The 113527-nt window shown below is 64.8% G+C and carries 107 protein-coding genes and 4 tRNA genes (1 of these 111 cut by a window edge); 27 read left to right on the plus strand and 84 right to left on the minus strand.

What is annotated here, in order from left to right; translation table 11 throughout:
* The first annotated feature begins 90 nt into the window (after positions 1–90).
* Positions 91–474, plus strand: coding sequence for a hypothetical protein (locus L0977_RS13580; RefSeq protein ID WP_234265399.1), 384 nt, complete (start codon positions 91–93; stop codon positions 472–474).
* 85 nt (positions 475–559) lie between these two features.
* Here L0977_RS13580 and L0977_RS13585 read toward each other — a convergent pair whose 3' ends face one another.
* Positions 560–1336 (minus strand): Crp/Fnr family transcriptional regulator, encoded by a 777-nt coding sequence (locus L0977_RS13585; RefSeq protein ID WP_234265400.1) that lies wholly within the window; start codon positions 1334–1336, stop codon positions 560–562.
* Positions 1337–1578: 242 nt separating this feature from the next.
* On the opposite strand from L0977_RS13585, the gene L0977_RS13590 reads away from it, so the two are divergent.
* Complete coding sequence (locus tag L0977_RS13590) at positions 1579–3219, plus strand: sensor histidine kinase (RefSeq protein WP_234265401.1); 1641 nt, start codon at positions 1579–1581, stop codon at positions 3217–3219.
* Positions 3220–3231: 12 nt separating this feature from the next.
* Here L0977_RS13590 and hpnC read toward each other — a convergent pair whose 3' ends face one another.
* Positions 3232–4146 carry a squalene synthase HpnC gene (hpnC, locus tag L0977_RS13595; protein WP_234265402.1) on the minus strand — a complete coding sequence of 305 codons (915 nt, stop codon included), beginning with the start codon at positions 4144–4146 and terminating at the stop codon, positions 3232–3234.
* 140 nt (positions 4147–4286) lie between these two features.
* On the opposite strand from hpnC, the gene L0977_RS13600 reads away from it, so the two are divergent.
* The 3 genes from L0977_RS13600 to L0977_RS13610 all read left to right on the plus strand — a co-directional run bounded on the left by L0977_RS13600 (position 4287) and on the right by L0977_RS13610 (position 9648).
* The gene (locus L0977_RS13600; protein WP_234265403.1) at positions 4287–5399 is read left to right on the plus strand and encodes an efflux RND transporter periplasmic adaptor subunit; all 1113 of its coding nucleotides are present in this window, start codon (positions 4287–4289) and stop codon (positions 5397–5399) included.
* A 56-nt stretch (positions 5400–5455) separates the two neighbouring features.
* Positions 5456–8563 (plus strand): efflux RND transporter permease subunit, encoded by a 3108-nt coding sequence (locus tag L0977_RS13605; protein ID WP_234265404.1) that lies wholly within the window; start codon positions 5456–5458, stop codon positions 8561–8563.
* Between the two features lie 170 nt (positions 8564–8733).
* A complete protein-coding gene (locus L0977_RS13610) occupies positions 8734–9648 on the plus strand; it encodes a LysR family transcriptional regulator (RefSeq protein ID WP_234265405.1) in 915 nt (304 codons plus the stop codon).
* On the opposite strand, the gene L0977_RS13615 is transcribed toward L0977_RS13610, so the two are convergent.
* A complete protein-coding gene (locus L0977_RS13615; protein WP_234265406.1) occupies positions 9632–10876 on the minus strand; it encodes a D-amino acid dehydrogenase in 1245 nt (414 codons plus the stop codon). The genes L0977_RS13610 and L0977_RS13615 overlap by 17 nt on opposite strands.
* A 156-nt stretch (positions 10877–11032) precedes the next feature.
* Between L0977_RS13615 and L0977_RS13620 the strand changes: the two genes are divergently transcribed.
* From L0977_RS13620 to L0977_RS13680, 13 genes are all read left to right on the plus strand, one after another.
* On the plus strand, positions 11033–12373 hold the full coding sequence (locus tag L0977_RS13620) for an aspartate aminotransferase family protein (RefSeq protein ID WP_234265407.1): 1341 nt from the start codon (positions 11033–11035) through the stop codon (positions 12371–12373).
* Positions 12374–12529: 156 nt separating this feature from the next.
* Positions 12530–13504: a TAXI family TRAP transporter solute-binding subunit gene (locus tag L0977_RS13625; RefSeq protein ID WP_234265408.1), complete on the plus strand. Its 975-nt coding sequence runs from the start codon at positions 12530–12532 to the stop codon at positions 13502–13504.
* A 125-nt stretch (positions 13505–13629) separates the two neighbouring features.
* Complete coding sequence (locus tag L0977_RS13630; protein ID WP_234265409.1) at positions 13630–16218, plus strand: TRAP transporter permease; 2589 nt, start codon at positions 13630–13632, stop codon at positions 16216–16218.
* A complete protein-coding gene (locus L0977_RS13635; protein ID WP_234265410.1) occupies positions 16215–16868 on the plus strand; it encodes an aspartate/glutamate racemase family protein in 654 nt (217 codons plus the stop codon). The genes L0977_RS13630 and L0977_RS13635 overlap by 4 nt, the downstream gene beginning before the upstream one ends.
* Positions 16869–16971: 103 nt before the next feature.
* Positions 16972–17058: transfer RNA gene (locus L0977_RS13640), tRNA-Leu, on the plus strand.
* Between the two features lie 73 nt (positions 17059–17131).
* A complete protein-coding gene (tig, locus tag L0977_RS13645; RefSeq protein ID WP_234265411.1) occupies positions 17132–18442 on the plus strand; it encodes a trigger factor in 1311 nt (436 codons plus the stop codon).
* A 187-nt stretch (positions 18443–18629) separates the two neighbouring features.
* Positions 18630–19247 (plus strand): ATP-dependent Clp endopeptidase proteolytic subunit ClpP, encoded by a 618-nt coding sequence (gene clpP, locus L0977_RS13650; protein ID WP_284306184.1) that lies wholly within the window; start codon positions 18630–18632, stop codon positions 19245–19247.
* A 150-nt stretch (positions 19248–19397) separates the two neighbouring features.
* Complete coding sequence (clpX, locus tag L0977_RS13655) at positions 19398–20663, plus strand: ATP-dependent Clp protease ATP-binding subunit ClpX (RefSeq protein WP_234265412.1); 1266 nt, start codon at positions 19398–19400, stop codon at positions 20661–20663.
* Between the two features lie 98 nt (positions 20664–20761).
* Positions 20762–23188, plus strand: coding sequence for an endopeptidase La (lon, locus tag L0977_RS13660; protein WP_234265413.1), 2427 nt, complete (start codon positions 20762–20764; stop codon positions 23186–23188).
* 88 nt (positions 23189–23276) lie between these two features.
* Positions 23277–23352 (plus strand) — tRNA-Gly (locus tag L0977_RS13665).
* A gap of 73 nt (positions 23353–23425) precedes the next feature.
* A tRNA-Cys gene (locus tag L0977_RS13670) sits at positions 23426–23499 on the plus strand.
* A gap of 29 nt (positions 23500–23528) precedes the next feature.
* Positions 23529–23604 (plus strand) — tRNA-Gly (locus L0977_RS13675).
* Between the two features lie 226 nt (positions 23605–23830).
* Positions 23831–25774, plus strand: coding sequence for a tyrosine-type recombinase/integrase (locus tag L0977_RS13680; protein ID WP_234265414.1), 1944 nt, complete (start codon positions 23831–23833; stop codon positions 25772–25774).
* A 50-nt stretch (positions 25775–25824) separates the two neighbouring features.
* Here the strand turns inward: L0977_RS13680 and L0977_RS13685 are convergent, their stop codons facing one another.
* Positions 25825–26469: a substrate-binding domain-containing protein gene (locus L0977_RS13685; RefSeq protein WP_234265415.1), complete on the minus strand. Its 645-nt coding sequence runs from the start codon at positions 26467–26469 to the stop codon at positions 25825–25827.
* A 120-nt stretch (positions 26470–26589) separates the two neighbouring features.
* Here L0977_RS13685 and L0977_RS13690 point away from each other — a divergent pair, with 120 nt between their 5' ends.
* Positions 26590–26889 carry a helix-turn-helix domain-containing protein gene (locus tag L0977_RS13690; RefSeq protein ID WP_234265416.1) on the plus strand — a complete coding sequence of 100 codons (300 nt, stop codon included), beginning with the start codon at positions 26590–26592 and terminating at the stop codon, positions 26887–26889.
* A 14-nt stretch (positions 26890–26903) separates the two neighbouring features.
* On the opposite strand, the gene L0977_RS13695 is transcribed toward L0977_RS13690, so the two are convergent.
* From L0977_RS13695 to L0977_RS13740, 10 genes are all read right to left on the minus strand, one after another.
* On the minus strand, positions 26904–27812 hold the full coding sequence (locus tag L0977_RS13695; RefSeq protein WP_234265417.1) for a LysR family transcriptional regulator: 909 nt from the start codon (positions 27810–27812) through the stop codon (positions 26904–26906).
* 225 nt (positions 27813–28037) lie between these two features.
* Complete coding sequence (locus tag L0977_RS13700) at positions 28038–28304, minus strand: hypothetical protein (RefSeq protein ID WP_234265418.1); 267 nt, start codon at positions 28302–28304, stop codon at positions 28038–28040.
* 123 nt (positions 28305–28427) lie between these two features.
* Positions 28428–29060: a transmembrane anchor protein gene (locus L0977_RS13705; protein ID WP_234265419.1), complete on the minus strand. Its 633-nt coding sequence runs from the start codon at positions 29058–29060 to the stop codon at positions 28428–28430.
* Between the two features lie 20 nt (positions 29061–29080).
* Complete coding sequence (locus tag L0977_RS13710) at positions 29081–29728, minus strand: HupE/UreJ family protein (protein ID WP_234265420.1); 648 nt, start codon at positions 29726–29728, stop codon at positions 29081–29083.
* Positions 29729–29993: 265 nt separating this feature from the next.
* Positions 29994–31235 carry a TolC family protein gene (locus L0977_RS13715; RefSeq protein ID WP_234265421.1) on the minus strand — a complete coding sequence of 414 codons (1242 nt, stop codon included), beginning with the start codon at positions 31233–31235 and terminating at the stop codon, positions 29994–29996.
* The gene (locus tag L0977_RS13720; protein ID WP_234265422.1) at positions 31232–31519 is read right to left on the minus strand and encodes a DUF3240 family protein; all 288 of its coding nucleotides are present in this window, start codon (positions 31517–31519) and stop codon (positions 31232–31234) included. Before L0977_RS13720 ends, L0977_RS13715 begins: the two co-directional genes overlap by 4 nt.
* A gap of 7 nt (positions 31520–31526) precedes the next feature.
* Positions 31527–34619 carry an efflux RND transporter permease subunit gene (locus L0977_RS13725; protein WP_234265423.1) on the minus strand — a complete coding sequence of 1031 codons (3093 nt, stop codon included), beginning with the start codon at positions 34617–34619 and terminating at the stop codon, positions 31527–31529.
* Position 34620: 1 nt separating this feature from the next.
* Positions 34621–35736 carry an efflux RND transporter periplasmic adaptor subunit gene (locus L0977_RS13730; RefSeq protein WP_234265424.1) on the minus strand — a complete coding sequence of 372 codons (1116 nt, stop codon included), beginning with the start codon at positions 35734–35736 and terminating at the stop codon, positions 34621–34623.
* A 370-nt stretch (positions 35737–36106) separates the two neighbouring features.
* Positions 36107–37102, minus strand: coding sequence for a M56 family metallopeptidase (locus L0977_RS13735; RefSeq protein ID WP_234265425.1), 996 nt, complete (start codon positions 37100–37102; stop codon positions 36107–36109).
* Complete coding sequence (locus L0977_RS13740) at positions 37102–37752, minus strand: BlaI/MecI/CopY family transcriptional regulator (RefSeq protein WP_442786636.1); 651 nt, start codon at positions 37750–37752, stop codon at positions 37102–37104. The genes L0977_RS13735 and L0977_RS13740 overlap by 1 nt, the downstream gene beginning before the upstream one ends.
* A 264-nt stretch (positions 37753–38016) precedes the next feature.
* On the opposite strand from L0977_RS13740, the gene L0977_RS13750 reads away from it, so the two are divergent.
* A complete protein-coding gene (locus tag L0977_RS13750) occupies positions 38017–38634 on the plus strand; it encodes a HupE/UreJ family protein (protein WP_234265426.1) in 618 nt (205 codons plus the stop codon).
* A 308-nt stretch (positions 38635–38942) separates the two neighbouring features.
* Here the strand turns inward: L0977_RS13750 and L0977_RS13755 are convergent, their stop codons facing one another.
* Together L0977_RS13755 and L0977_RS13760 are read right to left on the minus strand one after the other, a co-directional pair.
* Entirely contained in the window at positions 38943–41447 is a 2505-nt protein-coding gene (locus L0977_RS13755) for a heavy metal translocating P-type ATPase (protein ID WP_234265427.1), read from the minus strand.
* A 120-nt stretch (positions 41448–41567) separates the two neighbouring features.
* A complete protein-coding gene (locus tag L0977_RS13760) occupies positions 41568–43502 on the minus strand; it encodes a cytochrome c/FTR1 family iron permease (protein ID WP_234265428.1) in 1935 nt (644 codons plus the stop codon).
* A 96-nt stretch (positions 43503–43598) separates the two neighbouring features.
* Between L0977_RS13760 and L0977_RS13765 the strand changes: the two genes are divergently transcribed.
* Both L0977_RS13765 and L0977_RS13770 read left to right on the plus strand, forming a co-directional pair.
* Positions 43599–43877, plus strand: coding sequence for a metal/formaldehyde-sensitive transcriptional repressor (locus tag L0977_RS13765; RefSeq protein ID WP_056930818.1), 279 nt, complete (start codon positions 43599–43601; stop codon positions 43875–43877).
* Positions 43878–43922: 45 nt separating this feature from the next.
* Positions 43923–45920, plus strand: a complete 1998-nt coding sequence (locus tag L0977_RS13770; protein ID WP_234265429.1) for a heavy metal translocating P-type ATPase — start codon at positions 43923–43925, stop codon at positions 45918–45920.
* Positions 45921–46367: 447 nt separating this feature from the next.
* Here L0977_RS13770 and L0977_RS13775 read toward each other — a convergent pair whose 3' ends face one another.
* The 5 genes from L0977_RS13775 to mobH all read right to left on the minus strand — a co-directional run bounded on the left by L0977_RS13775 (position 46368) and on the right by mobH (position 51398).
* Complete coding sequence (locus L0977_RS13775) at positions 46368–46727, minus strand: hypothetical protein (RefSeq protein ID WP_234265430.1); 360 nt, start codon at positions 46725–46727, stop codon at positions 46368–46370.
* Between the two features lie 199 nt (positions 46728–46926).
* Entirely contained in the window at positions 46927–47262 is a 336-nt protein-coding gene (locus tag L0977_RS13780) for a DUF4148 domain-containing protein (protein ID WP_234265431.1), read from the minus strand.
* Positions 47263–47744: 482 nt separating this feature from the next.
* Positions 47745–49055, minus strand: a complete 1311-nt coding sequence (locus L0977_RS13785; protein ID WP_234265432.1) for an MFS transporter — start codon at positions 49053–49055, stop codon at positions 47745–47747.
* 9 nt (positions 49056–49064) lie between these two features.
* Positions 49065–49322, minus strand: coding sequence for a metal-sensing transcriptional repressor (locus L0977_RS13790; protein ID WP_234265433.1), 258 nt, complete (start codon positions 49320–49322; stop codon positions 49065–49067).
* A gap of 231 nt (positions 49323–49553) precedes the next feature.
* A complete protein-coding gene (gene mobH / locus L0977_RS13795; protein ID WP_234265434.1) occupies positions 49554–51398 on the minus strand; it encodes a MobH family relaxase in 1845 nt (614 codons plus the stop codon).
* A gap of 314 nt (positions 51399–51712) precedes the next feature.
* On the opposite strand from mobH, the gene L0977_RS13800 reads away from it, so the two are divergent.
* From L0977_RS13800 to L0977_RS13810, 3 genes are all read left to right on the plus strand, one after another.
* Complete coding sequence (locus L0977_RS13800) at positions 51713–52339, plus strand: integrase (RefSeq protein WP_234265435.1); 627 nt, start codon at positions 51713–51715, stop codon at positions 52337–52339.
* 12 nt (positions 52340–52351) lie between these two features.
* Positions 52352–52984 carry an RES family NAD+ phosphorylase gene (locus L0977_RS13805; RefSeq protein WP_234265436.1) on the plus strand — a complete coding sequence of 211 codons (633 nt, stop codon included), beginning with the start codon at positions 52352–52354 and terminating at the stop codon, positions 52982–52984.
* A gap of 84 nt (positions 52985–53068) precedes the next feature.
* Complete coding sequence (locus L0977_RS13810; protein WP_234265437.1) at positions 53069–53428, plus strand: DUF3742 family protein; 360 nt, start codon at positions 53069–53071, stop codon at positions 53426–53428.
* A 6-nt stretch (positions 53429–53434) separates the two neighbouring features.
* Here L0977_RS13810 and L0977_RS13815 read toward each other — a convergent pair whose 3' ends face one another.
* The 6 genes from L0977_RS13815 to L0977_RS13840 all read right to left on the minus strand — a co-directional run bounded on the left by L0977_RS13815 (position 53435) and on the right by L0977_RS13840 (position 59004).
* Complete coding sequence (locus tag L0977_RS13815; RefSeq protein WP_234265438.1) at positions 53435–54958, minus strand: conjugal transfer protein TraG N-terminal domain-containing protein; 1524 nt, start codon at positions 54956–54958, stop codon at positions 53435–53437.
* Positions 54959–54973: 15 nt separating this feature from the next.
* A complete protein-coding gene (locus L0977_RS13820) occupies positions 54974–55345 on the minus strand; it encodes a hypothetical protein (RefSeq protein WP_234265439.1) in 372 nt (123 codons plus the stop codon).
* Positions 55342–56739: an integrating conjugative element protein gene (locus L0977_RS13825; protein ID WP_234265440.1), complete on the minus strand. Its 1398-nt coding sequence runs from the start codon at positions 56737–56739 to the stop codon at positions 55342–55344. The genes L0977_RS13820 and L0977_RS13825 overlap by 4 nt, the downstream gene beginning before the upstream one ends.
* Before the next feature lie 9 nt (positions 56740–56748).
* A complete protein-coding gene (locus L0977_RS13830) occupies positions 56749–57696 on the minus strand; it encodes a TIGR03756 family integrating conjugative element protein (protein WP_234265442.1) in 948 nt (315 codons plus the stop codon).
* A complete protein-coding gene (locus L0977_RS13835) occupies positions 57693–58124 on the minus strand; it encodes a TIGR03757 family integrating conjugative element protein (RefSeq protein WP_234265443.1) in 432 nt (143 codons plus the stop codon). The genes L0977_RS13830 and L0977_RS13835 overlap by 4 nt, the downstream gene beginning before the upstream one ends.
* Before the next feature lie 544 nt (positions 58125–58668).
* A complete protein-coding gene (locus L0977_RS13840; protein ID WP_234265444.1) occupies positions 58669–59004 on the minus strand; it encodes a DUF4148 domain-containing protein in 336 nt (111 codons plus the stop codon).
* Positions 59005–59151: 147 nt separating this feature from the next.
* Between L0977_RS13840 and L0977_RS13845 the strand changes: the two genes are divergently transcribed.
* A complete protein-coding gene (locus tag L0977_RS13845; protein WP_234265445.1) occupies positions 59152–59838 on the plus strand; it encodes a heavy metal response regulator transcription factor in 687 nt (228 codons plus the stop codon).
* Positions 59835–61241: a heavy metal sensor histidine kinase gene (locus L0977_RS13850; RefSeq protein ID WP_234265446.1), complete on the plus strand. Its 1407-nt coding sequence runs from the start codon at positions 59835–59837 to the stop codon at positions 61239–61241. The genes L0977_RS13845 and L0977_RS13850 overlap by 4 nt, the downstream gene beginning before the upstream one ends.
* A gap of 32 nt (positions 61242–61273) precedes the next feature.
* Here the strand turns inward: L0977_RS13850 and L0977_RS13855 are convergent, their stop codons facing one another.
* The 57 genes from L0977_RS13855 to L0977_RS14135 all read right to left on the minus strand — a co-directional run.
* Positions 61274–62038 (minus strand): DsbA family protein, encoded by a 765-nt coding sequence (locus L0977_RS13855; RefSeq protein ID WP_234265447.1) that lies wholly within the window; start codon positions 62036–62038, stop codon positions 61274–61276.
* 13 nt (positions 62039–62051) lie between these two features.
* Positions 62052–64934, minus strand: a complete 2883-nt coding sequence (locus tag L0977_RS13860; protein ID WP_234265448.1) for a conjugative transfer ATPase — start codon at positions 64932–64934, stop codon at positions 62052–62054.
* A complete protein-coding gene (locus tag L0977_RS13865) occupies positions 64934–65371 on the minus strand; it encodes a TIGR03751 family conjugal transfer lipoprotein (RefSeq protein WP_234265449.1) in 438 nt (145 codons plus the stop codon). Before L0977_RS13865 ends, L0977_RS13860 begins: the two co-directional genes overlap by 1 nt.
* Positions 65352–66770: a TIGR03752 family integrating conjugative element protein gene (locus tag L0977_RS13870; protein ID WP_234265450.1), complete on the minus strand. Its 1419-nt coding sequence runs from the start codon at positions 66768–66770 to the stop codon at positions 65352–65354. Before L0977_RS13870 ends, L0977_RS13865 begins: the two co-directional genes overlap by 20 nt.
* Positions 66760–67677 (minus strand): TIGR03749 family integrating conjugative element protein, encoded by a 918-nt coding sequence (locus L0977_RS13875; RefSeq protein ID WP_234265451.1) that lies wholly within the window; start codon positions 67675–67677, stop codon positions 66760–66762. Before L0977_RS13875 ends, L0977_RS13870 begins: the two co-directional genes overlap by 11 nt.
* Entirely contained in the window at positions 67674–68366 is a 693-nt protein-coding gene (locus L0977_RS13880) for a PFL_4703 family integrating conjugative element protein (RefSeq protein ID WP_234265452.1), read from the minus strand. The genes L0977_RS13875 and L0977_RS13880 overlap by 4 nt, the downstream gene beginning before the upstream one ends.
* Positions 68363–68773, minus strand: a complete 411-nt coding sequence (locus tag L0977_RS13885) for a TIGR03750 family conjugal transfer protein (RefSeq protein WP_153376392.1) — start codon at positions 68771–68773, stop codon at positions 68363–68365. The genes L0977_RS13880 and L0977_RS13885 overlap by 4 nt, the downstream gene beginning before the upstream one ends.
* 12 nt (positions 68774–68785) lie before the next feature.
* Positions 68786–69145 carry a TIGR03745 family integrating conjugative element membrane protein gene (locus tag L0977_RS13890; RefSeq protein WP_066126610.1) on the minus strand — a complete coding sequence of 120 codons (360 nt, stop codon included), beginning with the start codon at positions 69143–69145 and terminating at the stop codon, positions 68786–68788.
* Positions 69146–69161: 16 nt separating this feature from the next.
* Entirely contained in the window at positions 69162–69395 is a 234-nt protein-coding gene (locus L0977_RS13895) for a TIGR03758 family integrating conjugative element protein (protein WP_003050225.1), read from the minus strand.
* On the minus strand, positions 69392–69775 hold the full coding sequence (locus tag L0977_RS13900; RefSeq protein ID WP_234265453.1) for an integrative conjugative element protein, RAQPRD family: 384 nt from the start codon (positions 69773–69775) through the stop codon (positions 69392–69394). The genes L0977_RS13895 and L0977_RS13900 overlap by 4 nt, the downstream gene beginning before the upstream one ends.
* Positions 69776–69873: 98 nt before the next feature.
* A complete protein-coding gene (locus L0977_RS13905) occupies positions 69874–70635 on the minus strand; it encodes a TIGR03747 family integrating conjugative element membrane protein (RefSeq protein ID WP_234265454.1) in 762 nt (253 codons plus the stop codon).
* A complete protein-coding gene (traD, locus tag L0977_RS13910) occupies positions 70632–72824 on the minus strand; it encodes a type IV conjugative transfer system coupling protein TraD (RefSeq protein WP_234265455.1) in 2193 nt (730 codons plus the stop codon). The genes L0977_RS13905 and traD overlap by 4 nt, the downstream gene beginning before the upstream one ends.
* A gap of 4 nt (positions 72825–72828) precedes the next feature.
* The gene (locus tag L0977_RS13915) at positions 72829–73368 is read right to left on the minus strand and encodes an integrating conjugative element protein (RefSeq protein ID WP_234265456.1); all 540 of its coding nucleotides are present in this window, start codon (positions 73366–73368) and stop codon (positions 72829–72831) included.
* Positions 73365–73955, minus strand: coding sequence for a transglycosylase SLT domain-containing protein (locus L0977_RS13920; RefSeq protein ID WP_003821096.1), 591 nt, complete (start codon positions 73953–73955; stop codon positions 73365–73367). The genes L0977_RS13915 and L0977_RS13920 overlap by 4 nt, the downstream gene beginning before the upstream one ends.
* Positions 73937–74662: a TIGR03759 family integrating conjugative element protein gene (locus tag L0977_RS13925; RefSeq protein ID WP_234265457.1), complete on the minus strand. Its 726-nt coding sequence runs from the start codon at positions 74660–74662 to the stop codon at positions 73937–73939. Before L0977_RS13925 ends, L0977_RS13920 begins: the two co-directional genes overlap by 19 nt.
* Positions 74663–74676: 14 nt before the next feature.
* Entirely contained in the window at positions 74677–75318 is a 642-nt protein-coding gene (locus L0977_RS13930; protein WP_234265458.1) for a hypothetical protein, read from the minus strand.
* The gene (gene pilL2, locus L0977_RS13935) at positions 75315–75914 is read right to left on the minus strand and encodes a PFGI-1 class ICE element type IV pilus protein PilL2 (protein ID WP_234265459.1); all 600 of its coding nucleotides are present in this window, start codon (positions 75912–75914) and stop codon (positions 75315–75317) included. Before pilL2 ends, L0977_RS13930 begins: the two co-directional genes overlap by 4 nt.
* A 227-nt stretch (positions 75915–76141) precedes the next feature.
* Positions 76142–78421, minus strand: coding sequence for a helicase-related protein (locus L0977_RS13940; protein ID WP_234265460.1), 2280 nt, complete (start codon positions 78419–78421; stop codon positions 76142–76144).
* Between the two features lie 103 nt (positions 78422–78524).
* On the minus strand, positions 78525–79658 hold the full coding sequence (locus tag L0977_RS13945; protein WP_326491071.1) for a DUF6094 domain-containing protein: 1134 nt from the start codon (positions 79656–79658) through the stop codon (positions 78525–78527).
* Positions 79659–79698: 40 nt separating this feature from the next.
* On the minus strand, positions 79699–80349 hold the full coding sequence (locus L0977_RS13950) for a hypothetical protein (protein WP_234265463.1): 651 nt from the start codon (positions 80347–80349) through the stop codon (positions 79699–79701).
* A gap of 76 nt (positions 80350–80425) precedes the next feature.
* Positions 80426–80686: a hypothetical protein gene (locus L0977_RS13955; protein WP_234265464.1), complete on the minus strand. Its 261-nt coding sequence runs from the start codon at positions 80684–80686 to the stop codon at positions 80426–80428.
* Positions 80687–80702: 16 nt separating this feature from the next.
* Positions 80703–81110 (minus strand): hypothetical protein, encoded by a 408-nt coding sequence (locus L0977_RS13960; RefSeq protein ID WP_234265465.1) that lies wholly within the window; start codon positions 81108–81110, stop codon positions 80703–80705.
* A gap of 104 nt (positions 81111–81214) precedes the next feature.
* Complete coding sequence (locus L0977_RS13965) at positions 81215–81556, minus strand: hypothetical protein (RefSeq protein WP_234265466.1); 342 nt, start codon at positions 81554–81556, stop codon at positions 81215–81217.
* Positions 81557–81650: 94 nt separating this feature from the next.
* Positions 81651–82340 (minus strand): DUF3275 family protein, encoded by a 690-nt coding sequence (locus tag L0977_RS13970; protein WP_234265467.1) that lies wholly within the window; start codon positions 82338–82340, stop codon positions 81651–81653.
* Positions 82341–82397: 57 nt separating this feature from the next.
* A complete protein-coding gene (locus tag L0977_RS13975; protein WP_033448836.1) occupies positions 82398–83315 on the minus strand; it encodes a DUF3577 domain-containing protein in 918 nt (305 codons plus the stop codon).
* Positions 83316–83578: 263 nt separating this feature from the next.
* Positions 83579–84088 carry an XF1762 family protein gene (locus L0977_RS13980; RefSeq protein WP_234265468.1) on the minus strand — a complete coding sequence of 170 codons (510 nt, stop codon included), beginning with the start codon at positions 84086–84088 and terminating at the stop codon, positions 83579–83581.
* 5 nt (positions 84089–84093) lie between these two features.
* Positions 84094–84936 (minus strand): phosphoadenosine phosphosulfate reductase domain-containing protein, encoded by an 843-nt coding sequence (locus L0977_RS13985; protein WP_234265469.1) that lies wholly within the window; start codon positions 84934–84936, stop codon positions 84094–84096.
* A 148-nt stretch (positions 84937–85084) separates the two neighbouring features.
* Entirely contained in the window at positions 85085–85438 is a 354-nt protein-coding gene (locus L0977_RS13990) for a DUF3085 domain-containing protein (protein ID WP_234265470.1), read from the minus strand.
* 98 nt (positions 85439–85536) lie between these two features.
* Positions 85537–86349 carry a GTPase gene (locus L0977_RS13995; RefSeq protein WP_234265471.1) on the minus strand — a complete coding sequence of 271 codons (813 nt, stop codon included), beginning with the start codon at positions 86347–86349 and terminating at the stop codon, positions 85537–85539.
* A gap of 284 nt (positions 86350–86633) precedes the next feature.
* On the minus strand, positions 86634–86912 hold the full coding sequence (locus L0977_RS14000) for a uridylate kinase (protein ID WP_234265472.1): 279 nt from the start codon (positions 86910–86912) through the stop codon (positions 86634–86636).
* A 95-nt stretch (positions 86913–87007) separates the two neighbouring features.
* Positions 87008–87745 carry a DUF5983 family protein gene (locus L0977_RS14005; protein ID WP_234265473.1) on the minus strand — a complete coding sequence of 246 codons (738 nt, stop codon included), beginning with the start codon at positions 87743–87745 and terminating at the stop codon, positions 87008–87010.
* Between the two features lie 210 nt (positions 87746–87955).
* Positions 87956–88348 (minus strand): hypothetical protein, encoded by a 393-nt coding sequence (locus L0977_RS14010; protein WP_234265474.1) that lies wholly within the window; start codon positions 88346–88348, stop codon positions 87956–87958.
* 21 nt (positions 88349–88369) lie between these two features.
* Positions 88370–88594, minus strand: a complete 225-nt coding sequence (locus L0977_RS14015) for a hypothetical protein (RefSeq protein ID WP_234265475.1) — start codon at positions 88592–88594, stop codon at positions 88370–88372.
* A gap of 336 nt (positions 88595–88930) precedes the next feature.
* Complete coding sequence (locus tag L0977_RS14020; RefSeq protein ID WP_234265476.1) at positions 88931–89488, minus strand: hypothetical protein; 558 nt, start codon at positions 89486–89488, stop codon at positions 88931–88933.
* 242 nt (positions 89489–89730) lie between these two features.
* Complete coding sequence (locus L0977_RS14025; protein WP_234265477.1) at positions 89731–91341, minus strand: DNA cytosine methyltransferase; 1611 nt, start codon at positions 91339–91341, stop codon at positions 89731–89733.
* Positions 91342–91878: 537 nt separating this feature from the next.
* Positions 91879–93891: a DNA topoisomerase III gene (locus tag L0977_RS14030; RefSeq protein ID WP_234265478.1), complete on the minus strand. Its 2013-nt coding sequence runs from the start codon at positions 93889–93891 to the stop codon at positions 91879–91881.
* 273 nt (positions 93892–94164) lie between these two features.
* Positions 94165–94617: a single-stranded DNA-binding protein gene (locus tag L0977_RS14035; RefSeq protein ID WP_234265479.1), complete on the minus strand. Its 453-nt coding sequence runs from the start codon at positions 94615–94617 to the stop codon at positions 94165–94167.
* A gap of 73 nt (positions 94618–94690) precedes the next feature.
* Positions 94691–95218: a DUF3158 family protein gene (locus L0977_RS14040; protein ID WP_234265480.1), complete on the minus strand. Its 528-nt coding sequence runs from the start codon at positions 95216–95218 to the stop codon at positions 94691–94693.
* Positions 95215–95997 (minus strand): PFL_4669 family integrating conjugative element protein, encoded by a 783-nt coding sequence (locus L0977_RS14045; protein ID WP_072294602.1) that lies wholly within the window; start codon positions 95995–95997, stop codon positions 95215–95217. The genes L0977_RS14040 and L0977_RS14045 overlap by 4 nt, the downstream gene beginning before the upstream one ends.
* Positions 95998–96445: 448 nt before the next feature.
* Positions 96446–97714: an STY4528 family pathogenicity island replication protein gene (locus L0977_RS14050; protein ID WP_234265481.1), complete on the minus strand. Its 1269-nt coding sequence runs from the start codon at positions 97712–97714 to the stop codon at positions 96446–96448.
* 3 nt (positions 97715–97717) lie between these two features.
* Positions 97718–98278, minus strand: coding sequence for a DUF2857 domain-containing protein (locus tag L0977_RS14055; protein WP_234265482.1), 561 nt, complete (start codon positions 98276–98278; stop codon positions 97718–97720).
* Positions 98279–98293: 15 nt separating this feature from the next.
* On the minus strand, positions 98294–99928 hold the full coding sequence (locus tag L0977_RS14060) for a ParB family protein (RefSeq protein ID WP_234265483.1): 1635 nt from the start codon (positions 99926–99928) through the stop codon (positions 98294–98296).
* On the minus strand, positions 99921–100169 hold the full coding sequence (locus L0977_RS14065; protein WP_234265484.1) for a type II toxin-antitoxin system HicA family toxin: 249 nt from the start codon (positions 100167–100169) through the stop codon (positions 99921–99923). The genes L0977_RS14060 and L0977_RS14065 overlap by 8 nt, the downstream gene beginning before the upstream one ends.
* Entirely contained in the window at positions 100153–101028 is an 876-nt protein-coding gene (locus tag L0977_RS14070) for a ParA family protein (RefSeq protein WP_234265485.1), read from the minus strand. The genes L0977_RS14065 and L0977_RS14070 overlap by 17 nt, the downstream gene beginning before the upstream one ends.
* 42 nt (positions 101029–101070) lie before the next feature.
* On the minus strand, positions 101071–101283 hold the full coding sequence (locus tag L0977_RS14075) for an AlpA family transcriptional regulator (RefSeq protein WP_234265486.1): 213 nt from the start codon (positions 101281–101283) through the stop codon (positions 101071–101073).
* Between the two features lie 118 nt (positions 101284–101401).
* Positions 101402–102157 carry a hypothetical protein gene (locus L0977_RS14080; RefSeq protein ID WP_234265487.1) on the minus strand — a complete coding sequence of 252 codons (756 nt, stop codon included), beginning with the start codon at positions 102155–102157 and terminating at the stop codon, positions 101402–101404.
* 1386 nt (positions 102158–103543) lie between these two features.
* Positions 103544–103822, minus strand: coding sequence for a DUF2274 domain-containing protein (locus tag L0977_RS14085; protein ID WP_234265488.1), 279 nt, complete (start codon positions 103820–103822; stop codon positions 103544–103546).
* The gene (locus tag L0977_RS14090; RefSeq protein WP_234265516.1) at positions 103819–105126 is read right to left on the minus strand and encodes a TrbI/VirB10 family protein; all 1308 of its coding nucleotides are present in this window, start codon (positions 105124–105126) and stop codon (positions 103819–103821) included. Before L0977_RS14090 ends, L0977_RS14085 begins: the two co-directional genes overlap by 4 nt.
* A gap of 8 nt (positions 105127–105134) precedes the next feature.
* Positions 105135–106085 carry a P-type conjugative transfer protein TrbG gene (gene trbG, locus L0977_RS14095; RefSeq protein WP_234265517.1) on the minus strand — a complete coding sequence of 317 codons (951 nt, stop codon included), beginning with the start codon at positions 106083–106085 and terminating at the stop codon, positions 105135–105137.
* A 59-nt stretch (positions 106086–106144) separates the two neighbouring features.
* Complete coding sequence (gene trbF, locus L0977_RS14100) at positions 106145–106849, minus strand: conjugal transfer protein TrbF (protein ID WP_234265489.1); 705 nt, start codon at positions 106847–106849, stop codon at positions 106145–106147.
* A gap of 12 nt (positions 106850–106861) precedes the next feature.
* Complete coding sequence (gene trbL / locus L0977_RS14105; protein ID WP_234265490.1) at positions 106862–108229, minus strand: P-type conjugative transfer protein TrbL; 1368 nt, start codon at positions 108227–108229, stop codon at positions 106862–106864.
* An 18-nt stretch (positions 108230–108247) separates the two neighbouring features.
* Positions 108248–109021: a P-type conjugative transfer protein TrbJ gene (gene trbJ, locus L0977_RS14110; RefSeq protein WP_234265491.1), complete on the minus strand. Its 774-nt coding sequence runs from the start codon at positions 109019–109021 to the stop codon at positions 108248–108250.
* Positions 109018–111465 carry a conjugal transfer protein TrbE gene (gene trbE, locus L0977_RS14115; RefSeq protein ID WP_234265492.1) on the minus strand — a complete coding sequence of 816 codons (2448 nt, stop codon included), beginning with the start codon at positions 111463–111465 and terminating at the stop codon, positions 109018–109020. Before trbE ends, trbJ begins: the two co-directional genes overlap by 4 nt.
* Positions 111466–111475: 10 nt before the next feature.
* Positions 111476–111760 (minus strand): VirB3 family type IV secretion system protein, encoded by a 285-nt coding sequence (locus L0977_RS14120; RefSeq protein ID WP_057597555.1) that lies wholly within the window; start codon positions 111758–111760, stop codon positions 111476–111478.
* Entirely contained in the window at positions 111757–112065 is a 309-nt protein-coding gene (locus L0977_RS14125; protein ID WP_442786637.1) for a TrbC/VirB2 family protein, read from the minus strand. The genes L0977_RS14120 and L0977_RS14125 overlap by 4 nt, the downstream gene beginning before the upstream one ends.
* Before the next feature lie 92 nt (positions 112066–112157).
* Positions 112158–113201: a P-type conjugative transfer ATPase TrbB gene (trbB, locus tag L0977_RS14130; protein ID WP_234265494.1), complete on the minus strand. Its 1044-nt coding sequence runs from the start codon at positions 113199–113201 to the stop codon at positions 112158–112160.
* Positions 113198–113527 carry the 3' portion of a CopG family transcriptional regulator gene (locus L0977_RS14135; RefSeq protein WP_234265495.1) on the minus strand. Its footprint extends 165 nt past the window's final position, so the window shows 330 of its 495 coding nt (coding positions 166–495); its start codon lies off the right edge, out of view — the gene reads right to left on this strand; its stop codon occupies positions 113198–113200. Before L0977_RS14135 ends, trbB begins: the two co-directional genes overlap by 4 nt.

Below are 113527 nucleotides of genomic sequence, written 5' to 3' on the forward strand. Positions count from 1 at the left end.
ATTTTCGATAGCGTAACTGTACAGTGAAGCGACAATGTTTGCAACACTGTTTTACGACTTCTGGCTGGCGTGACATACATCAGCCCATTGTTGGCGCCCACCCGCTTTTACGAATACCCGAAATTTCACCAGGGACTGGTGCTGCGCAGTGGTTGGCGCGCCTGTGGCAGCTGGCACCGTCGACCGCCGCTGGCCTGGCGCGCGCACCTGCCGGTGATCGGTGTGGCGCTCGGCGGTGCTGTGCTGAACGGGGTGTCCGGTGTCGCGGCCTGGGCCGGGGCCTTGCTGATGCTGGGCGCGGCACTGCTGGGTGTGGGCTGGCTTCAGCGGCAGGTGGTGGCGCCGGTCAGAGCCCTGCTGGGCGAGGCCGAGAGGCTGCCGAGGTCCGCAGACTCGCGCAGCGCTGTGCGGAGGCGGCTCACGACATCCGGCGCCTCATCGAAGACAACCTGGGTGGACTGGGGCAGGGGGTGACGCAGGCGCGTCAGGCGGGACAGTTGCTGGAGCACGGGTTGCAGGACGAGGCGCGGCGGCTGCGCGATGCGATGGGTGTGTTTGTTCAGGATGCGCCGTCGGCCCCGTAGCGGGTTTTGGCGAGTTGACCGAGTTCTTGCAGGACCGACGAGGGGACGTTGTGCGGATCCAGATGCAGCACCTGGCAATGCCACCGGTCGATGCGGTGGATGAGCCCCTGTTTTTCCAGTTGCTGCAGGCTGCGGGCTATCGTCTCGCGCGTGGTGGACAGCAGTTCTGCCAGTGCGACGTGGCTCGGAAGGCGGATCACCGGGTTGCCGTGTTCGCGCGCGAGCAGGTGCAGTGCCAGCAGCACCTGCCATTGCACGCCCTTGACCCGCACCACCTGCGCCCAGTCGGCCAGCACCCCGAAGGCGGCGGAAATCATGCTGTAGACGCACCCGAGGAACTGGCGGTCCATGACGCCCAGCCGGTACAGGTCGGCGATGCTGACTTCGCAGACACGGCCTGGCGACAGGGCACGGGCGCTGAGCTGGCAGCGTTGGCCCAGCAGCCCGTATGCCCCCATGAGCTGTCCCCGGCTGAACAGGGCCACGGGCCGCTCGCTGCCGTCCGTGCCACGGCGCGAGCCGACCACCGTACCGAGTTTGATGATTGCGATGGTGGCGGCCACATCGCCCTGGCGCTGGAGGATTTCGCCTTTCTGGATCGGCTGTTCTGCAATCGCCGACGCCAGCAACTGCGCGTGCGACGGGCGGATCCAGCCCATCAGACACAGGCTGCGCGTGGCGCATTGCTGGCACCGGGCCAATTGATCGGCAGCGGGCGCTTGCCCGGGGGGCGGTTGCGGTGGCATCAGCATGGCGTGGCAAGGGCTCCTCGAAGGGGCGCCTTTCCAACGACGCCGGGTCACGACCGTTGGCCGTCCTGCCTGCGGATTAGGCGAGGAAATGTTCCTGAAAGTAACGTTATGCATGCATATGAAATGCGCGCTTCGTCACATTGGCTTCATAAGTACCGATTCGTACCGCGGTTTTCTTGCGGTGGCGCAAAGACGTGCGGGCAAGATGGCATTTCTGAGGGCAAACCATGGCCGGTGACGGAATGAATGCGGAACAACCGATGGAGGCGCACCTCGGGGGAGGCGATGCGCTGGGAGCAGGCTGGGTGTCCGGTGACGTGTATGGCTGGCTGCTCATGCTGGAGAAAGTGGTCGACGGCAGCAGCAACATGGTGGTGGTGACCGACGCCCAGCGCCGCATCCGCTGGGTCAACGCCACTTACACCCGGGTCACCGGCTGGACGCTGGAAGAGGCCATGGGGCGGCGGCCTCGCGAACTGCTGCACGGGCCACAGACCGACGCTGAAGAGCTGAGCCGCCTCACGCAGCGCCTGAATCAGCGCGATTCGGTGGGCAGTGTGGAGCTGGTCAACTACAAGAAGTCCGGCGAACCCTACATCGTCAGCCTCAGTATCGAGCCGCTGTACGACAGCCGGGGAGACCTGCAGGCCTACCTGTCGATCCAGACCGACGTCACCGAACGCCGCCGCCTGGAGCGCGAGGCACTCGAGCTGGGGCAGCGGCTGAAGGTGGCGCAGCGCCTGGCCCGGCTCGGCCGCATCGAATGCGATCCGCAGCATGGCCAGTCGGCCTGGTCGGGCGAGGTCTTCCGCATTCTGGGACTGGAGCCGGACGGGCAGCCACGGGGCTTCGAGCACTTGCTCGCGCACGCGCACGAGGACGACCAGGTCGCCGTGCGCAGGGCGCTGGCGGCGGGCGAAGCGTCGGGGCAGGAGGTGGAGGTGGAGTTCCAGGTGACGGGCGTGCACGGCGGGCGGCGCTGGGTGCGGTGCCGTGGCCGGCAGACGCCGGGTTTCTGCGGGAGCATGATGGCCTGGACCGTGCAGGACGTGACCATCTACCACACGCGCCTCGATGAGCGTCGGCGTCTGAACGAGGTGCTCAACCGCCAGGTGGCCGAACGCACGCGCAAGCTGGAAGCGTCCAACCAGGCGCTGGCCGAGTTCTCCTATGCGCTGTCGCACGACCTGCGGGCACCTTTGCGGCACCTGTCGTCGTTTGCCACCCTGTTGCAGGACGAGCTGGCGGAGTCGGGCCCCTGCCCGGACAGCGTGCGGCTGTATGCCGACAAGATCAATCAAGCCGCGGGCAAGATGCAGCGCCTGATCGAAGGGCTGCTGTCTTTTGCACGGTTCGGCCGCGACGGGCTGTCCCTGGCGCCGATGGACATGGGGGCACTGGTCGGCGAACTGGTGGCCGAGTTGCGTGGGGGCACCGCTGGCCGCGAGGTGCGCTGGCAGGTGCCGGCATCGATGCCGACGGTGCTCTGCGATCCGATCCTGCTGCGCGAGGTCTGGGCCAATCTGCTCGACAACGCGCTCAAGTATTCGGGCCACCGCGAGGTGAGCGTGGTGGAAATCGCCTGCGAGCCGCACGAGGACGGCTGGCTGTTTTCGGTGCGCGACAACGGGATCGGCTTCGACACGGCTTATGCCGACAAGCTGTTCGGCATGTTCCAGCGCCTGCACCGCGACACCCGATTCGGGGGAGAAGGCATCGGTCTGGCGCTGGTGCGGCGCATCGTGCAAAGCCATGGCGGCCGGATCTGGGCCGACGCCCGCGTGAACGAAGGCGCCACCTTTTTTGTCTACCTGCCCAGCGAGCCGCCGCTCAGAGAGCCGGTGCCGGAGGTGGACGCGGTGTCGCCACCGTCGGTGATGTGAGCGCCAGCGGCGTCAGCCCATGCGCCATGCGCGCCACAAGAGGCGCGGCAGATCGGCCTTGACCAGGGTCACGCGGTGTTGCCAACTGCGGTGGCCGATCGCGGCCAGGTGGTCGAGGATGCGCAGACCGCCTTGAACCACCAGCCGCAGTTCCCAGCCGGCTCGGCCGGGGATCCGGTGCACCAGGGGCGCTCCCCGCAGTATCCGCTGGCGGGCATCGGCGCAGAGTTCGGCGACCAGCGCAGCCTGCCGCACCGCGCGTTCCGATGAGGCCTCTGCGCCGAAGTCGGCCAGCGTCAGGCCGTGCCGCTCCAACTGGTCGGCGGGCAGGTAGTGGCGCCCGCGTGGGTGGTCCACGCTGATGTCCTGCCAGAAGTTGATCAGTTGCAGGGCGCTGCAGATGTCGTCGCTCTGCGCAAGCGCTTCTGGCGCATCGATGCCGTAGAGGTGGAGCAGCAGGCGCCCGACCGGCTGGGCCGACCAGCGGCAGTAGGCCAGGAGTTCGTCCATGCCGGTATAGGCGTGGCTGGCCGCGGTGTACCGCACGTCCTGTTCGAAAGCACTGAGCAGGTCGTGCAGCAAGTGCGGTGGAAACCGGTGCTGCGTTTGGGCCCGAGCAAGCGCCTCGAAAACGCCTTGCCAGGCCGCTTCGGTGCCTGGGGGCAGGGGTGTGCCGTCCAGGCAGGTTTGCAGGGCCTGGCGGTAGGCGGCCAGGTGGGCCAGGCGCTCGGTCGCCGACCAGTTGCCTTCGTCGGCGAGGTCGTCGGCGGTGCGGGCGAAGTGGTAGAGCGCCACCACGGCCGGCCGCAGTGCGGGCGGGCACAGCCACGACGCGACCGGGAAGTTCTCGTAATGCCCCACATCGCGGGTCAGCGGCGCCAGCCCGGCATCGGTGCTGGCGGGGGGCGGGGTGGGGGCGGGGCTCATGGGGCTGGGCGGGGCGGAAAGCCCTGAATGTAACGGCGCGGATGTCCGATCAATCTGATCTACAATTTTACTAACCGGTCAGTCATTAGCGATTCGATCGCACCGATTCCGTCCTCTGTCGTCATCCCCCTCGAACAGACATGAAAACCCCTGCTTCTTATGCCATGACCCTGCTGGCGGCTTTGCTGCTCGCGGCCTGCGGTCGCCCCGAGCCCGTCGCCGAACCGGTGCGGGCCGTCAAGCTGCTGACCGTCGGCGTGGACGGCGTGCACCAGGCGCCGGAGTTCGCGGGCGAGGTGCGGGCCCGTGTGGAATCGCGGCTCGGTTTCCGGGTCGGCGGCAAGCTGCTGGAGCGTCCGGCCGAGGTGGGACAGGCCGTGCGGGCGGGGCAACTGCTGGCACAACTGGACCCGCAGGATCTGGCGCTGGCGAGCCAGGCGGCCCAGGCCCAGGTGAGCGCCGCGCAGACCCAGCGCGACCTCGCTGCGGCCGACTTCCGCCGTTACCAGGAACTGCGTGACAAAGGCTTCATCAGCAGCGCCGAACTGGAGCGCCGTCAGGCCCAGCTCGACGCGGCCGAAGCAGCCTGGCGCCAGGCGCGTGCCCAGGCGGCGGTGCAGGGCAACCAGGCCGGCTACAGCCGCCTCGTCGCCGATGCGGCGGGGGTGGTGGTCGGTGTGGATGCCGAGGTGGGGCAGGTGGTGGCGGCCGGGGCCCCGGTGGTGCGATTGGCCCGCGACGGCGCGCGCGACGTGGTGTTCGCCGTGCCCGAGGGGTTGGTGGCGCGCGTCCGGCCCGGTGTGCAGGCGCAGGTACGCCTGGGCGCGGCGAGCTCCGCTGCAGAGGCTGCGACCTGGCAGGCATCCGTGCGCGAGGTGGCGGCCAGTGCCGACCCGGTCACCCGCACCTACGCGGTCAAGCTGGCCCTGCCGACCGATGCCCAGGTGCCCCTGGGCGCAACGGCCTATGTGCGCCTGGCCCCACAGGATGGCCAGGCACCGGCGGCCATCCGCCTGCCCACCAGCGCGCTGATGCGCGGCGAGGGCAGCGGGGCGTCGTCAACCGTCTGGGTCTTTGATCCTGCCACCAGCACTGTGCAGTTGCGGCCCGTGGTGGTTGCGGGTGCGGACGGCAATGCCTTGTTGATCGCCGATGGCCTGCGCCCGGGTGAAGCGGTGGTCGCGACCGGGGTGCATGTGCTGGCGCCGGGCCAGAAGGTTGCGCGCTTTCACGACGCGGACCGCCAGCAGTGAGGCCCGGCATGCAGAACCCGACCCCTGCCGGGAGCTCCGGCCACTGGATTTCGCGCATGAACCTGTCGCAGTGGGCGCTGGACCATCCGGCTTTCACGCGCTACCTCATGATCGTGCTCATGCTGCTGGGCGTGGCGGCCTACTTCCAGCTTGGGCAGGATGAAGACCCGCCCTTCACCTTTCGGGCCATGGTGGTGCGGGTTTACTGGCCCGGGGCCACCGCGCAGCAGGTGGCGGAGCAGGTGGCCGACCGCATCGAGAAGACGCTGCAGGAGGTGCCCTATGCCGACAAGATCCGCAGCTATGCCAAGCCGGGCGAGGCGCTCATCCTGTTCCAGCTCAAGGACTCGTCGCCAGCGGCCGAGGTGCCTCAGATCTGGTACACGGTGCGCAAGAAGGTGGGCGACATGCGCGCCACCCTGCCCCAGGGGGTGGTCGGGCCCTTCTTCAACGACGAGTTTGGCGACGTCTACGGCGTGATCTACGCGCTGCAGGGGCCGGGGTATTCACCGGCCGAACTCAAGGCCGTGGCCGACGACGTGCGCCAGCAACTGCTGCGCGTGCGGGACGTGGCCAAGGTCGAACTGTTCGGGGTGCAGGACGAGAAGCTGTTCGTCGAAATTTCCCACAAGCGGTTGGCGCTGATGGGGCTGGACCTGAATCAGGTGCTGACCGCGCTGGGGCAGCAGAACGCGGTGGAGTCGGCCGGTGCCGTGCAGGCGCCCGACGACGTGGTGCAGGTGCGCGTGGGCGGGGCGTTCGACACGGTCGAGCAACTGCGCGCCATGCCCATTCGCGGCGCCAGCGGGGCGCAGTTCCGGCTCGGTGACATCGCCGACATCCGCAAGGCTTATGTGGACCCGCCGAGCATCCTGGTGCGCCACAACGGCGAGGCGTCCATCGCGCTGGGCATCGCCATGGCCAAAGGGGGCGACATCATTGCCCTGGGCGAGGCGCTGGGCGAACGGCTCGGCGCCATCGAGGCCGCGCTGCCGGCGGGCATGGCGCTGGTGCAGGTGCAGGACCAGCCCGCGGCGGTGACGACCTCGGTCAACGAATTCGTGAAGGTGCTGATCGAAGCGGTGGTCATCGTGCTGGGCGTGAGCTTTCTCAGCCTGGGCCTGCACCGCCACGGTGGCGCGCACACCGCAGGCTGGCGCATCGGCCGCTACGTGCTGGATGTGCGTCCGGGCCTGGTGGTGTTCATCACCATCCCCCTGGTGCTGGCCATCACCTTCCTGGCCATGCACTACTGGGGCATCGGGCTGCACAAGATCTCGCTGGGTTCGCTGATCATCGCCCTGGGTTTGCTGGTGGACGACGCGATCATCGCGGTCGAGATGATGGTGCGCAAACTCGAAGAGGGTTACGACATGGTGCGTGCCGCGACTTTCACCTGGGACGCCACCGCCATGCCCATGCTCACCGGCACGCTGATCACGGCGGCGGGCTTCCTGCCGATCGGCCTGGCCAAGTCCACGGTGGGCGAATACACCTTCGCCATCTTCGGCGTGACGGTGGTGGCGCTCATCATTTCGTGGTTCGTGGCCGTGCTGTTCGTGCCCTACCTGGGCGTGCGGCTGCTCAAGGTCAAACCCCATGTGGGCCATGCCGAGGAAGTGTTTGACGGGCCTTTCTACGAGCGCTTCCGCGCGCTGGTGAACTGGTGCGTGCAGCACCGCTGGATCACCATCGGCCTGACCATCGCCACCTTCGTGCTGGGCCTGGCCGGCATGGGCAAGGTGCAGCAGCAGTTCTTCCCGGATTCAAGCCGGCCGGAGATTCTGGTGGACCTGTGGCTGCCCGAGGGCGCGAGCATGGCCGCCAACGACGCGGTGACGCGGCGCGTGGAGCAGCGCCTGATGGCCGAAGAGGGCGTCGCCGCGGTCAGCGCCTGGGTCGGTTCGGGGGTGCCGCGCTTTTACCTGCCGCTGGACCAGATCTTTCCGCAAAGCAATGTGTCGCAGCTCATCGTCATGCCGCACGACCTGAAGACCCGCGAGCGGCTGCGCCACCGTCTGCCCGCCTTGCTGGCGAGCGAATTCCCCGAAGTCCGCGGCCGGGTGAAGCTGCTGCCCAACGGACCGCCCGTGCCCTACCCGGTGCAGTTCCGTGTGGTGGGCACCGACCCGACAGTGCTGCGCGGGTTGGCCGACGAGGTCAAGGCGCGATTGCGCGAGCACCCCGACACCCGGGGTGTGAACGACAACTGGAACGAGTCGGTCAAGGCGCTGCGGCTGGAGGTGGATCAGGACAAGGCGCGCGCGCTGGGCGTGTCGAGCCAGTCCATCGCGCAGGCCGCGCGGACCATCCTGAGCGGCACCACCATCGGCCAGTTCCGCGAAGGGGACAAGCTGATCGACATCGTGCTGCGCCAGCCGCTGCACGAGCGCGACGCCCTCACCAGCCTGGGCAATGCCTACCTGCCCACGGCCAGCGGTCAGGCCATCCCGCTGCTGCAGATTGCTCGCCCGGTGTTCGGCTGGGAGCCGGGGGTGATCTGGCGCGAGAACCGCGACTACGCGATCACCGTGCAAGGCGATCTGGTCGACGGCGTGCAGGGAGCGACCGTCACCAACGCGCTGCTGCCGACGATGCGCGCGCTGGAGGCCGGCTGGATCGAGCGCGGGCTGTCGGGCTACCACATCCAGGTGGCCGGCGCGGTGGAGGAGAGCAGCAAGGGCTCGGCCTCCATCGCGGCCGGTGTGCCGCTGATGCTGTTCATCGTGTTCACCCTGCTGATGATCCAGCTGCAGAGCTTCAGCCGGTCGCTGCTGGTGTTTCTCACCGGCCCGCTGGGCCTGGCGGGGGTGGCCGCCGCACTGCTGGCGCTGGACCGGCCGTTTGGCTTCGTGGCGCTGCTGGGCGTGATCGCGCTGATGGGCATGATCCAGCGCAATTCGGTGATCCTGATCGACCAGATCGAGCAGGACCGTGCGCGCGGCGTGCCGGCCTGGGATGCCATCGTCGACGCGGCCGTGCGCCGCATGCGGCCCATCGTGCTGACCGCCGCCGCAGCGGTGCTGGCCATGATTCCGCTCTCGCGCAGCGTGTTCTGGGGGCCGATGGCGGTGGCCATCATGGGCGGGCTCATCGTGGCGACGGTGCTGACCCTGCTGGCCCTGCCAGCGATGTACGCGGCCTGGTTCCGGGTGAAGCGGTAGCTCCCCCCTGCGCCGCTGGCGCGGCTTCCCCCTCCGTGGCGCGCCAGTGGTGCTTCGATGGGAGACGCACCCTTTGGCCCGGCGCAGCCGGTCCCACGGGTGCTGCTGGACCAGGGCACTTCTTTTGACGCGTGTCGTCAGCCGCAGGCCGCTCGCGCACAATCAACCCCATGCGCCTGCGCCACATCGAGGTCTTCAATGCCGTCATGCTCACGGGCAGCGTGAGTGCTGCGGCGCGCATGATCAATGTCACCCAACCGGCCGTGAGCCGCACGCTGCAGCATGCCGAGCTGCAACTGGGTTTTCCGCTGTTCCAGCGCGTGGGTGGGCGGTTGCGGCCCACGGTCGAGGCGCAGACCCTGTACCCGCACGTGGAGCGGCTGTTCACGCAGCTCGACGAGGTGCAGCGCCTATCGGCCAATCTGCGCGCAGGCCGCAGCCAGAGCGAGTTGCGCGTGCTCACCGTGCTCGGGCTGAGCTACGAGGTCATGCCGCGCGCCATGCGCCTGTTCCGCCAGAAGCACCCTTCGCTGGTGGTGCACCACCAGGCCCTGCATTCACCCCAGATCGTTTCGGCGCTGGTGCTGCAGGAAGCCGATGTCGGCTACGTGTTCAGCACCCTGCCGCACCCGGCACTGACGCACGAACAACTGGGCGCGCGGTACATGGTCTGTGTCGCCCCCAAAGGCATGCTGCCGGCGCGCGTGGTGCGCTCCGGGCAGGTGAGCCTGAACCAGTTGGCCGGTGTGCCTGTGCTTTCGCTGGACAGCCAGGACCCGCTGGGCATGCTGTTGGCCCACGCCGTGCGCGACAGCGAAACGGGCCTGAACGTGGTGATGACGGTGCAGACCTACCACGTGGCCCTGGCCCTGGCGCATCACGGGGTGGGCGTGGCCCTGGTCGAAGCCTGCACCGCCGCGTCGGCCGATCCGGCGCGGGTGGATGTGTTGCGGCTGGAGCCCCAGATCGATGTGCCGGTGCACGTGCTGAGGCCGTTGGCACGGCCGCATTCGCAGACCGTGCGTTTCTTCACCCGCTGCATGCAGCAGGCCTTGCAGGCCGTGGGGGTCAGTCCGGTGAATTGAGCGCCTGTGCCACGCGCTCGGCGCTGCCCATCGCGAGGGTGAAGCCCAGCGCACCGTGCCCGGTGTTGAGCAGCAGGTTGGCGGGAGCACCGGCCGCTCGGCCGATCAGGGGCCAGCCCGTGGGGGTGGCGGGACGCAGGCCGCTCCAGGCACCGAGATCGCTGGCCTGGGCCAGTTGCGGGAAGACGTCGCCTGTGGTCGCGGCCAATGAGGCGATGCGCTCGGGCAGCACGCGCATGTCGTCGCCCACCAGCTCGGCGATGCCGGCCACGCGCAGGCGGGCACCCAGCCGGGCGAACACCACCTTGCGGGCGATGTCGGTGACGCTGACTTGTGGCGCCTGACCGGGGGCTTCCGGCACGGGCAAGGTGATGCTGTAGCCCTTGAGCGGATAGACCGGCACATCCAGACCCAGCGCGCGGCCCAGCCCTGCGGACGCGGTGCCGGCTGCCAGCACAAACTGGTCGGCCTGCAGGTCTCCCGCGTCGGTTCGCACCGCGATGATGCGATCCGCTTCCCGAACCCAGCCTTTCACGGTGCGGTCCAACTCAAAGCGCACGCCGCGGTCGGCCAGACGCTGGTGCAGGGCCAGACAGACCTTCAGGCAGTCGGCTGCGCACTCGCTGGGGGTGTGGATCCCGCCGGCAATGCGGGGCGCGTAGTGGGCCAGCGCGGGTTCCACGTCCTGGCACTGCGCCGGCGTGAGAGCGGTCTGCGGCTGGCCGCCCAGGGCGCGCTGCAGGTCGAGCTGGCGACGTGCCGCATCGAAGCTGGCGGCATCGGGGTAGAGCACGAGCTTGCCGGTGCTGGAGAAGTCGCAGTCCAGTTGCTCGGCCTCGCGCAAGTCGTCGAAAGCCAGGCGGCTGGCGGCCGCCAAAGCCAGCAGCCGTGCCGTGGTGTCGCGCGACACCGAGCCGCGGCAGGCAGCGAGGAAACGCAGGCCCCAGGCCCACTGGTGCGGGTCGGCCTGCAGGCGGAACTTCAGGGGCGAATCAGCGGCCAGCAGGAGCTTGGGCAACTGGCGCCAGATCGACGGATCGGCCAGGGGTTGCACGTACGAATAGCTCAGCTGGGCGCCGTTGCCGCCACTGGCACCAGCGCCCGGGTGCTGGCGGTCGACCACGGTCACGCGCCAGCCATCGCGTTGCAGGCGCCAGGCGGTGGTCAGGCCGATGATGCCGGCGCCCACCACGAGGGCATGGCCGGGAGATTGGGGAGAGCGGTTCATGGCCGCGAATGTAGTCCGCCGTGGCCGCCGGGAAAAATGCCGATCGCGCCGTCGCCCATAACCAAAATTTATGGACAAGACCGAAAAAGGCATTTCCGACCGGCAAGGGCTGTGCATAGACTGGCGCGCTGTGTCTGTTTTGTCTGTTGGCCTGCCATGAATCCCGATACCCGCGTCTTCCACCGTCAACTCGCCACGCGCCCGCCGCTGGCCGTGAAAGGGCAGGGGGTGCACCTGTTCGATGCCGAGGGGCGTGCCTACATCGATGCCTCCGGGGGGGCAGCGGTTTCCTGCCTCGGCCACGGGCACCCGGACGTGCTGGCCGCGATGCATGCGCAGATCGATCAACTGGCCTACGCGCACACCAGCTTTTTCACCACCGAAGTGGCAGAGCAACTGGCCGACCAACTGGTGTCCACGGCGCCGGCCGGCATGAGCCACGTCTACTTCGTCAGCGGGGGGTCGGAGGCGGTGGAGTCGGCGCTCAAGATGGCGCGGCAGTACTTCGTGGAAATCGGTCAGCCGCAGCGTGAGCATTTCATCGCGCGGCGGCAGAGCTACCACGGCAACACCCTGGGGGCCCTGGCTGTCGGTGGCAATGAATGGCGCCGGGCGCAATTCCGCCCCCTGCTGATCGACGTGACCCACGTGGCGCCGTGCTACGAATACCGGGACCGGCATGCCGACGAAACCCCGGAACAGTACGGGCAGCGGCTGGTGGCGGAGCTGGCCGAAGCCATTGAACGCCTGGGGCCCGACAAGGTGATGGCCTTCGTGGCCGAAACCGTGGGTGGCGCGACCGCTGGTGTGCTCACCCCGGTGCCGGGTTATTTCAAGGGCGTGCGCGAACTCTGCGACCGGCATGGCATTTTGCTGATCCTAGACGAAGTCATGTGTGGCATGGGCCGCACCGGCACGCTGCATGCCTGCGAGCAGGAAGGCGTGGTGCCCGACCTGCTCACCGTCGCCAAAGGTCTGGGCGGTGGCTACCAGCCCATCGGTGCGGTGCTGGCGCAGGAACGTATCGTCGACGCCATGCGCCAGGGCAGCGGCCTGTTCCAGCACGGGCACACCTATCTGGGGCATGCGGTGGCGTGCGCCGCAGCGCTGGCGGTGCAGCGCGTCATTCAGCGCGATGGCCTGCTCGCCCAGGTGCGCGAGCGTGGCGCCTACCTGGCCTCCCGCCTGCAAGCGGTTCTGGGTGAGCATCCCCATGTCGGGGATATCCGCGGGCGGGGCTTGTTCTGGGGCATTGAGTTGGTGCAGGACCGGGCGACGCGCCAGTGGTTCGATCCGTCGCTCAAACTGCATGCGCGCCTGAAGGTGGCGGCCATGGCCGAAGGCCTGATGATCTACCCCATGGGTGGAACGGTCGATGGGCGCTGCGGCGACCACGTGCTGCTGGCGCCGCCTTTCATCAGCAGCCCCGAGGAACTGGATGCCATCGTGGACCGTCTCGTGCGCGCTCTGGCCCAGGTGATGAAGGGCATTCGCTGACGTCATGATGATTTGGCATGACGTTTTAGGGAATGCCCGCAGTCATTGGTGGTCGTCTTGCATGAAGCTTGCTTTACTATTTAAGTCCGTCGCTGCCAGCCACAAGCTGGAGCGACATTGTTCAACCAAGCAGACCCCCTGCAGGAGATGTTTCCCATGAAAAAAATCACCGCCTACCTCAGCGCCGTTGCCGCCGCTGTTGCCTTCATGGCGCCGGTCGCGCCGGCCCACGCACAGCAGAAATTCATGACCATCGGTACCGGCGGCGTGACAGGGGTTTATTACGCAGCGGGTGGTGCCATCTGCCGTCTGGTCAACAAGGACCGCTCCAAACACGGCTACCGCTGCACCGTGGAATCCACGGGTGGTTCGGTCGCCAACATCAACACCATCAATGCCGGTGACCTGGACTTCGGCGTGGCCCAGTCCGATGCGCAGTTCAATGCCGCCAAGGGCCTGAAGGCCTTCGAGGGCAAGCCCGTGGGCGATCTGCGCGCCGTGCTGTCGCTGCACCCCGAGCCGCTGACGCTGGTGGCCCGCAAGGAAGCCGGTATCAAGTCGCTGGCCGATCTCAAGGGCAAGCGTGTCGCCATCGGCAACCCCGGCTCCGGCACCCGTTCTTCGGTGGACGAACTGCTGGCTGCCGCCGGCCTGAAGGGCAGCGACTTTGCCGCGGTCTCCGAGCTCAAGGCCGACGAACACGGCGCCGCTCTGTGCGACAACAAGATCGACGCGTTCTTCTATGTGGTGGGCCACCCCAGCGCCAACATCCAGGACCCGATGACCACCTGCGGTGCGCAACTGGTGAACATCACCGGCCCCGTCGTGGACAAGCTGGTGTCGGCCAACGCCTTCTACGCCAGTGCCAAGATCCCGGCCAAGACCTACCCTTCGCAAGCCGCCGATCTCGACACCTACGGGGTGATGGCCACCGTGGTCACCTCGGCCAAGAAGTCCGAAGAAGAGGTCTACCTGTTCGTCAAGGCCGTGTTTGACAACATCGACGACTTCAAGAAGCTGCACCCGGCCTTTGCCGGCCTGCAGCCGGAAAACATGATCAAGGCGGGCCTGTCGGCACCGTTGCACCCCGGTGCGGTCAAGTACTACAAGGAAAAGGGCTGGGTCAAATAAGCCCTGCTGTGCGAGTCAATGCCCCATGTTGCTGGTCGACATGGGGCATTTTTTGATGGCACACCCCACCGGCCCGACGCCCTGCGCGGGCCGGATCCATTGGCAGTACACAAAGGAAGCTACCCGTGAACGCCCCTTCGAACGTCGCGGACATTGATGTCAACCAACTGGTCGAGGACAACGACACCGGCGGCCGCCAGCCGGGCCCTGTCGTTGCCCGCCTGCTCATGGGCGTGGCCCTGGCCTGGTCGCTGTTCCAGCTCTGGATTGCCTCGCCCCTGCCGTACATGGTGTCGAACCTGATTCCGGTGCTCAACGACACCCAGACGCGCGCCATTCACCTGGCTTTTGCCGTCTTTCTGGCCTTCATGGCGTATCCGGCCAGCAAACGCTCACCGCGCGACCATGTGCCCTTGCTCGACTGGGCGCTGGCCCTGGTGGGTGCCTTCGCCGCATCCTATATTTTTGTTTTCTACCGCGAACTGGCCACACGGCCAGGCCAGCCGACGCCGATGGATGTGTGGACGGCGGTGGTGGGCATCGTGCTGCTGCTCGAGGCCACGCGCCGCGTGCTGGGCCTGCCCATGGTGATCGTGGCCCTGGTCTTCCTGACCTACACCTTCGCCGGCCCTTACATGCCCGACCTGATGGCGCACAAGGGCGCGTCGCTCGACCGTGCGATGACGCACCAATGGCTCACCACCGAAGGGGTGTACGGGGTGGCGCTGGGCGTATCCAGCGGGTTCATCTTCCTGTTCGTGCTGTTTGGCTCCTTGCTGGACAAGGCCGGGGCGGGCAATTACTTCATCAAGTCGGCCTTCGCCTTGCTCGGTCACATGCGCGGTGGCCCGGCCAAAGCGGCGGTGGTTTCGTCGGCCGCAACCGGTGTGATCTCGGGCTCGTCGATCGCCAACGTCGTCACCACCGGCACGTTCACGATTCCCCTGATGAAGCGCGTCGGCTACCGGGGTGACCAGGCGGGTGCCGTGGAGGTGTCGTCGTCGGTGAACGGGCAGATCATGCCGCCGGTCATGGGCGCTGCCGCGTTCCTCATGGTCGAGTACGTGGGCATCCCTTATGTCGACGTGATGAAGCACGCCTTCCTGCCGGCGGTCATCTCCTACATCGCGCTGTTCTACATCGTGCATCTGGAAGCCCTCAAGGCCAACATGACGGGCCTGCCGCGCCGCGGCAACAGCACGGCTTCGCAGCGCCTGGTGTCGTTTCTCATGACCGTGGCGGGCTTCATCGTGCTCGCTGGCATCACCTATTACGTGATCGGCTTCCTCAAATCGGCGCTGGGTGACGCCGCCACGGCCCTGATCGGGCTGGGGCTGATGGCGGTCTATGTCGCGCTGCTGTGGGTGGGGTCGCGCCAGCCGGAGTTGCCCCTGGACGATCCGAACGCCCCGGTGTTTGAACTGCCCGAAACCGGCCCCACGGTCAAATCGGGTCTGCACTATCTGCTGTCGGTGGTGGTGCTGGTGTGGTGCCTGATGGTCGAACGCCTGTCACCGGCCCTGTCGGCCTTCTGGGCCACGCTGTTCATGATCTTCGTGATGCTGACCCAGAAACCGATCATCGGTTTCTTCCGGGGCGATCACCGCTTCGGAGAGCAGGTCAAGGCGGGTTTCCAGGACCTGATCGACGGACTGGTGACCGGTGCGCGCAACATGATCGGCATCGGGGTGGCCACCGCGGCTGCCGGCATCATCGTCGGCACCGTGTCCCTCACGGGGGTGGGCCTGGTCATGACCGAGGTGGTGGAAATCCTCTCGGGCGGCAACCTCATGCTGATGCTGGTGCTGGTGGCCGTCATCAGCCTGATCCTCGGTATGGGTCTGCCAACCACGGCCAACTACATCGTGGTGTCCACGCTGATGGCGCCCGTGATCGTGGAGCTGGGCGCGCAGAGCGGGCTGATCGTGCCGCTGATCGCCGTGCACCTGTTCGTGTTCTATTTCGGTCTCATGGCCGACGTCACCCCACCCGTGGGATTGGCGTCGTTCGCGGCGGCCGCCATCGCCAAGCACGATCCCATCAAGACCGGCATCACCGCGTTCTACTACAGCATGCGCACGGCGATCCTGCCGTTTCTGTTCATCTTCAACACGCAGCTGCTGCTGATCGGCCTGGACGGCCCGTTGCACGTGATCCTGACCATGGGCACGGCCCTGATCGCCATGTTGGTCTTTGCTGCGGCCACCTCGGGGTATTTCTTTGCCCGCAGTCGCTGGTATGAGTCGATCGCCTTGCTGCTGGTGTGCTTCACCCTGTTCCGCCCGGGGTTCTGGTTGGACATGGTTCACCCGCCCTTTGACGAGCTCAGGGGGGAGGCCATGATGCAATCCATCGAAGCGGCCCCCGCCAACACCGGCAAACGGGTCTGGATCGAAGGCATGAACATGGATGGCAAAGACATCCGCAAGGGAGCGCTGATCCCGCTGGGCGCCCCTGGCGATGCCAAGACCCGACTGGCCAGCGCCGGTCTGACGGTCATGCCCGATGGCGACACCCTCATGGTGGTGGGGGTCAAGTTCGGCAGCACGGCGGAAAAACTGGGTATCGAGCAAAGCTTCCACATCACGTCGGTGGAAGTGCCTGCTGATCGGCCGGCCAAGGAATGGCTGTTCCTGCCGGCGTTCGCGGTGCTGGGCCTCATCGTGTTCCTGCAGCGCCGCCGGGCGAAGACGGCTGCGCCGGTGAAGCGATGAGCCAGCCCGTGCGCATTGCGCTGATCCATGCGCTGGCCCATTCGGTCGAGCCGATCAATGCCGAAATGGCCCGGGCCTGGCCCGAGGCCATTCGCATGAACCTGCTCGACGACAGCCTTTCGGCCGACTTGGCGCGCGACGGACGCGGGCTCGATGCGGCCATGCACGAGCGCTTCGAGTGCCTGGCCGCCTATGCCGAAGCCACCGGTGCCCAAGGCATCCTGTTCACGTGCTCGGCCTTCGGTCCGTGCATCGAGGCGGTGGCCGCACGGCGGCCTCACATGCCGGTGCTCAAACCCAACGAGGCCATGATCGCCGATCTGGCGCGGGTGCAGGGGCCGGTCGGTTTGATTGCATCGTTCGCGCCGACCCTGGTTTCGATGCCGGCCGAGTTTCCTCCGCAGGTGCCGTTGAAGACAGCGCTGGCCGAGGGTGCGATGGCGGCCCTGAACGCGGGCGACGGGCCGGGACACGACGTGGCGGTGGTCGCGGTCGCGCGCCACCTGGCGGCACAGGGCTGCCAGGCGCTGGCCCTGGCACAGTTCAGCATGGCCAGGGCCGCTGCAGCGGTGACAGCGGCCACAGGGCTGCCGGTGTTCACCACCCCCGGCAGCGCGGTGGGCTTGCTCCGGCGCCAGTTGGCGCCATGAACCCGCGGCGCCAGCAGCTACAATAGAAGGTTGCCGTCAAACGGTGCGTCAAGGCGCGTGGTTCCCTGTGAACCCGTTTCCGCTGCGCGACCGGACAGCCGGCGCGCGGGTGGCGAAATTGGTAGACGCACCAGGTTTAGGTCCTGACGCCAGCAATGGTGTGGGGGTTCGAGTCCCCCCCCGCGCACCACGGCACCGTGGAACACAGATCACTACCGGCAGGCCAGCCGAACTGGCTGGCCGATACCCATTTGGAGAACGACATGACCGTCACCGTTGAAACCCTGGAGAAGCTGGAGCGCAAGATCACGCTCACGCTGCCTGCCGACGTGATCAAGAACGAGGTGGAAAGCCGCCTCAAGCGACTGGCCCGCCAGGTCAAGATGGACGGTTTCCGTCCGGGCAAGGTGCCGTTCAACGTCGTGGCCCAGCGCTACGGCTATTCGGTCCACTACGAAGTCATGAACGACAAGGTGGGCGAGGCCTTCAACAAGGCGGCCAATGAAGCCCAACTGCGTGTGGCCGGCCAGCCGCAGATCACCGAGAAGGACGGTGCGCCCGAGGGCGAGATCGCCTTCGACGCCGTGTTCGAGGTCTACCCCGAAGTCAAGATTGCTGACCTGGCTGCTGCCGAGGTAGAAAAGGTGTCGGCCGAAGTCAGCGATGCCGCTATCGAGCGCACGCTGGACATTCTGCGCAAGCAGCGCCGCACGTTTGCCCAGCGCGCTGCCGACCAGGCGGCCCAGGACGGCGACCGCGTGACCATCGACTTCGCCGGCAAGATCGACGGTGAGCCTTTCGAAGGCGGCAAGGCCGAGGGCTTCCAGTTCCTGGTCGGCGAAGGCCAGATGCTCAAGGAGTTTGAAGACGCCGTGCGAGGCATGAAGGCCGGCGAGTCCAAGACGTTCCCGCTGAATTTTCCGGCCGACTACCACGGTCAAGACGTGGCGGGCAAGACCGCCGACTTCCTGGTGACCCTGAACAAGATCGAAGCGGCCCACCTGCCGGAGGTTGACGAGACCTTTGCCAAGGCCCTGGGCATCGCCGACGGTTCTGTGGACGGTCTGCGTGCCGACATCCAGAAGAACCTGGCGCGCGAGGTGAAATTCCGCGTGCTGGCCCGCAACAAGCAAGCCGCTCTGGATGCCCTGGTGGCCCAGTCCGAACTGGATCTGCCGAAGTCGGTCGTGCAGGCCGAGATCGACCGTCTGGTCGAGGGCGCGCGCGCCGACCTCAAGCAGCGTGGTGTCAAGGATGCGGACAAGGCGCCGATTCCCGCCGAGCTGTTCCGGGAACAGGCCGAGCGCCGCGTCCGCATGGGCCTGGTGGTGGCCGAGGTGGTGCGCGCCAACGAACTGCATGCCAAGCCCGAGCAGCTCAAGGCCCACATCGAAGAGCTGGCCTCGTCCTACGAAAAGCCTGCCGAAGTGATGCGCTGGTACCAGAGCGACAACCGCCGCATGGCCGAAATCGAGGCTGTGGTGATCGAGAACAACGTGACCGATTTCGTCCTCGGCAAGGCCAAAGTGACGGAAAAGAGCGTCGACTTCGACGAGCTGATGGGTCAGTCCTGATCCCACGCCGTTTCGGCTGGCACGAAAGGGGCGGGTTTCCGCCCCTTTTTGTTGGCGCCTGCTTGCATTTCCGGGACTGGGCGTCATATGCGCCCGGTAGGTCACAACGGGCAATCCCGTGGTCGCGGGTCGGCCATGACGGGTTGGTTACAGTAGCGGCATTGCCGTCAAGAATTGGAGAGTTCGAATGAGCGCATTGGACATTCAGGGCCTGGGTATGGTGCCCATGGTGATCGAGCAGTCGGGTCGCGGCGAACGCGCCTATGACATCTATTCGCGCCTGCTCAAGGAGCGCGTGGTGTTTCTGGTCGGTCCGGTCAACGACCAGTCGGCCAACCTGGTGGTGGCGCAGCTGCTGTTCCTGGAAAGCGAAAACCCCGACAAGGACATCTCGTTCTACATCAACTCGCCGGGTGGCTCGGTCAGCGCGGGCATGTCGATCTTCGACACGATGAACTTCATCAAGCCCGATGTGTCGACGCTGTGCATGGGCATGGCTGCGAGCATGGGGGCCTTCCTGCTTGCTGCGGGCGCCAAAGGCAAGCGTTTCGCGCTGCCGAACTCCAAGATCATGATTCACCAGCCACTGGGCGGCACCCAAGGGCAAGCCACGGAGATCGAGATCCATGCGCGCGAGATCCTCAAGACCCGCGAACAGCTCAACAAGATTCTGGCAGAGCGCACCGGCCAGCCGCTGGAGAAGATCGAACGCGACACCGAGCGCGACTACTACCTGACCGCTGCCGAATCGGCCGAATACGGCCTGATAGACAAGGTCATCGACAAGCGCGGCGCCGCAGCCTGAGGCTGAATTCAGCCGACGAAGTCATGTAGAAGTATTCATGGCTTCGTCGGAAAGTGGTTGTCCGCCCGCTTTTCCCCGGTTTGGCCCCCTTGGGGGTTGATCTATCATTGAACGCCTTGCAACCGCAGCATTTCTCGCATCCGCACATCCATGGCCGACAAAAAAGCCGCTTCCGGTGAAAAAGCGCTCTACTGCTCCTTTTGCGGTAAGAGCCAGCACGAGGTCAAGAAACTGATCGCCGGGCCGTCGGTGTTCATCTGCGACGAGTGCATCGATCTGTGCAACGACATCATTCGCGACGAGCTGCCCGGGCTTGAGGCGGTCAAGAGTTCATCGGACGATCTGCCCACACCGGTCGATCTCAAGTCCAATCTCGACAACTACGTCATTGGCCAGGAGACAGCCAAGCGCGCTCTGGCCGTGGCGGTGTACAACCACTACAAGCGCCTGCGCCACAAGCAGGCAGCCCGCAAGGACGAGGTCGAGCTGTCCAAGAGCAACATCCTGCTGATCGGGCCGACCGGTTCGGGCAAGACCTTGCTGGCGCAGACGATGGCCCGCATGCTCAACGTGCCTTTCGTGATGGCTGACGCGACCACGCTGACCGAAGCCGGCTACGTGGGTGAGGATGTGGAAAACATCGTTGCCAAGCTGCTGCAGAGCTGCAACTACGACGTCGAGCGTGCGCAGCAGGGCATTGTCTACATCGACGAAATCGACAAGATCACCCGCAAGTCGGACAACCCCTCCATCACGCGCGATGTGTCGGGGGAAGGCGTGCAGCAGGCGTTGCTCAAGCTGGTGGAAGGCACCATGGCCAGTGTGCCCCCGCAAGGTGGGCGCAAGCACCCGAACCAGGACTTCTTGCAGGTCGATACGTCCAACATCCTGTTCATCTGTGGCGGCGCGTTCGCCGGCCTCGAAAAAATCATCGAGAACCGCACCGAAGCGTCGGGCATGGGGTTTGGTGCGGTGGTGCGCAGCAAGCAGCAGCGCAGCCTGACCGAGGCGTTCAAGGACATCGAGCCGGAAGACCTGATCAAGTTCGGCCTTATCCCCGAACTGGTGGGGCGCCTGCCGGTGATTGCCAGCTTGGCGGAACTCAGCGAGGACGCGCTGGTCGAGATCCTGACCGAGCCGAAGAATGCGGTGGTCAAGCAGTTCTCGCAGTTGCTGTCCATGGAAGGGGCCGAGCTGGAGGTTCGCCCGGCCGCACTCAAGGCCATTGCCCGCAAGGCACTGGCCCGCAAGACGGGCGCGCGGGGCCTGCGCTCGATCCTTGAGAACGCGCTGATCGACACGATGTTCGATCTGCCCAGTGTCAGCAATGTCGAGAAGGTGGTGGTCGACGAGTCCACCATCGAAGAAAACAAGCCGCCTTTGTTGGTTTACCGCGAAGCGGCCAAGAAGGCTTGATGGCCTCTGCGGGACTGGACGCCGAGTCCGGTCCGGTTGGCGGGCCGCTTGAAACGAGGTCCGCTGGTCCCATCTGACCATTTTGTAGAGGTTGCCAAATGTCCGGACAAACCCCCCTGCCCAGCACTCCGGTGGATCTGCCGTTGCTGCCCTTGCGTGATGTGGTGGTCTTCCCCCACATGGTCATCCCGTTGTTCGTCGGTCGGCCCAAAAGCATCAAGGCGCTCGAATCCGCGATGGAGTCCGAGCGTCGCATCATGCTGGTGGCCCAGAAGGCTGCGGCCAAGGATGAGCCGACGACCGAAGACATGTTCGAGATGGGCTGTGTGGCCACCATCCTGCAGATGCTCAAGCTGCCCGACGGTACCGTGAAGGTGCTGGTGGAAGGCTTGCAACGTGCCAAGGTGCTGGACATCCACGACACCGAAACCCACTTCGTGGCGCATGTCGATCCGATTGCGCCCGGGGCCGAGCGTGCACAAGCCACCGACACCGAGCTCGAAGCCTTGCGCCGGGCGGTGATGCAACAGTTCGACCAGTACGTCAAGCTCAACAAGAAGATCCCTTCGGAGATCCTCACCTCGATTTCCAGCATCGACGATGCGGGCCGCCTGGCCGATACCATCGCCGCGCACCTGCCGCTCAAGCTGGAGAACAAGCAGGTGGTGCTGGACCTGGATACGGTGAGCAAGCGCCTGGAGAATCTGTTCGAGCAGCTCGAACGCGAAGTCGATATCCTCAACGTCGACAAACGCATCCGTGGGCGCGTCAAGCGCCAGATGGAAAAGAACCAGCGCGACTTCTACCTGAACGAGCAGGTCAAGGCGATTCAGAAGGAGCTGGGTGAGGGCGAAGAGGGTGCCGACCTCGAAGAGATCGAGAAGAAGATCAAGCTGGCCAAGATGCCCGCCGATGCGCGCAAGAAGGCCGAGAGCGAGTTCAAGAAGCTCAAGCTGATGTCGCCCATGTCGGCTGAAGCGACCGTGGTGCGCAACTACATCGATGCGCTGGTCGGCCTGCCCTGGAGCAAGAAGACCAAGATCAAGCACGACCTGGCCAATGCCGAGGCGGTGCTCAATGAAGATCACTACGGGCTGGACAAGGTCAAGGACCGCATCCTCGAATACCTCGCGGTCCAGCAGCGGGTGGACAAGGTCAAGGCGCCGATCCTGTGCCTCGTGGGGCCGCCTGGTGTGGGTAAAACCTCGTTGGGTCAGTCGATTGCCAAGGCCACCGGGCGCAAGTACGTCCGCATGGCGCTGGGTGGCATGCGTGACGAGGCCGAGATCCGCGGCCACCGCCGCACCTACATCGGCGCCATGCCGGGCAAGGTGCTGCAGAGCCTGAACAAGGTCGGCACGCGCAATCCGTTGTTCCTGCTGGACGAAATCGACAAACTGGGGACCGACTTCCGAGGTGACCCGTCGTCGGCGCTGCTGGAGGTGCTCGACCCCGAGCAGAACCACACCTTCGGCGACCACTACGTCGAGGTCGATTTTGATCTCTCTGACGTGATGTTCGTGGCCACCAGCAACTCGATGAACATTCCGCCGGCCCTGCTGGACCGGATGGAGGTCATCCGACTGTCGGGTTACACCGAGGACGAAAAGACCAACATCGCGGTGCGCTACCTGCTGCCCAAGCAGATCAAGAACAATGGCATCCGCGATGGCGAACTGGCGGTGACGGAGGCCGCAGTGCGTGACATCGTGCGTTACTACACCCGCGAAGCTGGTGTGCGCTCGCTGGAGCGTGAGCTCTCCAAGATCTGCCGCAAGGTGGTCAAGGGGTTGCTGCTCAAGAAATACACGCCGCAGGTGGTGGTCACCGACGAGAACCTGAGCGAATTCCTGGGGGTGCGCAAGTACACCTATGGCCGCGCCGAACAGCAAAACCAGGTCGGCCAGGTGGTGGGACTTGCCTGGACGGAGGTCGGTGGCGACCTGCTCACGATCGAAGTGGCGATCATGCCCGGTAAGGGTGTGATCACCCGCACGGGGTCGCTGGGCGACGTGATGAAGGAATCCGTGGAAGCTGCCCGCACCGTGGTGCGCAGCCGGGCCCGTGTGCTGGGTATCAAGGACGAACTGTTTGACAAGCGCGACCTGCACATCCATGTGCCCGATGGTGCCACGCCCAAGGACGGTCCGAGTGCCGGAGCGGCCATGACGACGGCCTTGGTGTCGGCGCTCACGGGGATTCCGGTGCGAGCCGATGTGGCCATGACGGGTGAGATCACCTTGCGTGGCGAAGTCACCGCCATCGGGGGTCTCAAGGAAAAGTTGCTGGCGGCACTGCGTGGTGGCATCAAGACCGTGATCATTCCTGAGGAGAACGTGAAGGATCTGGCCGAGATTCCCGACAACGTCAAGGAAGGTCTGGAGATCATTCCGGTGAAGTGGATCGACAAGGTGTTGTCCATCGCATTGGAGCGCCAGCCGGTGCCCCTGACGGACGAGGAAGTGGCGGCGCAAGTGGCGGCGGTCTCGGCTGCGGCGCCGTCACCGGACGCTGTGAAGCACTGAGTGCAAAAAAATCCGGGGGCTTGAAAAACTCCGGTTTTTTGCGCTAGAATTCCAGCTTCTGACGAACTTCACCAAACGTCAGAAGTTTGCGGGAATAGCTCAGTTGGTAGAGCGCAACCTTGCCAAGGTTGAGGTCGCGAGTTCGAGCCTCGTTTCCCGCTCCAAATTCAAAAAGGGAAGCCCGGCTTCCCTTTTTTGTCGGATGAGGTGGGCCGGTTTTGCTGGTCCATTGCATGGGGCGCGTTAGCAAAGCGGTTATGCAACGGATTGCAAATCCGTCTAGGGCGGTTCGACTCCGCCACGCGCCTCCAGCCACCTTGTGGTGCCGGCAGACGGTTATGCGGGAATAGCTCAGTTGGTAGAGCGCAACCTTGCCAAGGTTGAGGTCGCGAGTTCGAGCCTCGTTTCCCGCTCCAAGTTATGATCTACAGACTTCTACTGACGTCTGTAAGTCGTTGAAAAGAGGGGCTTCGGCCCCTTTTTTCATTCCAGCGAGCGCCACGGAAATCCACCCACAGCTACCGTTTTTGAGTGACCAATTGAGGCACAAGAATACGGGTGGGACGGCTACCGGATAGTTGCTGGGGCTGAGCGGGAACCATGACGAGCATAGAGCCTAAGTCATAACTTAGGAGCCTCGAAATGGCACTCTCTGATCTGACCGTCCGGCAGGCAAGGACCACCGGCAAACGCTACACCCTCTCCGACAACGACTGCCTGGGCCTGATGGTCTCTGCCGCAGGCGGCAAGTCGTGGATCTTCCGATACTACTGGCTGGGCAAGCAAAAGCGCATGTCCCTGGGCGGCTATCCCGCCCTCAGCCTGCGCGAGGCCCGCGCCGAGCGGGACAAGGCCCAGGCCCTGCTCGCCAGGGGGATCGATCCCCAAATCGAACGCGATCAGCGCCGGCACGCAGCCAAGCTGGCGGGCGAATACACCTTCAAGAACGTCTTCGATGCCTGGGTCGAGCATCGCCGCAAGGAACTCAAGGAAGGCCGTCAAAGCACGCTTTCGCAGATCCTGCGCATCTTCAACAAAGACGTGCTGCCAACCCTGGGGAAGATGTCGATCTACGACATTCGCCGGCCCCAGCTCGTGGGCGTCGTGGCGGCGATCGAGAAGCGCAAGGCGTTCACCACCGCCGAGAAGGTCCGCACCTGGTTCAACCAGATGTTCCGCTACGCCTTGGTCATTGCCGAGGGGCTGGAAGTCAACCCGGCCGCGGACCTGGACGTAGTGGCCGAGCCCAAGCCCCCGGTGGCCCACAACCCCTATCTGCACCTGCCCGAGCTGCCCGAGTTCCTTCAGAAGCTCCGGCTCTACAACCCCCGGGGCTGGCAGACCCAGCTTGGCGTCCGGCTGCTGTTCCTGACGGGGGTGCGCACGGGCGAGTTGCGGCTGGCCGAGCCTGAGCAATTCGACCTCGACCGCGGCTTGTGGATCATCCCGCCGCAGGTCGTCAAGCAGCTCCAGGACGAAATGCGCAAGGCCGGCAAGCGGCCGCAGGACGTGCCGCCCTACATCGTGCCCCTGTCCCTGCAGGCCATCGAGATCGTGCGCTATCTCCTGGGCGTGATGCGTCCGGCGCAGAAGTACCTGCTGTCGCATCGCAGCGAACTCAAGAAGCGCATCAGCGAGAACACCCTCAACAAGGCCGTGCAGCTCATGGGGTATGAGGGACGCCTGACCGGCCACGGTATTCGCGGAACCATCTCGACCGCGCTCAACGAGATCGGATACCCAAAGATTTGGGTGGACGCGCAGCTTTCGCATTCTGACCCGAACAAGGTCAGTTCGGCCTACAACCACGCCAAGTACGTGGAGCCGCGACGCCGCATGATGCAGGACTGGGCCGATCGCCTCGACCTGCTCGAACAGGGCGAAGTGGAAGCCGCGAGCGCGCACCTGACCATCCGCATCGACGGGGTGCCGGCGATGGCGGAAGTGGAGGAAGTGGTGGGCGCGGTCCCCACGGCGGCCGAGCCCGCTGTCCCCGGCGTGCCGCCCGTGGTTGCCACACCCATCGTCGTAACCCCGAACAGCGGCGGAATCACGTTCCAGCGGCTGTCGCAGGTGCCGCCGCCGCCGGTGCATGCCCCGGAGCCGGAAGTGTCCGCCATTCAGCGCGAGCGCGAGGAAATGCTGGCCATCTACGAGTCGCCGAACAATCTGCCGGTCCCGCTGTTCGGCAAGCTGGCCGGAAAGTCCAAGGACCAGATCAACCGCGAGCTGAAAGCGGGCAAGCTGCTGTCCATCAGCCTGGGCAATCGGGGGCAGCGTGTTCCCGACTGGCAACTGGTGCCGCTTAAGCACAAGCTGGCTCAGGTGCTCATGAACCAGTGCCCGCACGCGGATTCGTGGGACCTGTATCGCATGCTGACCCAGCCACACCCCGACCTGGGGGATCGTGCGGCCATTGATGCGGTCACGCCGGCCAACGTGCCCGCGATCATCCGGGTCATCATGGGCGACTACCAGCGCCATGAGGATGCGCCCGAAGCCATCGCCATGCGGCCCGTACCCGAGGATGTGCGGCTGAGCGTCCGTCGGCTGGTGGATAGCGCAGCGGTGTTAGAGGGGGCCTAACCTCGCGCAAAGACCTATGGCTGGGGTTGTCACCCCAGCCCTAGGGACGTTCACTGCGCAGCACTCGCCCTGGCTACCTGCAGCGCTCTGCGCTCGAACCGCTCTACAACGGCACTGGTTTGCTCCTGGGGTCGCTGCAAGTGCGTCACGATCTCGTAAGGGCCATCGATGATCGGCCGCATCGCGAGCCCCCATCGATGGGCATGCTCGATGCGCGATTGCGCGGATACCCCGACGCCATAGCCGGCCGCGACCCATGTGGCCAATAGGTCAAACGAAGTCACGTACCGGATGTTCTGCCGACCTGTCGGCGGGAGGATGGAAAGCCGTTCGTCGAGCTTCGAGCACATTTCCGCCTGCCAGCGATACATGGGGTAGTTCAGCAGATCGGTAATCGTGAGTGAGGTTTGGTCAAGCAACGGGAACCGTAGCGGCATGGCGACGGCCATGTACTCAACCCACAACGGCTGGGTCTTAAGGGTCATGTCGCTCGATACCTGAAGCGATACCCCTGCGTCGTAGCGACCGTCATGTAGTCCCGTGCGCAGGTCGTTGCCCGAAACCTCAAAGAATGCGAGGGTGACATCGGGCTCTTCCGCGCGTTGCAGCGCCAGGAGTGCCGAGAGCTTTGACGATGGCACGCCTGGCGCTATGGCAAGCCGGAGATGGGCGAGCCGGCTAGTGGTGTTGTACATGGGGACCCCAAAGCGGCAAAGAGCAGGTCGAGAACAAGCCGACATGATAGTTAAGAGAGAACTTTAACGTCTATAACATTAACGTGGTTAATTTGGGTAGATTGTTCGACGCTTCTGCTAATGCAGAAGCCCACTATTCAGCCAGGCCGCCCCTCTGGCACATCGACATATGAATCCGAGCCAGCGTTGGCCTTCGGGCAGGCTGTGCGCGCTGCGCGCGTCGCTCAAGGTGTCGCTCAAGACGAGTTTGCAGCTAGGGCAGGCATCTCGCGTTCGCACATGGGCAAGATCGAGCGCGGCGAGCACGTGCCCACGCTTCCTCTTATCTTGAAAATTGCCATGGCGCTCGGAATAAGCGCCGCCGAACTAATGTCTGCAACGGAGCGCAACCTTGGCACCGGCGGCAGCACAGATTCTTGAGGGTGACCGTGCTGTCACCTACTTAGGCCGTCGCGTAAGCGGACGAGATCATGCAGACGAACGATGAATCGCTCCAGCGAAGCCGGCATGTCGCCGCCACTGAGCCGGAGCAGATAGGTTGTGATTACTGCTGAATCCACCGCGAGGGGACGGGTCAGCACGTCTGGTCGTGGACTGATAGCAACCCTGGTCGCTGTCGTGAAGCCGACACCAAAGCCTGCGCTGACCAGGGTAAGCATCATCTCCAGTGAGGATACGTGCTCGACCACATTCGGTTCGCGTTCCAGCAGCCGCAGAAGCCGAGCCAGTTCACGACAGTACCCTTCGCACACCTGTGGATCGCACAGTACAAGTGGATGGCCTCCGAGTTCATGGATCGGGACTGCCTTGTGGACAAGCAGCTCATGTCTGACAGGTACGGCGATCACCAACGGGTCTTGCCAGATCGGCTCGGCAACAATGTCGTCGCCGACTTCGGCCGTGTGCGCGAACCCGATGGTGAAGTCGCCGGCACGCAGACCGCGCAACTGCTCGGCCAACGGCACTTCGGACAAGCGAATCTCGACGTCTGGCTCTTCAGCGCGACAACTGGCGAGAAAATCCGACAGCCAGGGATCAATTGCGCCATCGGATACTGCGATGCGCAGGCTGCCTCGCGAGCCCGCTGCAACAGCCTTGGCATTCTCTCGTGCTTGTTCCAAAACGGTGAAGAGTCGGCGAGTGTCTTGCAAGAACGCAGTACCTGCTGCGGTCAGCCGGGTACCTCTGCGGTCTCTATCGAAGAGCAAGACCCCCAATTCGTCCTCCAGTTCTTTGATGGCTCGGGAAAGAGGTGGTTGTTCGATATGTAATCGCTCGGCTGCTCGTGTGAAATGCAGTTCCTCAGCCAAGGCTACGAAGCAACGTAGATGTCGCAGCTCCATTAAATATGTCTCCTTGTGCGCTCCAGTCTGCCGCGCAGGTTTGATGCGAGCGCAGCCGGGTAGAACCCGCTCCTCGGTTGCTGCCAGAATCATGCTCTGTCACCCAAGAAAGTGCCGAGCATTGGCAGCGCTGAGCAGACAAGCGATCGCCAAAGCCGAACTTGAGGCCAACCCAACCAGGCGGGTGGCCGTAACCCGCAGGGTCACGGCCACGACTTTGAGTAATCAGTTCCCGCCGTTGGACGGGCGACCGGTTAGCGGAGATGGCGTAGTAGCCTGCTTCTTCTTCGCGGCGGCATCGCATTGCTCTTTCAGCTTCTTGACTTCGGGGTAAGCCACGTCGCTGATGTACCGCTTCGTATCTGCCAACTGCTCGCAGGTCTTCGGCATGGCCTTTTCATCGTCGTTATGCGCACCGGGATGGGCCATCGCAAGCGGTGAAGCAAGCGATGTGCTAGCCAGGATGGCAATCAAGAACGGACGAACATTCATTTCACTATCTCCTTAGGTAGAGCCACGGCCTCGTGGCAGGGCGGAAACTTCGGCTTCCTAGTGCGCATTTGGCACAGCAGAAGCCGGAGTGCATAGGGCATTCGCTCCTGTCTGTCTGGCGAATTACAAGACGCGCTTCATTTCCATGTATTGACCGCGAGTGCGAACCACCACAGTCACATCGGCATCCCCACGGTTTCGCCAGAACCAGCCGTGATTGCCGCTAAAGGCGGCTTCGATCACGCCATCATCTGCGGGCACGGCGCGGCCTTTCTCGTAGCTGACGGACTGTCCACCGCCATCGCCGTGGGTATCGAAGTTCACTACACCGCCTTCGGTGATCCAACTGAATTCGGCCTTCTCACCAGCCTTCATGCTTAGCTTCACTTCGGCCCCCTGGCCGGGTTTGAGTACGACACGCACCTCATCGCGCCACGCAGCATCGTTCGCCGCCAGAGCGGCACCTTGCACCTGTGCCAGCGTGGCTGTGCTTGCATTTCCTGTACTCGTGGCAGCGGCCTTGGCTGCATCCATGGCGGCGTCCGCAGCAGCCTCTTTGGCCAACTGCGTCTTGATTTCCCCCATTTCCGTCAGGCCGAGTGCACGGCCAATTCTTGTCGGGTCGATTGCGTATTCGGAGGGAAGGACGACGGTGACCAGAATTGCGATGGCCGCAACGAGGGCAATAATCGTCGAGCGTATCAATTGCTTCGATGTTGGCAGGGCGTCAAGGGTTGGCTTGGATACGTTGTACATAGAGTTTTCTCCGTGTGCAGTTAGGAAACGAAGTAGCCGGTGATCTGGTAGCCGATCAAAACGAATCCGGCACACATCATTGCCACGTTTGCGGTGTACGCATGGCGCCAGAAGCTCGCCGTTCGACGCCAGTAGCTCATTGCGATCAGGATCGTGCCGAGCGCAAGCAACTGCCCGATTTCAACGCCGACATTGAACGCCAGCAGGTTGGGAATCAGGCCGTCAGGTGAAATGTTGTATTCGATGATCTTGGTGGACAGCCCAAAGCCGTGAAATAGTCCGAATACGACGGTTGCAACCTTCGTGTTGGGCTGAAAGCCTAGCCATCTTTGAAACGCGCCGATGTTGTCGAGCGCCTTGTAAACAACTGAGAAGCCGATGATCGCGTCGATGATGTAGCTGTTGATCCCGACGTTGAAATACACGCCAAGCAGCATCGTGGTTGAGTGGCCGATGGCAAACAGCGTCACATACAGGCCGATATGCTTCATCCGGTACAGAAAGAAGATCACGCCGAGCAGGAACAGGATGTGGTCGTATCCCGTCGCCATGTGCTTCGCCCCTAAATACATGAAAGGGATCAGATTGACGCCAGATATTTCTTGGATGTAGCCCTTGTCGCCTTCGGCAACGGCATGGGCTAGCGCCTGATTCGCACTTGCGAACATGAGGAGAAGCGCTGCTGTTAGAAATAGGAGAATCCGTGGCCAGGTTGAGGGACGGCGACTTGGCATTGCTTCCGTAAATCTTTCGTGGATGAATCTCATACCTTTAATAAACTCCAAAAAATCCTTTGATTGAGCGCGGAAAGTGGCTTTTCATTCGCCGCGCTCGTGCGATCAGGGTGACGAAAATCGACGTGCGCACGCTGGCGTGCCGTCTTGGCATCGTCGGGGAGTTGCGCCAGTGATATTGGTGTGCAGCGACGCAGCTTTATTCGTCGGCCAGCCCAAGAATCAAGTGAGCGTCGATCAGCAGCCGATTGCGCGCCTTCAACGCTTCGACGCGGGATGAAAGCGATGCCCCGGCGGCGTCAACGGATTGCCGACGCAGCAGCAGCAGCGATTGCAGATCCCCTTCGCCGAGGCTGTAGCCACGCTGGCCGAGCCTTGCGTTCTCGCGGGCCATTTGTGCGGACTGTTCGGCTAACCTCCACCGCCGCAGTGCAGTGCGGGCATCGTTGATGGTTTCCGCAGTCGCCAGGTCGATTTCCTTTCGCTGGCGCTCGAGTTCGGCCCGCGCCACGTCCGCCTGCTTGAGCGCCTCCAACATGGTTTCCTTGCGATAGGTCCCGCCGAGCGGGATGCTCACGCTGATGCCTACGATGCGTTCGCTGCGACGAGCCTCCGAGGCTGTGAAAAGGCCAACGGTGGGGTCAGGAATTCGATCGGCCCGCGCCCGATCGGCCGCCAGTTCGGCCCGCTTCAGCGATTCCTGCATCGTTCGCAGCATGTCGCTTCCGGCCAGGACCCGTTCGCGCCATTGCGCTTCGTCCAGGTCAAGCTCCACAGGTTCACTCAAGGACTGTGGCTCCATCACCAAAGACGGAAAGCGTGAGCGCAGGCGAAGAATCGCCTTGGCCTCCTGTGCCTGCGTGGTGTCAAACTGTCGGCGCGCCTCGGCCGCATCCGCTCGCGCAGCGTTGAGATCCAGCAGTGACGCATCGCCGGCCCTGCGGCGCCCGGCAACCGCCGACGCGCTCGATTCGGCGAAGTCGAGTTGTTCCTTAGCCAACTCTCGCGCCTGAATAGCTGCCAGCCAGTCGATCCACAAGTCAGCCAATGTACGCGCCGCTTCATGTCGTGTCTGCGCTAACTCGGCGCGAGCTATCCGTTCGGTCGTGTCGCCTAGGCCCTGATCGAGTTCGGCCTTGCCGCCAATTCGTATCGGTCGCTCGATCCTGGCGGTCCATTCGTTTGAATTTCCACCTGTGTCATAGCGGCGTCTCTGACTGTCGATCCCTACAGACCACTCGTAGGGTGATGCAGCGATCCTGCGCCCTGCATGGCCTGCTGCTTCCAGCGCATGCCGAGCCTTCACGACAGAAGGCTCCTGCTCAATGGCCGCACGCGCAAGTTCGGCAGGAGGTAGGTCGGACGGAATGACGGGCTGCGCAAACGCCTGCAGGGGCAACACCAGCGCCCATCCCAGGGTCATCGTGATCCAAGACTTCATGCAATCTCTCCATCGATCGACAGCGGCGCTGCCCAATAGCGCAACCCGGTGCCAGCAAAACGTTCTTGCAGCAATTGCAGGATTTCTTCCTGCTTCCCGTCGGTGACTAGGATCTGCACTTGGACCGCGTGGCTGCGCCCCATCACTTTTTCTTCGTTCGATAGCCGCCCGTAGGCTGTGCCGTGGCTGAACGTCGGCGTGCTGACAAAGAGTTCGTCACCCGCGACATCGAGCAGCAAGTCGAGCAACTTTTCCTCGATCTGTGGATCGAGAAGCAGGGTCAAGCAGGACTTAGGCATGGTGCGCCTCCATGGGCGCCGCCGACTTGGCGTGCGCGAATCGCAGGTACAGGATGGGTAGCAGGATCAGCGTCAGCGCGGTCGCCGTGATCAGGCCGCCGATCACGACGATGGCCAGTGGCCGCTGGACCTCCGAGCCGGGGCCGGTGGCGAACAGCAATGGGATCAGTCCGAATGCGGTGATTGATGCGGTCATCAACACAGGGCGCAGACGCCTGTGTGCTCCCTGTGTCACGCAATCGACGAGCGACAAGCCTTTGGCGTGCAACTGGTTGAAATAGCTCACCAGCACCACGCCATTGAGCACGGCGATGCCCAGTAGCGCGATGAAACCTACCGAGGCCGGCACCGAGAGGTACTCGCCCGTGAGCCAAAGCGCCACGATGCCGCCGACCAGCGCAAATGGAATGTTGCTCAGGACCAGCAGCGCTTGTCGGACCGAGCCGAAGGTGGAGAACAGGATGATGAAGATGAAGCCGATCGACAGCGGCACGACGAGCGAAAGACGCGCCGCCGCACGCTGCTGATTCTCGAACTGACCGCCCCAGGCTATGCGGTAGCCGGTGGGCAGCGTGACTGCCTGGGCGACCTTGGCCTTGGCCTCCTCGACGAAGCCGACCAAATCGCGCCCGGTGACATTAGCGATCACTACGCTGTAGCGGCTGCCCATCTCGCGGTCGATCTTCACAGGACCGCCTTGGCGCTCCAGTTGGGCGAGCTGGCCCAACGCGACGCTTTGCCCATTGGATGTCGTAATGCGCACTGCCGCGAACTCCGCGGGCGATACCTTCACGATGTCCTGGCCACGTACCACGACGGGGATGCGCCGGTTGCCATCGATCACCGTGCCTGCACGCTGGCCTTCGATCTGCACGCGCAGCGCGTCTTGCACATCCTCGACCGACAGGCCGTAGCGACCCGCTGCGAGGCGATCGACGATGACACGCAGGTACTGCACGCCGTCGTTCTGAACGGTATAGACGTCCTGGTTGCCCGGCACTTCCTTCATCAGCTTCTCGACCTGGGCGGCGAGGTCATTGAGCGTCGACAGGTCCGGCCCGAAGATCTTGATCGCGATGTCACCACGCACACCGATGATCATCTCGGACACGCGCATGTCGATCGGCTGGGTGAAGCTGTAGCCGACGCCCGGGAGTTCGTCGAGTACCGCGCGAATCCGCTCTTCCAATGCCGGCTTTCCCCCGGGGGCCCACTCGTTGCGAGGCTTCAGCACGAGATAGGTATCGGTCTGGTTCAGGCTCATCGGGTCCAGCCCGATCTCGTCGGCGCCGGCGCGCGCCACGATGCCGGTGATCTCGGGGATGCCCTTCATCAACGCCTGATGGATCTTCAGGTCGAGTTCGGCCGTTTGCTCCAGGCTCACCGAGGGCAGCTTCTCGATGCCCACGATCAGGTCTCCCTCGTCCATCGCTGGCATGAAGGTCTTGCCGACCAGGGTATAGACGCCTACCGCGGCCGCCAGCATGACGCCGGCCACGACAAAGACGAGCTTTTGCCGGCCCAACGCGAAGCGCAGGATCGGCGCATACAGCCGCAGTGCCTGGCGGGGCAGCCACGGGTCGTCGTGCTTCACCTTCTTGAACAGGAAGGACGACAGCACCGGGATGACGGTGAGGGACAGCACGAGCGAGCTGGCCAGCGCGAACACGATGGTCATCGCCACTGGCACGAAGAACTTTCCTTCGAGCCCTTGCAGCGTCATCAACGGCAGGAACACGACGGCGATGATCAGGATGCCCGCGGCCACCGGCACGGCCACTTCGCGCACCGCGCGGAAAACCATGTGCTGGCGAGGCAGCTTGTCCTTGCCGTCATGGGCCATGTGCTGGACGATGTTCTCGACCACCACCACCGCGCCGTCGACCAGCATGCCCAGCGCGATGGCCAAACCCCCAAGGCTCATCAGGTTGGCCGACATGCCATACCAGCGCATCAGGATGAAGGTGGCCAGCGCCGACAGCGGCAGCACCACGGCCACTGTCACCGCTGCCCGCAGGTTGCCGAGGAATGCACCCAGCAGGACCAGCACCAGTACGGTCGCCTCCAGCAGCGCCTTGGACACCGTGCCGACCGCCGTCTCGACCAGTTTGGCTCGGTTGTAGAAGACATTGATCTCGACGCCCTTCGGTAGGGTGGGCTTGAGTTCTTCCAGCTTCTGCGTCACGCCTTGCACGACCTTCTGCGCATTGGCACCAGCCAGTCCGAGCACCAGGCCCTGGACGGCCTCGCCTCGGCCGCTTTGCGTCACCACGCCATAGCGCGTGAGGTATCCCTCGCGTACCTGGGCGATGTCCGTGATGCGCACGCTTGCGCCGCCCTCGGCCTTCACGACGATGGCGCGCACGTCGTCCATGGTCTTGATGCTGCCTTCGGTGCGCACCAGCAGCACTTCGTCGCCTTCACCCAAGCGGCCTGCGCCGTCGTTGCGGTTGTTGGCCTCGATGGCGGACCGCAACTGCGCCGTAGACAGGCCCACCGCGGCCAGCTTTACAGGATCGGGGACGACCTCGAAAGTGCGCACCTTTCCGCCCAGGGCGTTGACATCGGCCACGCCCGGCACCGAACGCAGGGCAGGCCGGATCACCCAATCGAGCAGGCTGCGCCGCTCCTCCAGCGTCATCTCCGGCGAATCGACGGTGAACATAAACATCTCGCCGAGCGGTGTCGTGATCGGCGCCATGCCGCCGCTGATACCTGTCGGCAGATCGGCGCTGATGTTGGACAGGCGCTCGGCCACCTGCTGGCGCGCCCAGTAGATGTCAGTTCCGTCCTGGAAGTCGACTGTGATATCGACGATGCCGTACTTGGACATCGAGCGCAGGATGCGCTGGTTGGGGATGCCCAGCATCTCCACTTCGATAGGCACCGCGATTCGGGTTTCGATCTCCTCGGGCGTCATGCCCGGGGCCTTCATGATGATTTTGACCTGGGTGCTGGAAACGTCGGGGAACGCATCGATGGGTAGGTTGCGGAAGGCATACCAGCCCGCACCGGCGAGCAACACGCTGGCCAGCAGGACGAACAGGCGCTGCGCGAGCGCGAATTGAACGAGGCGCGTCAGCATGTCAGTTGCCCCCGCCCTTGCCGAGCCACGCCGCCTTGAGGCCGATCACGGAGGTGATGGCGATTTGCTGGCCGGTGCGTAGCGCACCCTTGACGCGCAGGGCCTGGCCGGCGCTGTCCAGCACCTCCACCGGCGTGGCCAAGAAGCCCGTTTCGGTACGCACGAAGACATAGGCCTTGTCGCCCTGCCGCGCCACGGCAGCGACCGGCACAGGCCAGCCTTCCCCGCCGCCGGCAAACGCCACTTGCACCTGTACGAACTCGCCGGGCCGCAGCAACGGCGCACCGCGCGTGACGTCCGCGCGTAGTGTGACGGTCTGGCTTTCACTGACAGTGGTGCCCAGGCTCGCCGTGACGGCACTCGTATCTCGACCAACGACGTTCACCTGACCACCGCGCGCCGTCACCTGCGATTGCCGCTCCACGGGCAACTGGATGTCGAGCCACAGCTTGCTTGTGTCGGCGACACGCACCAGGGGATCGGACTGTTGGACGCGCTGGCCGGTTTTAATGCCGATGTCGGTCACGGTGCCCCCGGCGCGTGCCCGAATGACCAGCGCATCCTGCATGGCGCCGCCTTCGGCGACGCGGCGAATGGAGGCCGCGTCCAGACCTGCTAGCCGCAAGGCGGCTTCTGCTTGGCGCAATCGGGCTCGATCCTCCGCTGCGGCGGTTTCCGCGTCCTGCGCCCGGCGATCCGGCACGATGCCTTCTGCGGCCAATTGCTTCTCACGCTGCAGCGTCCTCTGCGCCAGCCGATTGCGCGAAGCCGCCTCCATCAGCTTGAGCTGCTGTTCACCTAATTCCGGACTCACCAAGCGCAACAGAGCTTGGCCAGGCTTCACGGCTTCGTTCTGACCGACGAGCAATTGATCAACGACGCCGGCTAGCGGTGCGCTGACGACGTACTCCTGCGAGGGAGGCAGCACGACGCGGGCTGGGTAAGTCATACCCGGAATGGATGCGGGCTTTTCTAGGCGTTGTAGCTGTACGCCTAAGGCTTGCATCTGCGCGGCTGAAACGGCGAACTCGTCGGCGGCCAAGGCCGCCGATGGGAGAGAGAACGCGATTGCGAAAGCGCAGAGCGTGCGCGTCCAAAGTGAAGATTGGTAAGACATAGATGCTCCGATAAATACTCCGCGAAAATTCCAACGCGCCGCTGCAACTAGCGAACAGGGTCTTGACTGCTTCATGGGAGTGACCTCACGCGCCCCCCGTGACGTGTCGGCCATGCAAACGACGCCGGGGAGCACGCGAGAGACGACCTCTTTCAGCCAAAGAGGTATGACGGGTAGGGTGAATGGATCGCGGGTTCCAACGACCACAAAGGCCGCTAAACCGATCAAATTCATGAAAACTTCCACGAGGGCAGGTGACGAGCAAACGATTCCGCGCGATGACCGTCCTCGCACGTCGGGCGGAATCGCCAAAAAACCGATCATTGATCGGTTTTTCACCTAAAAAAACACAGAACACACGCATATGAACTTACCTGGGCATCATGGTGATGAAAGATTCGGTCGCAGAATGCAGCCAGCCTACAGATAGGCTGCAAAACGCTAGAACAAGAATGCCTAGCATCAACCCTAAATACGAGACAGACGAGTGCTTAGGCGACAGCAGTGCTTCGACGCGCTCAGGAACAAAATCGGAAAAGAACGCCATCGTGAATGGCGCCTGTTCCCTGGCGTGCTGCCGATATATCTTCTCCATCGCGACGATAGTCTCGGCCACGGCGACGCGACACCCCACTTCATTCGCCGCAGCAAAATCGCAACGTTGTTCCAAGGCAAGTTCTAGATCACGCAACAATCGGCGACGGGTGCTTGGCAGTTGGATGCTAGACAATACGGCAGCGATTAAGCGAAGCAAAACATCGCGATTGGTGATGTGTGCCTGTTCGTGAGCTAGCACCACGCGCAACTGTGTTGGGTTAAGTTGCCGCATCAATAAGGTCGAAAGCAGGATGTGGCCATGCCCGATGCCGCAGGCGAGCGCCATAGGCCGATCGACATCAAGTACGCGAAGTCTCTCAGGATGTCCCGGACGCCCGCTAAGACGCACCAGCGAGGCAAGAGTTCGCCGAGCGCGCCAAAGCCCCGCTGCGGCCCGTGCCGCCAGCCAGGCCGCATATCCCACCAGCAAAGCCAATGCCCCCCATAGCCAAGCACTTTGACCGCTGCCGCTCGGGTGCGAAACGCACAGGTGCAGAAGTGTGCCAGCGTGCGCGGAACAGGCAGCGGCAAATCGAGCCGAGCCTTCAAACATTGACGGCATTGCAATGGCCATAAGTACGTAGGCGATGCCCGCCAAGGCCGGAGTTACCAGCGTCCACCAAGATATCCGTGCTCGCTGAGAAGGAGTCTTCCCCGATAACGCACGACGCAGCGGGTGCTCACAGGCCCCAATCAGCAGGGTAAGCGTCACCGCCAGCACAAAGCCGGACAGCAATGCAAACTGAAGTAGTGGGCCGTAACTCGCCATCACGTCTGATCCAATTCAGCACGCCGGCGGGCAATCAGCTCCTCAAGCCTCTTGAGTTGATCATCATCCGCTCTTGCAGCAAGATCGACAAAGGCACGCAGCAATACATCCGGCTGCGGGCCTGCAACACGGCGCACCGTGGATTCGACCAGCTTGTGGATTAATTCCTGGCGCGAAACTCGCGCTGAGTATTCATAGGCATGACTGATCTTTTCGCGCTGGAGCATGGTTTTGCGAAACAGACGTTCCAGCGTAGATTGCACCGTGTTCAAAGAAATCGAGCGCGACTGTCCAATGCGTGCGTACACCGCCTTGGTGTCGGATGGGCCGAAACGCCAGATGTCTTCAAGCACGGCGATTTCCAGATCGCCAAGCGTTGGTGCGCTGTGATTGGTCAAGGTAGTCAACTCCGAGCTTTGACTCGAATTTGGTAGTATGCTGCAGAAAAAACCGACCGTCAATCGGTTTCTTGTGTCCTGCTGATGCCAAGGTCGGCCAACGATGTGTTGGCCCATGGCCGGCCCGCGCGGCCTCTCGATTTCCCTGGACACCCCTTTGCCACGCGCGGTCGCGGCAAGGTGCTCTCCTGGACGCTGCTCGATCACTCGCTTCCACCGCGCAAGCGGGAAACCCATGCCGTCGTCGAGCATCGCTTAGCGCCCGTTGGCCAGCCTGACGGCGCGCCGGAAGATGCCGACCACGCGCTGCTTGTCGGCCGAGTCGTTGCCCGTCTATACGATGCACACGCGCATAATGCTTGTCCACGAAGGCGCGGATACAAGCATCCTTTTGGCGTGCGAGATGGCCTTCTCCATGGCTTGAAGTTGTTGGACAGCTCCTGACACTCGCGCTCGTTTTCGATCATATGGACCACGCTAGCTAGATGCGCGGATGTGCGCCTCAGGCGATTGATGATGCTTGGGAACGGTGATTTGCTGGTCCTGCTTTTTAACCACATGCTCAGTTTTACCTCCGGCGACCCACTACTACTGCGACCGATAGCGCGGAAAATGCTCTTTTTGTTGTCCGTTCGAGTACTTTTCTCTCTCGCTCTAGCGCTAGCTCTTGGATTCAGTGATGCCATCGCCGATGTGGCGAGTCCCACCGAGAACGGCAATATACAGGGACCTACCCGGGTGAACTTGATTGCTCTAATCTCCCCAGGTGTTGGGCACATGATTGGGAACCTCGGTCACATGCTGTTTTTATTTGGCATTGTCTTCTTCCTTTTTCGGCTTCAGCATATTGGCGCCTACCTAGGTTTTTTCTGGTTTGGCCATTTCGTTGCAATGATTTTGGGTATCTACTTCGGCGTCGGGGCCGACAGCTACCTGCTCAATGTAATGATTGGACTTTCAATGATTTACAAGGCGATGTCTTACTTGGACGCATTTCAACGCTGGAGGATCATTCAGTCGAACCTCGGTAGCGCAACCGTGGTCTTCGGGTTAATCCATGGCATTGGGTTGGCCTACAATATTTTGGAATACCAAATCCTACCTTATGGTCTCGTGCGAAGTTTTTCCGCCTGAAGTCGCCAACCACTAATTCTTTCTTGGCTGATGTGGTGGGGCTCCTAAAGTCATTTGATAACAGTCAAATACGGAGCTTGCATAACGAGCCAAAGACAGGAAAGTGGGGAGCGCCCGCAAAGTACGGGGCGTTGTTGCACAAATCCAGTTCGCTCCGGGGGTAGGTACTTTGGAGTCATGGCCAATCAAAACTCCCACATACCGGCATTAGTCGGATGTGGATTACCGAACTGACTAGCTCCACCATCGAAAGCGCGAAGACCTGCGCTCTACGTCGGCCTCCAACCTGGAAGCACCGCGCTCACAAGCTAGATTTTTTTCGAAGCTGAGGCATCGGCAGGATTGCGATAGGCGAGCAGCCGCAGCGCATTGAAGACCACCAGCAAGGTGGACCCTTCGTGCACGGCCACGGCCGGGCCGATGCCCAGCCCCAAAATTGTTGCTGGCACCAGCAGCGCCACGATGCCCAGGCTGACGAACACGTTCTGGCGGATCACCGAGCGCGTGTGCCGGCTCAGACCCACCGCAAACGGCAGGTGCTTGAGATCGTCGGCCATCAGCGCCACATCGGCGGTTTCCAGCGCGACATCCGAACCGGCGGCGCCCATTGCGACGCCTACCGTTGCGTTGGCCATCGCCGGGGCATCATTGACTCCGTCGCCGACCATCGCCACCTTGGTCGTCTGCCGGAGCTTGCGGATCGCCTCGACCTTGTCCTCGGGCATCAGATCGCCCCAGGCCTCGTCCAAGCCGACCTCGCCTGAGATGGCCTCGGCGACCTTCTTGTGGTCGCCAGAGATCATGATCATGCGGCGGATGCCCAGGTCTCGCAGTTGCTGCAGGGCTTCCTTCGCGCCAGCGCGCGGCGTGTCCAGCAGTCCGATGGCGCCCAGGTCGCGGTCACCGCGCCGCACCACCATGGTCGTCCGACCGCTTTCGCGCAGACGCTCGATCGCAGTCTGGACAGCGACTCCCAGCGCAGGAACGCCTTCGGTGCCGAACATCTCCACCTTGCCAATCCACACCGTCTCGCCCTGCAGCTTGGCAGTGACGCCGCGGCCGATCAGGTTCTGCAGGCCATCGGCATCCGGTGGCTGCGTTGCACCCAGGCGCTCGCGCCCATCCCGCGCAATGGCGGCGGCCAGGGGGTGGTCGCTGAGCGACTCGACCGCCACCGCCACGGACAGCAATTCTTCCTCGCTCGTGCCATCGACCGTCACCACATCCGTGATGCGGGGCTTGCCCTCGGTCAGCGTGCCGGTTTTGTCGAAGGCCATCGCATCGAGTGAGCCCAACTCCTCCAGTGGCGCGCCGCCTTTGATGAGCACGCCGCCGCGCGCGGCTCGGGCGATGCCCGAAAGCACCGCGCTGGGCGTGGCAATCGCCAGCGCACAGGGGCTGGCCGCCACCAGCACGGCCATGGCGCGGTAGAAGCTGTCGCGGAACGGTTCATCGACCACAACCCAGGCGAACAGCAGCAGGAAGGCCAGCCCCAGCACGGCTGGCACGAAGATGCGCTCGAACTTGTCGGTGAAACGCTGTGTGGGTGACTTGCGTGTCTCCGCCTCGCTGACCATCTTCACGACTCGCGCCAGGGCGGATTCGCTGGAGCGGCGCGTCACCTCCACCTCGATGCCCCCCGCGCCATTGATGGTGCCGGCGAAAACGCGCGACGCCGCATCCACGCTGTCGGGTCGGGCGCGCGCCTTTGCGGCATCCTCGACCGGACGTTTGTCGACCGGCATGCTCTCACCGGTGACCGGAGCCTGGTTGATGGCCGAGGTGCCCTGCACGATGAAGCCATCGGCCGACAGGCGCTGGTTGGGCCGCACCAAGACGATGTCGCCGACAACCAGTTCCTCGACAGGGATCTCCTTCGTCTGACCATCGCGGCGCACCGTCGCAGTGTCCGGCGCCAGTTCGGCCAGTGCCTCGATGGCGCGCTTGGCGCGGCCCATCGCATAGTGCTCCAGCGCATGACCCAGGCTGAAGAGGAACAGCAGCAGCGCGCCTTCGGCCCAGGAGCCCAGGGCTGCGGCGCCGGCGGCGGCTACGAGCATCAGCGTGTCGATCTCGAAGCGCTTGAGTTTGAGATTGTCGATTGCCTCGCGCAACGTGTAGAAGCCGCCGAAGAAATAGGCCAGAACGAAACAGGCCAGCGGCAGCCAGCCGGGCATGCCCGTCATCAGCTTGTCGATCGCCACGCCAACGCCCAACAACGCGCCGCAGGCCAGCGCGAAAATCATTTCGGTATTGGCGCCGAACAGACCTCCCTGGCCGTGCGCGTGGCCATGTTCGCCTTTCTCGCCCGGCTCGTGCCGATGCCCCGGTTCGCCGTGCGCTGCGGTTGTCGTGGTGGTCGAGTCTTCAAGCCGCTGCACCCCTGCATCGGCCAGCGACTTGAGGATGGCCTGCTCCGTGACCGCCTGGCGGTCGAAGTCCACATGAACCAATCCCATGGCGCTGGCCTCTGCATCCAGCACGCCCGGCAGCCCGCGCAGCAGCTCGGTCACCGTCCTGGCGCGCCGCGCATGGCCGATGCCCTCGGTCTGCCATAGCACGTGCGCGAAGCGGTCTGTGATCTGCGCACCTGCTGCCTGCACGATCTCGCGGATGCGGGCCAGCGGCAGCAACTCGGGATCATGGTGGATGCACAACTGCGCCGGGCCATCGCCCTGCGCCGTTCGTACATGCACCTTGTCAATGCCTTCACGGCCCTGCAGGTCGTCGATCAAGCGTCGAACGATGGCGTCCTGCGCATCCGCGATCCGCGGCAGTACCAGGGGAATGTCGAGGCGCAATTTGTTGGTCATATTTGTTGGTCACATTAGGACGGCAGAACTTGAGAAAGGACTCGACTCCAACGTATTCGGAAGCCAGTGCAACTTAGCTTGATAGTGTCTCCCGCGTTCAAGGGTCGAAGCGGCATCTGTTCAAGAGTTCTGCCTTGTTCGGTTGAACCAGAAGCCACCCGCGATAAAGATCAATGTCAGCACCTGTAGCGCTAGGCCCTGCGCTGTCGGATAGATGCCCAATAGCGGCATTGAAAAAAAGCGAACGGAAGTTGAGTCAAGCATGCCGGCTTCCTGTAGAGCTGCGACGCCGTTGCCCACGAATACGACTGCCAGCAAAGCGAGAAAAGCGGAAGTCGCCGCAAAAAACGGCCCGATTGGCAAGCGCACGCTGTAACGCAGGATCGCGCCGCCAATCAGCACTAAAAGAAGCGTGGCGCCTGCGACGCCCCACAACACCGCGCCGTGGCTTTCAGCTCCCGCCTGGACCCACAATGTCTCGTAGAACAGGATTACCTCGAACAACTCGCGGTACACCGCAAGGAAGGAGATACCGGCCATCGCCCATAACGTTCGTTTGTTGAGCGCTACATCGACCTGCTCGCGGATGAAGCGATTCCAGGCCTGTGCGTTCGATCTGCTATGCAACCACCATCCCACGTACAACAGCATTGCCGCAGCCAGCAGCGCCGTGATGCCCTCGGTGAGTTCTCGATTCGCTCCCGAGATGCTTATGACATAGCGCGCCACACCCCAGGTGACAGCGGCAAGCACCACTGCCCCAATCCAGCCCGCGTGGATATACGGCAAGGCATCGCGCCGTCCCGTCTTCACGACCAAGGCGATGATGGCCGCGAGTACAAGAATCGCTTCTAACCCCTCGCGTACCAGAATCAAGAGAGAACTCACGAACGCCGTCGACCACGACAAACCACCGCCGGAGAGCGCGTCGTCGGCGCGGTCGAGGAGTGCCTTGGTCTTTTCGACCTGGGCAGCCACGGCCTCGGGCGGCTGGCCGTCTCCGATGGCAGCGCGCAACGTCATCATTTCCCGCTCGACCTCGCCGCGCAGAGGAGCGTTCACGGTGTCAAGCGCCGATTCGACAAGCTCAAAGCCTTCGAGATAGGCGGCGATTGCAAGCCGCCGCGCATATTCTCGGTCGCCGCGCGCATACGCCTTCGCAGCCTCGTCGAGTTTGGCGCGCGAGACCGCCAGGGGTGCCGGCGCGGCTAACTGTAGTGCCTGTGGTTGATGGGTCAGATAGGCGCGTACAGCGTCCAGCGACGAGCCGGCCTTTCCCTGTTCGCTGGGCGTCTTCGTGACCAGGGTGGACAGGGCATCGAACGCCTGCTGACTTTGCCCTTGGCGCCATGCGGCCTCACCTTGGGCGATGATCTCGGGGCTAGCGCGCAGGCCGCCCACAAAGAAGGCCAACGCCCAGCGGTCGGCTTCGGAGAATTCATTGAAGGCGCGCATCGGCGTGCCTCCCACGCCAAGCGTGATCGTGTTGTACAGCCCATAGAGACTCCGCTGACGCATGCGCGCCTCGTCGTGAAAGTTGCTGGGCGGAGGGACCATGCCCTTGGCCAATGGCCCATCTCCGCGGCCTTGCATGCCGTGGCACGTGGCGCATTGCTGAGCAAACAGCCTCGCACCCCGCGTCAAGTCGGGCGCCTGTCGTGGCGCCACGCTGAGCTGCCAAGCCTGGATGACCCCAACGCGCAGTCGCGCGGCTAGCGCCGCGACCTCGCTGCCGGGCGCCTTGGCCCCGATGCGCGCAAGTAGCTCACGAGCCTGCCGCAACAGCGCAGGCTGTTCGGGTGCGACGGGCAACTGATCAATCAGCGCCGCGATCTGTGTCGCAAACTCTTGTTGCTCCGCATATTCCTCGGCGTTGAGCACCTTGCCATCCTGCACGAACTCGGGATAGTCCACGCCAACGTAGTCAAGCATGTGGACGACGGTTTGTGCCTTTTCATCATCGGCCGGGGCGGCCGCGGCGAGACCATGCAGGCTCGCCGCAATCAGCAGGACGATGAACCACTGTGGTAACGGGTTTGAAAAGCAAGAACGCATGGGTGCCTCGTCTTTCCGGGCACCTGATGCCCGTCCTTGTTAAAAGGTCGTTCCTAGAATACCATACCCCCCTATGCTAACTAAAGTCTCGACACCATGAGTCACACCGTCAAGGAAAAGCCGAAGCTTCTCGCCCGTGCCCGTCGCATAAAGGGACAGCTTGAGGGCATCGAGCGCGCCCTGGAAGCAGAACTGGGATGCGCCGACGTCCTGCACCAGATCGTTGCGGCTCGGGGTGCGTTGACCGGCTTGATGCGCGAAGTGATCGAGGGGCACATCCACTCGCACATCGCCAACCCCCAAGACCCCGGCGACGGCACGCGCGAGCAAGGCGCGGCCGAGTTGATCGCGATTCTTCGCAGCTACATGAAGTGAATCCCAGTCGTGCCTGTCGCGCGCAAACCCTCTTAGGACCCTACGATGAATACATCTCCGCATAACGTGCCGCATGGGCACGATAGGCTCACCAAGCAGAGCCACGAGGACCACGATCATGACCATGACCATGATCATGACCATGAGCACGAGGCTCACGATCACGAGCATCCCTTCGACTGGAAAGAGGCGCTGCGCATCTGCCTGGTCGCGGTCGCTGCCGCTGCGGTCTGGTTCAAGTTGTGGGAACCCTATCCGGCGATCAGCGTGATCGGCGTCATCGGCCTAGTGATCGGCGGCTGGCCAATCCTCAAGGAAGCGCTGGAGAACGCGCTGGCCCGGCGCATGACGATGGAGCTTTCGATGACCATCGCCATCGTCGCTGCAGCCGCGATCGGCGAGTTCTTCACTGCGCTGGTGATCACGCTGTTCGTGCTGATTGCGGAGGTGCTGGAAGGCTTGACGGTCGGCCGCGGACGCAAGGCGATCCGGGACTTGCTGGAGTTCCTGCCGCGCGAGGTGTCGGTACGCAGGACGGGCGCCATCAAGACCGTCGCGGCCGAGGAACTGTCGGTGGGCGACGTGATTCTGGTTTCTCCCGGCGGCCGACTCCCAGTCGATGGCGTGGTCGTCTCTGGCCACTCGTTCACCGACGAGTCGCGCATCACCGGCGAGTCGATGCCGGTCGAGAAGACCGAAGGCTCTCGCGTCTATGCCGGCGCGATCAACCAGTCGGGCGCACTGGAGATTCGCGCCGAGCGCATCGGCCGAGATACGAGCTATGGCCGCATCATCGAGGCCGTGGAGCGCGCCGAGCGCTCGCGGGCGCCCGTGCAGCGGATGGCGGACCGGCTCGCCGGCTACCTGGTGTATTTCGCGCTGGGCGCCGCCGTGCTGACCTGGCTCATCACGCGTGACATGCGCGCGACCATCTCGGTGATCATTGTTGCCGGCGCGTGCGGCATCGCTGCCGGAACGCCGTTGGCGATCCTTGGCGGCATCGGCCGCTCAGCGCGACTGGGGGCCATCATCAAAGGCGGCGTCCATCTCGAAACACTGGGCAAGGTCGATACCGTCGTGCTCGACAAGACCGGCACGCTGACCTACGGCCGGCCTGAGATCCAGTCCGTTTCGCCCGTGGAGGGCGTGTCGGCCGAGGAGCTACTCGATGCTGCGGCTACCGCCGAGATCCGCTCGGAGCATCCTCTTGGCAAGGCCATCCTGAGCCGCGTGAAAGCCGAAGGGCGTGAAGTTCGGGAGCCGGAGCACTTCGGCTATACGCCAGGTCGAGGCATCTCGGCGCGGCTGGGCGATGCCACGATCCTCGTCGGCAATCGCGCCTGGATGGCCGACAACGGTATCCACATGCCGCCGGCTCGCGATCTCGGGGCGTGCACCGAGGTCGTGGTAGCGAAGGGCGGACAACTTCTGGGCACTATCGACATCGCCGACACGATCAGGCCCGAAGCGAAGCGGGCCATCTCTGCGCTGGAGGCCATGGGCGTGCGGACGGTTCTGCTGACAGGCGACAACCATCAGGTCGCAACCGCCGTGGCTACCGAACTCGGCTTGAAGAACGTCGAAGCCGAATTGCTGCCCGAGGACAAGCTGGCTCGACTGGCCGATATGGTGAAAAAAGGGTGGACGGTGGCAATGGTCGGCGACGGCGTGAACGATGCGCCTGCGTTGGCTGAGGCGAGCGTTGGCGTTGCGATGGGGTCTGGCACCGATGTGGCACAGGAGAGTTCCGACATTGTGCTGCTGGGCAATGACCTGGCATGCTTTGTGGACACGATGAAGGTGGCGCGCCGCACGCGCTCGATCATTTGGCAGAACTTCGTGGGCACCATCGGTATCGATCTGTTGGGCATTGCGCTGGCCGCCTTCGGATTGCTCGGCCCGCTTTTGGCCGCCTTCATTCACGTGGCGTCGGAGCTGACTTTCATCCTGAACTCGGCACGTTTGTTGCCGCAGGCGCGGCGCAAGTCTCAGACCTCTGACAGAGATGTGCTGTCGGCTGATCCTGTTGGTGAAACACGATGATCAGTCCACCGTTAAGGGAGCAGCAACAGCTAAATCCTGATAGTTGCCCCCCTGCAGATTTGTGATGCGCCGTATGGATATGCAAGACGCTGGCGATTTTTTACAAGTGACTGGGCAGTCCCTCTGCGGCTACAGCCGATATCTGACTTGCACCTGGAGAGTCACCCAACGGGCAACTTGAGGCCGTGGTGCCAGGGGCGGATATCTTGGTGTTAGCCGAGGACGTGGGCTCCTACCACACTCCCTCCCGTTTGAATGAGGCCGACTTTGGGTTTTGCACGCCTTACCCCGGGCGAGGCCCGTAGTGATCCGTACTGTATGCTCCCGGGAGCCACAAATACGACGATTGGGGCTTCGAGGAGGAACACCAACGTCTTCGGTCAGCCTGCAGCCGCTGGGGCATCACTTGGCTGGAGCGTGAAACGACCATGATGGACGGCGTGCGCTTTATTGCACACCCTTGTGGTCCGACTTCAATGCGCTTGCGCCTATCGACGCTGAGAGCATATGTGAATTGCCGTCGCATCGGCAGAGCGCATTTGCGGCAGCTAATGCGTACTTCAGAAAGTTTTCTTTTTCCGCGCGATCGAATATGTCGTGGCTTCCGGTGTGCGCAAGCAGGCCATGCAGTGCCAGCAATGGCTGTGCAGTGCTTTGATGCAGCCACACGATGGACCGAGGATTGTCGTGACGCACTTCGTGCCAAGCTTGCGCAGTGCCGACCCACGTTTCGGCCTTGTACCGAGTACCGCCAGCCTCTGCAATTTCCTTGATAACTTGCTGCATTTGGCCGATCTGTGCTTGCATGACCATCGACTTGGGCGAAGACGATCAATTCAGGCCACAACTACTGATCGACGTATCATCCTCCGCGTAGTCCGGCCTGCCAGTAATCCATCTATCACTCAGAAGATTGATCTGGAATGAGATGATCTCGCCGTAAACTCCAGCGCAAACTGCGTGCGAGAGTCGCTTTTCAATGCTTTCCAGAGTACAGAACGGGTGCTCAGCCCATGTAGAAATCTTTCTGAGCGCGCAGTTGTTCGGGTGACTGATTCAGCAATTCGTCGACAACTTGCTGGCGTGTCTTGGGCCGCGGGGGCGTTTTTGAGGGGGGTGGTAGATTTAACCGATAGAACCTGATCGTTCCGTCGGATATGGCAGTTTCAAGCTCCCGGGTAACCTGTTCTCGCGTATTGGCGTTTACGTGCTCAGGCGTGAAGTGAACAATATTGCCATTACCCTGATGCCATGCTGAAGTTGCGAAAGCCAGTGAAGGCGCGGCGAGCAAGACCGCGACAACTCCAAGTGCAGGAATTGAAAGGCATTGAGTTTTTCTCATGGTAAATGCTCCTTTGCGTTTGATGTGCTCTGTGACATAGGCCGAACGGCAGCGATGTAAATAGTGTAGGAGCCATTGCCAAACAGGAACTGGTCATAAACATGACAATTTCGTCATTCACATTGACGCGCATTGGAACCATGCACGAAACTGCTGGCGGTAGAGGACGAATCCAAAGGAAGAACTCCACAACTCTCTATGGCGTTTAGTCCCACGCATGCAGGCCTGCATCAACCGGCGGCGATAGCGCATGTCGGAGCAACTCGGTATTTCTGTCGTTCGCCAAGCACCCCCGCGTCCTTGCGGCCGAACAGCCAGAAGGTGGCGGTCGAGAAAGTGTCAAACAGATCATTCCGGAGAAAATCACCACGGCTACTGGATGCAACACGCCCAAGTAGCTTTGGTAGGCGGCAGCAGCCACAAAAAAAGGGGGTCGAAGCCCCCTTAGTCAAGCCCAATCGCGTTCGGCGAAGAACACAACGCTACGTGCGTGGCCAGCCTTGATGGAGATCGTCCACGATCAGAGGATGGTGGTGCCGGCCTTGGCCTGAATGCTCGCGCATATGCGGATGATCCGGCGGTAGATCCGGGTGATCATGGGCGACATCAGACGGATCGCCAGCGGGCCAGAGCCTTAACGCAAGCGCTACGCCGGCAAGGCCGATCAACGACATGACGATGAAGGTTGATTGCAGTCCGAAGGCAGCGCCGAAGCGCCCCGCCAATGGGTAGCAGATCAGCCAGCAGGCATGCGACAACGCAAACTGCGCAGCAAACAACGCAGGCCGATCCTCGGCATGGGCGGAGCGGCGCAAAAGCCGACCGGAAGGCGTTTGCGCCACGCTGTAGCCGAAACCGATCACCAGCCAAAGCGGCAGCAACAGAACATAAGACGGAATCAGCGCTCCGACGGCGGTGCCGATAACCAGCACCGCCGCTCCCGTGACCATGACAGGCCGATCCGCCAATTTGTTGAGCAGACCAGGCAGTGCAAATGCGGCGATCATCGAACCGCCCCCGAACGCTGCCAACGCCCAAGCCACTTCCGCTTCGCCAAGGCCGAAGCGCGCCTTCACGATGACCACCGTATTCACGATCACCATAGCCCCCGCTGCTGACACTGCGAGGCTGACTGCCAGTAGTCCCCGCAGCCGCGGCGTTGCAAGATAGAGACGAGTGCCCCGCGTGGTGCGCTCCCAGATGCCGCGACGTGGGCCAGGTGTGGACGCGGGCAACACCACGCTGACCACCAGCGCGGCCGAGACAAGAAAGCCAAACACCGTCCCGGCAAACAGGTTATGAAAACTGATGACGGTCAGCAGCGCAGCCGCCAGCATGGGGGAAACCAGGCTTTCAAGGTCGTATGCCAGCCGAGAGAGCGACAGCGCCTTCGTGTACTCCTCTTCGTCAGGCAGGATGTCTGGGATCGTCGCCTGAAAGGTCGGTGTGAATCCAGCGGAGGCTGCCTGCAACACGAAGATCAGCAGATAGATTTGCCAGACCTCGGTGACGAAAGGCAGACAAAGAGCCACGGCGGCTCGAACCAGGTCGAGGGCGACCAGCAGCGATCTACGCGGCAGGCGGTCAGCGAACGCCTGAGCGATCGGTGCGATGCCGACGTAAGCAAGCATCTTGATAGCCAGCGCCGTACCTAGCACGGCTCCGGCGTCCGCGCCCGCCAGGTCATAGGCGAGCAGTCCCAGCGCCACAGTCATGAGGCCGGTGCCGACGAGCGCGATCACCTGCGCGGCGAACAGGTGGCGATAGGTGCGGTTCTTAAGGACAGCGAGCATCAGTCGGCCTCAAAGGAGTTTGGCGAGTGCCTTCATTTCGGTCAGGACGGAAGCAGCACCATGATCAAGGCAATGGTCGATGTGGTCGTGGATCAGCGCACGCTTTGCTGCCGTCACCGCGCTTTCTACCGCCGAGAGCTGGCGGGCAACATCGAGGCAAGGTTCCTCCGCCTCGATCATGCCGATGACATGCCGAAGGTGGCCTTCGGCACGCTTGAGCCGCTTCACCAGGTCGGGGTGGCTGGTGTGTTTGTGTGATTCCGTCATGTGAGAATTATATCCCCCCTGGGGGGATACGTCCAGCGGCAACCTTGCTCTGTCACAGACGGAGCCAAGCGACAGCGCAGCAAAAGAAAGCGCTCCGCTATTGACGGGACGGCGCACCAGGGTCAGTGCAGCGCGATTACCTCACCGCCGGCGCCGTCGTCGACTGCAGTTGGTCAATCACACCTCGTTCTACGAACGCGCACAGTGGTTCGTCCTGCTGACCTGTCTCAGTCATGCTTGCGAAAGATATGGATTGTTCGGAGGCACCTCGGTGAACAACAGTGTGGGTTCTTGCAATAGATACCCGTGAAGGCGGCGAGACTTCCGTGGCCCAGTAACTTCGCACGTCCAAATGTTCAGCCCGCTGGCCTGCTTCTTGTGCAGTCCCAGCTTCTCAAAACGCTTCTGCACCCATTGCCAATCTGACTGGTTTTCCTGCTTGGCCAGCGCACTCACCTGCGGGTGCTCCTGCGCATACCGCTGGAACACTCCGGGGCTGACCAGGTACGCGGTATCGCTCACGGTATGCACGAGCGCCTTAGCGTCGTTGATGATGAGCCGGCGGGAGGCGATGCCTTGTTGCAGCCATGCCATGAAATGCTCGGCGGACGGCTGCGCCGCCGAAGACGTTGGCGTAGGCACAGGTGACGAAGGCAGCGCAGCCGCCAAGGTTGGCGCGGGCGCTTCGTGGCATGCGGAAGGTTTCTCGCCCAAGGCGGCTTCCACATCCTGCCGCGGGGCCGGCGACTCGCCCATTCCCACCATCGTCAGCATGTCTTCCATGACATCGGGCATGGGCTGGGGCGAAGCAACCGGCGCTGTGCTAGCAGCTTCTTCCCATGGCAGCGCCTCTTGGCTTGCCGGGGCGGCCTTCTCGTCAGCCGTGGCAAGGAGGGGCGGCGCATCGGCCTCCTTGTCCGCGGGGGCCGTCTCAGTCGCTACCGTCCCAGCGAAAGGCGCAGGCCGCTCGCCAGACTCCCAAATCAACGCGGGCGCGAGGCGCAACAGGGTGAACGAGTGGGACCAGCCGGTGGAACTCGTCACCGTTGCGCGCCAGATCGCCTTGCCATCGGACGTTGGCTGCAAGATGCCGTGATCCTGAAGGACATTGAACACCGCGGTGTTGTTCGCGGGGATGCCATCGACGCCCTGGGACAGCAGGTGCGCGCGCAGCTTGTCCGATACCGTCTTGCTGACCAGCCACAGCGCATCCTCGGTGAGCCAGCCATCTGAGGCTTCAGGCTGGTTCAATTTCAGCTCTTCCTTGAGCAGGTAGCGCAGCCCGTTGACCAGCTTGCGTTGCAGCGTGTGCTTGGGTGCGGCCATGGCGCGCGCAGGATCGCCGCCCAGCTCCTGGGCGACGGAGGCGCGGTCCGCCTGCACGACCAGTTCCCCCAGCACTCCGGCGTGTTCGTATTGCCCGGCCAGAACGTAGAGCAGCGGCGCCCACAGGGACGGATAGCCGCTGAGCCAGTCCAGGAGATCGCGGTCTAGCAGTTGCCGATAGAGCAGTCCTGTCGCGGCGCTATGGAGCCGATATTCGCGATCGTCACGGTAGCGAAATCGGTATGGCTGGCGCAGCGGGCCGTGCCACGGGTGCCAGGTGCTGCCATCGGCCAGCTCGACGTGCAAATCGACCGCCACCTTGCCGATGTCATGGAGCAGCGCGGCATAGGCGACGGCGGCAGTCCACGCTTCGGCCTGCGCGGCCTGGTCTTCGGGGCTCGCTCCGATGGGCAGCAGATGGGACTGCCGCAGCTTCAGGCTGTAGGCGACGATTTCGAGGCCATGGTCGAGCATGCCGCCTGGGTAGGCGTGGTGATGCGCTTCGGAGGCCGGGAAAGCCTGGACCAGCTCAGCGTAGCGTTCCAGTGGCGTGCGGTACAGCGCTGCGAACTGCTGGCGCGAGAGTGAGGTGCGCTGCCAGATGTGTTCCAGCAGCTTCTGCCGGCGCGGCGTGGCCAGCAGCGATGCGGCCGACTCGGGCCGCATCAACCCTTTCGGGAGGTCGGTGGCGGGTGGTGGCGTTGGAGCGGCGGCGACCGGGGGCCGTTTTCGCTGGAACAGGGTGAGCATGTCGGTGTCCTGATGGCGGGCCGAGCGGGAGGCCTTTTGGCCTTTTCGAGGTAGGGCCTTTCCCCTTGCACCCCATTCCCTTGCCGTTTCAGCCCTTTGGCCTTTAACCGTTTCGGTATAGCGGGGCCTGGGTTGCGGCTCCAGCGTCAATGGGGAACCCGCACGAATGGATTGGACGGCGACCTGGCGTTGGCCCTGGCCTATGCTGCCGGGACGCTACCCCCCAGGGAGGCTCCCACTCGGGCGACTAAGTTGACAAAAGCGACAAGGGCGACTAGAGTGAATCCTGTCTCAAACCAATCTGGGAGCTGACCATGCCCACTGCGATCGAATTCATTGCCGACCGGCTGCCGCGCGTCACGGTGGAGGATGTGCGACGCTTCGCCGATACCGTCGAAATCCGGGATGCCCCGGCTTTTGCGGCCGAGTTGCAGGCGTTCATCCACGAGCGCGTGGAGGCGGTGACGCTGCCCGCCAACCTGGAAGGTGAAACGGTGGCGCAGGCCTTGCAGCGCAAGGCAGCCGCGTTGCGCGCCGACACGCGCTGGGCACCGACTGAAACCGATGTCCAGCGAGGCCGCGCCGTGCTGCTGGAAGCCTTCAACCAGCCGGACAACCTGCCGCCTGCCGAGTTCGCCAAGCTGGCGGACAAGTCGCGCCAGCAAATCTACAAGGACATCCTCGCCCGTCGGCTGCTGGCGCTGAACGTGGGGCCGCGCGGCCAGAAGCTGCCCGACTGGCAGCTCGACCCGGTGAAGCAGCAGTTAACCCAAACCGTGCTCCAGGAGGTCGAGGGCATCGACCACTGGACGATCTACCGCGCGCTGTCCGAACCGCTCGAAGGCTTGGGCGGTCGCTCGCCGGTGGATGCGGTGACGCATGGCACGATCGATGACGTGGCCGAGGCCGTGTTCAACGTGCTGGGCGTCCAGGTGCATTGAAGCGAGATCGCTATGAGCCACGAGCTGCCTTCGTTCCTGATCGATGCCGGTGAACTGCTCCAGCATGTGAGCCGCGTCGTCTATCGGGGCAGCCCGCTGTACTTCGGCCGCAGCGGCACGAATCGCTACGATGACCCGGCAGTGGCCTACGGCATGCTCTACCTGGGGCGCGACCTGCCCACGGCGCTGATGGAGTCGGTGTTTCACAAGCACCAGTGGCTTGAAGACACGAAGCGCTCCATCGCCCTGAAGGAAGTCCAGGCCCGGATGGTGCGCGCAATAGGCGTGCTGGACGACGTGCTCCTGGCCGACCTCACGGCGCCTGGCGTCATGGCGGGCTACTTCGGCCTGAATCTGGAGCAGTTGGCCAGTCGCGACTACACGCACACGCAGCAGGTGTCCGCCCAGGTGCATGCGATGCGCGGAAACGACGGCCAGCCCCTGTTCGACGGGGTGCTCTACCCGTCGCGCAACAACTATCCCGCCAAGAGCATCGCCCTGTTCGAGCGTGCGGGAGCCAAGATCAGCGTTGTCAAGGACATCGACCTGGTTGACCATGTGGACTGGCCGCGGTTCGTTGCCACCTACCGCATCGGCGTGGAACCCGATCCCGGCCCAGTGGAGCCGGAGGACGAAGCGTCCTGAAGCAGCAAGAAAGCGCATTGAAGCCTCAAACCGAATGAATTGGAGCAAACTGGAATAGGCATTCCTCAACAGCAGGAGACGACCATGAACACGACGACCCGCACCAGCACCGCAGAACGCCTCGGCCGCGCCTTTGGCCGCGGATGGCGTGCCTATGCGCGCGGCGAACGGCGGGCATCGAACTGGTTGATCTCCAAGGGAGTGCCGGTAGCTGGCGCTGTCGTGCTCGTGTGGGTGGTCAAGCTGGCCGCGCTCGGGACGCTGCTGTACACCACCTTCTGGCTGGCTCTGCTGCTGGTGTGCGTCATGGTCGTAGCTTGGATGGCCCGCAACGCCGACCTGGGCGAGGAGTTGCCCGAGCCAGAATGGCGAAACGGACCAGCCGGGTTCGGCCTGTACACGTATGACGGTTTTCGCATTGATCCTCATGTCGAGGACGACTAGCAGTGATCACTTCTTCGACACTGCATTGATCGCGATACTTCCTCCCTTCCCACCGGCAGCCTTGGCATCGCCAGTGGCACCAGCGAGGCCTTGCAGCACGTTACCGGCGCGAACGCCCGCCCAAGCCAAGGCCATGATCCAGAAGGTAGGCAGCACGATGAACATCGTGCCCGTGATGAACATCAGGAGCATGTCACCGAAGGCGTTGTTCAGTCCCACGAGCGGGTCGAAGTTGGTGTGCGGCCGGTTCCAGCCGAAGCCCCAGCCGTAGAGCGCGTCCAGAATCGTCGAATCGATCCAGCGTGCGAGCTGGAACCAGAAGTCCGTGAAGAACAGTGCGAACTGCACGACGCTGACGGTGACCACCGTCTTCAGGTCGTAGGTGCCCACGACCAGCACTAGCGGGATGCAGATGACCAAAGCCATCTTCAACAAGGCGAGCACCATGGGCAGGGATTGGCGCACGACATCCATGGCAGGAAACGCAGCAATCGCGCCGACTGCCATCCCGACGTCGCCCGTGGCCCGCGTCACGATGTTCGGCAGGGTCTTGTCGATCTGGCCGCCGTAATCCGTATAGACGCTGCCCTGGTTCAGTTTCTGCTGCCGCGGTGACGCGATGGCGCGGATCACCGAATCGTCCACCTCGGCCCGGCTGAGGAACCCGGCCCAGCCCGCCAGGCGATTCAGCAGGCTCGGGTCCACTTGCCCCAGCAGCCGCGCGCGCAGTCCGTTGCTGCCCTCTGACCACCACTGCCTGCAGGTCGGGTAGCCGCCACCATTGGCAACCTGCGCGAGGCCTGCATCGCGGGTGTCGTCATAGGGCCATGCCTCGCGTGCCGTGCTGGAGCGGTAGCTGTCGTAGTAGCCGCCCGTGTCCGTGAAAAAGCGCGAGCCGATCCAAGTTACGTCGTGCATCTGCTGCTCATCGAGATCCGGGCGCTGCATGAACAATTTGGCCCGCGCAGGCCCATAGCAATCCCGCGAGAAGTCCGCGACCTCTTGAGCGAGTACCGGGTCGTCAATGCGGGTCGCGTCGATCTCCATCCTCATCTGCCGCAGGTCCGTACCGCACGGGATCGCAGCCACCGAGGCGCTCGTGACGGCGCGCGAGAGCGCGTGCATGAAGGCCCACCAGACCGGCACCTTCGCCGACTGGTTGTTGATGGTGCTGAAGGACTGCGACCAGCCAGTTTCCGCGGGCTGCGGAACGCTGACCTGGCACTGCGCCGAGCGCGAGCTATCGTACTGGATGGTGCTGAGGTCCACGTCGATGAACGGAATGCCCGCGAACATCACCACCACGATCGCAACGAAAACCCGGTTCTCGATGCGCGCGGCAGAGAGCACCCCCTTGTTGCCCTCGTCAGCACCTTCCGCGCGGGCCTTCAGCCACTCCTGCACGACGATGGCGACGAAAGGCAGCGCGAACACTCCGCTGGACACCAGCACGGCCCAGATGCCGTTGTTGACGATCCAGGACACGAGGGTGAGGTAGTACTCTAGGTAGTCCGTCGTGAAAAGCGTCATGGCCTCGATCTCCCCTCAGCGGGCCTGCATCAACAGGCTGGCTTCCAGCGCGACGATGGCGACGACGCCGGCGACCTCGGTGCGGATCAGCCGGCGTCGCGCCTGCCCATCTGTCCCGCTTTGGTCTTCGCGGGCCAGCACCCGGCGGCGCATCCAGAACCATCCATAGGCCGTTGCCGCGTACACGCACAGCCGCCAGATGAAGAAATACCCTGCGGAGGCCGTCAGCCACCGTTCCCAGCCTGCAACGCTGCCGACCAGGTAGATGCCCGCGACGTTGGCCCCCACGGCAGCGGCAACGATCAGCACCAGCCACAGCAGCGTCTTCGCCGCGCGCCGGCTGAACAACCAGTGCAGCGGCCGCCAGGCCATGCGCGCCGGGCTCATGGCCGACTCCCCGGATTGCCCTTCTGGAGCTCGTCGAGACGGTCCGGCACAGGATCGCCCTCGTAGATGCCGCGCGAGCCGGCCGCGCGCGTGCCGTGGCGCTGGATGATCGCCATGGGTGAGTTGTTCGCCAGCTCGCGCCGCAGTTCCAGTTCGGTCTTGAGGTTGCGAATCTCACGGTCGAGCGTGTCGCTCTCGTGGTTCACGGCCGCCACGGCAAGCTCGTTCGCCGCGACGTTGGGCTCCTTCTTCCCCGTGAGCAGCGTGCGCTGCAGCAACAGCGCCTTCTCCAGCACGGATGCCAGCGCGACCTCGGACGCCAGGCGCTGCGACAGCAGGTGCTGGTCGGGCTCGTCGCGAAGCGCCTCGATCACGCCGCGCGTAATGGGCAGTGACGCGCTGCCGGCTTCGCGCAGGTTCTCGGGCGTCGTGTTCTTCGCCTTGGAGACGAGATCCTGGAGCGCCTGCAGCTTGGTGTCGTATTCCTCCTGGATCAGCGGCGTAAGCCCGACGCCGGGCGTCGTCTCGGTCTTGGTGCAGGCATCGCACGTGCGCTGCTCCTTCTCGCCGAGCACGCGCGTAGCCCACTCGACGGCGGCCTGCGGCGAGGTCCAGGTCTGGCATGAGAGGCTGCTGCAACTGGACGACGCGATGGACGAGGTGTCGGTCACGCCGCGGCCGTTGACCAGGTTGTAGCCGGCGCGGGTGACATCGCCGACGACCCTGATCGCGGGCTGGCCGGAGCCGCCCGCGTTGCTGCCCCCGACCCACGGCACGCCGTCATTGCCGCGGCGTGTCTCTGCTTGCTCGATGGCCGAGACCGCATCCGTGCTCGACACGGCATCGCGCAGGGCCAGGCCTTCGGCCATCTGGCTCCAGCCGAGCTGGCCGCCCGCCGTGTCGGCCATCTTCTCGGCCATGGCACGGCACGTCAGCTTGGAGCGGTCGAAATCGAGCCGCGCCTGCAGCACGCCATTGGTGAGCAGGTTGTAAAGCCCGGGATCAGCCCGTTGGATGATCAGCGCGGGCAACGATGCCACCGCGCTGGTGGCACTCTGGATCACCGACGACATGATTTGCTGGAAGCCGTTGGTGATGCCGTTGAGTTGATTCCTCAATGTGGTCTGGATGCTCATGTCGCCGCAGATCAAGTTGCTGTTCCAGCCCACGCCGACGCCGAGGGAGCGCATGCCAGCCGCACGTCCCATCGACACGGCGTTGCCGCCGCCGATCGAGTACATGACGTCATCGCCGATGACGCTGCCGCTGGTCTGGTATCCCAGTTGACCCCAGGCCACGCCGCTGCCCAGCGCAAGCGCGCCGGCCAGCGCCAGGACGATCTTCGTGCGATGTGCCTGGCGGGAGAACGGATTGAATGCAGGACGGAACTTCATGGCACCACCTCAGAGGAAATCGACGCTGCCCAGGAACACCTGGCCCCGGCGTTCGCAGCAGGCATACGGACGCCACAGCGCCCATGCGTAGTCGCCTTGCTGCGCCTGGGTGAGGAAGCCGCTGCGCGGAAAGACCGTGCAGGACGAGGACAGGACGGGCGTGAGTTCTTGCCACTTGCCGGTGGAGGCATCGCCTTCCATCAGCGCGCCGGCCGGCCAGTAGCCGTCGCGGGAGTTGGCAAGCAACGGCTGATAGACGTGGATCTGCCCGCGGCGCGTGACGACATCGCCCGCACGCTGGGCCACCACTGCGCCGGCCTTGAAGTCGTCGGTCTGGTGCAGGAAGCCGCCGCGGGGATACACGTTGCCCCACAGGTTCATCGTGGTGCGTGCACCAACCTCGCGCCGGCCCGGAATCAGCGCTTCCGGGTAGGCCATCTCGGGCACGTTGTAGCGCCAGGCCAGCGTATCCAGGGTGCTGAGCAAGTACGGCATGAACGCCGTGCCCGCGCCCTCACAGAAGTAGCCCGACGACGAGACGAACTGGTTGAACACCTCGGCGCCGGGGTGGCCGATGACGTCCGCGTTCTTGAATTTGGCGAGGTTGTTTTCGTGGTCCTCGTTCGTCGTTCCGTCGCCACCTGCTTGGGCGGACGGATTGGGCGTGCTCATCGCACGGACTTCGACCCAAGGGTTCTCGCCGGTGTTGCTGTAGCTGGAGACGACCGCATCGGGGATGTAGTGGCGCACCTTGACGGAGGTACGCACCGTGCAGCCCGTCCAGGTGCAGTAGAGCCAATAACAGATTCCGACGACCCGGTATTCGAGGCAGTCTGGCGATGCGACCGAGCCGATGATGGTGGCGGTGTTGACGGCGTAGCTGCCTGTGGCACAGAGCAGCAGCAACGAAGCGACGCCTATACGCATGCGGCGCAGCAGGTCGAGCGGGCGGCTCATGGCTGTGCCCTCCGGTACTGCTCGATGCGGGCCACGGCACGCACCACGTCCGGCTCGCCATAGACCACGTACCGCTGATCCACCACGACGGCCGGGATGCTGGTAATGCCGAAGCTCCATGCGTCTGTGACGCCTTGGTATGCGATGGCGATGCGGCGTTGGAGATCGGCGCCGCCGTAGCTCAGGCGGTCCCGCGCCAAGCTCTCCGCGCGCACCGGGTCGACCGGTAGGCCTGACGCCAGTTCGGCCTCGATGCGCGCGGGCGCGTCCAGCAGGATCAGTCGATCGGCACGGCCGGTGACTGGATGCGCCTGATCGGTGATGACCCAGGTTTCAGCATGGAGCGTGCCGACGACGAGCACCGTACCCAAACTGGTGGCCGTCAGCCACGTCCGCTTGACGGAAAGGAGCGAAGGAAAATGGCGCATGGCATGCCACCCCGGAGTTCATGATTCCGGTAGTGCAGCGCAATGCCAGTGCCGAGGCGACAGGAAATAGGAACTGAGCCCTACCCGGTTTTCTCAGTCGGTTCCGCTGACGTGTGGACAGACCATGGCTCCCCCGGGGAAGGCAGGTTGAGAAACCTCTCGACTCTCAGAGGCTCGATCCGAGCTAGTACGCCGGCAGAATGCCTACGGTCATGGCTCATATTAACGGCGCCGTCGCCGCTAGAGTCAGACGTATCCGACACAGCTCCCGGCAGGCCGAAGGCGTGTTCGTGCGAAATCCGGTCGTGGTGCCCAAAGTGGCTGACTGGCTCATCAACGCTTTAGCCCGCCACTACTGCCCCAGGTTGCCTGGGTAGGCAGAAGTATGAGCAACAAGGTGGCAAGCCAGCGGCAAATGAAAATGGGTTAGTAGTAAGGTGCAGCTACGGAGCGGCAGGCTGGAAAATCGGCCTCTCTCGTTCGTCGGCCTGCGAACAGCGCCCGAGTGGAGGCTCGGGTGCCGCGAGACGTTCAGGTGCTTATATCAACCGCCGGAGAACAATTCGAGCCGCGCACGGCGAGCTTCCGGTGTCTCGTTGCGCATCTCGTCCAGCACCTGCTGGCGGGTTTTCCGAGGCTCTGTGCTCTTGATGGGCAACGGCACGCCGCGTTGTAGCAACGCAAGAGATCCATCCTTGCGCGCAGCTTCGACCTCGGCCAGCACTTGGGCGCGAGTTTTGGTGCTCTTGAAATGATCGGGGTGGTAGGTGAACCCTTCTTCCGTGGGTGCGGGATGCCATATCGAATTGGCCTGTGCTGCCATGGGCAGGGCCGTTGCGAAGACGACAGCCTGCAATGCGACGAGATGGGTGAGTTTCATTGCATGATCCTTTGCTGTGTGTGATGTGAAAAATCCACATGCCCGCAGGCATGCGCACAATGTAGGAAACTGCACCGAACGAAAGCACAACGTGAAGATGACAATCTGGACAGGTCGCGAAACGCCCGGGAAGAACCGGCAGGCCGTATGAAACTGCTTGTCGTGGAAGACGAAGCCAAGCTTGCGGATTACCTTCGCAAAGGATTGGCGGAAGAAGGCTACGCAGTCGATGTGGCCGCCAACGGAATTGATGGCCTTCACTTGGCTTCGCTTGGCAACTACGACCTCATCATTCTCGACGCCATGTTGCCCGGAATCGATGGTTTCGGTCTGTTGGCTGCACTAAGGCAGAGCAAGCAGACGCCGGTGATCATGTTGACTGCACGCCAACGCATCGAGGATCGAGTGCGTGGATTGAAGACTGGGGCGGACGACTACCTTGTCAAACCCTTCGCCTTCTCTGAACTGGTCGCTCGCATCGAAGTTCTCTTGCGCCGCGCAGCCGGTACGAGCCCGGCGCCCGATGCCCTCGTTCTGGTTCTTGCGGACTTGCAAGTTGACTTGGCAAGGCGACGTGCGACCCGAGCCGGACAACGCATCGATTTGTCAGCAAAGGAATTCCAGCTCCTGACACTTCTTCTACGCCGCAAGGGCCAGGTGCTATCGCGCACCGAAATTGCCGAGCAGGTGTGGGACGTGAACTTTGATCTCGGTACGAATGTGATCGACGTTGCCATTCGTCGGCTGCGCAACAAGCTCGATCTGCCATTTGAGCGTCCCCTTTTGCATACGGTCCGAGGAATGGGCTACGTGCTTGAAGAGCGGCAATCGTGAGGCTGCAGCGTACTGGTTCGTTGGGCGGCCGCCTCGCCCGCTGGCTTGCTCTTCTGGCGCTGGCAGGGCTCACGCTGACCTGTTTCGGGGTGTACACCGTCACTGCGCTGAGTTTCCAAGATCGTCAGACGGACACGCTTCGTCAGAAGCAGCTTCAGGTGAGCCACTTTGTCGAAGAAGTGGAGGGAGTGGACAACTCCCTGCTGACGCACAAGCTTGAGGACGCCATGGTCGGCCAACCGAACGTTGGCGTTACTCTCATTGATGCCGGTGGTCGCGTGCTTTACGCCAATTCCGCCGGTCGCTTGCTCCACTCTACCTCTGATGGCTATGTGCCCGATACCGGCTCCAGTGTGGCAACGAATCGCCGCACGATTGAGCAGACATTTGAAATCAAAACGGCTGCCATTCCCATTCAAGTCGTACTGAGCCTGGATGCCAGCGAAGACGACCGGGTACTCAAGCGCTTGGCACGAACACTGATCGCGGCGGCGCTCGCTGGAGCCTTGGTGATTGCAGCCGGTGGTTTCCTGCTGGTGCAGATTGGGCTCCGTCCGGTACGCAAACTTTCCGTCCAAATTCAAGCGCTGGAGGCTAATACTCTACATCAGCAACTGGACGGCTCTGATCAGCCCGATGAATTGGTCCCGCTCGTGGGCCATGTCAACGGATTGCTGATGCGTTTGCGAAAAGCATATGAGCAATTGGAGGCGTTCAACGCAGATGTTGCGCATGAATTGTTTACGCCTCTATCGACGCTAATGGGGAGCACCGAGGTCGCTCTACGCAAGGTGCGAGATGCCAATACGCTTAGGGATGTGCTGGGTGCGCACTTGGAAGATTTGCAGCGCATGTCAATGATCGTACAAGACATGTTTTTTCTGTCGCAGGCGGATCGAGGAGCGGAGGCCCGCCGAGAAAGGGTCGACAGCATGGCAGATGTTGCACGTGCGGTCATGGACTTGCACGATGCAGCCATTGAGGAAGCGGGTCTGCAGTTGCAAGTTGACGGCGACACGACTTTGGCGGCAGATGTTCGCCTGCTGCAACGCGCCATCTCGAACCTCATTGGCAATGCGACCCGGCATGCTCGCCCAAAGAGTACGGTGGTCATCAAGATTCACAGGCAAGGCGACCAAGTGACTCTGTGCGTGGTGAACCAAGGTCACACCATCCCGATCCAGCACATACCCCATCTATTCAATCGCTTCTACCGAGTGGACGTCGCGCGGGCAGAAGCTGTTCGCAACCACGGGCTGGGCTTAGCCATCGTGGCCGCCATCGCCCGCATGCACGGTGGATGGACGGTGGCCGAGTCGAGCGACGAAACTACGTCTATCGGACTGGTCGTGCCTGACAAGGCTATATCGTCTACTTCGCGCTTAGCGACCGAAGACTGTTGAGCACGACAGGCGGGGAGGCCAAGGATCTTGGGCTACCTGGGCACTTCTCCAAAATCGTCGGTGGATGCTTCCGAGGAGTATGCGGGCGAAGTGACGTCAGCAGACAGCATGTCCATAGCCGAGAGCAAGGCATCTCCTTCGATCGGCCCCTGTAGCAGGATGGCCTGGCCCGTCTGGCGATCGAGCAGCCGCAGCGACGGCGTGGCGGTCACGCCGCTCTCGGTGGCTTCCGTGGCCTGGGCGCGGATGGTCGCGTCAGGCCGCTCGCTCTCCATGCACTGCTCGATGGCCGGCGTGGATTCGGGGTAGCGGAGCCCATCGGGCAATCCTTGGCCGTCGCTGCGCGTATGGGCATAGACCCATTCGACCGCCTGCCAGAACGCCGCATGCCCGCCAGCTTCGGCGGCGCACTCGGCCAGGCGAGCCTCGGCCGACGCGGCCGGCTCGTGCGCGGCCAGCGGCTGGTGGTGCCATTGCAGCGCCACGTCGGTGTTGTTGCCGACCCAGCGCTTGAGCTGCGGGAAGTACTCCCGGCAGAACGGGCATTCCAGGTCGGCATAGAGCGTCAGCGTGAAGCGGCCCTCCGGGTTGCCCATCTGCCAGGGCGGCCCGGAGGGGTGCGTCATGCTGACCGGCGCGGGCGACTGAGGCGGAGATTCGCCGGGCGACCGGGACACAAGCCAGATCAGCAGCAGCGCGACCAGCACAGCAGCCAACACCCAGGGCCAGCGGAGCCGCCGATTGCCGCGGCGGAACGCCTGGACCTGCATCGGGATGGAAGGACGTTTCGGTTCCATGGCGTTCTCCGGCTTACGACAGTTCCAGGGCCGGCGACTCGATGCCGCGCGCCTGGTCGATCTTCTCGGCTACCTTGAAGGCCGCTTCCAGCTCGGTGCAGCCGTATTGCTGCATCAGCTGGTAGCGCTCGGCCTTCTCCTCGGGTTCGGTCTGCGCGAGTGCGAGGTACAGGCTCGGCGGTACGGCTCGGAACAGCACTTCCATGCTCTTGGAGAGGATGACGCCCTCGGTGAACTTTCCCGCTTCTTTGCGCGCCGAAAGCATCAGCGCTTTCTGCGCGGGCGAGAGTTCGCGGAACCTGGCAATCTTCTCGACTTCATCGGGCGGCATGCTGAGACAGATCCACCACTCGATCATGTTGAGCATGGGCTCCGCGGCGCGCGGCAAGTCGTCGATGTTCTGCGTCGCGAGCCAGAACCAGGCCCCCAATTTCCTCCACATCTTTGTAATTTTCACGACGTAAGGCGCGAGCAGCGGGTTCTTCGTAATGATGTGCCCTTCGTCGGTGACGTTGATGATCGGACGACCCAGGTACTGGTCGCGCTCGGCGATGTTGTTCACCGTGCTGATCAGGCTGATGTAGGCGATGGAAAGCTGCGCGTTGTAGCCCTCTCGGGCGTATGTCGCCAGATCGACGAGAGTGATGTCGGCTTCGGGCCAAGGCGTGCCGTCGCGGTCGAACATCTCGCCGTCCGTGCCTTGGCAGAACATATCCATGGCGTCCGCCATCTCCAGCAACCGCACGCGGCGCATCTCGGGCAGCGTCGGGTCCTGGCCACGGGTGCGCAGCGCGTTGCGCACGTCGCGCGTGAGAACGGTGCGCTTCTCGGCCACGCAGTGCTCGGCGGCGTCGAGGATGCACTGACGAATCAGCGAGCGGTCGGCCCGCGTCATCCGAGCTTCCTCTTTATCCTCGCCGCCCGTGATCATCAGCCGCGCCGTGATCTCCAGTTCGCCCAGCACGTCGCGCTGCTCGTCCGCCTCCATGGCCGAGGCGTCCGGGGGCAGGTCCTCGTCAAGCGCATCGGCATCGAGCGTCTGCACATCGCTCGGCGTTTCGATCAGCCGGCGCGCATCGGCGAACGGCGCGAGGCTGATGCCCGAGCCTGGGGCCAGCTTGACCCGGTTCACCGTCAGCCCGAGCCTGCGCGCGAAATCGCTGAACAGGCCGAAGCTATTGCCGGCTTCCACGATGAACAGCCGCGGCCGGTAGATGGCCGTGACCTGATTCAAGAGGTTGTTGAGCGTGGCGCTCTTGCCGGAGCCGGTGGGGCCGAACAGGAACAGATGGGCGTTCATCTGCCGGTCCAGGCGGTTGAGTGGGTCGAACGTGATCGGACCGCCGCCGCGGTTGAACATCGTGATGCCGGGGTGCCCCGTACCCTGGGCGCGGCCCCATACCGGCGACAGGTTCGCCGCGTGCTGTGCGAACATCAGTTGGGTGTACCACTGGCGTCGATCCGTGTCGGGGTTGTAGCAACACGGCAGCCATCGCAGATAACTGTTGAGCGGCGCGACTTCATCGTCTTCGCGAACGGGCTGCAACCCTGCGTTGAGCATCACGTTGGCGAGGTCGAGCCCGCGCCGATCAAGCTCGGCGTCATCGCGTCCGCGCAAATAGAAGGCCAAGGTGCCGCGATAAAGCTTGTGCGCACTGCCGATAAGGGAGCGCGCCTCATGCACGTCCTTGAGGGTCTGCTCGGACGCCAAGGTCTCACCGACTGCCTTCTTTGCCAAATGATTCAGGTGAGATTCGAGAACGTCTTGGGGCGTCGCTACCATGGTCAAGCACATGGTCGTGTCTTCGGGCATCTGATCGAACAGCGTGTTGATTGCATCGCCCTTGCGGGTTTCACCTGTCAGGTGCCCAGTCCCGGGCGGCATTCGCAGCCGGTCGGTGATTAGCACACGGTTCGGCATGCCGTCGAAGTACCAGGTGCCGCGCGCCACGTCGGAGCGTGGCTGGCCGAAGAACAGCCGCTGGCTGAAATCACGTCCGCTCGCCAGCTCGATTTCGCCGTCCTCGGCCTCGTCGGGATAGCGCGCCAGCGCGTAGAAGCGCTCCCGATCCTCGGCCCCAGGCCCGAGCAATGCGGGACGCGGGTTGAACCACCGCAGGAGCCAGTCGTGGACGTCGGCCGCGGCCATGCGCCGTGCCTGGATGCCAGCGTTCGCCAAGCCGCCGCACAGGCGGTCGCAGACGATGTTCAGCATCTGCTCGGGCGTCTGACCGCGGCGGCTTGCCTGCCCGGTGGCACGGCGATAGACCACCATCCGCACGCGCCGCGTCTGGCCGCGCCAGCGCAGCCGCGTGACCACCGTATCCTCGAATAGGCCGCCCGGCTTGGCGACCGCGCGCAGGTGGTGGCCGAAGAAGCGCAGGTAAAACTCGGTGAACGCGGTATCGCGGGCGCGCGGCTGCACGTAGTCGCGCAGGGTTTGCATGTACTGGTCGAAGCTGGGTTCATCCTGGGCGTAGAGCTGGAGCACCCAGGGGTTTTCGTCCAGTTCATCGAAGCTGTCCTGCAAGGCGTTTTCGAGCGCATCGCGGGCATGGGCCAGCCAGCCGGGTTCCCGCCCCTCGGTGCCCAGCGGCACCAGCTCGTAGAAGGCAGCGACCGACTGCCCATCCTCCAGCAGCATGGACTTCGACTGCGGCAGGAACTCCACCCAAGGCAGCAGTTCCGCAAACGACGGCGCGACGTCGTACAGCGCCTGCTCGTCGGCCACCGTCGCTGGCCGGCGGCCCTGGACCGCCGCGCCGGGTTCGGGGATACCGGCCTGGCGCAAGGCCTCGACGTGGCGCTGCCATCCGTCCGGTTGTTCATCACCGCTAGCGCCGGATGTGGTTCGCGTCGGCGTGGCCGGCTTTGGCCAGGGGAGCTTCCAACGCATCAGTAGTCCTCCGTCCTTTCACCCGGCATGGCGTACTGGACGCGCTGGTACAACGGAAAAACCGTCGTGTACCCCGGCACGGGCACGGGGTCCGTGCCCGCCAAGTGCGGGTACACGTACATCATCAGATCGGGATTGGGCAGGCGGTGAAACTGGCGATAGACCTCGCTCTGCGCCGTGCGCGTGTAGCGCATCTGCTCGGCGGGCGCAGCCTGCACGTCAGCGTCGGTCAGCGGCCGGCGCAGGCTTTCGCGCGCGTCGAGCAGTTGCCTGCGCGCCAACTGGCCGGCATTGCCGCCGCCGCCGGCGTTCTGCTGCCAGATGTCCATCATCGTGTTGTCGCCGCGGGGCAATAGCTTTTCCTTACTGGTGGCGCAGCCGCCGAGCACCGCGACGGCGAGGGCCAGCGCCAGGCCCTTAGTCAAGTTCGAGAGCATGGCTTTCTCCTGCGCGGTGATCGACCTTGCGGCCTTCGGGATCGAAGTCGATGGCGAGTGGCTTTTCGAGGTGAACGGCGACCTTGGCGCCGGGCTGGACGTAGACGGCCGCGAATGCCTGGCCGTACAACTTGTTCACCCAGTCCGCCATGTCGCGCACGCCCCCGGCCAGGATGCGGCCCACGGCCTCGTTGCCCGAGATGCCGACGCTGCCGATGGAGCCATCGGCACCCACGTAGGACATCTGGCCGCTGTTGCTCTTGATGAGCGAGGCCACGCCAGCGCCGGCCGCGGTGATCAGGGCTTGCGAGCCGAGATATTGCTGGGCGTTGCTGCGCCGATCTCCGCTGACACAAGGAATACCGTACGGATCGCTGATCCAGCCTAATCCGTTGCGCTGCTGGTTGTTCTGCTGATTGCCTTCGCGGTCTTCGGGGATCGTGCGGATCGTGCCGTCGTTGAAGACGAAGGTGATGCTGCGCACCTGGCCGCGCACGCACGAGAGCGTCCAGTCGCCCGATGCGGTTCCGCTGAACACGGCGCCCGCCACGTCGGGAATGTCGATGCCATTGGCGGTCAGGTTGTCCGGCCCGACAAGTACCTTGAAGGGGTACGGATCGTTGACGGTTCCGTCGATCGGCACCCGTCCGATCAGCGCCGTCATGGCGACCGACCCCATGAGCGTGGAGTTCGTCGGCACGGTGTAGACGGCTTTCGCGGTATTGATCCCGGCAGCGCGAGCACCCGCGTCCTTCACGGTTTGCGCCGTGGTTTCCAACGTGCTCTGCGCGGGGCCGAAACTCGTCGGGAAGCTCATGCCGCTACCCGTGCCACGACTGCCGCTGCGGCCCTCGGCCTTCTTAGCGTCGTCCGGTTCAACCCACCGCATGCCGCCCTCCATGCCTGCCTGGTCGCCATCGCGCAGCCCCAGGCCCACGGGCAGATCGGCATCGCCGCCGCCGCGCCCGCCGATGCGGTCCAGGCGCCGCTGCAGGTCGGCGAGCAGCCCTTCGGTCTGCTGGCGAGCGCTGGCTGCCTGCTCCTGGTCGCGGCGCAGATTGGAGCGCTCGGATTCGAGGGCCGAATTGATGCGCTGATCGATGGAGTTTTCGCGCTGGCGCAGCCGCTGGTTTTCTTCGCGCTGGGACTTGTTGTCGGACAGCGCGGATTGAAGTTCGGTGCGCAACTGCTTCACCTGCGCCACCAGGGTTGCCACGGTGTCGCGGGGGGTGTCGCCCTCGATGCCCAGTGCCTTCATTTCATCCCGCGTGAGCTTGGTGCCGGCATCCGCGGCTTGCGGTGCCGACGAGCCTCCACTGGAGAACAGTCGGATGGCAACGAACAGCACCAGCAAGGCGACGGGGATCATCAGCCACTTGAGCAAGCCGTTACTGCGCATGGCGGGCCTCCTTGCCGTCGCCGGCTTCAGCTTCCGGCTGCGGCAGATGGACGGCCGCGTCGAAGCGGTGGATCGCCGGCAGCAGCGACTGCGCGAGGCCGCGCCCGCGCGTCACCAGGTACAGGACGGTCGTGTCCTCTGGCCTCCCGCGGGGGCCGAGCGCTTCGTGCTGGAAGGTGGCGGTGAGGAAGTCGCCTTGCAGCATGCGCGGGTCGAGCGTGACCCAGCCGCTGCTGCTGTTGGTCAGGCGCACGGCAGTGACCCACTGGTCTTCCAGACGCCACGATGCCAGCGCGACCGCGCGCACGGGCAGCATCGGCATCAGGGTGTTGAGATCGAGGTCACGGCGCAGGTTGACCCGCATGACGCCGGGTAGCGGCTCCACGGTACGCAGCGGCGCGTAGAGGTTCTGCGCGGCGAAGCGGGTCAGGACGACCGGCACCGGGGTTTCGCGCCGCGCCGCCCGAGCGCCTGGCTGATCCTGGGCGCGTGCGGGGGCCTCATCGGCACCACCTGCCTGATCGCCGTAGCGCACGGAGGTGCTGTTGCCTTCGACGATGCGCACCGGCTCCAGCTCGGATTCCCCGTCCTTTGGCGGTTCGGCTGCGATGTCCAGCAGGATCAACGCGCCCGTGTCGGCGTCCTGCAGTTGCAGCCGCGTGGGCTCGATCGGCTCGCTGGCGCGCAGGTACACCGCACCGCCTGCGCTCTGCACGCGCAGGCGTTCGCCCACGCCTGCGGGTACGCCGACGCGGACATTCCGATCGATGAACACGATGCGCTCCTGGCCGACTTTCAGCGGCACCGCCAGCGGCATGCGCTCCCAGCGCAGGATCTCCACAGCATGGGAGACGGGTGCCGCGGCCACGGCCAGCAGCCCCAGCAGCACGAGTACAGGATGCTTCATGGGGTGTTTCCTCCTTGAGGCGCTTGCGGAGACAGGCCGCCGGACGCCGGGCGCGTCGGCTCCGGTGCGCTGATGCGCTGGGGCGCACCGTCGTAGCAGTCCAGCGCCAGGCCGAACGGGTTGCGGGCGGGATCGACGTCCACTCGCGTCACCTTCACCGGGTAGCGCACCAAGGCCCGCTTGACCTGCTCGGCGCCGTAGTACTCGTCGGCGGTGATGTCCAGAGTCACCACCCAGTCGCGGTCGGAGACCACGCGCACGCGCGCCGTGGGGTCGTCGCCGTAGCCGCGGCCGGGGATTTCGTAGATACCGCGCACGCGCTGGCGCAGCTCGCCCGTGGAACGGCGGTAGTCGTAGTCCGCGCGCAGGAAGGCCTGGCAGGACGGGGTGAGGTACGGCGAGAGCGTGTGGAGGTTGCGCGGGTAGTCCTCTTCGCCGTTCGTCGGCCAGCGGTTGAGGGTCTGGAACACGTAGAACGTGAACGCATAGACCGATTCGGGCGGCACTTCCCACCACTTGCGGGTACTGCCGGAGCGCAGGTCGGGCGGGACGTGGATGGTCAGGTCGCGCGGCGCGCTCCACCAGCCACCGCCCATGACCAGGGCGACGATGACCAGCGCACCAGCCCCCAGGCGAAGCGTCTTGATGTGCGCCTGCAGGTGGGTGATCTCGTTCTTGAAGCGGCTCATCGTGCCCCCTTTGCAACAGACCTTCGGGTGGACCAGAAGCCGGAGCGCGAGATCAGCACGTGGCCGCCCACCCAGCCCGCCATCAGCGGATGGCGCGTGGCGATGCGCCATTGCAGTTGCCGGTACAGCCAGGTATCGGGACGCCCGCGCTTGAGCCGGCGCAGGATGCCGCCGCCGATGAAGACGCCCAGGGCCACGCCCAGGACGACGAACGTCGGCGCGATGGCGATCGTGCGGAACACCCAGGACAGCGGCGCGCCGACCAGCAGGCCGGCGGCGCCGGACAGGCCGCAGCAGATCCACAGTTCGTCGGCGGTGAGGCCGCGCACGACAACAGGATGGCGGTTGAGCCGGTGCGGAAGGAACGTGACCGTCCCGTCCGCACGGACGTGCTGCTGCTCGGACATACCGGCCTCGCCTCACAGGATGCCGGTGGCTTCAGTCAGGAGCCAGATGCCGATCACCAGCAGCACGGCACCGATCGCGACGGTGAGGCCGAACTGGCCCCAGGTTTTGCGGCCGGTGTGGATTTCCGCGTAGGTGCCGTAGGCGTGGTAGCAGACGCCGATAAACATCGAGGCCACGACCAGGAGGGCCACGAGCATGATGATGTCGTAGCCATAGTTCCTGATCGTTTCCATGATGCCGTTGCCGGTGCCACGGGTCGGGTTTTCCAACTGCGGCAGGCCCTGCGCGAACGACAGCGCGGGCAGCGCGGCGGTGCCCAGGGCCACGGCGGCGCGCTGGGCAAGACGGGAATGGAGGATGCGGTTTTGCATGGTCATGCCTTTCAGGTCAGGAGAGGAGGAAGAAACTCAGGACGAGGTACATCGCGACAAAGCGGATGCAGACGCCGAGGAACTGGCGCTGGTTGAGTCGGCTCTCGGACCACCCCACGTAGGCCGTACGGATGGCCCAGACGCCCCACACGAGCAGGACCGCGAACACGACACCGACCAGGACGGTCGCCATCGCCGAAGGCGCGATGCCGCTGTTGGCTTGAAATGCCGAGACCTGGGCGCCGTTCATCGCTTACCCTCCGCAGTCGTCGTCGGCGATGGCGAAGCGGCCCGCTCGGTGCGGTAGTCGCCAGCCAGTTCGGAGGGGTCGCGTGGCTGGGCACGCGACGGTGTGAGATGGGCCTGGATGCCGGCGCGCACGCGCGCCAGGTCAGCCAGCAGCCGTGGGTAGTCGAAGTGGTAGCGCTCGCCCGCCTGGATGGGGGCACGCGCAGCGCCGTCGGCGACGGTGCGCTCCAGCGCATCGAGTTGGCGCAGCGCGGCGACCAGCTCCTGCCGCTGTGCGGGGGACTCAGCCGCCGCCATCGGGGACTGACCCAGGGAGAGGGCCGTCACGAGAAAAATGGGCACGCCGCGATGCGCGGCGCGCTGCCAGATCGGAGCCAACATCGCGCCATTCCTGTGTGATCAGCAATGGCTTGATCGTGGGCAGCGAGGAGCTTTTAGGCCGCAAACAATAGGAACTCGCGCATGCCCGGATTGATGGCCTAGAGGTACTTCTTGAAGCTGCCCGCGGTCAGGCTCACGGCCAGTCCCAGCAAGGCCGCGCTGGGCAGCAGGATCAGCAGTGGATGCACCGAGATCGGCAAGGCCAGATAGGTGACCCAGGGCAGCACGGCCAGCGGCATCAGGCTCGCCTTTGCGCGGTGGTAGATGAAGCCGGATTCCCGGCCCGCGCCGAACCGGCGCACGTCGCGCCGCACCAGGCCGTCGATCAGGCCAACGAACGCCGCGGTGCAGATCAGTGGCAGCGTGAGCACCAGGACCAGCAGGCGCACCAGGAACGTGAGCGTCGTGAAGGCCGCGGCGATCAGGTAGCTCTCGGTCCAGACATAGACCTGGCTGATGTAGTAGCGGAAGTTGCGGCCGCCGTCCTGGTCCTTCCCGTGGCTGGGCGCGCGGGCGCGCTCGGCGGTCTGGCTCATGCGCTCCAGCAGCCCGGAACGCACGAACACCCATTCGTAGCCGGTGTCCACCAGCTCGTGCGCCGTGCGCCCCGGCTCCTGCACGACCACGCTGCGCGTGAAGTGGCTGGACAGGTGCCCCAGTTCGTACTGCAACATCTGCTGCGAGTGCCGCCAGCCCTGGTCCTTCCAGAACAGGTGCATGCCGACGCACTCCACGACGATCGAGAACAGCAGCGAGCCGATCAGCACCCCGAGCAGCCGGAACGGCAAGGTGATGGTGCCGACGATCAGGCCCTGGCGCTGGTTCTGCTCCCGCTGCGCCGTCGAGGCGGCGTCCTTCATGGCGAGGCCTCGTTGCCGGAACCATCGCCGGTGGTGGTGGCCACTGCGGAAGGTTCGGCCGCAGCGGCGTCATCCAACAGGTCGTCGGGCAGGTCCGTGTCCTGCAAGGCCGGGGAGCTGGTGAACTCCCACCACTGCGTCGCTTCGCTGTAGCTCTGGCGCATGTACCCGGCCAGTTGCTGCAAGTCCGCCGGCATCACCTCGTCCGGGTCCGGCGCCGGCAGCGGCATGCGCACTTTCCAAAGCTGACCGCCCTGCAGCAGCGCGAAGCATTGGCCCTTGGGCAGGCCGACGACATGCGACGGCTCGATCATCGGCACGCTGGACATGCTGATGCGGTCCTGGGTGTTCGACGTGAAATCCGTCGCCCCGCGAATGTCCGAGCTGTCGGTCGCACCGCTGACGATGGTGGTCGTATAGACCTCGACCTTCGGCAGTTGCCGGGTCAGCAGTTCAGCGGTCGCGGTCTCGCGCACGCGCAGCATGAACAGGTTGTTGAAATTTCCGATCACCTGGCCCGCCTTCGCGCGGTTGCCGATGCGAGCCTCGATGTCCGAAAGGGTCTGCGTGTAGGCGGTGACTTGCAGGCCGGCACCGCCACCCTTGTTGATCAGCGGGATGAACTCGTCGCCCATCAACTCGTTGAACTCGTCGGCGTGGACATTGATCGGCACGCGCGCACCGGCTGAAGCGCCCGGCAGGCCGTCGTCGATCCCGTGCTTGTAGATGTGGCCTGCGACCGACACGAGATCGCTGAACATCGAGTTGCCGACCGCTGCGGCGACCTCGGCGTCGGAGAGCGCATCCAGGCCCACATAGACGATGGCCCTCTTACGGATGATCTGCATCCAATCGAAGATCGGCCTGGGGTCGTTGAGGTCGGAGTAGTTGGGGGCCAGAAGCTGCGAAATCTTGCCGCTGGTGAGCTTCTCCAGCAGCGGCAAGAGGCTGGCGACGATCTTGTCGAAATACGTCTTGTCGTATCGGACAGCAGAGCGCAGCCCGTCGAGCACGGGGTCGTAGTTGCGGGCTTGGGAGAGGTACTGCTCCAGCGCCACCACGCGTTTTTCCCGCCCGATCATGTTGCGCGGGATGTTCTTCTCGTTGAGCTTGGCCTCGATCTGGACGATCACCTCCCAAGCCTTGGGCTCCGTCTTGGCGAAGTAATGCTGGGCGTACTCGATGAACAGCGCGTCGATGTTGATGACGTGACGCTGGATCAGCATGTAGTCCGGGCGCTGCCCCAACTCAACCAGAGCCCTGGCGATGATGTTGACGAACCGCCACGCAAACTCCCTGAACGCAGCCGAGTTGCCTTCGCCGGAGAGCTGCCCCGCAACCCGGGTCGCCACTTCGCTGATGCGGCCAAAGCGGCCCACGGCGTTGTAGCGCGCGGAAATGTCCGGCCAGCCCAAATGAAAAACGTAGAACTCGTTCTCGCGGCCCGCACGCCTGGCTTCGACGTACATGCGTTTGAGCAGGTCCGCGTCCCCCTTGGGATCGATGACGATCAGGACCTCGTGCTCGCCCGCGGTATTCACGCGCCTGATGTCCTGGGTCACGAATAACTCGGCCAACCGCGTCTTGCCTACGCGCGTGGTGCCCAGCACCAGCGAATGCCCGACGCGCTCGCCGAGCGGAAGGCTCACGTCCACCTCCTCAGGTTCGATACCGTGCAGGCGCGGCAGACCGCCCACGGGCGGCAGCGGCCGCACCGGGTTGAAAGGCACGTCCCAGCCGGTGAGCGCAGGCAGCCGGGACAGCGGGAACGGCGCGAACTCCAGCCGTTCCTCCAAGCGCCGCGCCAGACGGTACGCAGGCGTCGGCTCGACGTAGCGGCGAAACTCCGGCCGGTACGTCTGCATCAGCCTATGGGTGTGCTTCTGCTCCCACAGGAACCCGCGCCCCACGAACAGCCGCTGCTGGCTGACCGGCACGTCCTTGCTGGTCATCACGTAGCGCGGCAGGCGGCGGATGTTGCGCCGGTAGCGCAGTATGACGCGGGCATCGCGGTAGCGGATCGCGCCGTAGGCGCCGAACGCCAGCGCACTGCCGACACCCATGGAGGGGCTCAGCGCGAGCGACCATGGGGCCACCAGGGACAGAAACGCGGCGCCCGCGCATGCGGCAACGGTGTATAGCTCCACCGCTGGGCGTAGCAGTACCTCGACCGGCTGTTTTCCCGACATGGCTTCATTGCTCGATGCCGGTGGCCGTGATCAGCGCCGGGTAGTGCCGCAGGCCCAGACGCTCGGCCAGGTCGTCGCCGGACACAGGCGCGAGCGGCACACCGGGCACCAGGGCGCGCAGCCGCGCCAGGCCCTGCATGGTCTCGACGTTGACCACCAGACCGACCGCGCCGCGCTCGCGCAGCGCGGCTGCCTGGCTGCGCAGCCAGGCCCGAGATGCCTCGTCGTCGCCGACGACAACGAAAGGCCGCAGACCCGGAGCCTCGATGACACGCCGCGCGACGGTGCCGGGGGTGAGCTTGGCGCTGCGCACCGGCAGCATCGCGGCCTCGTCCGCCGGCGTGGCGGGAACCTGGGGAGTCGGGATCGGCGGCCGGGCCGGTGCGTTGGTGCGCGGCTGGAGGTTCAGGGCTTCGTAGTACGGCAGCGCCGACGCGCCGCCGCGGTCTTCGACCACGATCAGCGGCTCGCCGGCAAGCGAGGCCAGCGGCAGACCCGCCAGCAGTACGAGCAGGCCACGCAAGGCCAGATGGGATGTCGTCATGGGGATGTCTCCTTGCGTGCGGCGAGAACCGCGGCGGTTGGGCGTGCGCCCTGCACCCGGGCGAGGTGGCGCGACACGCTGCGCCTGTAGCGGGCGGCGGGCTCGCCGCCCGCGGGGCGGTGGTAGCGGCCCATCGCCAGCAACCAGTCCTCGCCGGGGGCGTGTTGCTCGCGCAGGATCTCGGCAGCGATGGCGAGATTCCGGTACGGGTCGAGCAGGTCGCAGGCGCTGGCGTAGCGCTGCTGGTGGTAGCCGAGGTTGATCTGGCCCAGGCCCGCGTCGATGCGCGTGTGCGGCGTGGAGCGCATCGCCTGCTGCAAACCCGCGCAGGCATCGGCGCGGGTCGCATAGCGGCGTGATTGGCCGGCGACGTTGAGGGACCACGGCCACGGGACGATGCGTCCGTTACGGCGGATGCCACTCTCCTGCAAGGCCACGGCGTAGAGCACCGTCGAGGGGATGCCTGCGCGCTGCGCGGCGAGCTGGTAGGCCGGTGGCGGAACCTCCTGGGCTTGGGCGACGCAGGCGCATAGGCCAGCGGCGAGCACCAGTGTGCGCAGGGGGGCGGCTATGGCTGGCGCTGCCATTGGCCGTTCACCTCGCGCACGACCGCCGGCAGGTCGCCGGGTACTCCCAAGGTCAACCAGCGGCCGCCGTCGTGGTTGAGCGTGATGCTGCCGCTGCGCACGCGCGCCGGATCGACGTTCGCGCGCTTGGCCCAATCGCGGATGCGCGCGTCGTCCTGGCGGCTGCCGACCATGTACAGGTCGAATTCGGCGCCCGAGGATTGCAGGCGCTGCACGAGCTGGCCGCAGGCCACGCAGTTATCTTTCACGAACACTGCCGTGCGGCCGGAGCCGCGCGTGGCTCCGGCGACCGGCTTGTCGTCCGGCAGGTTCACCCGCTGCATCCCGGGGTTCAGGCGCTGCCAGGCCTCGTCGTAGGCCCGCTGATAAGCGAGCAGTTTCTCCACGCGGCGCGCTTCGACCTGCACCTGCAGCTCGGCGTAGCGCCGCCGTTCCTCTTCGGTACGCGCCTCGATGCCCAGGGCCGACAGCGGGTCCAGGTTGGGCGAATAGATGCCCAGTGGACCGTCCATCAGTTCGCGATAGCGCGCCCACTCCTGAGGTTGAAGGCCCCAGTCTCTCGCCACCCGGTCGTCCAGAATGCGGGCGACCAGCGGGCGTTCCTGACTCTGCGCATTGCGGGCGGGAGCCGTGGCGGATTGCTGCGCCCACGCGGGCAACTGGGTGGACGCCAGCAGAAGCGCGGAAAGGATGATCGACGGCTTCATGTGGTGTGCTCCGTTCAGGGGATCGCCACGCGGCGGGTCTGGTCGCCGGCCTGGAACACCGCGGTGCTGCCCTCGACGGCCTGCAAGCGCCATGGGCCGACCGCATCACCCGGCAGCAGCACCTGAAGCTGGTCGGGCGTGAAGTCCCCACTGCTGGGCGCGATGGACACGCTGCGCTCGCCGGCGCGCAGTTCGACACCGACGATGCGGAATGGCAGCGGTGGCGGTTCAGGCTTGGCGGCGGCCTTGTTCGCTGCGCGTGGCTGGACGGGTGCTGCGGCGCGTGCGGCGGTCTGGCGCGCCTTGACTTGCTCGACTTCGGCGCGCAGTGCCTGAAGATCGTCAGCGGCGGCATAGGCGCTTAGGGACTGCTCGACCTGGGCCGCGCGCGCTTCCAGGATTTGGCGGGTGTCTTTGAGGTCCGCTGCCGTGGCGACGGCCGGACGCTGCTGGATGGCCTCGATGGTCTCGGCCAGGCCCGTCGCCTGCGCTTCGAGGCGTTGCAACCGGGTATCGAGTCGTTTTTGGTCGGCCTGGTCGTTCATGGCCTGGTAGCCCAGGGCCACGAGAGCACTCAGGCCAAGCAGCCAGAGCCACATCAGGCTCTGTACCACCACGGTGGCGGTTGAACGCTGGGCGGGCTGCGGAGCGTTCATGGCTGGCCTCCCGATGCTGCAGGCGCGAGCGGGAACGTCTGCACCGTCTCGGTGGTGGGCGGCGTGGGTGCGTGGTCGGCGGTCATGCTGTCGCCGGGACGCTGAAAGCAGATTTGCCGTGCGCGGTCATCCGCGTGCAGTTCCCAGGCCGGGCCAGCCAAGGTCAGCAGCGCATCGCGCAATGTCATGGGGCCGAGGTGCAGGTGCGCCGCCGGCAGCGGCAGTGCGTACAGCTCGATCACCGCGTGCGCCGTCTGGCACAAGCCGTAGCCGCTGCGCTTGAGCACATGCCGCAGCCCGTCCCCGACCGTGGCGCGGGCGTCCTCTGGCATGGCGACATCGATGGTCTGCAACAGCAGGTCGCGCTGCGCTGCTGTCGGTGCCAGTTCCACGAGGGTGTAGCGGCCGTAGCGCACGACGGGGATGTACTCGGGTGCCTCGGGTACGGGCGCGGCCGAGACTTCCTCGATGGTGTCGGGCGCGACCGGCGCGGTCGTCGTCGCGCAGCCGCCGGCCAGCACCGACCAGAGCAGGCCGAGAAAACCCGCCAGCAGGCGGCGTTCGGGATGGTGAAACCAAGGTGGAGAGGGGCACATGGCGCGTCGTCCTGAAACTTCGAGCCCTCACCATCGCCGCTCAGGCCGGGTGCGGCAGCAAACAATGCGAACCACGCTGCGCCCGATTTGCCGGCAGCGCCTCGCTCAAAGAAAAAGGCCCCCGAGGGGGCCAGTGAAAGAGCAGCCACGTCCACGGAGACCGTGGGCGTGGCTGCAAATGGGAACAACAAAGAGCCGGCGGCACTAAGCCGGCGATGGCATGAAGATCAGGCAGCGACCAGTTGCCGGGCCAGTGCGACCTCGACGGAATCACCGTCCTGGTTGAGCACATCGAGGCCCGATTCGGGTACGTCGCCCGAGGTGGACTGCGAGACCATGATCTTCTTGGCCATCAGCTCCAGGCAGGTCATCTGCGAGGAACCGGCGTAGCCGAGGTAGATCACGCGCACCGGCTGTTTCTGTCCGATGCGCCAGGAGCGGCGTGCCGCCTGCTGGAGCGAGTACACGTTGTAGCCCGACTGCATGAAAACGATCGTCGGGAAGTCCAACAGGTCCAAGCCCGTCTTGACCAGCTCGGGATTGGTGATGAGCACGTCGATGCCACGGTCCAATTGCTCGGCGATCCAGTCCTCGCGGCGGCTGGCGTCCACGCTTGCGCGCAGCACCGCCACCCGAAAACCTTCCTGCTCCAGCAGCACCTTCAAGCGCGACGTGGTGTCGCGCGTGCCGGTATAGACCGTGTAGGCCAGAACCTTGCGACCCTGCGCCTTCTCCTCTTTGCAGATGTCGATCAGCTCGCGCTCTTTCGGCGTCACCTCGAACTCGTTGAACTGAGCCGGGACGAACGCCAAGGTGTTGCGCGTGCGCGGATGCACCACGGTTTCCGACCGGAAGCAGCAATCCGGCCAAGCCAGCAGCACGTTGAGCACCACACCCAACAGGGTCGTATCGCGTCGCGCCAGAGCCTGTTTCAGCTCCGCGGTCAGCCGACCCGCCAAGTCGCGGTAGGCCGCAGCTTGCGCCACGTCCATTTGGACTTCACGAAACTCCTCGTCATACGGCGGCAGGACGTTGCCACCGATGTCCTTGAGCTTGAGGAAGATCGTGAACGGCAGGATGCACCGCAAGACCCCTTTCGGCCCGAAGCCGGGAGCCTTGACCGTGCGCACCGATACCTTGGTGCCTCTGGCCGTCTTGTGCGCCGTGCCGGCGCTTTCGGAGTAGATGTCCTTGAGGACCCCGTGGTCCCTCATGAACGCCATGGCCGCCGAGGTCATGCTGCCGCTCGTGGTCGGGCGGTAGCCGTCTTCGATCATCCGCCCAGGCAGGGCTCGGAACAGCAGGTAGAACAGGTCGTCCCCGTAGCCGCCCATCAGCGTGCCTGTCAGCAGCAAGGTCTTGCGAGCCTTCGCCGCCAGCACGCCCATAGCCTGGCCCTGGGCACTGCCACCGTTCTTGTACTCATGTGCCTCGTCTGCGATGCACAGGTCGAATGTGCCTTGCGGCAGGTAGCGCTTGATGAACTCGGACGGCTGATAGCCGCCCTCGCCAAAGCCGAACTCCATGTTGGCCATCGCACGCTCCATGCGCGTGGCCTGACGGTCGGAAAACACCAGCTCGCCGTTGCCGTCCATGAGGTTGATGAACTCATGGATGTTGTCGCCCAGCATCGACGCCAGGAACCCGTCGCCGAACTTCTGCATCAGCTTCTGCGCGGTGACTTCCCCGATCGTCGGGATGCGCTTGAGGGCTTTCAGCACGGCCGAGGACTGGTCGCTGCCGGAAAGGCTGCGCGGGCGGATCAGCGTCCACAGGGGCGCGGCGCAATGGCTGCACTTCCTGCGGTATTCCTCGGCTTCGAGCGCGACCGGGTTGACCGGCTCGCCGTCGAGGTCGGTGATGACCGTGCCGCAGTCCGGGCACGCCGCCACGTTGCCGTGACGGGTACGCCGCTGGGTGAAGACGGGCTTCCAATGGAACCCCATCCGCATCCGCACGCGGCCCAGGACGAAGAACTCCTGGCCCGTGGGCTGGACGTTCAACTGCTCGCGCAGCTTGATGAGCTTGACGAGCGTATCCGGCCCGTTGAGCACCCACACCTTGGCGCCCGCCACTGTTTCCTGGATCTCGCGCCGCCACTTGTAAACAAGGTGCGGCGGGGAAAGAACCAGGGTGCGGCGGTAGCCTTCGGCGTTGAGCACGGCGGCCGTGGCGATGCCGACGGTCGTCTTGCCGCAGCCCATTTCGCCATTGACGATCGCGGCGCGTTCGCCACGATCGATCAGCAGCTCCGCGGCGGCGTGGACGACTTCGGCCTGGGCCTGGAAGAGCTTGCGCTTGAGGCTGGCGACGATGAGTTGCCGGTGCGCCTGCGGCTGGCCGTTGTAGACCGGCGGGTTGGCGCTGTTGAGGGCGTCGAGCAGTTCGTCGCCGAACTCGCCGACGAAATCCTGAAGGCTCAGGGTCAGAGCGGAAGATTCCGCATTGAGCAGTTCGCCCTGTGCGGGCGCGGCTTCAGCGGCAGTGGTTTCAAGATCGGTGGACATGGTGATGCTCCAAAGAAAATGAGGCATGCACCACCCCCAGCGGGGCGATGACATGCCCCGTGGTGGGAAAAGAGACGGCGAACCGTCAGCAGTGAAGAAGTGATCAGCGAATGGTCAACACCTCGCCCAGCGTGGCTGAGCCTGGTGTCATGTCCCACGCGCGGATGACAGGCACGAACTTGTCGGTGAGGATGCGGGTCTCGGCGATTGAGCCGTCTTCGCGTTCGGTGAATTCCCGCTGGAGCGTCTTGTCCTTGTGGGTGTCACCTTTGACGACGAGCACGCGCCCGGTCTTGGAGCACACAACCCCCGAGATCGCGCCCGCGGCCAGGGCCAGGGCGAGATGCCAGTGGGACAAGGCGCGCGCCGGCGGACGCAGCGACTGCTGCGCGGCCCCCAGGTGCGTGTCCTTCGACGGCCAGAGGCCTTGGAGCCGACTAACCTCAACGGCGAACTGCTCCGGCTCCATCGTCACGCGGAAGAAATGCTCCGGTTCGGCCGGACTGGCGGGGACGATGTACGGCAGGAACGGCCATTCGCTCGGCAACTCCTCGGCTTCGACTTCGCCAAGCCCGACCTGCAGCAGCAAATTGCGCACAGCCTTGAGACCATCGGGTGCCAGCTCGCGCTGACGTACCCTGCGGCCGAAGATCACCACCTGCTTGAACTGCGTTTCCACCGCTCGGTAGATCCGCAGGTCCGTGTAGTGGCGCGTCAGCCAGCCGACCAGCTCCGCATCCAGCACGTAGCCGGGGACGATGAAGACCAGCACGCCGCCGTACTGCAACAACGACAGGCTGCGCTGATAGAACAGCTTTTCGAGGCGGGCACGGCCCTGTCCCTGATAACCGATGTTGCCGTTGACGTCCTTGGACAGGTCGCCATACGGTGGGTTAAGCCAGAGCAGCCCGAACGACTGCTTGGAGATCATCGCGTCCATCAGGTCCGCGTGCAGGCAGTGATCGACCAGGCCGCGGGCATGGCGTGCCCGCTCCGCGTCGAACTCGACCGCGAACGCCTTGGCCTGCTCGCGCCCGAGGGCATGAGCAGCTTCGGCGATCGCCACGCCTTCACCTGCGCAGGGATCAAGGATGCACATCGGCCCGTCGCTGGGCATGAGTGCGTTGAGGGCTCTTTCGAGCGTGGGTTCATCCGTGGGGAAGTACCCGTTTTTAACGAAGTTGCGGGCGAGCCGCGGGAACATGAGGGCCATGGAAGTCTCCTGGTTGGCGGGGATGAAAGGCGGAAGCACGCCAAGGCGTGCTTCCGCGGGTAGGTCAAGCCGCTACCGCTTCCGGCGTCCAAATCTTGGCCGGATAGGGATAGGCGGTGAGTACGTCACTGCGGATCAGGGAGCCCAGCGCCAAGGTCAGCGCCGGCACGTCGATGGCGAGCCGATGACCTTCCAGTCGCCCGAGGGCGAACGGAAGGCGGGCCAACATTTCGCGGGTTTGCAGCAGTTCCAGCACGGTCTCGCGCCAGTGATCGAGCAGCGGCAACGGGCAGGTGTCCCGCACCAGCGTCCACAGGCGGTCAAGCCGGTGGGCGCTGCCGCGTGGCAGCAGTGCGAGCGCGCTGGCGTTGGCCTTGTCGGGCTTCACGCAGCGGCGGTCGAACAGCCACACGTTGGAGAGCGATCCGAACAGCGTTCGTCGGTAGGCGCGTGTCATGCGCTTTTCCAGACGATCGACGTTGCCGACGAACACCGGGACGCTGCCGCCCTGGTCGGTGATGACGTGAAACTGGTCCAACCCCTGCTCGTCGCGCCCGAGGGTCAGGCGAGCAAGGAACTGCTGGACGGCGGTGTCCCGCGCCCAGATCGAGAGGAAGACGAGGTTGCCTTGGTCATCGCCGACGCAAGCGTCGGCCATCACGTCGGGGCATTCGTCTATGCGATACAGCGTGGTGGAAGAAGTGTCTGCGGGCATGGTGGTGTCCTCGGATGAACGGGAACAGCACCGCCCGCTGGGGCAAGTACTGCCCCTGGGGGTGGAAGAAAATCGCTCAGTCCGGCTCGAACTGCCGGGTGTGCGGGTTGAAGTGAAGCGCCTCATCTACCGCGGTGATCGGCGTGAAGCCCTCCAGGTAGAGGTTGTTGAGGTACTGGTCGCGGTAGGTCAGTGCCTGCCGCGCCTGCTCCTCAGTGAGGCCGTTGCTGATGAAGTACTCCAGTATTTCCTCGTCGGAGGACTCTTCGTCGTTGGACAAACTCCCTTCAACGAGCTTCAACAGCGAGGGCGGGAGCGCGGCCAGGATCGGGTCCATGTCGGTTCCTCCTGGCTCAGACGATCTGCGCCGCGGCGGTTGCCGCGACGACCGTGGGTGTGCGCCGCCGTGCGTGGTGGGCGCGAACGCCTGCGCGCCAGTCGGCGGACTGCTCCGGTGCGAGATCCAGATAGGACAGCGGGCACGAGTAGTAGTACGGGTGCATGGCCTCGTCCAGTGGCTTGTAGCCCCACTGGTCGCCGCTGCGTTCGAGCAGATCGCAGCGGATGTAGCGCAGGGATTGGCCCGGCTCCAGATGACGATGCACGCCTTCGACCTTGGCCATCACTTCCGCGACGGACCAGAGGACGTTGCCGCGCAGCGCGTGGGCGATGACCTTCACGCTGGCGCGCTCGGTCTCTTGCGGTGTGATCAGTTCCGCGATCAGTTCAGACCGCGACTGAGGTGAGAAGTACCAGCCCATGAGAGGCCTCCTGAAAAGTAGAGCCGGAGGCCTCCCCCGCGGGGAGGAGCCCCCAGCGGGTGATGAAAAGCCGCAAGTGCGGCGAAGGAACCTATGCTTTGCCTTCAGTCCCAGTCGTCATCGTCGCGATCACAACCGGCCGGGCAGTAGCCGAACTCGATCCCGTGAGAGCAATAGCCATGCTCCGCGTTCCAGTCCTGGGTTTCCTGCCGTTCGGCAGGCGTTGCGTAGTCCCATTCCTGGGTCGCGATTTCCAGGGCCTGAGCCCGCTGGCTTTCCGGCAACCGACTGGCTTGCGCGTCGATTTCCGAACTGAAAAGCGTGACCCAGTGGTCCCAGGACAGGCCGCAACCACGCTGGGCGTGCTCGGCGGCCGTCTTGCAGACAGCGCGCCACGCGGGTTCATCCAACGTGGAACGGGGGGTATCGATAGCGATGGTGGACATGATGGAGACCTCCAGAAGAAAGCCGGAGCCTCCCCCGCATGGGGAAGAAACCCCGGCGGGTGGATGAAGAACACCGCGGATGCGGTGTCTGTGTTCACGCAGGTTGCAGTTCGGCCTGGCGGCTCCACTCCTGCGTCTTGAAGTCCAGCGCGTAGCCCAGTTCACCCAGGCGGGCGATCTGCGCGCGCAGGGTGCGGCGATCGATGGTCGAATCCAGTTTCACGGACTCGCCCAGCGGCCAGAGCAGCCCGAACAGTGCGGCGTCGCCATCTTCGGTGCTGCCGGGGGCAGCAGCCGCAGCGGGCGTCGGCGCATCCACACCAAAAGGCGTGGTATCGATCAGCGGGTCCGCGGACGCCTGCGCGGATGCGGGCTTGGCGGGTCTGGATGCCTTGGCGGGCTTGGCCGGCGTTGCCGCAGACTGCGCGCCCAGTTCTTCATCGAGCGGATCGACTTCCTGGGTGGTGAAGCTGCGTGCTTCGTCACGGCTCAGTTTGTCGATGCCGTTGAGCGTCATTCCGTCCAGGTTGGCACGGATCTCGAACCGCATGCCGTCGCCGACGGGATAGGACTTCGGGAAGATGTAGCGGATGACGAACTCCCCGTCGTATTTGCCTTCGGGGTACTGCTCCAGCTCCGCATCCTTCACCGCGAACTTGCCGATGGGGGTGACAAGTCGGCCGACGTTGAAAGGGCCGTTTCTTCCGCGGATCGTGCGCAGCGTGAGTTGGCCTGGGACGGTGATGGGCGAACCCGATTGCTCGGGCGCCGATGTGACTGCCATGATGGTTCTCCTTGGGGAATAGGAAAAAGGCAAGGCCCCGTGAGGGGCCATGCCGGATCAGAACGAAGCAGCCAATGCCGGCTCCTGCTCCTCGACTTCACCTGCGGGCTCGCGCTCGGCGGGCTCGACGGGCTGGTCGGCAGCGGTGTCGGCGGCAACCTCGGCTTCGGGCGCGGGTGCGTCCTCGGCTTGCGGCGCCTCGGCTTGCGCCTGGCTCGTCGGATAGACCTGGGTGCCGTCGATCTTGATGAGACCGATGTGAACCAGCGTCGATTCCAGGCTCGCTCCCGGTTCCCCGGCGCGCTCGCCCTTGGTGCGGATGTACGGATCGATCTTCATGTCGTTCAGACGGAAGGCGATCAGCACCTTGCGGTCCCCTTCGATGGCCTGCACGCACCGGCGAACCAGGTGCTCGGCTTCAGGGGTGGCGACGATGGTGTCGAAGTACCGATATTCCGGTTCACCGACAGGTCCGGCCAGCGCCGCGACGCAGCACGACAGGAACGGATCGCCATCCTTGGGGGAGACGTCCTTCGGACGGCTGAGGTAGCCGATGCCGCGGGTGATCAGCTCGTGCTGCTTGATCGAGGCCAGTTCGGCCCGGTCAAGCGGCTCGGCCTTGAGCAGTCGCGCCTTCAGAGACGCGGCGGCCTGGCCCTTGTGCTCACCCTTGTCGCGGATGTACGCATCGCCCCAGAGGTCGCCGAGGCGGAAGCGCACCAGCGGCCGCTGCTTGGGATCGTCAACGCCGATGTAGCGCTCGACCAGTTTCTTGGCCTCGGCACCCGAGACCTTGACGTCGAAGTAGCGGTAGCTGGGGTCCTTGGCGGAACCGACCAGCGCGGCGATGGTGCATGCCAGGAAGGGCTGCGCGCGGCGGCCGCCCCGGACGGGAACCTCGCGGGCACGCTGGATGTAGCCGATGCCCGAGGTGTGAAGGTCGAAATACGATTTCTCGTTGGACGTGGTGCTCATGGTGAATCTCCATTGGGATGAAGCGGAGACACACCGGCCCCACGCATGCGGGGAAAGGTGCGTAACCCCGCGGTGGGTTGATAAGGCGAAAGCATCCGCCACCAGAACTGGTGGCCGCTCGCGGATGGATGCGGTGCGAGCTGGCTCGGTCACGCAGTGGGAACTGCGCGGCAACCTCGAAGACCGATGGTTGCCTGGCATGTCGCTGACAACGTCAGCAGGCATGGGGGCAGCATGTCCGGGCCTCGCGCGCGCGGCAGCAATCAATCGGCATCCGGGTGTTTCCCTTTGTCCGCACCGCCCAGTGCTTGCCACAGGCACTTAGGGCCGCGCAGGTGGTCGGGGGTGTCAGCGCGGGGACGGCTGGGGCGGCTCCAGGCGCCGCCGCCGCGTACGCCGACCAGCCGCCAGCCGGCGGCGCGCAGGCTGGCACCACCTTCATCGGGCAAGGTGTAGGTGATCAGCCGCGTGTAGCCCAGGGCCTTGGCCGCCTTCCAGGCCGCGCCGTAGAGCTTGCTGCAGGCGTTCGGTGCGCCATCGGTGCAGACGCGGGTGACTTCGAGCGTCCAGCCGTCATCCAGGTGGCGGGCGACCGGGCGGCCAACGATGGCCACGCCGCAGATGCCATCGGTGGCGGACAGCGCGACCGCCAGGGCGAACTTCGCTCCTTGAACCGGACGATGGTGGCGGTGGTGCTCCTGCACGAAGGCATTGGCGCAGCGCAGAGACACCGGCAGCAGTCGCAGCGATGGCGAGGTCGATGGCCCGTCCATGGCCGTCAATCACCGCAGAAGCAGGCGATCGGCTCCTCGGCGGCGTCGAACAGATCGCCCTGGTCGGCGGCGAAGCGCGCTAGATCGGCGTAGCTGGGGCCATCGGCGCGGAACCGGGCACCGCTGGGCTTGCTTGCCAGGTTCAGCGATTCCATGCGAATCCACCACACGGCGGCCTCGGGCCGGGCCTTGATGAGGGCCAGGCGCTGCCCGCGCGGTTTCAGGAAACACAGGTCGCAGTTGCCTTCGAGCGTGCGCCCGTTCACCGTCAACAGGTCGAGGTCGAACGCTTGCGCCTGCCAGAAGGCGCCCACGTCTCGCACGGTGACGCCGGCATCCGCAAGCGGCACGCACATGGTCTCGTGGGTCGATTCGGTGGAATGGCCGCGCGCACGAATCTTGGCGACGCGGCGCTGCTCGTCGGCACGAATGCCGATCATCTGGTCCCAATCGGTCCAGCCCAGATGCCGCAGGTAGCGGTGCATCGGGCGGATCTTCAGGCTGGTCGTGCAGCCGCGCGCGACGGGATTGGGCAGGTACTGGCGCTTGCGGATCAGCGCCTCGAACGGCTCGCCCTGGCGGCTGGCCCGATCGAAGTCCACCAGCGTGAAGCCTGGCTCCGTGGGCAGGTATTCCAGCCAGTGGATCGGCACCTGCCAGTGCGCGCCGCAGTCGCGCACAAAGCGCAGGGTCGCTTTCACCTCCTTGCCGGTGTTGGCGAAGCAGACCACAGTGTCGGCAGGCAGGCCGCCATTGGCCTGCAACACGCGCCAGAGCATGTAGGCGCTGGTGCGCCCGCCCGAGAAGCTGATGCAGGTCGGTTGGGTGATCTTGAACGGGTCGTGCATGCGATCGTCTCCGGGGGTAGGTCGGCGGGCGGGCCGACGCGGCGGGCCATGGCGGCCGGAGACGAGCACGCACGCGGCGAATGCCGCGGTGCGGAAAAAAGGAAGCCCCCAAGAAGGGGGCCGTGAGGGGATGGCGGTAGTCGTTGCGCTACACCGATGGCACCACCTCCAGCGACAGGTGCGTCGTGGTGGCGGACAGCATCAGATCGTCCGTGCCGTGCAGGACGCGTGCGAAAACGCCTTCCTTCGGGTCGAAGAACTCGCCGAAGTCGTCGCCACCCAGCTCCGCGCGCGCCAGTTCCCACCAGTCGTCAAACGGGTCGGTATCCGGGTTGCAGCCGACGGCATAGGCCAGCAGCTTCACGCGGCCATCGGGACGGCGCTCTCCCTGCTCGGCGAGGAAGTACACGCCCTGGTCCTTGGCGAGGACGACGCGGCATTGGTTGGCAACGGCCTCGGCCAGCACGGGGCGCAGGTCGGAGCCTTTGAATCGAAGTGACATGGTTCATCTCCTGAAAAAAAGGCCCTCCACCCGAACGGATGAAAGGCCTATGGGGCAAGTCGCCGGTAGGCTGTGGAGTCAGCCGTTTGCCTCGCACGTCATGCCGCAACCGCCTGGCGGCGCCGGGGAGCCTTGGCGTCGATCACGCTCACGTCGATCAGGCGCCAGCGCCCGTCGTCGATAAGCCGTTCCAGCACTTCACCGAGCATGTCGAAATACACCTCGTCGTGCCGATCGACCATCTCGCCGTCGCGGCGCAGCTCAACCACGTAGGTGTCGCCGCCGCGGTCGTAGAGGATCGTCACCTGGCCCTCGAACTTCGCGGTCGAAACCGTGAAGCTGATCGCCGGGGGTGTCTCGATGATCTTGGACGGTTTCGGATCGACCCAGGTGAAGTCGCGGGCACCCGCATCGACCAGCATGTGGGTGATGCGCCGGAACCCGTCGGGAGCCGGCATTTCCTCCAACTGCTGGATGAGCTGCCCCAGTTCCATGCACTGCGGCTCAGGGATGGGCAGCTTGGCAGGCGCGGAGCCGAGGATGTGCCTGGTGATGGTGTAGGGAACACCGTCCGCGGTCTTCTCGGTGATCACTTCCGGGGTGTCAGCGCGCAAGCCGTCGAAGCGGCGGCGGGCATACGGTTGGACATGCACCTTGGCGCCTTCGCTGGGAACGGTGGTCACCAGGTTGGGATCGAGCACCGCGAACTCGCTGGGCTTGAGCTTGACGACGATGGCGTCGTCGTTGGCCGCGACCACCTTGCCGTCGAAAGGCTTGGGATCGATAGCGAAACCCAGCGTCGAGGACTGCGGCTGATCATCGAACACGCGGTACTTGAACGACCGCACGTTGCGGGGCACATGGCCTGCGACAAGCGAAGGCATCATGGATTTGATGAGGGAACGGTCCATGGGAATCTCCTTGAGGAAGAACAAGGGATTCCCCGCCCGCAAGGGAGAGGTCCCTTGTGGGTGAATGGACGCGGTGCGTCCGTAGGAAGAAACGACCAGCACGGTTTCCAGTGCTTGCAGCCTCGAAGGTCTCGGCTGCCTGGGCATGTGTCGGCAACGCCGACGAACATGGGGGCAATGATGGCCCTGGGCCGGGCTACCCGCCCGCATGAAACGGCACTGCGCCGCACCCGGTTTTCCTGCGCTGCGGGCAAGAAAAAGCCCCTCGAAAGGGGCTGGTTGGGTCAAGCTTCGTACACGAAGTAGTGTTCGCGCTGACGCGGGAAGAAGACATGCTTCCACGTGTCGCCGCTGGTGTTGCCACCGTCGAAGACGACCATTTCGTAGTCATCAATGTCGGAGTCCACCAGGTCGTCGCTGACGATATGGCGCATGTGCAGCATGCCGTGCGTGCGCTCGAATACCAGGATCTGGCCGATGGCATCGTCCTGGCCCATGGCGTTGACGCAGGCTCCAAGCTGGTGCTCGAAGTCGGGTGCGCGCGAAATGAGGTCGGGGAACATGAGGTTGCTCCTATGAAAATGGACCAGCCCGGCTCCTCGGGGGAGACGGGCTGGCATGAGGGGACAAAGAGGATGACTGGCGCGTCGTGCGGCTGCTAGGACTCAGCCAGCGGCAGGCCCAGCAGCGCAGGTGCGTCGGCGTCGAGGATCAGGATGCGCACATCGGCCTGGCCAGCCAGGTCAAGGATGTTCGCCAGGTCGTCCGGCATGCCCTTGTTCCGGTGCTCCTGCCGAAGCTGCTCGACGGTGATGCCCTCGGCGTGCTCCAGGTTCTGGTCCGTCCAGGGCGTGGAAATCAGCTTGACGCCGATCGCCGGGCTGTACGGCACCCGGAAGGCGATGAACAGCATGGCCTCCGGCGTGGCGAGGTCCGCCAGGTTGGCGAGGTAGTGCCAGGTATCGACCGTGATGTGCTCACGGCTGATCTCCCAGCACCGGCTGTAGTAGCCGGTCTCGAAACTCAGGCGCTGCGCGACTTCCCGCGCGGCCTCGGCCGAATAGGTGTCACCGATGTGGACCGGACGACCGTCGAAGTCATCGCCATGGATGGCGTAGACCACGGCCCCAATCACGCCTTCCCCGCTGAGGCATTCACCGGCATCGCATTCGGCCAGCACCTCGGCACTCACGGGTTGGGGGCCATTGCTGACCAGGGCGAAATCGTTGGTGACGATGCAGGACGACGAAACCAGTTCCTCGTCGGAGAGGTGATCTTGGCTCGCGTGGATGTTTCGCCAGACGTGCGGGCTTCCATCGTCGTAGCTGATGGACAGCGTGCGGACGATTTTCAGATTCCAGTAGCCGCGAAGAAAGGGGTTAGTTTTCTGAGACATGGGAACTCTCCAGATTGAATATTGGAGCCAATTCCCGTCACCGGGAATCGGACCCGGTGGGTTGAAAATGGAAAAAGCGTCAGGCAATGCTGACCATGGCGTTGGCAGCACTGCGCTGGACGGCGGGAAATAAATTGAGGGACATGGCCTCGTGGGCGCATGTCCCTCATGGGGCGTGAACGAAGACGCGGTGGTGTGCCGGAGACCGGCTCACCAGCCGTTGTAGTTCATGAGCAGGTCGGCGAGGACCTTGCGGCGTTGCAGGTCGAGACCGTCGAAGTCCGACAGTCCGTGGAAACGGCAGCGCTTGAGCATGGCACCGCCCTCGCGCGCGTTGTAGAAGCTGACCATGGCGGACAGGAACATGCGTTCCCCGCTGCTCAGGACGCCGAGGGCATCGTTGAGCCGCAGCATGTTGGGACGCAGATCCCACTTGCTCTTGGCCTGGTTCAGACCTTCACGGGTGCCGTCGCCGAACCACTCGGGGCCAGCGATCTCGACGCCGCGCTTCCATGCCTCGAAAAAGGCTTGGGGCGCGGCAGCGAAATGCTGATCTTCCCGCATGATCTGATCGACGACTTCCCGCGGCAGTAGCTGGTTCATGACGTGACTCCTCCAGTTGGATCAGGGAATGGCGAGCTGGGACCAGCCGCCTCTTTCGAGGGCACGTTGAGCCGCGGCATGGCTGCGGAAGTACTCGCGGGACTCCCGCGAAACGGGGCCTTCGGTATCGCGCGTGCCGATGTAGTGGCCGGCGGCGCTTTGCAGGACTTCGAGCGGCAGGAACTTGCCGCAGTAGGTCGAGGCCAATTTCCCGAAGGTTTGGCCGAAAGAGGCTTGCTGGGACATGGACGGGCTCCTTGGAAAAAAAAGCGGGGCCTCGTCCCTCACGGGATGGCAGCTCCCGCACGCGGTTGATAAAAGGCATCAGCGTCACGGGGACGCGCGTCCGCAGAATTGATGCGATGCGGACTGGTGGGCAACGCGGGAGAGACCCGCGGCAGCCTGGAACCCTGGCTGCTGGCATGTGCTGACGAATCAGCGAACATGCGGGCAGCTTCGTGTGCGGGGCGCGCTGCGTCAGTTGGAAAACGGCATCCGGCCTAGCCCCGATTGATGGGCACCGGACAAAAGAAAAAGCCCCGCACGAGTGCAGGGCTGTAAGGAGGGTGTGGTGGTGCTGGGTCAGTCGGGCTTGTCGCCCAGGACATGCTGCTTCCACAGGTCGAATGCCTGCTCGGGCGCAAGCTCGGCGAGGATGACGATGGGCTGGGCCTGCCGGGCGCGCAGCGAATCGAAGTACGCCTTGCGATCGGCGATGGCCTTGAGCTTGATGCCTTTGATGAACAGCAGTTTGCCGTCCTTGATGAACAGCACCTTGTTGCCGATGTCGCGGTTGAACGCGGATCGCACCTTGCGTTCCGCGTGCATGGCATCGGCCAGTTCATCGACCAGGAAGTCGAGCGTCATGTCGATGTAGTGAGGGTCTTCACCCTCCTGGCCGAGGTCGAGCGGCGCAGGCGGTAGGCCCTTGGCGAAGGCTTCGGCCTGCGCCAGCAGCGCCGCCTTGCCGTTGAGCGCGTGGAGGAACGTCGAGCCGCCGTGGCCATCGTTGCGGGCCTCGGCGATGGGAGTGCCGTCGAACACGACGGTGGCGCTGAAGCACATCGTTTCCTCGCTGGCGAAATCTGCCACCTTGAGGTTCTTCAGCGTGATGCGGTCTTGCTTGGTGATGTTGTCCATGGGAAGTCCTGAAATCGACCGGGTGGCGACATGCCCCTGACGGGACGTGGCGGCCATCCCGTGGGTTGGAGAAAGAGGCATCGATGCCCCGGTGGGCAGCGTTCGCCGGTGAGATGCCGAGGCGAACTGGCGGGTGGCGTGGGCGGAACCCACGGCAGCCTTGACACCCTGGCTGCGGGCTGCTGCCGATACATCGGCAATGCAGGAGGGAGAATGGCGCGGCCCGCAGGCTGCGTCGCCGATCAATCCGAAGCGGTCGAGCCCGTCTTGTGCAGGCATTGCACGAGGCGTTGGCCCAGCCATGCCATGCACGGGACGGCCATGGAGTTGCCGATCGCCTTGTAGCGCGGAGCATCCGCGGCGGACTTGCCGCGGTACGGGATCAGCGTGTAGTCGTCGGGCATGCCTTGCAGCCGCTCGCACTCAACGGGCATCAGCCGCCGCACCCGCCAGTGCGACCAGTCGCCGGGGCCAGGGTCATTCCAGTCGTAGCGGAAATGCGCCTCGAAGTCGGGGGTCAGCACATGGGGCTTGTCCGCGCCGCCGCCGCTGGTGCGCAGTGCGGTCGCTACGTTGCCGCCCAGTTCCAAGGCCAGTCCTTCGGCGCGGCCACGCAACGCCGCGCTCAGCACCATGGGCCGGCCCTGGCCCGGCTTGCCGCCGCCCGTGGAAAGCGTTCCGGCAAGCTGGCCGTGACCGGATTCGAGCCGCAGTTCGCCACGGGAGTTTTGTGCGAAAGCGACGGCGGGCACCACACCCGCATTCGCGTGACTGTTGCGGTGCCCGCCAGCGCGCAGCGTCGGTGCTTGGTTCTCCATCGCATCCGCGCCGCTGCCCTGGGCGGTGAAGGCGATGATCGGAACACCCTTGCCGGTGCCGTCTTCGCTGCTGCCCTTGCCGCCATTGGCGGTGCTGAGCGTGTGGGTGATGTTGCCTGCAACGGACTGCGCGAGGAAGGTTTCGACCTCAAAGTCATTCTTCGGACCGGGCGCGGCGGTCAGGCAGGCGGCCACGTCGATGGGACCTGCGGTATTGCCACCGCCGAACCCGAACGTCATGGTGACCTTGCCATAGGGCTGCTTCAGTCCGGCGTAGCCGCCTGCTGCTGCAGCGCCATGTCCAGCAGTGCGGGAAGCGTCTTGCCACGGCGAGCAGCCCGGCGAAGAATCCCCGCGCAGGCCGTCGCGCTCAAAAAGTACTTCTGCGGGATCGAGGTCATCTCCACCACTTGCCACAAGAAACACGCGCTTGCGGCGTTGGGCGACACCGAAATATTGAGCGTCGAGCACGCGCCAGGCGATGCGGCGGCGGGGTCCAGACACACAACCAGCGTGCGCCCACCGATCCCCTGGCGGCTGGAGCGCACGGCTTTCTCCGGCCAGTGCCCCCAGGAAATGCCCGAAGGCGTTGCTGCGATCGTTGAGGACGCCGGGGACGTTTTCCCAGACGAGCGTGGCCGCCGGGCGGCGGTCTTGGTGGCGGGTTTGGTCGATGGCATTGGCAAGCTCCACATAGGCAAGGGTCAAGGCACCGCGCGGGTCATCCAGTCCGCGACGGCTACCTGCAACGCTGAACGACTGGCACGGCGTGCCGCCGACCAGGATGTCGGGCGCCGGCACGGTGCCGGCGCGCACCTGGCGGGCGATCGCGGTCATGTCGCCCAGGTTGGGCACGTGGGGGTAATGGTGGGCGAGCACGGCGCTCGGGAACGGCTCGATTTCGGCGAACCACGCGGCTTCGAGGCCGAGGGGTTGCCAGGCGAGGCTCACGGCCTCGATGCCGCTGCACACGCTGCCGTACAGCAGTGGCGCGGCCTGGGGCGCACCGCGTGGGGTGCGAGGTTGCGGGTTCATGGCGGGTCTCCTGTTCGTGTGGCCCTGGACCGTGTGGCCGGGCCGGGACGTTGATCGGCAGGAGAAAGGCGCCGAAGGCCGTGTGGCCTTCGGCTCGGGAGGACGGAACCACCCGTGGGCTGTTGCAGGCCCGGTCGTCGCTAGAACCGTCTGCTGTCAGCAATCGCACCCGGCGCATGTCGTGGTTGGCGCCGGCATCTTCTGGCGCACATCCGCGCACAAAAGGAGCCCAGTTTTTCGCCGTTGGGCGCGGCATCGAATACCGCTGACCACGAAGGGTCTCCGGGTGGCTCGCGCAGCCTGGCAAGTCATCGGGGGACCCTTCGCAGAGGCGGAAAAACGCAGATCAGCAGAACGCGCCGGGAAACCCCGGACATGGTTCGCGGAGAAACTACCTTCAGGCCCCGCAGCCGGGGACGGCCGGGCGGGACGCGCACACGGACAGGAGAAGGCGTTGCGCGCTGGGCGTCCCGCAGGGCGTGCGGGACATGGGCCACGCCGCCGATGGCGGGCACGGCTCTCGGGGAACAGGGTCGATCAGGAGCCCTTGCGGCCGCTGCTGCGCGGGCGCGAGGCACCGCGCTTGGACGCGCCGGTTTCGACCGGCAGCGTGCCTTTGCAGTCGGGGTAGCGACTGCACGACCAGAAGGGGCCGGTCTTGCCGGTGCGCTGGCGCGTCGGTGCGCCGCACTGCGGGCAAGCGGGACCCTGGGGAACCTTGATGGACAGCGAGGTGCCGCCGTACTGCGCGATCAGTTGCGAAATCCATGCGGCCTGCTTGCCGATGAACACGTCCAGGGTGAGCTGGCCGGCCTCGATCATGTCGAGCGCCTGCTCCCACACAGCGGTGGTTCCGGGATCGGCAATCGCCGCGGGCACGGCGTCGATCAGCGTGAACGCCGCATCCGATGCGCGAATGGAGCGTCCCTTCTTCACGAGATAGCCCCGCGTCAGCAGGCCGGTGATGATGTTGGCGCGCGTGGCTTCGGTGCCGATGCCCGTCGTGTCCTTCAACTTCTCTTTCAAGCGCGGGTCGGTCACGAAGCGCGCCACGCCTTTCATCGACTTGACCAGTTCGCCCTGCGTGTAGGGCTTGGGGGGCATCGTCTTCAGCGCCTTGATCTCAACCTCGGCCACATGGCATGCCAGGCCCTCGCGCAGCGCGGGTAGCACCTGGCTGCGCGCAGCGGCGTCGCCGTCCTCGTCCGCTTGCGGCTCGGCCAGCACCAGACGCCAACCCTGGGCGACCACCTGCTTTCCGGTGGCCACCAGTTTCTGCTGGCCGCAGGAAAGCTCGGCGACGGTGCGGTCGAACTCGTGGTGAGGGAGGAACTGCGCGAGGTAATGCGCGCGGATCAGCCGATACACCGCCAGTTCCTTCTCGCTCATGGCGGAGAGGTTCGCGGGTTCGAGCGTCGGGATGATGCCGTGGTGCGCCGTGACCTTGCCATCGTTCCAGGCGCGCGAGCGCTGCGAGCGGTCGAGTTGGCCCATGATCGGGCGCAGTGACGGGTCGGTCTTGAGCAAACTGTCCAGGACCGTGGGCACCTCGGTGAACATGCTTTCAGGCAGGTAGCCGGAATCCGAACGCGGGTACGTCGTGGCCTTGTGCGTCTCGTACAAGGCCTGCGCGATTTCAAGGGTCTCTTGAACATCCAGCCCAAGCTGCTTGGAACAGACCTCCTGCAAAGTGCCCAGGTCGAACAGCAGCGGCGGGCCTTCGCGCACGCGCTCGGTTTCGACCGATACCACCTGGGCGCTGCCCGCAGTACGGATTTGCTGCGCGGCCTGCTGGGCGACCGGCTGCTGCAGGCAGCGGCCCGCGTCGTCGGTGCAGCCATCGGGCGGAACCCACTGCGCGCTGAAAGCCTGTCCACCTGCGGACAGGGACACGTCGATGGCCCAGAACGGCACCGACTTGAAGGCCACGATCTCGCGATCGCGGTCCACGACGAGCTTCAAGGTCGGCGTCTGCACGCGCCCGACGGATAGCACGCCGTCGTAGCCTGCCTGCCGGCCCAGCACGGTGAACAACCGGCTGAGATTCATGCCCACGAGCCAGTCGGCGCGCGAGCGCGCCAGTGCCGAGTAGTACATCGGCAGCGTGTCGGAAGACGGCCGCAGCTTGCCGAGCGCGGTGCGGATCGACGCATCGTTGAGCGCCGACAGCCATAGCCGCTCGATGGGGCCGCGGTAGCCGCACAGGTCGATGATCTCGCGAGCGATCAACTCGCCCTCGCGGTCGGCATCGGTGGCGATGACCAGATGGGTCGCCTTCGCCAGAAGCGCCTTGACGACCTTGAATTGCGTGGCGGTCTTCGGTTTGACCTCGACCCGCCACTGCTGGGGAACGATGGGCAACTGCTCCAGCGACCAGCGCTTGAGCGCCGCGTCATAGACCTCGGGGGCTGCCGCTTCTACGAGATGGCCGATGCACCAGGTGACGGTGACGCCGGAGCCGCTGAGACAGCCTTCACCGCGCTGCGTCGCGCCGAGAATCCGGCCAATGTCTTTGCCCTGGGAGGGCTTCTCGCACAAGAACAGCCGCATGTCCGTCCATCCAATTTCCGTGGTTCATTGAGTTGCTGGAATCGAGGATGCCGAGCACCACCAGGGGCAGCAGCAAACAAGCCGCATGCGGTGGCGACCACTTTCACGGGATGGGATGGCGGGGACGGGAGTGGCGTTCGGCCGGGGATGTGCGGGTCGGGAGCCGCGATTTTCGGGGGCGCGTGGACGCCGGTGGACGTTGATGGAGCTATCCCCTGGGGATAGCTCGCAAGGGCATGGGGGCGACGGACAACTGCCGCCGCCCCATGCCTGTCACTTCCTGCGCTTCGGCTCCTTCGGCGCGGTCGGTTCCTGGGTGGCCGGAGGTTTCGGCTGCGCGTCCTGCGCGGTCTCTTGCTGCCTGGGGCTGAGGGTCACGGACTCGATGCGGAACGGCAGGATGCCGACGCTGCGCGCGTTGATCTGCCAGGTCTCGCGCGGCTGGTCCTCGTTGTCCGTCCAGGGTTCGCGCTCCATGCGGCCGACGACCAGCACGCGCATGCCTTTCTGGTAGAGGTCCTTCCAGTGCGCGGCGTCGCGGTGCCAGATTTCCACCGGCGCCCAGAAGCCGCCGCGATCCTCGAAGCTGCCATCCTTCTTGGGAATGGGGTTGTCGAAATAGACGTTCAGGCGAAGCAGGCGGCTGGGCTCGTCGTTGCCGTTGGGGAACTCCCGGTACTCGGGGGGCGAGCCGATGTTGCCCTCGCCAGAAAAATGCGTGCTCATGTTGCAATCTCCGTGGTGGTTGAAATACCCGCACCTGGTCGGCGGCGGGCGCGTGCTGGGATGCCTGGCGCGATCACCGATCACGCAGGGCGGGTGGCGTGGACTTGAGCCGGCGCAGGTAGGCGTCCTCCGCCTCGGCGGCCTTGCTGGCGCACTCCTGGGCCTGCCTGCCCAAGGTGTGCAACAGGCTGATCTGCATGTTCAGCGTGATGCGCTGAAGCTCGATGGCGTGCAGGTCAGCCAGGAGGTTGACCGGCGTGCTGGTGCTCGCGATCAGCTCCTGCCACAGGGCGACGCCCATGGCTGACCTGTCGTGCTTGCGCCAGCGCAGAAACGCCGTGCCTGCGCCAGTGGTCTGCTGGGCCAGTTCGATGGGCAGCAGGTGGAAGGGATGCCCGAGGGCCTGTGGCAGCACCTGTCGCTGCGCCAAGCCAATCAACTCGTCGCGCATGGCGAAGCACTGGCTGGCCCAGACCTCCAAGTCCCCTTTACCTTTAAAAGGCTTTAAAAGGCCTTTTTGAGAGCCTGCGTGTTCCAGCCGCATGAAGGCGGTCTGTTGCAGCGGGCGGAAGTAGCGGGTGTCGCGGTTCGGGTCGCTCATGCCTGCTCGTCCTCGCCGGCCGTCGCTTCGGGGGCCTCGGTGGCGGCGGCTTCGTCACTGGCGGATGGCGCTGCGGCAGGACCGTCACCGCGCTGCTGCAGGCCACGGCGCACGATCGGCGGCGCGAACTTCGAGCGGCGCGTGCCTTCCAGCACGTCCTGCGGCAGCTCGCCGAATTTCTCCAGCGCCGCCCGTGCTGCGGCATTCTTGGCGGCGAAGTCATCGCGGGTGCAACCCGAGTAGCGGTACTGCTGCGCCAGGCTGAAAAGACTGCGCAGCGCATGCGCGCCTTCGTTGAGCCAGCGTTCGAGCGTCGAGCGATCGATCAGCGCGGTGTGGTGCGCGAGGATCAGCTTGCGGGCGATGTCGTCGTAGTCGGCGAGCAGATACACCGCGGCAAAGCCCAACTGCGCATTGACGAACAGCGGCAGCTTGACGGGCTGGACGTTGAGGTTTTCGCCCAAGGTAAGTGCCGGCGGCACGCTCGCCAGGGCCTGGTCCACCTGCTCGCGCAGCGATTGCAGCGTGGCCTTCGTCTGGTCGAGCTTGTCCTCGATGCGCAGCATCCAGAAGTCGCTGTACGGGTCGTCCTGCTCCGAGCCGCGCCGCATCTTGTTCATCTGGGCGATGTAGCCGTTCAGGCCGACGATGCCCGGTCGCCCCTCGGCGGCGGCGCGGCCGTGCCAGATGCGAGAGGCGTGGTGCGTGTGCAGCGTCAGCGACATCGCGCTGCGCAGGGAGCCGAGATTCAGTTGCAGGGGTTCGTTGGTGGTTGCCATGGTGTCCGCTCGTTGTTGGAAATGAGCGGACAGCTTCGGCAGGTGGCGGAAGGCAGTCAGTCAACAAACCGAAACCCGCCCGTCCCCGGTTCAGGGCGCGGCGGTCGAATGCATCGCGAGCTATCCCCTAGGGATAGTTCCATGGAGCGCCAAGGAATGCTGCACGCCTGGACCAGCGTGGACAGGGCCGATCCCGCGGCAGGCGATCGAGGCCTGGCGTGCAGCAGTTCGACGTCGTAGCTGTCAGTGGAACTATCCCCAGGGGATAGTTCCATGGAGCGCCAAGGAACGCTGCGCGCCCGGATCAAGCGCGGACAAGGCCGATCCTGCCGCAGGCGATCGGGGCCTGGCGTGCAGCGGTTCGACGTGTAGCCGTCAGTGGAACTATCCCCTGGGGATAGCTCTACTGGAAGCCACTGGCATCCACTTCACCGCCTTGCAGGCCCGCTCACTTGCTGGCGAGCAGGTTGCGCAGCCGCTCGATGTGCTGCCTGGCGACTTCCGGCGGCACCGGCTTGCCCTGCGGCTGGGATGGTGGCGGTGCTGGTGGTGGCCGCTCATTCGGCGGAGCGTGTGCCGATGGCGCGTCTTTCTTGGCCCAGGCGTTGAACTCGCCATGGATGGCCCGCTGGATGATGCCGAACAGATACCCCGCAGGATTGCGGATGCCGTGACTGCTGCATCGTGCGGCCCATTCGTCCAGCACGGCCTGCCTCAGCGCGGCATCGACCTGCTGCAATGCCACCCGCGCACCTGTCTGCTGCTCTGCCTTCAGTTCCGCGAAGCGTTTGGGCCATTGCAGGTCGCCCAGCGCGCGCGCCTGCGCCTGAGCCTGCGCGGTAGTACGTACTTCATTAATACGACTACTACGTACTGTACGGGCCTGCTTCGGATTCCGAAGAGAGGTGTCTGGCGCGGGTTTCGACCCTGCTTCGGAATCCGAAGTGGGGTCGTCAGGATTCCGAAGAAGGCTCGTCGCCCCTTCTTCGGATTCGTGAGTCGCATCCTCTTGTGGATAACTTTCGTGCGCCCCGACGCCCTGGCTGGCGAGACGTTCTGCCAGGACTTGCAACCGCGACGGTAGGGTGCGCCCGGCGAGCATCGGGTCTTCACCGATTTCCTTGAGGGTGTGCAGGCCCACGATCTGCACGGCTTTGGCCGAATGGCCGAGCGCCTGGCTGACCAGTTGCAGGTAGTCCGGGTCGAGCTGCATCGCTTCAAAGGGCGTCAGCGGCTCGTCGTGCAGGACATAGAGGTTGCCGAGGATGCGGCCGGTCTTGGCGTCGCGCCGTCGCCGCACCAGGCTCAGCCATCGGGTCAGCCGCAGCAGCGTGAGGGCTCGCGCCACGGTTTCGTGCGAGGCCTGCCCGGCGCAGGGCATCGAGGCCAGCCAGGGCCGCAACTGCTCATAGGTGGGGAATGCGGTCACGCCGTCGTCGTTGAGCATCAGCCGGAACACCTGCCAGGCGTTGCGCTCCAGCGGCGTCAGGCGGCGGTCGAGGAACAGCCGCCGCGGTACGGTCTCATGCCGGTTGCCGCTGAATAGGAACGCATCGCCGGACGCGGTCGGTGTCGCAGGTGACGGCGCAAGTATTGGCATGCGCGTGGGCGTGGGCGTGAGCAGGCTGGGCCTGGGCGCAAGGTCTTTCAGCGCCGCGTCGAACAGGTCAGCGAGTGCGACGGGGCCAGGGCGTGGTGCGGTGTCGTCCACGGCCATGGCTCAACCCAATCCCTGATCGACCCACGACTTGATCGCGGTCCAGACCACCGACAGCGGCAGATCCATGCCTTCGGCGAGGTCCATGGCGGCGTCGAGAATCGAAGTCTCGTCCTCCAAGTCCACATTCCTGCTGCTGGTGATGGCTTTCCAGCGCCGCCACAGTTCGACGTCCTGCTTCTCGTCCAGGACAGGGTGACGCCCCTTGCGCTTGGGCAGGCCCAGCACCTCGCGGCGCAGGGCGACTTCCTGATGGGTCAGGCCATAGAAGCGGCTGACCATCTCCGTGCTGGCGCCCAGGCGCAACATGCGATCGACGGTCGCGATTTCCTTCTCCACGTCCTGCGCCTGCGAGAGCAGACGCCGGAGCACCTCGCGGTTCACGGACACGGAACACCACGAGACATTGGCGTTGGCCAGCACGCTCACCATGGCGGGATGCTTGAGCGCATCCAGTTCGGCCTCGCTGAAGCCCATCGCCTTGCAGCGGCGCAGTTGGCCGTTGCGCAGGTCGTAGAGCGCCTGGGCGATGACGGCCTGATTGAGCGGGTGCGGGGCGGACATGCGGGTCTCCTTCCTTCATGCCCCAGGGCCTGCGGCACCGGACTCCAGGTCCAGCAGGCGCCGGGCCAGGCGCAGCAATCGGAACAGCTTGACCAGCGCGGTGTCGCTCAAGCGGCGGGTCGCATCGCCTTGGCCGTGCAGCAGCGCCGGCAGCTCGGCGGCAAGCTGCCCGCCGTCCAGATCGGCATCGGTGAAGCTCTGACCTGCCAGGCTCGCCAGCAATGCCAGCACGGCGCGGCCCTGCGGTGATGGGGACTGCGCGCTGGCATGGCATGCGAAGCCAACACCGTCCGCGCGTTCCTCGATGCACTGATCGAGGTCGGCCTCGCCCGCGATCTCGCGTGCGAACTGCGCGATGTGGATGCGCAGGCGGTCTGGGGTGTCCAGGCCCGCGTCGATGTGCCAGACGTCGGAAATCGGGTAGAGACCGCCCGCCTGGACGGGAATGGACTGCAAGACGTTGGCCGAGAAATCGGGCAGCGCATCCCCCAGCTCGTCGGCGACCATCCGCTGAATGGATTGCAGCCGCTCCGTCGTCGGTGCCGGCGAAACGATGTGTCCCTGCAGCAGATCACCAGGAGCAGCCACGGGGCTTCCTGCGGGCGAGCCGTCCGTCCCCGAGCCGCCCTCGCGCTCGCGCGACCCAGGTGTGGCCGCCGGCGTCGGGGCCGATGGGGCCGGCGCGGCGGGCGGGCGTGCCACGGTGCCAGGCTCAGGCAGCGCGGGCGGTGCCGATGGCGGGGTCGGATCGCTGACCAGGGCGCGATGGCGGCTTTCGGATTCGGTGAGGTCGAGCGCCAGCACGTCGTAGTCGATGCCGAGCAGCTCGGACATCTGGCCGATCAGCTCGTCCTGCACGCGCTGGGGGGCGAACTCGTCGGCCTGCGTGTCGAACTGCGACAGCACCTCCTGAAAGAAGTCGTCGAAGTCCTGCACCAGCGTGCGGCCCTTGGCGTAGCGCTCCCACGCGAGCATGCAGGCCTTGCGCATGACCGACAGGCGTTCGACTTGGTGGCGGCCGAGCCCACCATAGAGCACGGTCGGGATCGCCGGCAGCAGGTAGCGCACCGCGTCGTTCATCCGGCTGATGTGCGACTGCTGGACCGGGAAGCCATCGGCAGCGAGGCGGCGGGCCAGCTCGGACTGGCTCAGGGCGGCGCCGCTTTCCTGCTCGTAGAACTCGCGCGCCTTCTCGACGCCGAGGGCGCGCTCGATGAACGTCAGGCCCCCGCGCAATTCATTCTCGGCCAGGTGGCCGGTCAGCATCACGACTTCGCCGCGGCTGGGCCACGGCCGGAACAGGCACGATATGCGGAAGAACCGCTCGTCCTTGGTCTCCGACCACAATTCGCGCAGGATCGCCAGGCGCGTGTTGCCGCCGTTGCGGATGATGTAGTGGTCCTCGCCCGGGCGCCGGGTGATGGCCGGCGCCGCGTCCAGGCCGCGCTCGCGGATGGACGCCTTGATGTCCTCGTAGGCCGGATTGCGCTTCTTCCTGGGGTCGTGGTCGTAGGGGCGCAACTGGTCCAGGGTCACGACCATGGGCGTGTCGGCAATCGGGTCGCTCAAGGCCGAGGTGGACGGGCCGCTGCGCTCGAACCCCGCCGCGAGCAACTTGCCGGCCATCTGCTGGGAGGTCATCTCAGCCATGGTGGCCTCCTTGCGCACCGAACCGGGCCTCGCGCTCGGCGCGGCGGATCTGCGCCCGGGCATTGAGCGCCGCCCTGTGATCGCTGGCCGTCGAACTGGTGTAGATCGCGGCGCAGCCTGCCTTGGTGAATTTGAGGTGCCCGCCCGGTGTGCGCTTGACGTGCCAGCCCTCGCCGACGGCGAACTCGATCAGCGCACGCAGCCGCTTGTGGCCTCGGGCCAGTTCATGTGCGTTCGCCATGGGGCCTCCCGGTATCAAGTGGGAATGGCGGGCGGCCGGACACCGTGGCAAATCGGTGCTGCCATTGCGGGAGCAGTTCGCCAGCGAGGCCGCGCATGGTGTCGAGCGCGGCAGGGGCGACTCTGCCCGGTGGCTGGCGGTACTCGACTCGATGCACCGGCAGGCCGCGCGTTGCGGCGCGTGGATACGCCTCGATGGCCGGCACGTCGGTGGCCAGCACGCGGATGCCGGTGTGGTCCTGAAACAGGTCGCGCAGGGCCTGCTGGATCAGCCGGGCGTTCGCCGACACCGGGTGGACTCGGTTGATGAGCAGATGCAGCGGCGGCGGCTCGATGCCCAGGTGCCGGTACGGTGCGATGTCTTCCAGCAACTGCATGGTGCCGCGCCGCAGCTCTCGGGCGGCGAGGATTTCCGGGGTCACGGGTGACAGCGCGAGATTGGAGGCGAGCACCGCCATCTCCAGCGTCACCGAGCGTGCACCCTGGGTGTCGATCAGCACCAGGTCGTAGAGGGGAGCCAGTGCCGGCAGCAGGTGCCGTAGCCGTAGGCGCCCATCCGGCGCGTGCAGCAGCAAGGTGTTCAACTCGCCCCGGTGGTCGTTGGACAGCACCAGGTCCAGGCCCGTGATGATCGTGCGGGACACGAGCTGGCCGAGGTCGCGCTCGTTGAAGGCCAGCAATTCATAGATGCCGCCAGGCGCGCGGTGGGCTAGCTCGTAGTACGAGGACAATGTGGGCTGCACGTCGAGATCGAGCAGCAGCACGCGCAGCCCCGCGTCGGCGGCGAACCCGCCCAGGTTCGCTGCTGTGGTGGTCTTGCCGACGCCGCCTTTCGTTGAAATGATGGATACGACCTGCATGGGGTTCTCCGTGTGAGGATGGGAAGTCCGTGGGAGAACGGGTCAGGCCCGGTTGTTGAGGCGCTCGGCGATCCATTGATCGATCTCGATGGAATCCCAACCGACGGCGCGCACGCCCAGGCGCAGCGCCTTGGGGAACTTGCCGGCGCGCATCAGGTTGTAGAGGTGGGCGCGCTTGAAGCCGGACTTCGCTTCGACTTCTTCCAGCCGCAGGATGCGGCGCTCGTTGGGCGGAAGAACAGGTGTTTGCGACATGGCGGTCACTCCTGAACGCTCAGTGGCGTTTGTTGGCGTGACCTCTATTCAATAGACACGGCTGCGAAAGGACATTGCAAATGCAATCTCCACGACTGCACATACAAGCTGGAAAGCCTCAGAGGGTTGCGCTATGCAGCCGGCGCCTAGCCGTCGCGAACTTGCCGTTCAATGTCCGCTCGGCGATCCCCATGACGCCGCTGTGATGGGCGACCAATGCGCTGACAACGGCCTCCTGCGTCTTGAAGCTGGAGTAAGACTTGCCCGATGGTGATTGGCCGAGCATCAGCTCCAGCATGCCTCCGATGATGTTCAGGTAGGTGGCCTCGGCCCGATCGCTGATCGGACACTGCGCGCAGGCGGGAATCACCGTGGACTGCTTGAGCAGCGCTTCGTGCTTTTCCTGCAGGTCGCGGATTCGGCGCTTTGACTGGTCCAGCGCGGACTTCATGGCGAGCCGCTCAACGAGCATGGCTTGCCCGATTTCCAGCGTGATAAAAGGATGGGCGAGGCGCTCGGTACGGGAGAAGAGAAAGCCGGGCCGTTGTTCAGGGTAATGCTGGTGCATCCAGCGCTTCAGATCGACGTGACGAACCGTCAGATGAGGGGAGTCGATCAGTGCGGTATCGCGTGTCGTGATACCGTCCCGCCCGAAGGGCAGTTCCCCATTGAGGATGCCATCATAGATGCGTTCCGTGTACAGCCGCAGTTCACCCCAGCGTGGGCAGTCCAGCGACTGCGGCAGATTCCTTGGCGACGAAGCCGAAGCCAGGATCACCTGTTCGTATCGCAGCAGCCCGGCCCAGCGGATGGACGCTTCGATCGGGTGATAGAACACCTTTGATGTTTGTGCATCATTTTTGTTCTCGTGCATGCTCGGTCTCCTTCCAGGAGAAGAACTACACCGGCGACTCCCTTGCCGCCTACCTCATGGTCGGTCTATTGCCTGTGCAGGAAGCGGGTCCCGAGGCCGGCTTCGTCATGGGGCTTGAGTGCTTCTCATCAACTCGCGCTACTGGTAGCCGTCGTGTGCTCGATGTGCAAAAATTCCATCGATCGCTAGGAGGTCGAGCAAACGGAAGCAGGCTCGACAGCGACGCTCACGCTATCAGCGTCGTAAGAAGTAGCGGCTTCCGCAACACCGCCTGGGTATGACCTGATATGCCAGCGGTTTCACGACATGCGAGAGGGATGGCAATTGCCGTCCAGCGTCCGACCGGACGCGACGAATCCGCGCCTGTGGTGCTTGTTTCCGCATCCTGATATACCGATAAAGAATCGCGCCGACGCACCGCGGCCGGCGTGTGCGCTCTGCCAGCGTCACGCGCGAGCAATGCGTTCTGCTCCGGGGCGGCTGTGCGCAGGGACCAGAGGCGTGGCTAGCTAGGCGTTGCGGTGGGGGGCGCGGGAGCGGAGAACGGTGCGTGGGCGACGAGTTCGAGTCGGCCGCGAGCGACGATGTGGCAAGCGCTGTTCTGATGTGCCGGGTGGTAGTGCTTGGACGTCAGTGGCGATCTCTGGATGATCTTTGTTGTCGAGGACGAAAAATAAGGCTACAATTGAGGTCTTCGCTGGCCACCTCGGCGAAGAAAGTGTTCGGGAAACAACGACTTACGCGCCTAGTGCATGTCTCGTTTCCCGCTCCATATCCGAAAAAAGGGAAGCTCCGGCTTCCCTTTTTTTCTGGCCGCGCCAAGTGATCCCTGCCCCGAAGGGTTGACGCGACCTGCGACAATGCTTGCGGGCCCCGGTGGTGAAACTGGTAGACACAGCGGACTTAAAATCTGTTTTGTCAAGACTTTTCAGCTTGGGTCATCAGGATGAAAAGCCAATAGTGACAATGGCTTGCGAACTTGTGGAACCGAGGTTCGCGGCCCGCATTGATGGCCAGGGGCCGAGTAGGAGCCAGCAAGAAGTGGTGTAGGCTCCAAAGCTCCAGGTGCTGCCCGAGTGGTGAAATCGGTAGACACAAGGGACTTAAACAATTTGAGCCTTCGGGGGGAAACGTCCGAAGTGAAGCCCGTCAAAGTCGGCGAAAGCCCTGGATGTTCCGACATCCGAGCCAACGCCGAGCCAAGCCCAGGTATCAACGCCAGGGAAGGTGTAGAGAGCAGACGGCGGGCACCTACGGCCGCAAGGCTATGGTGAAGGCGTGCTCCAGACCACGAACAGCGCACGCGCTGGCGGCGAAAGCCGAGGTGGTAAGAAAATCCCTCGACTTCGCGGTCGTGCCGGTTCGATTCCGGCCTCGGGCACCAACTCAGAGCCTTTCTTTCGGGAAAGCATTCTCAGCGTTTGTCGGCTGTTTGTGCGCTTGTCTGAGCGCGGCAGGTTTCTTGAACCCGCGATCTCGCGCCATGAACGCCGCCAGCATGTGCGGAATCAGCGCCAGCGCATCCGTCGCCTCGCCATAGGTCTGCGCGTGCAGCGCGGCGTAGCGATCCAGATCGTTCTTCAGGTCAGACGGACAAGAGAAGGTAAGCTTGACGCTTTCGGTCTTGGGCAGTGGCCCCAGACGTAGCTTGCGCGCGGTGCTCATCGCGGCGATCCTCGAACGAAGAACAGCGGCTGATAGGGGCGCAGCACGAGATCCCGATTGACGATGACGCGCATGGGTAAGCCCGGTCGCGCGGTCAGTGTCGGCTGGATGTTCAGGTTGCGGCGGGTCACTTCCTGACCGATCTGGTTCACGCTGTCCTGTAGGCTGTCGCGTCCCGCGATCACGATGCGATTGCCGTCCTGCCGGTTCTCGGGCGCGGCGAGCTCGGCACCGATGCCCAGCAGCGAGGTCAGTGCGGCCCCTGCGAAGACGCGATCCCAGTGCCAGTCCACCCCATCTTCGAGCCCGGCCCGGCCGGCAGGGTCGGAACCCACCAGGTTGTCCAGTGTCAGTGACGACGTGTCGGGCAGGATCACCCGGTTCCACACCACCTGCACTCGACTCTGGCCATAGCTCACCTGGCTGTTGTAGCGCCCAAGGATGCGTGAGCCCTGCGGGATCAGCAGGTGTTTGCCGGTGGCGGTGTCGTAGACCGGCTCGGTGACCGTGGCGATCACGTCGCCGGGCAGGTCGGACTGGATGCCGGTGACCAAGGCTCCGGCAATCACCGTGCCTGCCATCACCTGGTACGGCGAGGCGGGCAGTTGCAGCGAGCCGGAATTGCGTGTTTCCGTGGAAGCGGTTTTCTGGAAAGCCTCTTTCTGGTCTTGCCGGTTCTGTGACGCCGTGGCGTCGGCACCGCTGGCCTGCGCTGGCGTGGACGCCGGGCCAGCTGCCATGGGGTCGAAACCCGTCAGGCCGCTGGGCACCGAGCTCGGGGTGCCAGGGGCCGCAGCGGTCGGCGCAGCAGTTGCCGCGCGCTGCGAACCATTGCGAAAGAAAACCGATGCGGCGGCAGCCTGCTCGGACTCCTTGCGCCGGGCATCACGCTCTGACGCGGCAGGATCGTGTCCCGGTGGCGAATAGCTCGGGACCACCGGCTGTTGCGACTTGACGATGGCTGGGCCCAGGTCGCCGGGCAGGGGTGGCCCCAACTCCGGCACCGGTGCGGGTTGCTGCAGCTTGGAGTAATCCGCAGGCAACTGCCCCAGGCCCTCGGAGCGCGAGACGCGATCAACGTTGAACAGCTCGGCGGGCTCGCTGGACTCCCGGCGAGTCTTGGGCTGCAGCGACCAGACCGTTGCCCCCAGCACACCCAAGGCCAGAAGGCCCGCCAGCAGCGCGAGGCTGCGGCGATTGAGCCGGGTCACTGGGCGTGGCTGGGCGCGCAGCGCCATCGATTCGGGCGACACCTTGGCCGCAGCAGGACGGCCGGGCGCATCGGACGGTTCGGGGTCGTGCATGGACATGTTCAGTTCCTCCGAGAGGTCGGTGGCCATCCGTCCGTGCGCTCGATGCGGACCACGTCGCCCTTGTCGGCGCCCAGCCGCAGTTCTGCCGCACCAAACAGGCGGTCGACGATGTAGTAGGGTGAGCGGAAGCGGTAGTTCACCAACTGCCCGTCGCCCTGCGCGCCGATGACGAACAGCGGCGGCAACTCGCCTTGCGCGATGCCGGCCGGGAATTGGATGTAGACCTTGTCGCCATCGTCAAAGGCCCGCAAGGGCTTCCAGGGCGGCGTGCTGCCGCTGATCGCGTAGCGGAAGCGGATGCGCTCCAGCGACAGCCCTGCGTCCACGGGCGCTGCCGTCTGTGCCGCCTGGGCCTGGCGCTGCAAGGCCAGCATGCGGTCCTTGGGGTAGTCCCAGGACACCGAGGCCATCCACGCCTTCTCGGTAGAGGTCAGCTCGATCAGGTAGGTGCGCCGGTTGGTGGTGACGACCAGGTTGGTCTTCAGGCCGGTGCGCACCGGCTTGACCAGCACGTTCACGCGCAGCGCATCGCCCGATCCGCTGGACGTGTCGCCCACGATCCAGCGCACCGTGTCGCCGGCCGCCACCGTGACCAGCTCTTCACCCGCCTGTAGCGAGATCACCGTGACGCGCCCCGGCGCTGCATAGACCTGGTACAGCGCACCGTCGGTGTAGGGCCAGACCTGGATCGCGTTGACGTAGCCCTCCCGCGTCGGTGCGACCCGGGCCTCTTCGTTGGCCCGCGACACCCGTAGCCGTTCGTCCAAGGGCTCGGACACGGACGGCTTGTCCTGCGCCGCAGGCAGCGGCTTCATCTGCGAGGGCATGGGCAGCACCTGCGGCACCGCGACCACTTCCACCGGCTGGGGCGGCTCGGGCAGGGGCTGCGCCATTACGGGCTCGTCCAGCGGAATCACGGTCGGCGGCGTGCCTTGCGACGCGCAACCCATCAGGGTGGCGGCAACGGCGATCGCACTGGAGAACAGGCGCAGAGTCGGGTTCAGGGTGTTCATTGTTTGTTTCCTTCGGTGGCATCCAGTTCGCGGCTCCAGGACAGGCCGTTGACGTAGATGCCCAGGGGGTTCTTGCGCAGACGCTGCTCGGTGCGCGGCGTCTGCAGCACGGTCGAGACCACGGCCGTCCACCGCTCGGTGCCGGCTGGTGCGCCGTTGACGAAGCGCTGCTCGGTCCAGCGCACGTTGAACGAGGCGTCGCTGGCCCGGACCACGCTGGTGATCTGCACCGTCGCCGACTCCTTGCCCACCCTCACGAACGGGTCGTTGGTGCGGGCGTACTCGTTGAGCACGGCGGCCCCGCGGTCGGTCGTGTAGTCGTAGGCGTCCAGCCAGTTCTGCCGCACCACGATTGGGTCTATAGACAGCGAACGCACCAGCGTCACGAAGCGGGCCAGGTGGTGCGCGATCTGCGCATCGCCGGGGCGGTAGGGTGAGGCGGCTTCGCCCACGGTGCGCACCTGGCCAGCCTGATCCACCTCCACCACGTAGGGCGTTACGATGGACTGCGCCGAGCGCCAGACCAGACCACCGGCCATCAGCAAGGCCAGCGACAGGCAGCCAAAGGCCATCAGGCGCCAGTTGCGGGCCTGCACGCGGGCCGATCCGATGCGCTCGTCCCAGGCCTGTGCGGCCGATTGGTAGGGGGTGGCAGGCTGCGGCGTGTCGGCATAGCGCACCTGCGGTCGTTTGAATCGCATGCTGGGTTCTCCTCAGGAATCCGAATCACGAAGGCTGGGCCCGCTGCCCGAGCCGCCCCCATCGCCACCGCGCAGGGTGTGCGCGGCCGTCGTGGCAGCGTGCCCCATCTGCTGGCGTCGGCGCATGCGCTGCGCCCAGGCGGGCTCGGTGGCTGGGGGCGGGCTGGAGGAAGCTGTGGCGGCCGACTCGGCGCTGGCAGCCGCTGGCGCGGCAGCGTCCGCCACGAAGCCCGAGACTTTGTTCTTCACGGCCTTGGCGCCTTCGGCCAGTTTTTGGCCCACCGCGCTGGCGCCTGTGCGGGCGACATTGGCCACGCCGGCACCGGCGGCGCGCAGCGGACCGCCAGAGGACGCGGCAGCGCCGGCCTCATAGGCGGACTTCGCGCCAGCCGCGAGGCCGCTGGCCGAACGGGCCGCCGAAGCGCCACTGCCGATCGCGGCCCGTGCGGCGCCGGGCGCCATGCGTGCGCCGGCGGCCACGGCCGCACCGGCACCCGCCACGGCAGCGCCTCCGGCCACCGCCAGACCCGTGGCGCCCAGCGCCGTGCCGGCTGCCGCGCCCGCACCCAGCTGCGGCGCGCCGGACACCAGGCCGGTCGCGATGCCGGGCCCGAAGATGCCCAGTCCCAGCAATGAGAGTGAGGCCAGCATCACCACCAGCGCGTGGTCGATGGAGGGTTCGGCCGGTGCCGTATGGAACTGGGCGAACAGTCCCGTTCCGATGCCCACGATCACCGCGAGCACCAGCACCTTGATGCCCGATGACACCACGTTGCCCAGCACCTTCTCGGCCAGGAAGGTGGTCTTGTTCCACAGGGCAAAGGGCACCAGCACAAAGCCGGCCAAGGTCGTCAGCTTGAACTCCAGCAGCGTCACGAAGAGCTGCACGGCCAGCACGAAGAAGCTCACGATCACCGTGAGCCAAGCCAGGAACAGCACCACGATGGGTGCGATGTTGATGAACACCTCCGGAAAGCCGGACAGGTCGCTGATCTGCTGCAGGATGGGGGCCGCCGCATCGATGCCGGCTTTGGCCAGGTGACCCGGCTGCAGGAAAGTGGCCAGGCTCATGCCCGAGCCGCTGGCCTGCAGGCCCAGACCGGCGAACGAGCGGAAGACGATGCCTGACAGGCTGTTGAAGTTGCCGATGATGTAGGCGAAGGCACCCACGTACAGCACCTTGCGGATCAGCTTCGCCATCACGTCCTCGCCCTGGCCGGTGGCGTGGCCCATGGCCCAGAAGAGGCCGGCCAGGGTCATGTCGATGGCCACCAACGTGGCGGTGAGGAAGGCGACCTCGCCGTTCAGCAACCCGAAACCCGAGTCGATGTAGGTGGAGAAAGTGTTCAGGAAGCGGTCGATGACGGCGACGTCGTCCATGGCAGGGCTCCCGGTGGTTCAGTGGCCGTAGAAGCTCACACCCTGCGGCGTGTAGCCCGTGCCGCTGCCGATGAAGCGGCGCGTCACCTCGCGACCACGTTCGATGGCCGCAGCCTGCCGGGCCAGCTCCAGCGAGGCCGCCCGGTCCTGCGTCAGCATCAGCTGCTGCGACTGGATGGACTGCTTGGCCTGCAGGGCCAGCAGCTGGTTGGTGGCCTGCATTGCCTGCAGTGCGCCGGTGGCCGACTGGCTCTGGCTGACCAGGTCAGCCAGCATCCCTTCGTCCTGGCTCAGGTTTTGCGACACCTGGGCCTGCATCTGCATGGCGGTCTGCAGGCCGTTGAGCGTGTTCTTCCAGCGCTGGCGAGCGTCCTGGAACATCTGGTTACCGCTCACGGTGGCGGCGTACTGCTCGGGGTAAAGGCGGGCGAACTCGGCGTCGAGGTTCGACACCTGGTAGGCCAGGCCCTGGGCCTGCGTGATCAATTGCCGCGTCGTGTCCAGCGTCGAGCGCAGGCGGTTGACCACGTTGAACGGCAGGCTCGCCAGGTTGCGCGCCTGGTTGATCAGCATCTGCGCCTCGTTCTGCAGCTGGCGGATCTGGTTGTTGATCTGCTCCAGCGTGCGCGCGGCGGTCATGGTGTTCTGCACCAGGTTGACCGGGTCCAGCACGATGTCGCCCACGCCGAACAGTGCGTGCGCGGGCTGCGTGATGCCCAGGGTCAGCGTTGCGGCGGTGGCCAGCGCTGTCAGGCGGGTCTTGAGGGGGCGGGTGGGGAACTGAAAGCTCATGGCGTTTCTCCTGAAGGTCGGGCATGCCCGGGTTGGTGGTGGGGGTGTTGGTGAAAGAGATCGGCTGCCCAGTCCAGGCCACGGCGGCGCAGCCAGGCCGGCGCGAAGCCCTCGGGTGGGTTTGAAGCCAGTACCTCGTCGATCAGCCGCTGGTCCTGCGGTGTGGATGCGCCGGCGAAGGCCAGGGCCACGGGTCCGAGGTCCAGGTCGAACAGGCGGTTGCCCAATCGCGACTGGTAGTAGTAGTCGCGCTTGGGCACGGCGGTGGCCACAATCTCGATCTGCCGGCAGTTCAGGCCGAAGGCCTCGTAGATCGAGCGCACCTGGGGTTCGGTGGCCTGCGGGTTGGGCAGGAAGATGCGGCTCGCGCAGCTCTCCACGATGGCCGGCGCGATGCTTGATCCCTGGATGTCGGCCAGGCTCTGTGTGGCGAACAGCACCGACACGTTCTTCTTGCGCAGCGTCTTGAGCCACTGGCGGATGCGCGCCGCGAACACAGGGTCGTCCAGGAACAGCCAGGACTCGTCCAGCATCAGCAGGGTGGGGGCACCATCGAAGCGCGCCTCGAAGCGTGCGAACAGGTAGCCCAGCACGGCCATCACCGCGGAACGGCTGCCCATCAGCTCTTCCATCTCGAAGCACTGCACGTCTGCCGTGCCCAGGCGGTCGTGGTCGGCGTCCAGCAGCTTGCCGTGCGCGCCGCCCAGCACGTAGGGAGCAAGCGCCTGGCGCAGCGCGTTGGACTGCAGCAGCACCGACAGACCGGTGAGCGTGCGCTGCTCGCGCGGCGCGCCGGCCAGGCTGCCCAGCGCCGACCAGATCGCGGCCTTCTCGTCTGGCCCCACGGCCACGCCTTCGTGCACCAATCGGCCTTCGACCCACTCGGCAGCCCAGCTGCGGTAGCCCTCCTGGTCGATGCCGGCCAGCGGCTGGAATGCGATGTCGCCATCGCTGCCCAGGTCGTAGTGCTCGCCGCCCAGGCCCAGCACCGTGGCACGCATCGAACGGCCCATGTCGAACGCGAGGATGCGCGAACCGGGGTAGCGCCGGAACTGCAGGGCCAGCAGTGCCAGCAGCACCGACTTGCCCATGCCCGTCGGTCCCACCACCAGGGTGTGGCCCACGTCGCCCACGTGGGTCACCAGCCGGAACGGCGTGAAGCCTTCGGTGCGGGTCACGACCAGCGGCGGACCGTCCAGGTGTCGGTTGCGCTCCGGTCCTGCCCACACCGCCGACACCGGCATCAGGTGCGCCAGGTTCAGCGTCGAGACGATGGGCTGGCGCACGTTGGCATAAGCGTTGCCCGGGATCGACGACAGCCAGGCTTCCACCGCGTTCAGCGTCTCCGGGATGGTGACGAAGCCGCGCCCCTGGATCACGCGCTCGGCCATGCGCAGCTTCTCGTCGGCAGCGGTCGCGTCGGCATCAAGCACCGTGACCGTGGCGGTCACGTATCCGAAGGCCACGTGGTCGCTGCCCAGCTCCTGCAGGGCCGCGTCGGCATCGGCCGCCTTGTTGCCGGCGTCGGTGTCCACCAGCGGCGACTCCTGCTGGAACAGCGTCTCGCGCAACAGGGCGATCACGTTCTTGCGCTTGGCAAACCACTGCCGGCGCAGGCGGCCCAGCTCCTTCTCGGCCTCGGCCTTGTCCATGCACAGGAAGCGCGTGGACCAGCGGTACCCGAAGCCCAGCCGGTTCAGGTCGTCCAGCACGCCGGGCCAGGTGGACGTGGGAAACCCCCGTACCGTGGTCACGCGCAGGTGCGCATCCCCCAGCATCGGAGCCAGGCCGCCGAGCAGCGGGGCATCGGCCAGCAGCGCATCGAGGTGAAACGGCACCTCGGGCATGGCCACCGGGTAGGCGCGCGGTGACACAGTGGCATGCAGGTAGCTCAAGGTGTCGGCATCCTGCAGCCAGGCGATCTCGGGCATCACTCCGTCGAGCAGGTCGAGCACCCGGTCGGTCTCGGCGATGAAGGCACTCAGCCGCTCGCGCCAGTCCACACCGGTGGTGGAGCGGTTTTCGTAAAGCAGGTTGGCGGCCCGTGCGCGCGATTCCTCGGGCGGCAGGTACTGCAGCGTGAAGTGGTAGCGACTTTCGAAGTGGCTGGCCGATTCTTCGAAAGCGGCGCGCCTCTCTTCGTCCACTAGCCACGACAGCACTTCCGGAAAAGACGAACGCGGGTAGTCGGCCGCCGGCCGGCGCTCGGCGTCCACATATAGCGCCCAGCCCGACCCCAAGCGGCGCAACGCGTTGTTCAGGCGCGCGGTGGTGGCCACCAGCTCGCCCTGCGTGGCGCTGTCCAGGTCAGGGCCCCGGAAGCGCGCGGTGCGCTGGAACGAGCCGTCCTTGTTCAGCACCACGCCGGGCGCCACCAACCCGGCCCAGGGCAGCCAGTCGGCCAGCAGGGCGGGGCGTTGCCGGTACTCGGAGAGGTTGAGCATGGCGTCGTCCTCACACGTCCAGGAGAGGCTTGTGCTTCAGGTGTCGGGCAAACACCGCCATGAACTGCGGATCGGCCCGCGCACCCCAGACCGCCAGCGAATGCCCCACGATCCACAACACGGCGCCAGGAATCCACAGCTGCAGGCCCAGGCCCACGGCGGCGGCCAGCGTGCCGTTGGCGATGGCCACCGTGCGCGGCGCCCCGCCCATCAGGATGGGCTCGGTCAGCGAGCGGTGCAGCGGAATCTCGAAGCCGCTGGCCAGGGAGGTAGCGTGCTCGGCACCGCCGCTCATACCAGTGCCCCGCCCGAGAAGCTGAAGAAGCTCAGGAAGAAAGACGAGGCCGCGAAGGCGATCGACAGGCCGAAGACGATCTGGATCAGCTTCCGAAAGCCGCCCGAGGTGTCACCGAAGGCCAGGGCCAGGCCGGTGGCAATGATGATGATCACGGCCACGATGCGGGCCACCGGACCCTGGATCGAGTCCAGGATGGATTGCAATGGTCCTTCCCAGGGCATGCTGGAGCCGGCCGCCTTGGCCGTGCCGGCCAGGCTCAGCATGACAGCGGCGGTGAGCAGCCTCTGGCGGGCGGGCTGCATCAGCCGGTTCAAGCGGTGTAGGCAGGCGACCCGCGAGGACACCAGCAGGCGGGTGAACGGTTGGGCAAAGGAGCGCAGGGCGGTCGAAGGGGTCATGAAAGATCTCCGGGTGGGGTTGAGGAAGGGGAGTCCGCCGCTGAGGGCGGGGAGGGCGTTGGCAGTTCAGGCAATGGCTCGTTCACCGACACCAGGTGGTAGCCTGTGCTGTCGTGTCCGGTGACGTGGGCAATCGTCTCGATGCGGCGCTTGCGTCCGCGACCGGCGATGTAGACCACCACGTTGATCGCCTCGGCGATCAGGGCGCGCGGTGGATTCACCGCGACCTCCAGGATCAGTTGCTCCACCCGCAGCAACGCACCGAGTGCGGAGCCGGCATGAATGGTGGCGATGCCGCCAGGGTGGCCGGTGCCCCAGACCTTGACCAGGTCCAGCGCTTCGCCACCGCGTACCTCGCCCACCACCACGCGGTCGGGCCGCAGCCGCATCGTGGCGCGCACCAGCTCGGTCATCGAGACGGCACCCGCGCGTGTGCGCAGCGGCACGTGGTCGCGCGCAGCGCACTGCAGTTCGATCGTGTCTTCGAGCACCAGCACCCTGTCGCCGGTGGCGGCGATCTCGGCCAGCAGCGCGTTGGCCAGCGTGGTCTTGCCCGTGCTGGTGCCGCCCGCGATCAGGATGTTCTGCCGCTCGTGCACGGCCCGACGCAGGAAGCTGGCCTGCTGTGCGGTCATCATTCCGTCGGCCACGTAGCGGTCCAGCGGAATCACGCCCACGGCGCGCTTGCGCAGCGCGAAGGCCGGCCCCGGTGCGGCAGGCGGCAACACACCTTCGAAGCGTTCACCTGTCTCGGGCAGCTCGGCGGTGAGCAGCGGCTGGCCCCGGTGGACCTCGGCACCCACGTGGGCCGCCACCAAGCGAATGATGCGTTCGCCATCGGCCGCCGACAGCGTCACGCCAGTCGGTGCCCTTCCGGTCGAAAGCCGGTCGATCCAGAGCGTGCCATCAGGGTTGAGCAGCACTTCCACCACGTCCGGGTCTTCGAGCGCGGCCGCGATCATTGGCCCCATGGCCGTGCGCAGCATGCGGACACGGCGGTCGAGCGTGGTCTTCTCGGGGCTGGGTGACGGGGCCGTCATGGGGTTGGGCCTTCTTCGGGCGGCGTCGGACTCGCGTGGCCCATGTCTGCGGCCTCGTCCAGTTGCCGATTCAGGCCTTGCTCCTGCGGATGCAGTTCCTCGATCACGTTGCGCACCAGGCTGCGACCGCGCAGCAGGTGGCGGCCCAGTTGTTCGACGAACTGTTCGAAGCGCGCCTTGCCCTGTGCGCGGGCCGCATCCTGGTGGCCTTCAGGTACTGGCGTGCTCACCGTGAGGTAGTAGCGGATGAACAGAGCCAGGGTCTCGATCTCGATGTTCTGGTCGCGCTCCAGCCGCTCGAACTGGCGCGAGAGGCGGTCCAGCCG

The sequence above is a fragment of the Hydrogenophaga sp. NFH-34 genome (assembly GCF_021401345.1).
Taxonomy (GTDB): Bacteria; Pseudomonadota; Gammaproteobacteria; order Burkholderiales; family Burkholderiaceae_C; genus Hydrogenophaga; species Hydrogenophaga electricum.

Bases quoted from the DNA above. Each gene is read 5' to 3' on its own strand.
- hpnC (WP_234265402.1), bottom strand. From the start codon at position 4,146: ATGAGCCCCGCCCCCACCCCGCCCCCCGCCAGCACCGATGCCGGGCTG.
- L0977_RS13740 (WP_442786636.1), bottom strand. From the start codon at position 37,752: ATGCTCGACGACGGCATGGGTTTCCCGCTTGCGCGGTGGAAGCGAGTG.
- trbL (WP_234265490.1), bottom strand. From the start codon at position 108,229: ATGGACGACGTCGCCGTCATCGACCGCTTCCTGAACACTTTCTCCACC.
- L0977_RS14010 (WP_234265474.1), bottom strand. From the start codon at position 88,348: ATGAACCAGCTACTGCCGCGGGAAGTCGTCGATCAGATCATGCGGGAA.
- trbJ (WP_234265491.1), bottom strand. From the start codon at position 109,021: ATGAGCTTTCAGTTCCCCACCCGCCCCCTCAAGACCCGCCTGACAGCG.
- L0977_RS13710 (WP_234265420.1), bottom strand. From the start codon at position 29,728: ATGTTCGCAAGTGCGAATCAGGCGCTAGCCCATGCCGTTGCCGAAGGC.
- L0977_RS13925 (WP_234265457.1), bottom strand. From the start codon at position 74,662: ATGAAGCCGTCGATCATCCTTTCCGCGCTTCTGCTGGCGTCCACCCAG.
- L0977_RS14055 (WP_234265482.1), bottom strand. From the start codon at position 98,278: ATGTCCGCCCCGCACCCGCTCAATCAGGCCGTCATCGCCCAGGCGCTC.
- L0977_RS13895 (WP_003050225.1), bottom strand. From the start codon at position 69,395: ATGAACGGCGCCCAGGTCTCGGCATTTCAAGCCAACAGCGGCATCGCG.
- L0977_RS14075 (WP_234265486.1), bottom strand. From the start codon at position 101,283: ATGTCGCAAACACCTGTTCTTCCGCCCAACGAGCGCCGCATCCTGCGG.
- L0977_RS13975 (WP_033448836.1), bottom strand. From the start codon at position 83,315: ATGAGCACCACGTCCAACGAGAAATCGTATTTCGACCTTCACACCTCG.
- L0977_RS14085 (WP_234265488.1), bottom strand. From the start codon at position 103,822: ATGAGCACCGCGCGCAAGCTACGTCTGGGGCCACTGCCCAAGACCGAA.
- L0977_RS13800 (WP_234265435.1), top strand. From the start codon at position 51,713: ATGCCCACTGCGATCGAATTCATTGCCGACCGGCTGCCGCGCGTCACG.
- L0977_RS14000 (WP_234265472.1), bottom strand. From the start codon at position 86,912: ATGTTCCCCGACCTCATTTCGCGCGCACCCGACTTCGAGCACCAGCTT.
- L0977_RS14045 (WP_072294602.1), bottom strand. From the start codon at position 95,997: ATGGCAACCACCAACGAACCCCTGCAACTGAATCTCGGCTCCCTGCGC.
- trbB (WP_234265494.1), bottom strand. From the start codon at position 113,201: ATGACGGCCCCGTCACCCAGCCCCGAGAAGACCACGCTCGACCGCCGT.
- L0977_RS13735 (WP_234265425.1), bottom strand. From the start codon at position 37,102: ATGGCGAGTTACGGCCCACTACTTCAGTTTGCATTGCTGTCCGGCTTT.
- L0977_RS14005 (WP_234265473.1), bottom strand. From the start codon at position 87,745: ATGTCTCAGAAAACTAACCCCTTTCTTCGCGGCTACTGGAATCTGAAA.
- L0977_RS13765 (WP_056930818.1), top strand. From the start codon at position 43,599: ATGAGTCACACCGTCAAGGAAAAGCCGAAGCTTCTCGCCCGTGCCCGT.
- L0977_RS13830 (WP_234265442.1), bottom strand. From the start codon at position 57,696: ATGAGCCGCCCGCTCGACCTGCTGCGCCGCATGCGTATAGGCGTCGCT.
- L0977_RS14125 (WP_442786637.1), bottom strand. From the start codon at position 112,065: ATGCAGCCCGCCCGCCAGAGGCTGCTCACCGCCGCTGTCATGCTGAGC.
- L0977_RS13625 (WP_234265408.1), top strand. From the start codon at position 12,530: ATGAAAAAAATCACCGCCTACCTCAGCGCCGTTGCCGCCGCTGTTGCC.
- L0977_RS13815 (WP_234265438.1), bottom strand. From the start codon at position 54,958: ATGACGCTTTTCACGACGGACTACCTAGAGTACTACCTCACCCTCGTG.
- L0977_RS13890 (WP_066126610.1), bottom strand. From the start codon at position 69,145: ATGCAAAACCGCATCCTCCATTCCCGTCTTGCCCAGCGCGCCGCCGTG.
- L0977_RS13930 (WP_234265458.1), bottom strand. From the start codon at position 75,318: ATGAACGCTCCGCAGCCCGCCCAGCGTTCAACCGCCACCGTGGTGGTA.
- L0977_RS13755 (WP_234265427.1), bottom strand. From the start codon at position 41,447: ATGACCAACAAATTGCGCCTCGACATTCCCCTGGTACTGCCGCGGATC.
- L0977_RS13940 (WP_234265460.1), bottom strand. From the start codon at position 78,421: ATGTCCACCGATCTTGAAACCACTGCCGCTGAAGCCGCGCCCGCACAG.
- trbG (WP_234265517.1), bottom strand. From the start codon at position 106,085: ATGGGTTGCGCGTCGCAAGGCACGCCGCCGACCGTGATTCCGCTGGAC.
- L0977_RS14030 (WP_234265478.1), bottom strand. From the start codon at position 93,891: ATGCGGCTGTTCTTGTGCGAGAAGCCCTCCCAGGGCAAAGACATTGGC.
- L0977_RS13885 (WP_153376392.1), bottom strand. From the start codon at position 68,773: ATGTCCGAGCAGCAGCACGTCCGTGCGGACGGGACGGTCACGTTCCTT.
- L0977_RS13695 (WP_234265417.1), bottom strand. From the start codon at position 27,812: ATGGAGCTGCGACATCTACGTTGCTTCGTAGCCTTGGCTGAGGAACTG.
- L0977_RS14065 (WP_234265484.1), bottom strand. From the start codon at position 100,169: ATGGCGAACGCACATGAACTGGCCCGAGGCCACAAGCGGCTGCGTGCG.
- L0977_RS14070 (WP_234265485.1), bottom strand. From the start codon at position 101,028: ATGCAGGTCGTATCCATCATTTCAACGAAAGGCGGCGTCGGCAAGACC.
- L0977_RS13600 (WP_234265403.1), top strand. From the start codon at position 4,287: ATGAAAACCCCTGCTTCTTATGCCATGACCCTGCTGGCGGCTTTGCTG.
- L0977_RS13880 (WP_234265452.1), bottom strand. From the start codon at position 68,366: ATGAGCCGCTTCAAGAACGAGATCACCCACCTGCAGGCGCACATCAAG.
- L0977_RS13620 (WP_234265407.1), top strand. From the start codon at position 11,033: ATGAATCCCGATACCCGCGTCTTCCACCGTCAACTCGCCACGCGCCCG.
- L0977_RS13690 (WP_234265416.1), top strand. From the start codon at position 26,590: ATGCAGAAGCCCACTATTCAGCCAGGCCGCCCCTCTGGCACATCGACA.
- L0977_RS13730 (WP_234265424.1), bottom strand. From the start codon at position 35,736: ATGTCTTACCAATCTTCACTTTGGACGCGCACGCTCTGCGCTTTCGCA.
- L0977_RS14080 (WP_234265487.1), bottom strand. From the start codon at position 102,157: ATGCACGAGAACAAAAATGATGCACAAACATCAAAGGTGTTCTATCAC.
- L0977_RS13960 (WP_234265465.1), bottom strand. From the start codon at position 81,110: ATGGGCTGGTACTTCTCACCTCAGTCGCGGTCTGAACTGATCGCGGAA.
- L0977_RS13920 (WP_003821096.1), bottom strand. From the start codon at position 73,955: ATGGCAGCGCCAGCCATAGCCGCCCCCCTGCGCACACTGGTGCTCGCC.
- L0977_RS13900 (WP_234265453.1), bottom strand. From the start codon at position 69,775: ATGTTGGCTCCGATCTGGCAGCGCGCCGCGCATCGCGGCGTGCCCATT.
- L0977_RS13760 (WP_234265428.1), bottom strand. From the start codon at position 43,502: ATGCGTTCTTGCTTTTCAAACCCGTTACCACAGTGGTTCATCGTCCTG.
- L0977_RS13855 (WP_234265447.1), bottom strand. From the start codon at position 62,038: ATGGAACCGAAACGTCCTTCCATCCCGATGCAGGTCCAGGCGTTCCGC.
- L0977_RS13605 (WP_234265404.1), top strand. From the start codon at position 5,456: ATGAACCTGTCGCAGTGGGCGCTGGACCATCCGGCTTTCACGCGCTAC.
- L0977_RS13785 (WP_234265432.1), bottom strand. From the start codon at position 49,055: ATGCTCGCTGTCCTTAAGAACCGCACCTATCGCCACCTGTTCGCCGCG.
- L0977_RS13775 (WP_234265430.1), bottom strand. From the start codon at position 46,727: ATGCAAGCACAGATCGGCCAAATGCAGCAAGTTATCAAGGAAATTGCA.
- L0977_RS13615 (WP_234265406.1), bottom strand. From the start codon at position 10,876: ATGAACCGCTCTCCCCAATCTCCCGGCCATGCCCTCGTGGTGGGCGCC.
- L0977_RS14020 (WP_234265476.1), bottom strand. From the start codon at position 89,488: ATGGACAACATCACCAAGCAAGACCGCATCACGCTGAAGAACCTCAAG.
- L0977_RS14025 (WP_234265477.1), bottom strand. From the start codon at position 91,341: ATGAACCCGCAACCTCGCACCCCACGCGGTGCGCCCCAGGCCGCGCCA.
- L0977_RS13835 (WP_234265443.1), bottom strand. From the start codon at position 58,124: ATGCGCCATTTTCCTTCGCTCCTTTCCGTCAAGCGGACGTGGCTGACG.
- L0977_RS13585 (WP_234265400.1), bottom strand. From the start codon at position 1,336: ATGCTGATGCCACCGCAACCGCCCCCCGGGCAAGCGCCCGCTGCCGAT.
- L0977_RS13860 (WP_234265448.1), bottom strand. From the start codon at position 64,934: ATGCGTTGGAAGCTCCCCTGGCCAAAGCCGGCCACGCCGACGCGAACC.
- pilL2 (WP_234265459.1), bottom strand. From the start codon at position 75,914: ATGTGCCCCTCTCCACCTTGGTTTCACCATCCCGAACGCCGCCTGCTG.
- L0977_RS14015 (WP_234265475.1), bottom strand. From the start codon at position 88,594: ATGTCCCAGCAAGCCTCTTTCGGCCAAACCTTCGGGAAATTGGCCTCG.
- L0977_RS13610 (WP_234265405.1), top strand. From the start codon at position 8,734: ATGCGCCTGCGCCACATCGAGGTCTTCAATGCCGTCATGCTCACGGGC.
- L0977_RS14090 (WP_234265516.1), bottom strand. From the start codon at position 105,126: ATGCACGACCCCGAACCGTCCGATGCGCCCGGCCGTCCTGCTGCGGCC.
- L0977_RS14120 (WP_057597555.1), bottom strand. From the start codon at position 111,760: ATGAGCGGCGGTGCCGAGCACGCTACCTCCCTGGCCAGCGGCTTCGAG.
- L0977_RS13985 (WP_234265469.1), bottom strand. From the start codon at position 84,936: ATGCACGACCCGTTCAAGATCACCCAACCGACCTGCATCAGCTTCTCG.
- L0977_RS13875 (WP_234265451.1), bottom strand. From the start codon at position 67,677: ATGAAGCATCCTGTACTCGTGCTGCTGGGGCTGCTGGCCGTGGCCGCG.
- L0977_RS13810 (WP_234265437.1), top strand. From the start codon at position 53,069: ATGAACACGACGACCCGCACCAGCACCGCAGAACGCCTCGGCCGCGCC.
- L0977_RS13980 (WP_234265468.1), bottom strand. From the start codon at position 84,088: ATGGACGGGCCATCGACCTCGCCATCGCTGCGACTGCTGCCGGTGTCT.
- L0977_RS13750 (WP_234265426.1), top strand. From the start codon at position 38,017: ATGCTTGGGAACGGTGATTTGCTGGTCCTGCTTTTTAACCACATGCTC.
- L0977_RS13725 (WP_234265423.1), bottom strand. From the start codon at position 34,619: ATGCTGACGCGCCTCGTTCAATTCGCGCTCGCGCAGCGCCTGTTCGTC.
- L0977_RS14040 (WP_234265480.1), bottom strand. From the start codon at position 95,218: ATGAGCGACCCGAACCGCGACACCCGCTACTTCCGCCCGCTGCAACAG.
- trbF (WP_234265489.1), bottom strand. From the start codon at position 106,849: ATGCGATTCAAACGACCGCAGGTGCGCTATGCCGACACGCCGCAGCCT.
- L0977_RS13825 (WP_234265440.1), bottom strand. From the start codon at position 56,739: ATGAAGTTCCGTCCTGCATTCAATCCGTTCTCCCGCCAGGCACATCGC.
- L0977_RS13805 (WP_234265436.1), top strand. From the start codon at position 52,352: ATGAGCCACGAGCTGCCTTCGTTCCTGATCGATGCCGGTGAACTGCTC.
- L0977_RS13905 (WP_234265454.1), bottom strand. From the start codon at position 70,635: ATGAAGGACGCCGCCTCGACGGCGCAGCGGGAGCAGAACCAGCGCCAG.
- L0977_RS13870 (WP_234265450.1), bottom strand. From the start codon at position 66,770: ATGCGCAGTAACGGCTTGCTCAAGTGGCTGATGATCCCCGTCGCCTTG.
- L0977_RS13915 (WP_234265456.1), bottom strand. From the start codon at position 73,368: ATGACGACATCCCATCTGGCCTTGCGTGGCCTGCTCGTACTGCTGGCG.
- lon (WP_234265413.1), top strand. From the start codon at position 20,762: ATGTCCGGACAAACCCCCCTGCCCAGCACTCCGGTGGATCTGCCGTTG.
- L0977_RS13970 (WP_234265467.1), bottom strand. From the start codon at position 82,340: ATGGCAGTCACATCGGCGCCCGAGCAATCGGGTTCGCCCATCACCGTC.
- trbE (WP_234265492.1), bottom strand. From the start codon at position 111,465: ATGCTCAACCTCTCCGAGTACCGGCAACGCCCCGCCCTGCTGGCCGAC.
- L0977_RS13700 (WP_234265418.1), bottom strand. From the start codon at position 28,304: ATGAATGTTCGTCCGTTCTTGATTGCCATCCTGGCTAGCACATCGCTT.
- L0977_RS13790 (WP_234265433.1), bottom strand. From the start codon at position 49,322: ATGACGGAATCACACAAACACACCAGCCACCCCGACCTGGTGAAGCGG.
- L0977_RS13770 (WP_234265429.1), top strand. From the start codon at position 43,923: ATGAATACATCTCCGCATAACGTGCCGCATGGGCACGATAGGCTCACC.
- L0977_RS13635 (WP_234265410.1), top strand. From the start codon at position 16,215: ATGAGCCAGCCCGTGCGCATTGCGCTGATCCATGCGCTGGCCCATTCG.
- L0977_RS13780 (WP_234265431.1), bottom strand. From the start codon at position 47,262: ATGAGAAAAACTCAATGCCTTTCAATTCCTGCACTTGGAGTTGTCGCG.
- traD (WP_234265455.1), bottom strand. From the start codon at position 72,824: ATGTCGGGAAAACAGCCGGTCGAGGTACTGCTACGCCCAGCGGTGGAG.
- L0977_RS13990 (WP_234265470.1), bottom strand. From the start codon at position 85,438: ATGTCACTTCGATTCAAAGGCTCCGACCTGCGCCCCGTGCTGGCCGAG.
- tig (WP_234265411.1), top strand. From the start codon at position 17,132: ATGACCGTCACCGTTGAAACCCTGGAGAAGCTGGAGCGCAAGATCACG.
- L0977_RS13840 (WP_234265444.1), bottom strand. From the start codon at position 59,004: ATGAAACTCACCCATCTCGTCGCATTGCAGGCTGTCGTCTTCGCAACG.
- L0977_RS13955 (WP_234265464.1), bottom strand. From the start codon at position 80,686: ATGGACCCGATCCTGGCCGCGCTCCCGCCCTCGCTGTTGAAGCTCGTT.
- clpX (WP_234265412.1), top strand. From the start codon at position 19,398: ATGGCCGACAAAAAAGCCGCTTCCGGTGAAAAAGCGCTCTACTGCTCC.
- mobH (WP_234265434.1), bottom strand. From the start codon at position 51,398: ATGCTCACCCTGTTCCAGCGAAAACGGCCCCCGGTCGCCGCCGCTCCA.
- L0977_RS14050 (WP_234265481.1), bottom strand. From the start codon at position 97,714: ATGGCCGTGGACGACACCGCACCACGCCCTGGCCCCGTCGCACTCGCT.
- clpP (WP_284306184.1), top strand. From the start codon at position 18,630: ATGAGCGCATTGGACATTCAGGGCCTGGGTATGGTGCCCATGGTGATC.
- L0977_RS14060 (WP_234265483.1), bottom strand. From the start codon at position 99,928: ATGGCTGAGATGACCTCCCAGCAGATGGCCGGCAAGTTGCTCGCGGCG.
- L0977_RS13950 (WP_234265463.1), bottom strand. From the start codon at position 80,349: ATGCCCGCAGACACTTCTTCCACCACGCTGTATCGCATAGACGAATGC.
- L0977_RS13715 (WP_234265421.1), bottom strand. From the start codon at position 31,235: ATGAAGTCTTGGATCACGATGACCCTGGGATGGGCGCTGGTGTTGCCC.
- L0977_RS13865 (WP_234265449.1), bottom strand. From the start codon at position 65,371: ATGCTCTCGAACTTGACTAAGGGCCTGGCGCTGGCCCTCGCCGTCGCG.
- L0977_RS13705 (WP_234265419.1), bottom strand. From the start codon at position 29,060: ATGTACAACGTATCCAAGCCAACCCTTGACGCCCTGCCAACATCGAAG.
- L0977_RS14035 (WP_234265479.1), bottom strand. From the start codon at position 94,617: ATGAGCACGCATTTTTCTGGCGAGGGCAACATCGGCTCGCCCCCCGAG.
- L0977_RS13845 (WP_234265445.1), top strand. From the start codon at position 59,152: ATGAAACTGCTTGTCGTGGAAGACGAAGCCAAGCTTGCGGATTACCTT.
- L0977_RS13680 (WP_234265414.1), top strand. From the start codon at position 23,831: ATGGCACTCTCTGATCTGACCGTCCGGCAGGCAAGGACCACCGGCAAA.
- L0977_RS13685 (WP_234265415.1), bottom strand. From the start codon at position 26,469: ATGTACAACACCACTAGCCGGCTCGCCCATCTCCGGCTTGCCATAGCG.
- L0977_RS13820 (WP_234265439.1), bottom strand. From the start codon at position 55,345: ATGAGCCCGGCGCGCATGGCCTGGCGGCCGCTGCACTGGTTGTTCAGC.
- L0977_RS13965 (WP_234265466.1), bottom strand. From the start codon at position 81,556: ATGTCCACCATCGCTATCGATACCCCCCGTTCCACGTTGGATGAACCC.
- L0977_RS13995 (WP_234265471.1), bottom strand. From the start codon at position 86,349: ATGGACCGTTCCCTCATCAAATCCATGATGCCTTCGCTTGTCGCAGGC.
- L0977_RS13590 (WP_234265401.1), top strand. From the start codon at position 1,579: ATGAATGCGGAACAACCGATGGAGGCGCACCTCGGGGGAGGCGATGCG.